Genomic DNA, 115,343 nt, shown 5'->3' with positions numbered 1-115,343 from the left:
ATTGCCGGGGAGCTGGGCGGTGCCGACCACCACCAGGAGCCCCAGGCACAGGGTGCTGCACAGGGCGGACACCCCGGCGAGCGCGGTCAGCAGCCGGGTGGCGGTCCGGGGGTGCAGATGCTGTTCGGCGAGCCGGGCGACCGGCCAGGCGCTGAGCGGCAGCACCAGCGGCAGGAAGACGAAGACGCCCACCGGTTCAGTCCTCCTCCTGGGCGAGCAGGGCGCGCAGCGTCTGCTCGTCGTCCTCCTCCAGGGAGGTGACGAAGCGGGCGAGGACGGCGCCCCGGTCCGCCTCCGCGTCGAGGACCCGGCGCATCCGCAGGGCGGCGAGGTCCGCCTCGTCGGCCCCGGACGTCCAGACGAAGGAACGGCCCGCCCGCTCACGGGAGGCGGCGCCCTTGGTGTGCAGCCGGGTGAGGATGGTGATGACGGTGGTGTAGGCGAGGTCCTGTTCCAGCCGGTCGCGCACCCATCCGGCGTTCACCGGGCCCGGAGCGGAGCGGAGGGCGGCGAGGACCAGCGCCTCCAGTTCCCCCTGGGCACGGCGCCGGGAGCGCGGCCCGGTCCCGTCCCGTCGCGGTCCGTCCGGCATGCGCGCTCCCTTCCCCGGCGGCGGCCCCGCGCCTCGGGGGCGGTGGGGCGCGGAACGTTTCATCCTAGCCAGGGACACGACGGACGGCCCGTCCCGCGCCACGCGCCCCGCACCCACCACGAACGGTTCGCATCACAGACCGCCCACCACCACGGACCGCCCCCACCACGAGCCGTCCCCACCGCGAACGACCCGCACCACGGGCCGCCCCCACCACGGACCGCCCGCACCGCGAACGGTTCGCACCACGGGCCACCCCCACGCGAACGGTTCGCACCACGAGCCGTCCCCGTCACAAGCCGTCCCCGTCACGGACGTACGTGCCACGAACCGTCCGTCCCACGGAGGTCCGCGCCACGAACCGCCCGCGTTGCGAGCCGTCCCCGGCCACGAACCGTCCGCGCCCGGCGCGCGCCCCCGGGTCCGCGCCGCCGAAGGACCGGGAGCCGTCGGCCGCGCAAGCGGGTGTGCTCCGCCTCCGGCGCGCTCCCTCCTTGCGTGCCCGGCGCCGGAGGCGGAGCGACCCGTTCCCGCCGGGGCCCTGAATACGGGGGAAGTCAGAGCCTCGCCGACGGGACCGGGGGTCACAGGAGTCCGGCCGCGCAGAGACAGGCGATCCAGCCGAACCCGAAGCCGATCGCGAGCACCAGCGCGGGACCGGCGATGCCGCACGTCGTCATGATGCGGCGCTTGAGGGTGGTCACTCGCGGACGGCGTACCGCGCGGTACGGGTCCGGGCGCCGGGTGTCGCGCCGGGGCGCCCGCCGGGCGTGGCGGGGCGGGCGGCGCCGAGCGGTCCCTCCGGCCCGGCGCCGCCCCCGGGAGGGCCCGGTGGCGTGCGCGGCCCCCGCGGGTCGCTCCCCCCGCCGGGGGCGACCGCGCGCCCGGCGACCACGTACGACCCTGTTCGGTGACTCATGCGGGATCCCCTCGTGGTTGTCACTCGTAAGCGGCCCGGGTGGGCACTCCTCTGCGCCGTGAGCCCGTCAGCGCCTAGGGTCTGCTTCCCTGAGCACCGGGCGGCTCGGTGAAGAACCTACGGACAACCGACGCGCGGAAACACTGACACTCAGTACGAGTTCAGTGGTACCGGCAGAAACGGGAGCCGAACGCATGACTCCGGACACATGGCGGCCGCCGGGAACTCTGATCGGCGGTCAGCGTTCCCCCACGAGGGCCCGAGAGGGCAGCGTCACGGGCCATCTCTTCAAGATCACCAGGGAGCGCGCGGGGCTGACCCAGCAGGGCCTCGCGGAGGCGCTCGGCGTCGACCACACCACCGTCCAGGGCTGGGAGTCGGGGCGCCGTCCGCTCTCCTCGGTCTCCACCGCTAACTTCCGTTCCGTGCAGCGCGCCCTGCTGCGGTACGGCGCGGACCCGGCCCTGCTGGCCCTCTTCGACGTGGCGATGGACGCGGACGCGGTGCTCGGCCGGACCCTGCACAGCACGGGCCCGGCGGACTACGCCACGCACCCGCTGGCCACCCTGGTGTTCACCCGGACGTCCACGCACATGATCGCCTGGGCACTGACCGGGGTCCCGCCCGCGGCCCTGCCCGCGCCGACCTCGGACACCCCGCAGCGCAGGGGGCCCACCCCGGAGGGACCGCTGCTCGGCGAGCCGGAGCGGCGGGCGTTCTTCGACCGGCTGCGCCGCTACGCGGAGATCGCCCACCACGCGGGCGAGCGGGGGGCGTTGCTCCGGCGGCAGGCCCTCTACCTGTGCGGCTACGACACCGCGCCGGACACCCACGCGTGGATCGCCGACCTACGGGCGCGCCGGAGCCGGGACCGGGGCCGCGGCGCCCCCGGCTGGGCGGAGGCGCGCTCCCTGGCGACCTCACTGACCCGGTACGACGACCGGGAGGCGCTGTGGGCGTTCATCGAACGCGAACTGTCGGACGAGGCGGGCGAACAGGCCAACCTCAACTACTGGGCGTACTGGCTGGGACTGGACCGGCTGCCGCGCGGCGACGATTCGTTCATGGGCTCCCGGGCGGCGTGGGACGGGGGCGCGCTGTTGCGCAGGCTGACCGAACGGCTGGACCCTGATCTGGGCTGCGTCGACCTCAACGTCCACTCGGTGTGGGCCCTGCTGGCCGCCCGCCCCGGGCTGCTGGCGTCCGACCCCGTGCTCCGTCGCGGTCTGGCGGAGCGGGTGGCCCGGCTGCTGGACGCCGGAACGGTCTCCCCCCGGTCCCGGCGCGAGCTCGACGCCCTGCAGTACGGACTGAAGCTGAACACCTGACCAGGGAGGGACGTTCACATGTCTGACGAACACGCCAAGGGCACCGTCGGATACCTGATGGAGATAGGCGCGCTCAAGCGGGGCAGACGGTCGGGGTGGTGGATCGCCGGGGTGAAGGACCCGGAGACGATCGCGGAGCACTCGTTCCGGGTGGCGGTGATCGGCGCGGTGCTCGCCATGATGGAGGGCGCCGACCCGGCCCGGGTGGCGCTGCTGTGCACCTTCCACGACACCCAGGAGACCCGGGTCGGGGACATTCCGTGGATCGGACGGCGCTATCTGACGGCGGCGCGGAACGAGGACGTCACCCGCGACCAGGTGGCCGACGCGTACCCGGCGGTGGCGGCCGGGATCCAGGCGGTGGTCGACGAGTACGAGAACGGCGACTCCCTGGAGGTCCTCGTCGCCCATGACGCCGACAAGCTGGAGTGCGTGATCCAGGGGCTGGAGTACCTGGAACAGGGCTACAGCAACGCGCGCGAGTGGGTGGACAGCACCCGCGCCAAACTGAAGACGGACTCCGCGATCACCCTCGCGGAGGCGGCCCGGACGATGTCCTCGGCGGAGTGGCAGCGAACGTACCTGCGGTAGGGGAAGCCGGAGCCGTGCTTCCCGACTCCGGAAGCCGGGTACCGGAGCGGCCACCGGACCCACACCCCTGGACACAAGCCGCGAGAGCACCCAGACAACCACTTCACATGTGAGGGAGAGGGCCACCTGACATGTCAGATGGTAGACAAGAGGACTTCCCCGTGCACGCGGGGGTGGTCCATGGGTACCAGCGGGCCCTTGGCGCGTAGTTCACTTGCTCCCCGCACGTGCGGGGTTACCGCTCACCGTGGCTCCACGCCCAACGGACCAGAGTCTGAACTGGGTTCCAGCGGTACCCTTGGCGCGAGCCAAGGGTTTCCTTCTGCCGCTCTTGTGCACAACACAAGCATTTTTCAAGGGACTTGGCGCCGTGTACAGTGACTCCACGCCTCCCGAGGCCGGGGACCAAGAACCCCGGCCTACGTGCGCCTCCTGCGTCAACAGGAGACTTCGCGCACGCGAGCCGGGGTCGCGTCCTTTGATCCACCCGTCTGAAGGTTCGCAAAGGAGTCCAGCCATTGTACCGACCGCTGGCATCTCAGCCCAGCAGTGGGCTCACCGACATGAACCATCGCCACCGAGCCGCCCCGAAGCGGCCATAGAGCCGCCGGCCTCCAAAGACACCTACCAAGCCTGGCCCACTCCGGGCCCCAGGGGTGAGAACCCGGCCCCGCCAAACAGCGGGACCGGTCCCCCCTCGGCAGGCCCGTCCTGGGCTCCTGGTATCACGCCTTCCCTGCCCGTCTCATCGCTTTCGGCTATCACCTCCCGAAACAGGCATCACTCATGTCAACTGTGCGCATGCGCTCAGAGCACGACCCGGAGGTGCCCGGCCAACCGGCGCCCTTCTCCCGGCTGTCCCCCGCCGCGCGGACCGTCTGGGCCAAGCACCAGCACGCCACCGACGAATGGCTGCCCCTGTGGCGCCACATGGCCGACAGCGGCGCCGTGGCAGGGGAGTTGTGGGACCGGTGGTTGCCCCGGAACGTCAAGGCGCTCGTCGCGGAAGTCCTGCCCGGAGGGGAGGCGGACGCCCGGCGGCTCGCGGTCTTCGCGGCGGCCAGCCATGACACCGGGAAGTGTTCCCCGGCCTTCGCCTGCCAAGTCGAGGGACTGGCGGACCGCATGCGCGCCGCCGGGCTGGAGATGCGGACGGCCAAGCAGTACGGCCCCGACCGCCGGATGGCACCGCACGGACTGGTCGGCCAGCAACTGATCCAGGAGTGGCTGGCCGAGCGGTACGGGATCAAGGGGCGGACGGCCGGACAATTCGCGGTCATCGCGGGCGGCCACCACGGCGTTCCCCCCGACCATCTGCAGATCCACGACCTGAGCCTGCGCCCGCAGTTCGTCCGGCATCAGGGGGAGAGCGAACCCCTCTGGCGGGACGTGCAGTTCGAGTTCCTGGACCAGTGCGCGGAACTGGCGGGGGTGCACGACCGGTTCACGGAGTGGAAGGCCGTCCGGCTGCCGCAGACCGTGCAGGTGACGCTCACCGCCGTCGTCATCCTCGCCGACTGGATCGCCAGCGCGCCCGAGCTCTTCCCGTACGCCCCGGCGTCCTGGCTGCCCGCTGGCGCGGCGTCCGAACGGCGGCGGCTCACGGCCGCGTGGGAAGGGCTCGACCTTCCCGGACCATGGGTGGCCGAGGACCCCGGAACGCCCGCTGAGGAGTTGTTCTTCCGCCGGTTCGACCTGCCAGACGGCGCCCGGATCAGAGAGGTGCAGACGGAGGCCGTGCGGATGGCCCGGGAGATGCCGACCCCCGGGCTGCTGATGATCGAAGCCCCGATGGGCGAGGGCAAGACCGAGGCGGCCCTGGCGGCGGCCGAGGTACTCGCGGCACGTGGCGGCGCGGGTGGCTGTCTGATCGCGCTGCCCACCCGCGCCACCGGTGACGCCATGTTCCCCCGGCTGCTGACCTGGCTGGAGCGGCTGCCCCAGGACGGCCCCCGGTCCGTCGTCCTGGCTCATGCCAAGGCGGCGCTCAACGACGACTGGTCCGGCCTCCTGAGCGAGGGCAACCGGGCGATCAGCGCGGTGGAAGCCGACGTGAACGCTTCTATCGAGCCGAACTGGCACGAACGGCGCGCCCCGGCGGGACTCCACGCCCACCAGTGGTTGCGCGGCCGCAAGAAGCAACTCCTCGCCTCGTTCGCGGTCGGAACCGTCGACCAGTTGCTGTTCGCCGGGCTGAAGAGCCGCCACCTGGCGCTGCGGCACCTGGCGGTGGCGGGCAAGGTCGTCGTCATCGACGAGGTCCACGCCTACGACGCGTATATGAACCGGTATCTGGACCGGGTCCTCGAATGGCTGGCCGCGTACCGCGTGCCGGTGGTGCTGCTGTCCGCCACGCTGCCCGCCGACCGCAGGCGGGCGCTCGCCTCGGCCTATGGGGGAACGGAAGTGGTCAGTGACTCCGGACCGGCGGACGGGACCGCCTATCCTCTGATCACAGCGGTGGCCCCAGGGGCGCCTATAGGCACCGCCACGCCCACCCCCGCCCCGGGACGGGACGCCGCCGTAGCGCTCGAACGTCTCGACGACGACCTCCCCGGGCTCGTGCGGCGGCTGGCGGAGGAACTGGCGGACGGCGGGTGCGCGCTCGTCGTCCGGAACACGGTCAAACGGGTGCAGGAGGCCGCCGAGGCGTTGCGCGAGCGGTTCGGGAGGGACGCAGTCACCGTCGCGCACTCCCGGTTCGTGGACGCCGACCGCGCCGCGAAGGACGCGGACCTCCGGGACCGGTTCGGTCCGGACGGGACACGCCGTCCAGGACTGCACATCGTCGTGGCGAGCCAGGTGGTCGAACAGTCCCTGGACGTCGACTTCGACCTGCTGGTCACCGACCTGGCACCCGTCGACCTGATGCTGCAGCGCATGGGGCGGCTGCACCGGCACGCCCGCCCCCGGCCGGGGCGGCTGGCCGGAGCCCGCTGCCTGGTGACCGGGGTCGAGGATTGGAAGTCCGCTCCCCCGCTCCCTGTCGAAGGGTCGCGGTTCGTCTACAAGGAACACCCCTTGCTGCGGGCGCTCGCCGCTCTGGATCCCCATCTGGACGGCACGCCGGTACGGCTTCCCGAGGACATCAGCCCGCTGGTCCAGGCCGCGTACGGACCGGACTCGATCGGGCCCACCGCGTGGTCGGAGGAGATGCGGCGGGCGGAGGACGAGCACGACACGTACGTCTCCGGGCAGCGGGACAGGGCCCGGGGGTTCCTCCTCGACCGGGCCCAGCGGGACGGCCGCCCCCTGTACGGATGGCTCCAGGCGCACGCCGGGGACGCCGACGACTCGCCCGGTGGTCGGGCGCAGGTGCGGGACGCGGAGGACTCGCTCCAGGTCCTCGTCATCCGCCGGACGGCGGACGGACGACTGAGCACGCTGCCCTGGCTCGACGGCGGCCGGGGCGGCCGTGAGCTGCCCGTGGACTTCCCGCCGGACGGCCCGTCGGCCCGTGCGGTCGCCGCGTGCGCCCTGACGCTGCCCGCGCACTTCGCCAAGCCCTGGATGATCGACCGCACCATCGCCGAACTCGAAAGGTTCCTCGTCCCTGCCTGGCAGGTCAAGGAATGTCCGCTGCTGGCCGGTGAGTTGGTGCTCGTCCTCGACGAGGAATGTCAGACCCGGCTGGCAGACTTCACCCTCGTCTACGACCAGTTCGACGGACTGCGTGTGACGACCGCCGACGCGCCCCCGCGTCCGGCCGCCGGGCACGTGGAGGAAACGAGTGCGGATGTCACCGACGACAGCCCTCAGGAACAGGCTCCCGATGACGGGAACGCCGTCGGTGAGACCGTTCGCGAGGAAACGGCGTCCCACTCCGTCCCTCCGGACGTGGTGAGCACGGTGCCGACGTTCGACCTGGTCGACCGTCCATGGCTGCCGGTCCGGCACGACGACGGCACGACGTCCGAAGTCTCGTTGCGTGAGCTGTTCGCGCGGGCCCGGACGCTGCGTCGGCTCGTCGGTGACCTCTCCACCCAGGAGTTCGCGCTGTTGAGGCTGCTGCTGGCGGTCCTCTACGACGCGTTGGACGGACCCGACACCCTGGAGGACTGGGAGGAGCTGTGGCAGGCGGATGATCCGTTCGCCCCGGTCCTCCGTTATCTGGAGGAGCACCGGGACCGCTTCGACCTGTTGCATCCCCGAACACCCTTCTTCCAGGTGGCGGGGCTACGTACCGCCAAGGACGAGGTAGCCTCGCTGAACCGGATCGTCGCCGACGTCCCCAACGGCGACCCGTTCTTCGCGATGCGCAGGCCGGGGGTGGAACGGCTTTCATACGCGGAGGCGGCCCGCTGGCTGGTGCACGCCCATGCCTACGACCCGTCCGGAATCAAGTCGGGCATGACCGACGACAGCAGGGCCAAGGCCGGGAAGGTGTACCCCCTCGGCGTCGGATCGGTCGGCGGGCTGGGTGGGCTCCACGCGGAGGGGGCCACTCTGCACGAGACTCTGCTCCTGAACCTGATCCCGCTGCGGGAAGGCATCCTCGACACCGACGACGACGTGCCCGAGGGGTCGGATCTCCCAGCCTGGCGCCGGGACGGCTGGACCGGCGGCGCCTGGCCGCCTCCCCGGGGCGGCGCCACGGCGCCCCGGCCGCACGGCCCACGCGACCTGTACACCTGGCAGTCCCGGCGGGTGCGCCTCCACGACGACGGCGAGGGGGTCACCGGTGTCGTCCTCGGATACGGCGATCCCCTCGACCCGGGTTCGCCCTGGAAACTGGAGCCGATGACGCCCTGGCGGCGCAGCCCCGTCCAGGAGAAGAAGCGCGGACGGCCGCTGTACTACATGCCGCAGGTCCACGATCCGAGCAAGGCCGCCTGGCGGGGGCTCGCGAGTCTGCTGCCCGCCCGGGGAGAGCCGGAAGGAAGCGGCGGGGAGGCTCCCAAAGCCCTGCCGTCGGGGATCGTCCGCTGGAACGCGGTGCTGGCCACCGAGGGCGGCCTGGAGCTGAACGGGCTGATCCGGCTACGGCTGACCGGGGCCGTGTACGGGACCCAGCAGTCCGTCATCGACGAAGTCGTGGACGACTCCGTGGTACTGCCCGTGATCATGCTCCACGCACAGGGTTCGCCGTACGCGCGGGTCGCCGTGGACGCCGTCAAAGACGCGGAACTCGCTGTCCGGGCCCTCGGCCATCTCGCCGGGAACCTCGCCCGCGCGGTCGGTTCCGCCCCCGAGTCCGCGACGGACACCGCCCGCGACCTGGGGTTCGGCACCCTCGACGGACCGTACCGGGCTTGGCTGACCCGGCTCGCCGGTTCCCCGACGCCGGAAGCCGCGCACGACGTCTGGCGGGCGGAGGTTCGCCGCCTGGTGTCCAGGCTCGGCCGGGAGCTGGTCGACGCGGCGGGCGACACCGCCTCGGAAGGCCGGGTCGTGGACGTGCCGGCCGTGGGCCGCCGCTGGCTCAACGACGCGCGGGCCGACCTGCTGTTCCGACGCCAGCTGAAGAAGATCCTGCCCTCCGGCCCGGACGCGGCCGACGCGAACGACGACACGCGGGAGGACTCCGCGACATGAACACTCCGGACACCTCCGAGGCCACCACGGCCACCGGCACGGCCCGCCGGAGGGACCGGTACCGCCCGGTCACTCCCGTGGCGGTGGCCACCGAACGGTGCGTCAGCAGGCTTCAGAACATGTATCTGCGGGACCACCCGTCGGCCGTCGCCGCCCTGGCCCAGCTGCGCCGGGGCCTCGGAGGAGCCGCCTACGACCGCCCCGGCACATGGGGCCTGGGCCTTCTGGAGGAACTGACCCAGCTGCGGGAGGAGGCACTCGCCACTGCTGGCAACGGGCCGGAGGGCCTGCCCGCATGGGTCACGCACCACACCTCTCGGGGAGGAGCCGAGGTCGTCGAGGCCGAGGACGAGGCCGCGCACCTTGCCGTGTCTCTGTGGTCCCTGCACCAACAGTCCGTGCACGACGCCCGGATGCACACCCCCGGCTGGAGCCTCGGGTACGCCGTCCGGCGGTTGGCGCGGCAGTCCCGGGGCGGCCCGGTGGAGGCTCCGGACACCGCCCCGGACGCCGCCTCCACGCTGGACGTGGACGAAACACTGCGCAAGCGTTTCGTCCGCATCGGCACCTCCTCGTCCTTCGACATGCTCGGTGTCCGGCTGCGGGAGGTGGTGACGCTGCTGCGCGGCGCGCGGATCCCCCTCGACTACAGCCGTCTCGCGGACCAGCTCCGCAGCTGGCAGAACGAGGAACTGCGGGCGGACGTCCGCCGGACCTGGGGACGGGACTTCCACATGGCCATGGGCCCACTGCCGAACGGCCGGACTCCGCCGGACGGCGGGGCGTCCGCCCGGGGCCCCGGCGACACCGCCGGGGTGGACGACTCCGCCGACTGACCTCCGTTCCCCGGCTCCTGCACCCATCCGCCATATCCACGATCAGTGAATGGACCTCTTCGATGGCCCGAACCATCCTCGACATCCACATCCTCCAGAACGTCCCGCCCAGCAATCTGAACAGGGACGACACCGGCGCCCCGAAGACCGCCCTGTACGGCGGGGTCCGGCGGGCGAGGGTGTCCAGTCAGGCGTGGAAGCGCGCCACCCGCAAGGCGTTCGAGGAACTGCTCCCCCCGTCCGAGCTGGGGGTGCGGACGAAGAAGGTGGCCGAGGAGCTCGCCGAGCGGATCGTCGCGTTGGACGACAACCTCAAGGAACCCGCCGCCGCGTTCGAGCTGGCCGCCGAGGTGATCCGGGTCGCCACCGGGTCCAAGGTGGAGGTGCCCAAGCGCAAGGCCAAGACCGGCGGGGAGACGGGTGAGGACGTCGCCCCCGAGTCGCTGTACCTGATGTTCCTCAGCCGCCGTCAGCTGGACGCACTGGCCACTTTGGCGATCAAGGGCAGCGCGGGCGGTGATCTCACCGCCCTCAAGGAATACCTGAAGGACAAGGACAACAAGGCGGCAGCCCGGACCGCAGCCGACACCCGGCACTCGGTGGACATCGCGCTGTTCGGCCGGATGGTCGCGGACTCGGCGGACCTGAACGTGGACGCGGCCACCCAGGTGGCGCACGCGATCGGGGTCCACCGGGTGGAGATCGAGTCCGACTACTACACGGCCGTGGACGACCGGAACGCACGCGACGGCGAATCCGGCGCGGGGATGATCGGCTCGGTCGACTTCAACTCCGCCACGCTGTACCGCTACGCCGCCGTGGACGTGGACGAACTGCACCGCAACCTCGGTGTGGGGTACAAAGACGCCGGGAAGCGTGAGGCCGGTGACGAGAGCCCGGGCACTCCGGCCGAGCGGGCCGTGACGGCGTTCCTCGAAGCCTTCGTCCACTCCCTGCCCACCGGCAAGGTCAACACCTTCGGCAACCACACGCTCCCCTCCGCCGTGGTCGTGAAGCTCCGCGCCCGCCGCCCGGTCAGCTTCGCCGACGCCTTCGAGCGGCCCATCCCGCTGACGCGGGAGGGCGGCTATCTGCGCGGGAGCTGCGAGCGGCTGGCCGCGCACGTCCCCTCCCTCGAAGAGCAGTACGGTGTCCAGGACGGTGACCGGACCTGGGTGTTCCGCGTCGGGGAAGCCACGGAGGCGCTCTCCGCGCTCGGCTCCGAGGTGACGTTCCGGACGCTGCTGGACGAGGTCGGGCAGGCGGTCGCCCAACGGATCGGGGCGGGCGCGTGAGCGTACTGCTGCTGCGGCTCGCCGGGCCACTCCAGTCGTGGGGCTCGGCTTCCCGGTTCGCCCGCCGCTCCACGGAGAACGCGCCGACGAAGAGCGGGGTGGTGGGTCTGCTGGCCGCCTCACTCGGGCGCGGCCGACAGGCGGACCCGTCGGACCTCGCGGCCCTGGGCTTCGGTGTGCGCGTCGACCAGCCGGGCACCCGGCTGCGGGACTTCCAGACGGCACGGCACCTGGACACGGAGAAGGCGATGCCCGTGTCGGAGCGCTACTACCTGGCGGACGCCGTGTTCGTCGTGGGGCTGGAGAGCGGGAACCACCGGTTCCTCGGGGAGCTGTACGAGGCGGTGCTGACACCCCGTTTCCTGCCCTTCCTCGGGCGCCGGTCCTGTCCGCCCTCACGCCCCCTGGACATGGGGCCGCCCCTGCGGGACACGGGCCTCCGGGACGCGCTGCGAGACGCGCCCTGGCAGGCGTCCGCATGGCACCAGGAGCGGCTGGGGCGCGGAGCGCGGAGGGGTGGCGGTGGCCCTCCGGAGTCATTGGCGCTCAGCTTCGACAGCCCGCCCGGCGCGCACCCCGATCACGAGGTGCGTGACATGCCCCTGAGCTTCGACCCCCGGCACCGCCGCTACGGACTGCGGGGCGTCAGCACCGAGCAGGTCCCCCGCCCGCCCGGGCGGCGGGGAGCCGGGCCCCCTGAGCACGACCCGGTCGCCGCCGTGACCTCGGCGCGGCGGACCGGCCCGGGCACGCCCCGGGACCGCGAGCCGAGGAAGGAACCCTGAGGACGGCCGATGTACCTGACGCGCTTCCGCATCAACACCCAGCGTCGTGACGCACGACGGTTGCTCTCGTCGCCCCACCTCCTGCACGGCGCCGTGAACGCGGCGTTCCCCGACCTCCCGCCCCGGGGCACGCCCGGGCCCCGGGTGCTGTGGCGGGTGGACCACGAGCCCTCGGGCCGGGCCCTCCTCTACCTCACCAGCCCGTCCCGGCCCGATCTGACGCATCTGGTGGAGCAGGCGGGCTGGCCCACCCTGGACGGGCCGGGCTGGGACACCTTCCCCTACGACGACTTCCTGGGCGCCCTCGTCCAAGGGGACTCGTGGGGCTTCCGGCTGACGGCGAACCCCGTCCACTCGGTCCGGTTCTCGGAGGACCGGAGTCTGCCGACCAAACGCGTGGCTCACGTCACGCCCCGGTACCAGTTGGAGTGGCTGTTGCGACGGCAGAAGGCCAACGGTTTCGCAGTGCTCCAGAAACCGGTGGAACGGCGGCTGCCCGGCGAGGGCGAGGGATACGAGGTGCTGGTCCGCGACCGGATGCCACTCCAGTTCCGGCGGCCGTCGGCCCCGGGGAAGGACGTCCAGTTCACCCGGGTCACCTACGACGGACGGCTCCGGGTCACCGACGCCGACCTGCTGCGGCGCACCCTGACCCAGGGGCTCGGCAAGGCGAAGGCGTACGGCTGCGGGCTGATGACGCTCGCCCCGGTGGCGGGGGCGACGGAATGAGCACGGCCGGCCGACGCGGGGCGTCCTCACCACGCGAACTGACCAGGGTCGGCGACCGGACCTCGTTCCTGTATCTGGAGCGCTGCAAGGTCAGCCGGGACGACAACGCGATCACGGCGACGGACGCGGACGGGGTGACCCACGTCCCGTCCGCGACGATCGGCACCCTCCTGCTCGGCCCCGGCACCGAGGTGACCCACCAGGCGATGGTGCTCCTCGGGGAGTCCGGTGCCGGTGTGGTGTGGGTCGGGGAGCGCGGGGTGCGCTACTACGCGAGCGGGCGGGCCTTGACCCGTTCGTCCGCCCTGGCGGAGGCCCAGGCCACCGCATGGGCGAACCAGCAGCAGCGGCTGGCCGTGGCCCGGGCGATGTACCGGCTGCGGTTCCCCGACGAGGATCCCTCCTCGGCCACGCGCAAGCAGTTGCTGGGCCTGGAGGGGCGTCGGCTGCGGGAGTGCTACCGCCGTGAGGCCGAGCGGACGGGCGTCGCCTGGAAGCGCCGCGAGTACGACCGCGACGACTTCGCGGCGGGTGATCCGCCGAACCAGGCGGTGACCGCCGCGGCCAAGTGCATGTACGGCGTGGCACACGCCGTGATCGCGGCCCTGGGCTGCTCCCCGTCCCTGGGGTTCGTGCACTCCGGACACGAACTGTCGTTCGTCATGGACGTGGCCGACTTCTACAAGACGGACGTGGCGATCCCCGCCGCGTTCGACGCGGCGGCCGAAGGGCCGGAGGACCTGGCCGGACGGACCCGGCGGGCGATCCGGGACCGCGTCAACAGGACCGGTTTGCTTGACCGTTGCGTCCGCGACATCCAGACCCTGCTGGGCCGGGAGCCGGACGCCGGGGACGGGGACACCTCCGTGGTGGACCGGATGACGCTCCAGTCCGACCGGGGCGTCCAGGTGGAGAGCGGTCGCAACCACGACGGACTGGAGATGTGGTGACCGTCATCGTCCTCGCCAAGTGCCCGGCCGGACTCCGGGGCCTCCTCACCCGTTGGCTGCTGGAGATCTCCCCCGGAGTGTTCCTCGGCTCCCCCTCTGCACGGGTGCGGCAGGTGCTCTGGGACGAGGTCCGCACCTACGCGGATCAGGGCCGGGCGCTGCTCGCCTATCAGACGGACACCGAGCAGGGGTTCACCTTCGAGACCCACGAGCACGCCTGGGAGCCGGTGGACCACGAAGGGCTGACCCTGATCCGGCGACGGCCGCCCGGAGGCCGCCGGGGCGGTAGCGGGTCCTGGACACCCGCCGACGACCGTGATCCTCGTTCACCGGAAGGTCCCTCCGGGCCCCCGCCGCAACGGGGATGGAGCAAGGCGTCCAAGCGCAGGCGGTTCGGCGGCGGAAGATGATCCACCCTTTGGTTGATACACCCCCTTCACCCCGATAAACGCCCCTACGCCGCCCCTTCGTTCCCCCGGCGGATCCCTTGGTACACCGGGGGAATGACCACGAAGACCACCCGTCCCACCCGTACCCAGCCCGCCCGTGCCCGCCGGGCCCGGTCCCTGACGGTCGCCGCCGTCGTGGGGGCCGTGGCCCTGGTCGCGCTCGTCCCCGTGCCCGCCGTCGCGGCGGACCACGCCCCCGCCGCGCCCGTCCCGGCGGCGGTGTCCGTCCCCGTGGCGGCCGACCGCGCGGGGGCCGTCCGGCCGCTGGACCGGGTGACCTCGCTGCTCGCCGAACGGCTGCTCGTCGCCGACAAGGTGGCCGCCGCCAAGTACGGGACCGCGCTGCCCATCGAGGACCCGGCGCGGGAGCGGCAGATCCTCGACGACGTGGCCCGGCGGGCCGCCGCGCTGGGGCTGGACCCGGTGAACACCGTCGCCGTCTTCCGCGACCAGATCGAGGCGGGGAAGAACGTCCAGCGGGCGCTGTTCGCCCGCTGGGACGCCCGGCCCGGGGAGCGTCCCACCGAGCGTCCGGACCTGGTGCGCGAGGTCCGTCCGGTGCTCGACCGGATCACCACCGAGCTGCTGGACGCCTTGAAGTCCTCCGGGCGGGAGCGCGCGGCGGCCTCCTGCCGGGTCGCCGTCACCGTCTCCGCCGCCGGTCAGGCGTACGAGCGGGAGCTGGACCGGACCCACGCCGTGAACCTGCTCCGGGGGCTGCGCCACGTCTGCGCCGGATGAGCGACGGCCCGGTCGGCACCCGTCCGGAGACGGGTGCCGACCGGGCCGTGGGACGGTGACCGGTCCGTCGGCTCAGGACACGATGTCCTTGCGGCCGAAGCCCCGGAAGGCCAGGGCGAACAGGACCAGCGCGTAGGCGACCGAGACCGCCGAGCCCTGGATCATCCCGCCCCACTCCGGGTTGGGCTGCACCGCGTCCGCCCAGGCGAACTGCCAGTGCGCGGGCAGGAAGTGGCGCCAGTCGCCGAGCGCGGTGACCGCGTCCAGGACATTGCCGAGGATCGTCAGCCCGACCGCGCCGCCGACCGCGCCCAACGGCGCGTCCGTGCGGGTGGAGAGCCAGAACGCGAGCCCCGCCGTGACCAGTTGGGAGACGAACACGTACCCGATGACCACGGTCAGCCGCTGGGCGGCCGTGACCGCGTCGAGGGTGCCCCCGGTGGGGATGTGCAACGGGCCCCAGCCGTAGAGGACGGTGCCCACCGCGAGGCCCACCACCGGCAGCAGCACGATCGCCGCGAGGCTCATCCCGAGGGCGACCGTCAGCTTGGACCACAGCAGCCGGGCCCGGGGCACCGGGGCGGCCAGCAGGTACCGCAGCGACGACCAGTTGGCCTCGGAGGCGACGGTGTCGCCGCAGAACAGCGCCACCGGGATCACCAGCAGGAAGCCCGCCGAGACGAACAGGCAGGTCGCGGCGAAGTTGGCGCCCGACGCGGTGGCGGTGTCCATCAGGGAGATCCGCTCGCCCGCGTCCTCGCGGTCGCCGGGGCTGCCGCCGATGGCGAACGCCACGGCCAGCACGAACGGCAGCAGTCCGAGGACCGCTCCCATCACCATGGTCCGCCGCCGGGTGAGCTGGCGGACCAGCTCCACCCGGACCGGCAGGGTGGCACGGGCCCGGTACCCGGGGGCGGTCTCCCCGGCGGGCGCGGGCGGCGCGGCGGCCTCCGGGGCCGCCGCCGGACGGTTGTCGGTGGTGGTCACCGGGGGCCTCCGATCAGGGTGAGGAACGCGTCCTCCAGTCGGCGGTGCGGGCCCATCGAGGTGACGGGCACCTCCAGCCGCACCAGGTCGGCGAGGAGCGCGCGGGAGCCCTCGGGTCCCGCCTCGGCGAGCCGGACCAGCAGTCCGCCCTCGGCGCGGTCCGCCGAGGCCACGCCGGGCAGCGCCGCGACCTTGTCGAGCAGGGGGTCGGACACCTCGTCCGCGAGCCCCACGTGCAGCGCGTCCCCGGCGCCCGTGATCTCCGCGACGGGACCGGCCTGGACCAGCCGTCCCCGGTCCATCACCACGAGGTGGGTGCAGGACTGCTCGACCTCGGACAGCAGATGGCTGGAGACGATCACCGTGCGGCCGCCCGCCGCGTAGCGGATCATCACCTCGCGCATCTCGCGGATCTGCGGCGGGTCCAGACCGTTGGTGGGTTCGTCGAGGATCAGCAGATCGGGCAGGCCCAGCATGGCCTGGGCGAGCGCGAGGCGCTGCCGCATGCCCTGGGAGTAGGTGCGCACCGCGCGCTGGAGGGCGTCGCCGAGTCCGGCGATCTCCAGGGCCTCGGCCAGATGGGCGTCGGCGGCGGGGCGGCCGGTGGCCCGCCAGTAGAGGTCCAGGTTCTCCCGGCCGCTGAGGTGCGGCAGGAACCCGGCACCCTCGACGAACGCCCCGACCCGGGAGAGCACGGGGGCGCCGGGACGGATGGCGTGGCCGAAGACCCGGATCTCCCCGTCGTCGGGGCGGATCAGTCCCATGAGCATCCGCAGGGTGGTGGTCTTCCCGGCGCCGTTGGGGCCGAGCAGTCCGAGGACCTGGCCCTTCTCCACGCGGAACGACAGCTCCTTCACCGCGTACCGGTCGGTGGCGCCCCGGTACCGCTTGCTCAGACCGGTGATCTGGAGCGGGACCCCGGCCAGCTCCGGGTCGGGCGCGGCGGCGGCCCGACGGCGGCGGCCGGTGAGGAGAAGCACGGCGGCGACGGCCGCGGCGGCCAGCGGCAGCCCCCACACCCAGGAGGGCAGCGGGGCGGCGGCGGTGGTGACCCCCGGGGCGGTCGGCACCGTGAGGTCGCCGAGGACCGTGACGGTGTGCCGGGCGGGGGCGGTGGGCGAGGCGTACCCCAGGTCGGTGGAGGAGACCGCGAGCCGCAGGGTGTGTCCGCGCCGCACCTCGTGGTCGATCGCGGGCAGGGTGAGGGTGACCTCCCGGCTCCGGTCGCCGCCGAGGCCGTCGACCCGGACCGGGGCGACGAGCTGGGCGGGCAGCACCTGGCGCTCCCCGTCCGGTCCGACGTCGTACAGCTTGGCGAAGAGCACCGCCTCCCGGGCGGTGGAGGAGACCCGGACGCGGACCCGCGGGGTGCCGGTGATCCGCAGGTCCCCGGTGAGGGGCGCGGAGTCGAAGCGGGCGAACTGTCCGGGGAAGTCGAGGGAGAGGCCGAGGCCGAGCGCGGAGAGCTGGGAGAGTCCGGCACCGGCCCCCGCCGCGCCGAGGCCGGGCAGTCCGGAGACGGCGGGCGGGCTGGCGCCCGCCGGGTTCTCGAAGCTCCGCGGCCGGTCGTCGAGGGCGAAGGAGCGGGGCGCGCCGGTGAGTCCGGGGTAGGCGTCCGCGCTGGCGCCCCGGAGCTGGGCGGCGCCGTTGGTGGAGTCGACGCCGCCGGTGCGGGTGACCCGGAACGCGGGGCCCGTGTCGGCGTCCTCGTCGCCCTTGAGGTGGCGGTCGAACCAGGCGCGGGCGCGGGCCTCGATCCGGTCGCCCTCCCGGTCGCCGCCGTCGTGGCCGCCGCTGATCCAGTCGACGGCGACGGGCGCGCCGTTGGCGCGGATCGCGCGGGCCAGGGCGTCGGACTGGTCGAGGGTGAACAGGGAGTCGGTCTGGCCCTGGACGAGGAGCGTGGGCGCCTCGATCCGGTCGGCGACGGCCAGGGGGGAACGGGCCTCCAGCAGCGCGCGGGCCCCGGCGTCGGGCGCGCCGCGCTCCGCGACGCGCTGGTACATCCGGCACAGCGCGGGTTCGAAGCGGTCGCAGCCGCCGCCCGCGTTGACGAAGAGCCCGGCCCAGGTCTTCTTGAAGACGCCGCCGGGGAACAGCGCGTCGGCGAGGTTCCCGTAGGTGATCTCGGGCACCAGCGCGTCGACCCGGCGGTCGTGTCCGGCGGCGAGCAGGGCGACCGCGCCGCCGTAGGAGGCGCCCGCCATGCCGACGCGCGGGTCGCCCTCGGCGTCGAGGCGCACCTCGGGGCGGTCGGCGAGCCAGTCGATCAGCCGGGAGACGTCGGCGACCTCGCCCTTCGGGTCGTTGAGCCCGATCCGGCCGCCCGACTTGCCGAAGCCCCGCGCGGACCAGGTGAGGACCGCGTACCCGGAGCGGGCCAGGTCCTCGGCCCGTTCGCGGACGTCGTCCTTGTCACCGCCGAAGCCGTGGCCGAGCAGCACGGCGGGGCGCCGTCCGTCCCCGCCGGAGGTGAAGTACGAGGTGTCCACGCGGACCCCGCCGGTGTCCAGGACCCGGTCCGCCCGGTGCACCGGGGGCGGGTCGTCCGAGGCGGCGGCCGTCCAGGTGCCCGCGGCGGCGAGCAGCGCGACACCGGCCACGGCGGCGAGCGCGCGCCGGGGGCGGCGGAGCCGGGATGGCCAGGGCGTTCGGAAGTCCATGCGCTCCACGGTAAGCGGCGGGGGTGACAGCCCGTACGGCCCGGGGGGTGAACCGTTCCGCCTCCCCGGGGAGTACCCGGCCCCGGCGCGCACGGCGGACGCGGTACGCCCGCCCGCCGCGACATCGCCCCGTCCGCCCCGCCCCTCCACCCCCTTCGCGCCTGTCCGTCCCCGCCCGGCGCGCGAGCCGGGCAGGGGCAGATATTCACCACAAGCGCTACCAAGGGGATGAAAGGGGCGTCGGGGCTCAGTGGTTGCGGGGGAACCCGAGGTCGACGCCGGTCGGGCCGTCGGCGGGGTCGGGCCAGCGGGTGGTGACGACCTTGCCCCGGGTGTAGAAGCGGGTGCCGTCGTTGCCGTAGACGTGGAGGTCCCCGAAGAGGGAGTCCTTCCAGCCGCCGAAGGAGTGGTAGCCGACGGGCACCGGGATCGGCACGTTGACGCCGACCATGCCCGCCTCGACCTCCAGCTGGAAGCGGCGCGCGGCGCCCCCGTCCCGGGTGAAGACGGCGGTGCCGTTGCCGTACGGGGAGGCGTTGATGAGCGCGAGGCCCTCGTCGTAGGAGTCGACCCGCAGCACGCACAGCACCGGGCCGAAGATCTCGTCCCGGTAGGCGTCCGCGTCGACGGGGACCCGGTCCAGCAGGGAGATCCCGATCCAGTGGCCGTCCTCGTACCCCTCGACCGTGTGGCCGGTGCCGTCCAGGACGACCTCGGCGCCCTGGGCCGCCGCGCCGGTGACGTAGGAGGCGACCCGGTCCCGGTGGGCGGCGGTGATCAGCGGGCCCATCTCGGAGGCGGGGTCGTCGCCGGGGCCGATGACGATCCGCTCGGCGCGCTCCTTGATCTTCGCGACGAGTTCGTCCCCGACGGAGCCGACGGCGACCACCGCGGAGACCGCCATGCAGCGCTCCCCGGCGGAGCCGTAGGCGGCGGAGACGGCCGCGTCGGCGGCGGCGTCGAGGTCGGCGTCCGGCAGCACCAGCATGTGGTTCTTGGCGCCGCCGAGGGCCTGCACCCGCTTGCCGTGGGCGGTGGCCGTGGTGTGCACGTACCGGGCGACGGGGGTGGAGCCGACGAACGAGACGGCGGCCACGTCCGGGTGCTCCAGCAGCCGGTCCACGGCGGTCTTGTCGCCGTGGACGACGTTGAACACCCCGTCGGGCAGCCCGGCCTCGGCGAGCAGCTCGCCGAGGCGCACCGCGGGCGAGGGGTCCTTCTCGGAGGGCTTGAGGACGAAGGCGTTCCCGCAGGCGATGGCGACCGGGAACATCCACAGCGGGACCATCGCCGGGAAGTTGAACGGGGTGATGCCCACGACGACCCCGAGCGGCTGGCGGATCGCCGCCACGTCCACCCGGCTGGCGACCTGGGTGGACAGCTCGCCCTTGAGCTGGGTGGTGATCCCGCAGGCGAGGTCCACGATCTCCAGCCCGCGGGCCACCTCGCCGAGCGCGTCCGAGTGGACCTTGCCGTGCTCGGCGGTGATCAGCGCGGCGATCTCGTCGCGGTGGGCGTCGAGCAGCGCCCGGAACCGGAAGAGGACCTCGGTGCGGCGGGCCAGCGAGGAGGTGCCCCAGGTGGCGAACGCCTCCCGGGCGGTGGCGACCGCCGTGTCGACCTCGTCGACGGAGGCGAACGCGACCCGCCGGGTGGTCCGGCCGGTGGCGGGGTCGGTGACCGGGCCGGTGACGCCGGACGCCCCCTCGACGGCCTTCCCGCCGATCCAGTGCTGGACGGTCTTCGTCATGACAGGTTCCCCAACTCTCGCGTCCGGCGCGCCGGGCGGTGGCGCTCCCCGTGTGGCGTGGCCGTGGTGTCGTGTTCCGCGCGGCGGTGGCCGCGCGGACGTGCGTGGCGGCCGGACGGACCGGTCGCGGCGGACGGTCCGGAGGGACCGGTCACAGCGGACGGTGGCGGTCCGCCGCCCGCCGTTCGTACTCCGCGCGGGCCCGGAGGGCGGGCGCGCGGGTCGCCGTCTCGGCCACGGGCACATCCCACCACGCCTGCGCCCCGGGCGGGCCCGACACTGTGTCGGGCGTTCGGGTCTCCGTGTAGACACATGTGGGGACGGTCGCGGCGCGGGCCTCGGCGAGCGCGGTCCGCAGCCCGGCGACGGTGGTGGCGCGCAGCACCCGCATCCCGAGGCTGGCGGCGTTGGCGGCGAGGTCCACGGGGAGCGGGTCGCCGGTGAAGGTGCCGTCGGGGGCGCGGTGGCGGTAGGCGGTGCCGTGGCCCTCGGCGCCGACGGCGGTGGACAGTCCGCCGATGGAGGCGTAGCCGTGGTTCTGGAGGATCACCACCTTGACGGGGACGCCCTCCTGGACGGCGGTGACGAGTTCGGTGGGCATCATCAGATAGGTGCCGTCGCCGACGAGTGCCCAGACGGGCCGTCCGGGGGCGGCGAGCGAGACCCCGATGGCGGCCGGGATCTCGTAGCCCATGCAGGAGTAGCCGTACTCCAGGTGGTACTGGTCGCGGGAGCGGGTCCGCCAGAGCTTGTGCAGGTCGCCGGGGAGCGAACCGGCCGCGTTGATGACGATGTCCTCGTCGGTGACCAGCGCGTCCAGGGCGCCGAGGACCTGCGTCTGGGTGGGGCGCGCGCCGGGGTCGGGGGCGGCGTAGGCGGCGTCCACGCGCGCCTCCCACGCGGCCTTCGCCCCGGCGTACTCGGCCGCGTACGCGGGGTCCGGGGCGTAGGGGGCGCCGGGGGCGTACGGGGTCCCCCGGCCCGCGCGGTCGCCGGAGGCCGTACCGGTGGCGCCGGTACCGGAGGGCACGCCCGTACTGGAATCCGTAGCGGTACCGGAGGGCACGCCGGTACCGGAATCCGTACCGGTGCCAGAAGACGCCCCGCCCGTACCGGACGCCGTGCCGCCGCCGTCCGTGCCGTGGGCCCCGGTGAGCGCCCGGGTGAGCGCCTCCAGCCCCGCGCGGGCGTCCGCCACCAGCGGCAGCCCCGCCATCTTGTGGCCGTCGTAGGACGTGATGTTCAGGTTGAGGAAGCGCGCGCCGGGCGGGAAGAGGGTGCCGGAGGCGGTGGTGAAGTCGGTCCAGCGGGTGCCGACGCCGATCACCAGGTCGGCGGTGCGGGCCAGGGCGTCGGCGGTGGCCGTCCCGGTGTGCCCGACGCCGCCCACGTCGGCCGGGTGGTCCCAGGCCAGCGCCCCCTTGCCCGCCTGGGTGGAGGCGACGGGCGCCCCGGTCGCCTCGGCGAAGGCCCGCAGCGCGTCCTCGGCGGCGCTGTGCCGCACCCCGCCGCCCGCGACGACGAGGGGCCGCCGGGCGGCGCGCACCGCCGCCACCGCCGCGGCCAGTTCGGCCGGGTCGGGCGCGGGCCTGCGCACCGTCCACACCCGCTCCCGGAAGAACTCCACGGGCCAGTCGTACGCCTCGGCCTGCACGTCCTGCGGCAGGGCGAGGGTGACGGCCCCGGTGGCGGCCGGGTCGGCCAGCGTCCGCATCGCCTGGAGGGCCGCCGGGACCAGCACCTCGGGCCGGGTGACCCGGTCGAAGTACCGCGACACCGGCCGCAGGCAGTCGTTGACGGAGACGTCCCCCGCCCAGGGCACCTCCAGCTGCTGGAGGACGGGGTCGGCGGGCCGGGTCGCGAAGGTGTCGCCGGGCAGCAGCAGCACCGGCAGGTGGTTGACGGTGGCGAGGGCGGCGGCGGTGACGAGGTTGGTGGCGCCGGGGCCGATGGAGGTGGTGACCGCGTGCGCGGAGAGCCGTCCGCGCTGCCGGGCGTGGCCGATCGCCGCATGCGCCATCGCCTGTTCGTTGCGGCCCTGGTGGAACGGCATCGCGTCGCCGTACTCCAGGAGCGCCTGGCCGATCCCGGCGACGTTGCCGTGCCCGAAGATCCCCCAGGTGGCCGCCACCAGCCGGTGGCGGTGCCCGTCGCGTTCGGCGTACTGGACGGTGAGGAAGCGGACCAGCGCCTGGGCGACGGTCAGCCGGGTCGTGACGGCGGTCATCGGTACCTCACGGAACGGGCCGGGACGGCCGGACGGACGGGACGGCGGAGGCGAACGGGACGGCCACGGCGGACGGGACGGCCACGGCGGACGGGACGTACGGGGTCGACGGAACGGCCACGGTGCACGGAACGGCCGGGGTCGACGGGACGTACGGGGTTGACGGGACGTACGGGTCGGGGCGGCCGGACGGGGCAGGGGGCGGAGCCGGGGAAGCGGGCACGGACGGGACGGAGCACCGGGACGGTACGGGGCTCGGTGCTCACCGGTAGCCGTCCGGGTGGTCGGGGTGGAAGGTGATCCGCCACTCCCGTTCGGTGCCGGGCCCCGCCATCGCGTTCAGGTAGTACAGGTCGTGGCCGGGCGCCGCGATCGACGGACCGTGCCAGCCGTCGGGCACCAGCACCGCGTCCCCGCTGCGCACCTCCGCCAGCACCTCGGCGCCGCCCGCCCGGGACGGGGACACCCGCTGGTACCCGAAGCCGGGTCGGCCCCCGGCGGACGGCGCGCACTCGTAGTAGTAGACCTCCTCCAGCTCGCTCTCCCGCCCGGGGAGGTGCTCGTCGTGCTTGTGCGGCGGGTAGGAGGACCAGTGGCCGCCGGGGGTGACGACCTCGACGGCGATCAGCCGGTCGCAGGGGAAGGCGTCGGCGGCGGCGAAGCCCCGCACCTGACGGGCGGTGAGGCCCTCGCCACGGGCCTCGACGGGAACCTCCGGCGCGGGGCCGTAGCGGGCGGGGAGTCGACGCTCGCACTTCGCTCCTGCCAGGGCGAAGCGGCCTCCCGCGCCGGAGGCGATCTGGGCGTGGGCGTCGCGGGGGAGGTAGGCGAAGTCACTGACTCCGTCGAACACGCTCTCCCTGCCCACGAGTTCGATGATGCGGCCATCGGCCAGGATCGTGCAGCCGCCTTCGAGAGGAAGCACGATCCATTCGCTGTCGCCGGTGGCGAGGGAGTGCCGTCCGCCCGCCTCCAGCCGCAGCACCCGGAGGCTGGTGTGGGTCCATTCGGCGCTTCGCGGGGAGACGTCGAGGTCGTACGGACCGTGACGGGTGGTGCCACGGGGGAGGTGGAGGCCGCTGTCGCTCATGGGGTTGCCCCTACCCGCCCCGGACCCGCCGCTCCCACCCGTGCCCACGCCCCGCCTCCCCGTCCGCCGTTCCCGCCCGGTGTCCCCCGTCCGCCCGCGCCCCCGGGCCCGCCGCTCACAGCAGCGCGACCGCCCGGTCGACGGCCCCGGCGACGTCCCCGTCCGCCGGGTACAGCAGCGCGCGGCCCACCACGAGCCCGCGCACCGTCGGCAGCCGCAGCGCGGCGTGCCACCGCGCGTAGGCGGCGTCCGGGTCGTCGCCGACGTCCCCGCCGAGGAGGACGGCCGGGAGGGTGCTGGTCTCCATGACCCGGGCCATGTCGGCGGGGTCGGCGGTGACGGGCACCTTCAGCCAGGTGTACGCGGAGCTGCCGCCGAGCCCGGAGGCGACGGCGAGCGAGGTGGTGACGGCCCCGGGGCTCAGATCGGCGCGCAGGACGCCGTCCACCCGGCGGCAGAGGAAGGGTTCGACGAAGACCGGGAGCCGTCGTCGCGCCATCGCGTCCACGGCACGGGCGGCGGTGTGCAGGGTCCGCAGCGAACCGGGGTCGCCGTAGTCGAGGCGCAGCAGCAGCTTGCCCGCGTCGAAGCCGAGCCGGTGCAGATCGCGGGGGCGGTGCCCGGTGAAGCGGTCGTCGAGTTCGAAGGCGGACCCGGCGAGTCCGCCCCGGTTGAGGGAGCCCATGACGACCTTGCCGTCGAGGGCGCCGAGCAGCAGCAGGTCGTCCAGGACGTCGGCGGTGGCGAGGACCCCGTCCACCCCGGGCCGGGAGAGCGCGAGGCACAGCCGTCGCAGCAGTCCGGCGCGGTTGGCCATGGCGAGGGCCCGGCCGCCGACGGCGAGGGCGCCGCGCGCGGGGTGGTCGGCGGCGACGATCAGCAGCCGTCCGGAGGTGCCGAGCAGGGGTCTGCGCACCCGGCGGGCGGCGGCCTCCGCGACGGCCTCCGGATGCCGGGCCCGCAGCCGGGCGAGCGCCCCGGGGTCGACCTCGACCCCACCCGACCCGACGACTTCCCCCGCCCCTCCGGCACCACCGGCCCCAGCGGGCCCCTCGGTCGTGGCGGGCCCCCGGGCCGCAGCGGAGTCGCCGAGCCCACGGACCTCCCTGGGCTCGCTGGACCCGTTGGACCTGTCAGACCCGCCAAACCCACCGGACCTGTTGGACCCACCGGACCCGCCAAGCCCACCGGACCCGTTGGACGCACCGAACGCACCGGACCCGCCGGGCAGGTCGGACCCGTCGAGGTCACCGGACCCGTCCGGCTCCGTCGTCACCGCACCTCACCCGCCGTCAGCGCCGCCTCGATCTCCCCGGGGACGGGCATCGCCGAGGAGCACTCCAGCCGGGAGGCGACGATCGCGCCCGCCGCGTTGGCGTACCGCGTGACGCGCTCCAGGTCCCAGCCGGACAGCAGGCCGTGGCAGAGCGCCCCGCCGAACGCGTCGCCCGCGCCGAGCCCGTTGAGCACGGTGACGGGCAGCGGGGGCACCTCGGCGCGTTCCCCGTCGGCGGAGAGGGCCAGCACCCCCTCGGGCCCGCGTTTGACGACGGCGAGCCGCACCCCCGTCGCGAGCAGCGCCTCGGCCGCCGCCCGGGGGTCCCGTTCCCCGGTGGCGACCTCCACCTCGTCCAGGTTGCCGACGGCGACGGTGGCGTACCGCAGCGCCCGCGCGTAGTGCGGGCGGGCGGCGGCCGGGTCGGTCCAGAAGGCGGGCCGCCAGTCGAGGTCGAGGACGGTGAGCGCGCCGGGCCCGGCGTCGGCCGCGCGGTGGGCGAGGGCGGCCAGGTTCGCGGCGCGGCTCGGCTCCTCGCTGAGCCCGGTGCCGGTGACCCAGAGGACCCGGGCGGCGGAGAGGGCCGGGAGGTCCAGTTCCCCGGTGCGGATCTCCAGGTCGGGCGCCTTGGGACGGCGGTAGAAGTACAGCGGGAAGTCGTCCGGCGGGAACACCTCGCAGAAGGTGACGGGCGTCTGGAGGCCGTCGACGGGGGTGACCCAGCGGTCGTCCACCCCGAACTCCCGCAGCGCCCCGCGCAGATAGCGGCCGAAGGCGTCCGGTCCGGTGCGGGAGACGAGCGCCGTGCGGCGGCCGAGCCGGGCCGCCGCGACGGCGACGTTGGCGGCGGAGCCGCCGAGGAACTTCCCGAAGGCCGTCACGTCCGCGAGGGGCACGCCCGTCTGGAGCGGATAGAGGTCCACCCCGATCCGGCCCAGGGTGACCACCTCGAAGGGCGCCCCGGCCCCGCCCGCGTCCGCTCCACTGGCCGTGGGGTTCTCCGCGAGGCTCTCCGCAGGGGTCTCCGTGAGGACCTCCACGGGGCCTTCCGCCCGGGTCTCCGTGAGGACCTCCGCAGGACCTTGCGCCCGGGTCTCCGCAGGGCCTTCCGTGGGGGCCTCCGTCCGGGTGCCCGCCGGGCCGTCCAGCGCACCGCTCGGCGCATCCCCCGGCGTACCACCGGTGGCGCCGTCCCCCGGGGCGCCCGACGGGGCGTCACCCCGGGGCCCGTCGTCCCGTGGGTCCGTCGCCTGCACGTCCGCGTCGCCCCTTCTCCGGTCCGGGCCGGTGTCACCCCGTGCCGCGCCCGCGCCCGGGGGGCGGGTGCCCCGTCTGCTGCCAGGGTGTCAGGTCTAGTCCCGGTCAGCGAGCGCTGTCAACATGTTGTCCGGACATTCGGACAGTCCTTGACACCCTTCCGCGGCGGCCGGGAGGCTGAACCGCATGACCCCACCGGCCGGGAACCCGCCCGCCCCGCTCTCCCGCATCCGTGTCGGTTCGGCGCCGGACTCGTGGGGCGTCTGGTTCGCCGAGGACCCCCGGCAGGTGCCCTGGCGGCGCTTCCTCGACGAGGTCGCGGCGGCGGGCTACGAGTGGATCGAACTCGGCCCGTACGGCTATCTGCCCACCGACCCCGCCGTGCTCGCCGGGGAGACCGCCCGCCGGGGCCTGCGGGTCTCCGCCGGAACCGTCTTCACCGGGCTGCACCACGGCACCGCCGTCTGGGACCGCACCTGGGCGCACGTCGCCGAGGTCGCCGCCCTCGCCCGGGCGACGGGCGCCGGTCACCTCGTCGCCATCCCGTCGTTCTGGCGGGACGACAAGACCGGCGAGGTCCTGGAGGACCGGGTGCTGACCGCCGCGCAGTGGCGGGCGCTGACCTCGCAGACCGAACGGCTGGGGCGGGAGGTGCGCGAGCGGTTCGGGCTGCGTCTCGTGGTCCATCCGCACGCCGACACCCATGTGGACACCGAGGAGAACGTCGCCCGCCTCCTGGACGGCACCGACCCGGACCTGGTGTCCCTGTGCCTGGACACCGGGCACTACGCCTACTGCGGCGGCGACAGCGTCAAGCTGATCGAGACCTACGGGGAGCGCGTCGGCTATCTGCACCTCAAGCAGGTGGACCCGGAGGTCCTCGCCGGGGTGCGCGCCGAGGACCTGCCGTTCGGCCCGGCGGTGGCACGGGGTGTCATGTGCGAGCCGCCCTCCGGAGTGCCCGCGCTCGGCCCGGTGCTGACCGCCGCCCAGCGGCTCGGGGTGGAACTGTTCGCGATCGTCGAACAGGACATGTACCCCTGCGCGCCGGACGCTCCGCTGCCGATCGCCCGGCGCACCCGGGCGTTCCTGCGCTCCTGCGGGGCGTGAGGGCCCCCGTCCGCCCCCGGCGGGCGTACGCCCCGTCCCGCCCCCGCGCCCACCGCCCGCGCCTTCCGCTTCGGATCGCGCCGTGCCCCCCCTCCCCGCCGCTCCCCCGCCCGTTCCGCCCCGGGGCGAACAGTCGGACATCCGCTTCTTGTGACACATGTCATGGATTCACACCGCTCGCGTCACATCTTCCCCACAAACCCCCGCACCCCTCACGCTCCGTCGCGCCCTGGGCACAGGGTGGGGGCGATCGCGCCCGGCCCCCCTCCGGTGGCCGTTCCGCCACCCCCGCGGCGCGCACACGCGAGAGGCACGCCATGACCGATACGACCCTCTGGACCTACCAGCACATCGCCGCCCACATCCAAGTGCGGCGCGACACCGTCCGCTCCTACCGCAAGCAGGGGCTGATGCCCCCGCCGGACCTGATCGCGAACGGCACCCCGCACTGGTACGCGGACACCGTCCGCGCCTGGGCGGCCGCCCGGCCGCGCAGCCGTCGCGGAAGCTGAGACCATCCGGAGCGAGGCCCCGCCCTGCCCCGCCCGACCCCCGAACCCCTTGGCTTCATACCCCCAGGGGGTATAGTGTGGTCAACGCCGGAGAGGGACGGACGCACGACACCGCCCCCTCCCCGACCCGCGCGGGCGCAGCCGCCCCGCGACCGACCAGCGACATCCCAGGAGAACGACATGAGCGCCCAGACCCAGGACTCCGTGACCGCCGTCTACCAGGTGACCGGGATGACCTGCGGCCACTGCGAGGGCGCCGTCTCCACCGAGATCTCCGCGCTCCCCGGAGTCAGCTCGGTGAAGGCGGTCGCCGCCACCGGACAGGTCACCGTGGTGTCGGGGGCCCCGCTCGACGAGGAGGCCGTCCGCGCCGCCGTCGACGAGGCGGGCTACGAGCTGACCGGCCGCGCCTGACCGCGCCGCGCCGCCCGCACCCCCTCCCGCCACCGGACCCCGCCATCGGGTCCACCACGAGCGCCCCGGCCGCCACCGGCCCCGCGCCCCGGAACGCGTCCGCGACCCGGAGGCCGGGCCCCACGGTGCCGCCCGGGGCGCTTCCGGCGCGCGGCCCGGCCCCGGACACGGACATGAGGGGCCAGCCCGGACAACGGCCCCGGCCTGCCCGGATGCGGACATGAGGGGCGACAGCGGGCCACCCGGGCGGGCCACCGGCGCCGAAGCGCCAATCGGCCTTCCGGAAAGACGCTTTCCCTCGCCAAAGAGAACCTTTTCCGAGCGTTCGGCGCTAACGTAGCCCGCGGCGCCCCGCACGGGCCGGTCCGACCGGTCCCCGGTGGCGGGGGCGCCCGGGTGCCGTCGGCGCCGCCGGTGCCGCTGGCGTCACCGGGGTCACGACGGCACGGGGATCGGTTCCACCGGGTTTCCACGGTCACGAACGGCTTGCGACTCAGGACATTCCGGTAACTATCCCCGGGGGCCTTCACAGACCCCACGCAACATCCTTACGCTTGAACCCCGATCGCCATATCGGGCTCTTGCGCAGGTAGATGGACATATGCAGGAGAGATAGATCACAGCGTTCCCGACGTAACCATCGTGGATGCTGGTGAGTCTAAGAAGGCGATGTCAGAAAACGTCTTGGGGGGCGTTGTCTGGCATCGGAGGTGTCTTGGGGGACATCTCCGAAAGTGCGTTGCCGGGGCACGTTCACCGGGGAGCTTTGAGCGGCCCTCCCGTGCGTACGGGTCCCGGCAGATCGCAGCGGTACAACCCCCAGCAGCAGGCGCTGCCCATTGAGCGCCCGGCCGGATCCCGTGGGGGGAATCCGCACCGGGACAAAGGAGGGCGTCCCGCTTAGTCGGCCCGTGGGGGGACCGGCGGTGGGGCGCCTTCCGCCTGTTCCGGACCTTTTCCGCCCACTCCAGGCACCTTCCGCCCGTTCCGGGCCTTCGTCTGCTCCGGGCCTTCGTCCGCGTCCGCCTCCCTGCCGCGTTCCCGGCACCTTCCGCCCGTTGCCGCCCTTCCCTGCCCCGCGCCTTCCCTGCCCTCTCCCGCGCCTTCCGGGACCGTCCCCGGCCGTCCCCGGCCGCCCCTGGTCTCCCGGACCGTCCCACGCCGTCCGGCCGCCCGGTCTTCGGCGGCGCGCCGCTCCGTTCCCCCTCCCGTACCCCCCTCGCGCGCCTCTCACCCGTACCCGTGCCGCCCCGCGCGCGCGGGGCTCTCCCCGCCCCGCCGTCCGGCGGGACTCCCCAGGCGACCCTTCCAGGGCTTCCGGAGCCGCCTCCAGGGCCCGGAGACGGCTCCGGACACCCTCCCCGCCCCTCTCCCGCCCTCGGCGCCCTTCCGCGCGGACACGGGCTCCAGGGCCTTCCCGCCCCGGCACGCCCCGGGCCGGGCCGGGAACCGGCGCTCTCCCGGCCTGCTGCCGCCCGCCCCCGAACCGCCCCCGGGCACACGAAATCGGGCACCGCCGCGTGCGATGCCCGATGAAGTGGTGGTGCGGATGGAGGTGCGTACGGGGTGGTGCGGTGGCGCGTGCCGCCGGACGCGGACGGACAGCACGGTCCGTACGACGCCCTGCCGACCGTGCCACCCGGATGCGGACGGACCCCGCCGCCGGCGACGACGGGCCGCGGAACACCGCCCCCCGGACCGGGCGGCGTTCCCGTACCCACGACGCGCACCGGCCGGAATCCTCCGGTGCGCCCGGTGCCGCCCGCCCGGCGGAGCCTTCCCGCTCCGGCCGGAGAGACGGCGGTGCTGCCGGTCAGCCGGTCAGCGGCCCTCGACCGGCACGAAGTCGCGCTCGACGACTCCGGTGTAGATCTGGCGCGGGCGGCCGATGCGGGAACCCGGTTCCTTGATCATCTCGTGCCACTGGGCGATCCAGCCGGGGAGGCGGCCGAGCGCGAACAGCACGGTGAACATCTCGGTCGGGAAGCCCATGGCCCGGTAGATCAGACCGGTGTAGAAGTCCACGTTCGGGTAGAGCTTGCGCGAGACGAAGTAGTCGTCGGCCAGCGCGTGCTCTTCCAGCTTCAGCGCGATGTCCAGCAGCTCGTCGGACTTGCCGAGCGCCGAGAGGACGTCGTGCGCCGCCGCCTTGATGATCTTCGCCCGGGGGTCGAAGTTCTTGTAGACGCGGTGCCCGAAGCCCATGAGCTTCACGCCGTCTTCCTTGTTCTTCACCTTGCGGATGAAGGAATCGACGTCACCGCCGCTCGCCTGGATGCCCTCCAGCATCTCCAGCACGCTCTGGTTGGCGCCGCCGTGCAGCGGGCCCCACAGCGCGGAGATGCCGGCGGAGATCGAGGCGAACATGTTCGCCTGCGAGGAGCCCACCAGACGGACCGTGGACGTCGAACAGTTCTGCTCGTGGTCCGCGTGCAGGATGAGCAGCTTGTCGAGCGCCGAGACGACGACCGGGTCCGGCACGTACTCCTGCGCGGGGACCGAGAAGGTCATGCGCAGGAAGTTCTCGACGTACCCGAGGTCGTTGCGCGGGTAGACGAACGGGTGGCCGATCGACTTCTTGTAGGCGTACGCCGCGATCGTCGGCAGCTTGGCCAGCAGCCGGATCGTGGACAGGTGCCGCTGCTGCTCGTCGAACGGGTTGTGGCTGTCCTGGTAGAACGTGGACAGCGCGCTGACGACGGACGACAGCATCGCCATCGGGTGCGCGTCCCGGGGGAAGCCGTCGAAGAACCGCTTGACGTCCTCGTGCAGCAGGGTGTGCTGCGTGACCTCGTTGCGGAAGACGGAGAGCTCGTCGACCGTGGGGAGCTCACCGTTGATCAGCAGGTACGCCACCTCCAGGAAGCTGGAGTGCTCGGCGAGCTGCTCGATCGGGTAGCCCCGGTACCGCAGGATGCCCTCTTCGCCGTCGAGATAGGTGATCGACGACTTGTAGGCGGCCGTGTTGCCGTAGCCGCTGTCGAGTGTCACCAGCCCCGTCTGGGCGCGGAGCTTCCCGATGTCGACGCCCGTGTCACCCACGGTGCTGTCGATCACCGGATAGGTGTACTCGTCGTCGCCGTACCGTACTACTACCGAGTTGTCGCGTTTGTCGCTCACGTCTTCCCTCACCGACGTAGTGCCTCATCTTCGAGGTGCCCTGACTGTCTCTACCATCCCCCATTTGGCGCAGGAGAGTGCACTGGGGGTCGAGCATTGGGCTAGTTGGCGGCACTCAGTGCCGCCAGCCTGCCTATCCTGCCCCCTTCGCCCCGGTTCCGAAAGCCTCGTGTGACCTTTCCGACTCGTTTGATCGATCAAACCGCCCGATGGGTGTCGGATCGGTCGGGTCGGTCGCGCCGGACCGCGCGGGTCGGTCGGGTCGGTCCTCGGAACCACGTCCGGTGGGGGCGGCGGGCCCGCCGGTCCCCCCGGACAGCCGGAAGTCCAGGGCGGTGCAGCGGCGCCCCGCCGAGATCGTGCGCACCGCCTGGCCCAGGGCCTTGCGGGAGCCCACGAGGACGACGAGCTTCTTGGCGCGCGTCACCGCCGTGTAGAGCAGATTGCGTTGCAGCATCATCCACGCCCCCGTGGTGACGGGGATCACTACGGCTGGATACTCGCTCCCCTGCGAACGGTGGATCGTCACGGCGTAGGCGTGGGCCAGTTCGTCCAGTTCGTCGAAGTCGTACGGCACCTCCTCGTCCTCGTCCGTCAGCACCGTCAGACGCTGTTCGTCGAGGTCGAGCGAGGTCACCACGCCGACGGTGCCGTTGAAGACGCCGCCCGTGCCCTTCTCGTAGTTGTTGCGGATCTGCGTGACCTTGTCACCGACCCGGAAGACCCGGCCGCCGAACCTCTTTTCCGGCAGGTCGGGACGGCCCGGGGTGATCGACTGCTGGAGGAGCGCGTTCAGGTTGCCCGCCCCCGCCGGGCCCCGGTGCATCGGCGCGAGGACCTGGACGTCACGCCGGGCGTCCAAACCGAATTTGGCCGGAATCCGCCGCGCGGCGACGTCGACGGTGAGCCGGCCGGCCTCCTCGGTGTCCTCCTCGGCGAAGAGGAAGAAGTCCGTGAGGCCCTGGGTGACGGGCGGCAGACCGGAGTTGATCCGGTGCGCGTTGGTGACCACCCCGGACTCCTGCGCCTGACGGAAGATCCTGGTCAGCCGTACCGAGGGGACCGGCACGCCGTCGGCCAGCAGATCCCGCAGCACCTCGCCCGCCCCGACGCTGGGCAACTGGTCGACGTCCCCGACGAACAGCAGGTGCGCGCCCGGCGCCACCGCCTTGGCCAGTTTGTTCGCCAGCAGCAGGTCCAGCATCGACGCCTCGTCGACCACCACCAGATCGGCGTCCAGGGGGCGGTCCCGGTCGTAGGAGGCGTCCCCGCCGGGCTTCAGCTCCAGCAGCCGGTGCACCGTCGACGCCTCGGCCCCGGTCAGCTCGGCCAGCCGTTTGGCGGCGCGTCCCGTGGGGGCGGCCAGCACGACCTTCGCCCGCTTGGCGCGGGCCAGCTCCACGATGGACCGGACGGTGAAGGACTTGCCGCAGCCCGGCCCGCCGGTCAGCACGGCCACCTTGCTGGTCAGCGCCAGCCGGACGGCCTGCTCCTGCTCCGGGGCGAGATCGGCGCCCGTCCGGTCCGCGAGCCACGCGAGCGCCTTGTCCCAGGCCACGTCCCGGAAGGCCGGCATCCGGTCGTCCGGCGCGCGCAGCAGGCGCAGCAGCTGCCCGGAGAGGGACAGCTCGGCGCGGTGGAACGGCACCAGGTAGACGGCGGTCACCTCGTCGCCCTCGGGGCCGGGCACCCGCTCGCGCACCACGCCCTCGTCCTCGGCGGCCAGTTGGCCCAGGCAGTCGATGACGAGTCCGGTGTCGACCTGGAGGAGCTTCACCGCGTCCGCGATGAGCCGTTCCTCGGGGAGGAAGCAGTGGCCCTGGTCGGTGGACTGCGACAGCGCGTACTGGAGGCCCGCCTTCACCCGTTCGGGGCTGTCGTGCGGGATGCCGACGGACTGGGCGATCCGGTCGGCGGTGAGGAACCCGATGCCCCACACGTCGGCGGCGAGCCGGTAGGGCTCCTCCTTCACCACGGCGATCGAGTCGTCGCCGTACTTCTTGTAGATGCGCACCGCGATGGACGTGGACACCTCGACGCTCTGGAGGAACAGCATCACCTCTTTGATGGCCTTCTGTTCCTCCCAGGCCGCGGCGATCTTCCTGGTGCGCTTGGGGCCCAGCCCGGGCACCTCCACCAGCCGCTCGGGCTCCTCCTCGATGATCCTCAGGGTGTCCACCCCGAAGTGCCGGGTGATGCGGTCGGCGAAGACCGGGCCGATGCCCTTGACCAGCCCGGAGCCCAGATAGCGGCGGATGCCCTGCACGGTGGCCGGCAGCACGGTCGTGTAGTCGTCGACGTGGAACTGCTTGCCGTACTGCGCGTGGGACCCCCAGCGGCCCCGCATCCGCAGGGACTCCCCCACCTGGGCGCCCAGCAGCGCGCCCACCACCGTCAGCAGGTCACCGCTCCCCCGGCCGGTGTCCACCCGGGCGACGGTGTAGCCGTTCTCCTCGTTGGCGTACGTGATCCGTTCGAGGACCCCCTCGACCTCCGCGGGATTCACCATGCCCCGACGCTACACGCGCGGTCTGACAGCCCCGCGCGACCGTCCTCCCCCTCTCCCCCTCTCGTCCTGTGCTCCGCTCGGTTCCTCCGGTCGCCGTGTACGGGCGCGGGGGCGGACGGGCGGCAGGGCACCGGTCCTACGGCCGGGGGGCGGCGTGCGTGAGGTAGCGGTCCACCGTCTCCGCCAGGACCTCGCGTCCGTCCCGCGCCCACAGGGCGTCGCTGAACAGCTCGACCTCCACGGGGCCGGTGTACCCGGCGGCGTCCACGCGCGCGTGCCACCCGCGCAGGTCCACGACCCCGTCGCCCAGCTGACCGCGTCCGGTGAGGACCCCCTCGGGCAGCGGGGTGACCCAGTCCGCGAGCTGGAAGGCGTGGATCCGGCCCGCCGCCCCCGCGCGGTCGACCAGCGCGGGCGCCCGGTCGTCCCACCACACGTGGTACGTGTCCACGCAGACGCCGACCCGGTCGGCGGGGAACGGCTCCACGAGGTCGAGCGCCTGTTCCAGGGTGGAGACCACGCACCGGTCCGACGCGAACACCGGGTGCAGCGGTTCGACGGCGAGCCGCACCCCGTGGTCGGCGGCGTAGGGCGCGAGGACGGTCAGCGCGTCGGCCACCCGGCCCCGGGCGGCCGTCAGGTCCCGTTCCCCGGGCGGCAGTCCGCCGCAGACCAGGACGAGGGTGTCGGTGCCCAGCGCGGCGGCCTCGCGGACGGCGGCCCGGTTGTCGTCCAGTGCGGCGGACCGTTCGGGGCCGCCGGTCGCCGTGAGGAAGCCGCCCCGGCACAGCGTGCTGACGGTGAGCCCGGCGGCACGCACCAGCCGGGCGGCGGACGCCACGCCGTGGGCGCGCACCGGCTCCCGCCACAGGCCGACCGCGCCCACGCCGGACGCGGCGCAGGCGTCGGCCAGTTCGGGCAGCGTCAGCCCCCTGACGGTCATCTGGTTGACGCTCAGCCGGGCCGGGGGGCGGTCCGCGGCCGCCCGGTGCGCGGCGGGTGCGTGTGGTGCGGGCGTTTCCGGCGCGGGCGCGTGCGGCTCGGGCGGCGCGGGCGCGTGCGGCTCGGGGCTCTGGGCGGCCGTACGCGGGCCCCGGGGGTCGTGCCCGGGCTCCGGGGCCCCGGCGGCGGCCGGGGTCACCGGTCCACCCCGTGGAGGGCCAGCAGGGACCGCATCCGGTGGGCGGCGCGGCCCGGATCGGGGAAGAGGCCGAGCCCGTCCGCGAGTTCGTAGGCGCGGGCCAGGTGCGGCAGGGGGCGGGCCGACTGGAGGCCGCCGACCATGGTGAAGTGCGTCTGGTGTCCGGCGAGCCAGGCCAGGAACACCACACCGGTCTTGTAGTGGCGGGTCGGCGCGCCGAACAGGTGCCGGGCCAGCGGCACGGTCGGGTCCAGGACCGCCCGGAAGGCGGCGGTGCCGTCCGGGGCGGCCGGGCCGTCCGGGGCGGCGACCGGGCTTCCGGTGGCTGCGGGGCTTCCCGCGCCGGTGGGGGCTCCCGCTCGGGCGGGGGCCAGGGGGCGGGCGGGAGCCTGGGGGTCGGCAGGACCTGCGGGGCCCGCCGTGTCGGCGTCCAGAAGGCGCAGGGCCCGGGCGGCGATCGGGGCGAGCGGGTCGAGGACGCCCAGCAGCGCGTCACTGGCGTGCCGCCCGTCGCCCGCGACGAGTTCCGGGTAGTGGAAGTCGTCGCCCGTGTAGCAGCGCACCCCTTCGGGCAGACGGCGGCGCAGCTCCACCTCGCGGTCCGCGTCCAGCAGGGAGACCTTCACCCCGTCGACCTTCCCGGGGTGCGCCGCGATCACGTCGAGGAGGACGTCCGTCGCCGCGTCCGGGTCGTCGGACCCCCAGTAGCCCGCCAGTGCCGGATCGAACACGGCCCCCAGCCAGTGCAGCACCACCGGCCGGGCCGTCTGGCGCAGCAACTCCCCGTAGAGGGCCCGGTAGTCGTCCGGGCCGGACGCGACGGCGGCCAGCGCGCGGGAGGCCAGGAGCACGGCGCCCGCGCCCGTCTCCTCGACCACCGCCAACTGCTCTTCGTAGGCGGCGCGGACCGCGGCGAGCGTGGCCGGTGCGGTGAGCTGGTCGGTGCCCGCCCCGCAGACGATCCGGCCGCCCACCGCCCGCGCCTCGGCCGCCGAGCGGCGGATCAGCCCGGCCGCGGCCGTCCAGTCGAGGCCCGCGCCGCGCTGCGCGGTGTCCATGGCTTCCGCGACGCCCAGACCGTGGGCCCACAGATGACGGCGGAAGGCGAGGGTCGCGTCCCAGTCGACGGCGGCCGGGCCGTCCCCGCACCCGGCCGCCAGGGGGTCGGCGACCACGTGCGCCGCCGCGAACACCACCCGTGAGACGAAGGGTTCGGGGGAGGGCCCGGACGGCGTTCCCGCCCCGCCGGACGACGGGCACGCGCGCGGGGCACCCGGCCCGTACGGGTACGGGACGCCCAGCGTGGACGGGACGCCCGGCGTGGACAGGGCACCCGGCTCGTGCGGGCGGAGGGTCCCGTCGGCGGCGGGCAGCCACAGGGTCACGGCGTCAGCTCCGGGACCTCGACGCGTCGGCCCTCGGCGGCCGACAGCAAGCCCAGTTCGGCGAGTTGCACTCCGCGCGCGCCCGCCACGAGGTCCCAGGCGTAGGGGGTGTCCAGGGCGACGTGCCGCAGGAACAGTTCCCACTGCGCCGCGAAGCCGTTGCCGTACTCCTCCTCGTCGGGCACCTCCCGCCAGCCGTCCCGGAACGCGTGCGTGACGGGCAGGTCCGGGTCCCACACGGGCCGGGGCGTGCGCGTGCGGTGCTGTGCCCGGCAGCCGCGCAGTCCGGCCACCGCCGAGCCCTCGGTGCCGTCCACCTGGAACTCGACCAGTTCGTCCCGGTGGACCCGGACCGCCCAGGAGGAGTTGATCTGGGCGACGGCGCCGCCGTCGAGTTCGAAGATCCCGTACGCGGCGTCCTCGGCGGTCGCCCCGTAGGGCTCGCCCCGCTCGTCCCAGCGGCGCGGTACGTGCGTCGCGGTCAGCACCTGGACGGAACGCACCCGGCCGAACAGTCCATGGAGCACGTACTCCCAGTGCGGGAACATGTCGAGGACGATGCCGCCGCCGTCCTCGGCCCGGTAGTTCCAGGAGGGGCGCTGGGCGGGTTCCCGGTCGCCTTCGGAGACCCAGTAGCCGAACTCTCCCCGCACCGAAAGGATCCGGCCGAAGAAACCCTCCTCCACGAGGCGCGCGAGTTTCCGCAACCCGGGCAGAAAGAGCTTGTCCTGCACCACCCCGTGCTTGACGCCCGCCACGCGCGCGAGGCGGGCCAGTTCCAGCGCCTCGCGCAGGGTGGGCGCGGTGGGCTTCTCCACGTAGACGTGCTTCCCGGCGGCGATGGCGCGCTTCAGCGCGGGCACCCGCGCGGAGGTGATCTGCGCGTCGAAGTAGACGCTCACGGAGTCGTCCGCGAGGACCGCGTCCAGGTCGGTGGAGACGGCGTCCGGGTCGAGTCCGTGCTCCTCGGCCAGGGCGCGCAGCGCAGGGGCACCGCGGCCGACGAGCACCGGCTCCGGCCACAGCGCCGTGCCGTCCCCGAGGGGCACCCCGCCCCGCGCGCGGATCGCCAGGATCGAGCGGACCAGGTGCTGTCGGCGCCCCATCCGTCCGGTCACGCCGTTCATCGCGATGCGTACCGTCCTGGCCGTCATCGACTTCCTCCCTCGCCCGTCACGGGCCGCTCACGGTCGGTCACCTCGAACGGTAAGCGCTTTCCCTCCACGCGTCACCGGCCCACGGCGCGATCCCGCTCCCTCCGGTCGGCCGGGGCGGCCTCCGGTGAGGGGTTCCGCACACCCGCCCCACAGGGTTCCCCGGCCACCCGGCGGGCGGGCCCCGACCCGGCTAGGGTCCGGACTCGGACGCACCTATGGGAAGCCGCCCCGGGAGCACGGGACGGACCGCCGACGGACCGGAGGACGAGCGGATGACGGCGACACTGGCTGACGTGGCGGCCCGGGCGAAGGTCTCCCCCGCCACCGTCTCCCGGGTGCTGAACGGCAACTACCCCGTCGCGGCGGGCACCAGACAGCGGGTCCTGCGGGCCGTGGAGGAGCTGGACTACGTCCTCAACGGTCCGGCGAGCGCCCTCGCCGCCGCCACCTCCGACCTCGTCGGCGTCCTCGTCAACGACATCGCCGACCCGTTCTTCGGGATCATGGCCGGGGCCGTGCAGTCCGAGATCACCGGTCCGGGAGGCCGCGCCGGGGGCGAACGGCTGGCCGTGGTGTGCAACACCGGAGGGTCGCCCGAACGCGAACTCACCTATCTGACGCTGCTCCAGCGCCAGCGGGCCGCCGCCGTGGTCCTCCTCGGCGGCACGGTGGACGACCCCGGACACACCGAGGCGATGAGCGCCAAGCTGCGACGGCTCGCGGAGGCGGGCACCCGGGTGGTGCTGTGCGGACGGCCCCCGGTGCCCGGCACCGACGCGATCGCCCTGACCTTCGACAACGCCGGGGGCGGACGGTTGCTGACGGAGCATCTGGTGGCGCTGGGCCATCGGCGGATCGGGTACATCGCGGGGCCCCCGGGCCGCACCACGACGGCCGAGCGGCTGGCGGGGCACCGGGCGGGACTGGCGGGGGCGGAACGCGCGGAGGCGGAGGCGGGGACGCCGGGACTGACGGGGATGGCCAGGGCGGCCGGGGCGGCCGGAGTGACCGGAGTGGCCAGAGTGGCCGGAGTGGTGCTCGCGGGGACGGGCGGGGCTTCGGGCGGGAGCGGGCGCGGAGCGCCGGGCGGAGGAGCGGGAGCGGGAGCGGGTGGAGCGTCGGGCGAGGGCGCGGGCGCGGGATCCGATCCGTTGGTGGTGCACGGGATGTACGACCGGCAGTCCGGGTACGACGGCGCGGTCGAGCTGCTGCGGCGGGACCCCGGACTGACGGCCCTCGTCGCGGCCAACGACACCGTCGCGCTCGGCGCCTGCGCCGCGCTGCGGGACCAGGGACTGCGGATTCCTCGGGACGTCTCGGTGGCGGGCTTCGACGACCTCCCTTTCAGCGTGGACGCCGTGCCCGCCCTGACGACGGTACGGCTCCCGCTGTTCGAGGCGGGGGCGCGGGCGGGGCGCATAGCGATGGGCCGGGAGGACCCGCCCCCGGGCGGGATCGCCAAGGTCCGGGGGGAGTTGATGGTGCGGGGGTCGACGGGCGCGCCGCCGCCCCTGGGGTGAGCCGCCTCCCTCCCCTTGGCTCCTTTCCCTTCTCCGGTCACTCGCGCCTCCCCCTCCTCCCCCTCCTCCCCCGTTCTCCACTCCGGCCTTCCCCTCCTGCCTTCCACTCGTGTGAGTGAAAGGCGTATCCGCCTTGCCGGAGTTATCCACAGGCCGTTGTCCACAGGGGTTGCATCACCCCCCGGACTCGGCAGACTTGATCCCAGTCGAGAGATCCGGGAGCCGGTCATGCCGACCACCACCTCACTCCGTCCCCCCTGCCTGTTCCGTCCGTCCTGCCCGTCCCGCCCGTCCCGCCATGACGGCGTCCGTACGCACGCCTCCGGACACGGGCACGAGTACGGGTACGGGTACGGACAGGGACGTGGGCATGAGTACGGCCTGGGGCGAGGGGCGATACGGGTGGTCCCGGCGCTCAGCGGTCCCACCGGCACCAGCACGGGAACCGGCGGGGGCGCGGACACGGGACTGATACCGGGAGCCTCGGAGGCCGGGGCGGTGGCCGCTGGCGGGGTGCCGCCCCGGACCCCGGGTCCCATCGGGGGCCGGGAGTAGGGTCGCGGCCATGCGACTGGCCTTCTCCACGCTCGGGGTGCCGGGCCTGCCGATCCCCGAAGTCATCGGACTCGCCACCGCGCACGGCTACGACGGTGTCGAACTCCGGGCCCACCCCGAGGAACCCGTGCATCCGGGGCTGACGGCGGGTGAACGGTCCACGGTCGCCGCCGGTTTCGCGGACGGGGGCGTGACGGTCCTGGGCGTCGCCGGATACGCGCGGATGGCGGCACCCGGCGACGACGGTCCCGTGCTGGAGGAGGTGCGGGGGCTGCTGTCCCTCGCCGCAGACCTGGGCGCGCCCTACGTCAGGGTCTTCCCCGGAGCGGGTTCCGGGCTGGGACCGGCCGCCGCCGAGGCGGCGGAGACGGCCGCCGTCCGGCGGCTGGAGACGGCCGCCACGTGGGCGGCCGACCTCGGAGTCCGGGTGCTGTTGGAGACCCATGACTCACACCGCACGGGTGCGGCGGCCTCCCGGGTGGTGGAACGGGTCGGGCACCCCGCCGCGGGGGTGCTGTGGGACGTCCTCCATCCGTGGCTGGCTGGGGAGGAACCGGCCGCGACCCGTGCGGCGGTCGGCCCGTACCTCGGCTACGTCCAAGTGAAGGACGTACGGTCCGCCGAGGACACGACCCCGGTCGGGCTCGGTGCGGGAACCCTGCCGTTGGCCGGGTGCCTGGAGGCGCTCACCCGGGAGGGATGGGACGGGTGGGTGTGCTGGGAGTACGAGAAGCGGTGGTACGAGCGGGCGGCGCCGCTGCCGGACCGGTTGGCGGCGGGCCGGAGGTACCTGCGGGGGCTGCTGGACGGGGCGGCCGGATAGCCGATCCGTCCGGGGCCTCGTCCGGGAGGGGCCCGGAGGAGGAGCCCCGCGCGCCAGGGGAGGAACGAGCGGGTGGAGGGGCTGCGGACACGGACTCCGGGCCCGGCGTCCCGGTCGCCGCCCGGCTGGGGGCGAACGAGGTGGCGGCGACTCCGGCCACCAGGAGCACGGCGGCGCACCAGCGCAGGGCGCTGACCGACTCGCCCAGGAAGAGGGCGGCCGAGGACATCCCGAAGACGGGGACGAGAAGGGTGAAGGGCGCCACGGTGGACGCGGGGTAGCGGCGCAGCAGCCAGCCCCAGGCACCGAAGCCGAAGTTCGTGCTGACCCAGGCGATGAAGAGGAGGGCGCAGACGCCCGTCCAGTCCAGCGAGCGCAGCGCCTCGAACCCGGCTGACGGACCCTCGAAGAGGAGGGAGAGCAGATACAGGGGCAGCACCGGGACGAGGCTGACCCAGACGATGAAGTTGAAGGCGTCCGGCGGCGCGGCCTTGCGGGTGAGGACGTTCGAGACGCCCCAGCCCGCGGCGGCGGCGACCACCAGGGTGAAGCCGAGCAGCGGTCCCGATCCGCCTTCGTCGACGGCGGCGAGACCGACACCGGCGAGCGCCACCACCATGCCCGCCGTGCGCAGCGGTCCGGGACGCTCGCGCAGCACGACGGCGGCGAAGACCGCCGTGAAGACGGCCTGCACCTGGAGGACCAGTGAGGTCAGCCCGGCGGGCATGCCCTGGTGCATGCCGACGAAGACCAGACCGAACTTCATCACGCCCAGGGCCATGCCCACCGCGATGATCCACTTCCAGGCGACCTTGGGCCGCCCCACCAGGAAGACCGCGGGTACGGCGGCCACGAGGAAGCGGAGCGCGGCGAACAGCAGCGGAGGGAACTGTGAGAGGCCGAAGTCGATGACGACGAAATTGCCGCCCCAGATGGCGGCCACCAGGACCGCGAGACCGATGTGCGCGAGTCGCATGCGACGAGCATCACCGGTGACGACAGTGAAGCACTAGCGATGATTACTGCATGCTTGGATTAAGCAGTACTTAATCCAATGCGATCAGGGATCCGGACAGGACGGAACCTGGCCGAGTCCGGGGCATGGGGCATGGGGCGTCGGGACATCGCGGCATCGGGGAGAAAGGCAAGGGCCGGAGTCGAATGCTGGATCTTCAGAGAATGCGTGCCCTGTACGCGGTGTCCGTGCACGGATCGGTGCAGGCGGCGGCGACCTCACTCGGCTTCACGGCGTCGGCCGTCTCCCAGCAGATCACCAAACTGGAGCGGGAGACACGCACCGTCCTGCTGGAGCGGCACGGCAGAGGAGTGCGGCTCACCGATGACGCGCACCAGCTGGTGGAAGCGGCACGGGAACTGCTGACGATCGTGGAACGCGTCGAGACCGACCTGGAGGAGCGCAAGGGCATACCGACGGGCCCCCTCTCGATCGCCGCGTTCGCCTCGGCCGCGCGCGGACTGATGCCGGGGGTCCTCGCGGACCTGGCGGCACGCCATCCGGAGCTGGACACCCGGCTGTCGGAAGTGGACCCGCACATATCGGTGGACCTCGTCACGAAGGGAGTGGTGGACATGGCGATAGCCCATGGCTGGGACATCTCCCCGCTTCCCTCGCCGCCCGGCGTGGAGCAGGTCAGGATCGGGGACGACCTGTGCGATCTACTGGTCCCCCGAGGGCACCGGTTCGCGGGACGGAAAGCCGTGCGCAGGGAGGAGTTCGGCGGGGAGCGGTGGGTGTGCCAGCCGCCCGGGCGGGTGTGCCACGACTGGTTGATGCGGACGCTGCGGACCGCTGGCATCGAACCGGACGTCGCGCACTACGCCGACGAGAATCCGACCCTGATCGCGCTGGTCGAGGCCGGGCTGGGCATCGCGCTCATCCCCCGGCTCGGGAGGGGCCCGCTCCCCGAGGGAGTGGTGTCCGTCCTGCTGGACCCCGTCCCCGTGCGGCATCTGTACGCCTTGTGGCGCACCGGCGCGGCCCGGCGGCCCGCCATCGCCGAAACGGTCAGGAGCCTGCACGCCCACTGGCCACGCGCGGCGGAGGGCGCTCACCACAGCGGGAGGTGAGGGAGGGAGAGGAGGGGAAGGGAAGGGAGGGGGCCGGGGGGAGGGGGCGGGGGGGGAGGCCCCCCGGCTGTTACGTCTCCACATCTTTCGCCCGCCTTCGTCGCAGTCCCGACCCCGGCCCGGCCCGGCCCAATTCCAGCCCCCCTTTCCTCCCCGCTACCCACTCCCCGCCCCTCCGCCCCTCCCCGACACGTCCCGCCTCCCCCGCGAAGCCGGGTTCAAGGGCTACCGTCTGAACATCCGATTTCCATAAGTTTCGGGCGATTACTCCACTCGCCCATCGGAGGCGGTGAGGCGTGGAGTCGGCATCGGCGTCGCTCATGTGACGCGCTCCGTGGGCTCCCCGTCGCACCGCTACGGAAGGAGCCCGTGTGTCCCACCCCCACCCGGACCCGGCCCGGCGGGACCTGCCCCACCCGGACCCGGCCCACCCGGGCACGGCCCACCCGGGCACGGCCCACCCGGGCACGTCGCACCCGGGCGCGTCGCACCCGGCCCACGGTCCGGCACCCGCCCCCCGGGAGCGGTCCCGCTCCCAGACGCGGCACCACCAGCCCCGGAGCGAGCCCCAGCCCTCCTCACACCCCCGCCCTCTCCCCCGTCGCACGGTCCTCGCCGCCTCGGCTGCCGTGGCCGGTGCGGCGGCGGCATTCACCGTCGCGGGTGGCGGTCTCGCCCCCGCGCGAGCCGCCCAAACACGGACCGCCCGGCCGCCGGCCTCCGCGCAGCGTCCCGCACCGGCACCCGCACCGGCTGGGCGTGTCGCACCGGCCTCGGCGACGGCCGGCACCGCCTCGTCACCCGGCGCGCTCCCCCCACCCCACGAAGAGCGCCTACGCGGTCTGCTCGACCGGATGACGCCGGAGGAGAAGGTCGGCCAGCTCTTCGTCAGCCGGGTGTACGGGCACTCGGCGACGGCGCCCGATCCGTCGGACGCTGCGGCCAACCTGCGGGAGCTGGGGGTACGGACGGCGGCCGAATTGGTGGCGAAGTACCACGTCGGGGGGATCATCTACTTCACCTGGGCGGGCAACACCCGTGAGCCACGACAGATCGCCGCGCTCTCGAACGGCGTCCAGCGGGCCGCCCTCAGCGGGGGAGCCCCGGTGCCGGTGCTGATCTCCACCGACCAGGAGCACGGGGTGGTGTGCCGGGTGGGGCGCCCGGCGACGCTGTTCCCCGGGGCGATGGCGGTCGGGGCGATGACGCTGGGAGCGGGCGGTTCGGTCACCGGCGCCCGGGAGCTGGGCCGGATCGCGGGGGCGGAGCTGGCGGCACTGGGCATCCGTCAGAACTACTCCCCCGTCGCCGATGTGAACATCGATCCCGCGAACCCCGTGATCGGGGTGCGGTCCTTCGGGGCCGACCCGGAGGCGGTGGCCGCGCTGGTGGCGGCCGAGGTGCGCGGGTACCAGGGGTCGGGGGTGGTCGCCACCGCGAAGCACTTCCCCGGGCACGGGGACACCCGGGTCGACAGCCACACCGGGCTGCCGGAGATCGACCACTCGCGGGCGGAGTGGGAGCGGCTCGACGCGCCCCCGTTCCGGGCGGCGATCAGGGCGGGGGTGGACTCGGTGATGACGGCGCACATCAGGTTCCCGGCGCTGGACCCGTCCGGGGTCCCCGCGACCCTGTCCCGTCCGATCCTGACCGGCATCCTCCGCGAGGAGCTGGGCTTCCAGGGAGTGATCGTCACGGACTCGCTGGCGATGCAGGGGGTGCGGGAGACGTACGGGGACGACCGGGTGCCGGTGCTGGCCCTGCTGGCGGGGGCCGACCAGTTGCTGAACCCGCCGAGCCTCGCGACCGCGTTCACCTCGGTGCTGGCCGCGGTACGCGACGGGGAGATCGACGGGGAGCGGCTGGACGCCTCGGTGCTGCGGGTGCTGCGGCTCAAGTGGCGGCGGGGGCTGTTCCACCGGCCCTGTGTCCCGGAGCGGGAGGTGGGGCGGGTGGTCGGCGCGGCGGCGCACCGGGCGGCGGCGGACCGGATCGCGGAGCGGTCGACGACGCTGCTGGCCGACGCGGCGCGGCTGCTTCCGCTGCCGCGCCGGAACTTCGGGAACCTGCTGGTCGTCGGGGCGGACCCGGTGTCGTCCTCGGGCACCACGGATCCGCCGACCTCGGTACTGGCGGCGGCGCTCGGGGAGCTGGGCTTCGCCGCGACCGCCCTGTCGACCGGCGGGGCGCCCTCGCCGGAGCGGATCGCCTCGGCGGTGGCGGCGGCGCGCGGCAGGGACGCGGTGCTGGTGACCACGTACAACGTGGCGACCGGTGCGGCGCAGCGGGCGCTGGTGCGGGAGTTGGCGGCGACGGGGGTGCCGGTGGTGGTGGTCGCGCTGCGCGATCCGTACGACGTGGCGTGGCTGCCGGAGGCAGACGCGGTGCTCGCCGTGTACTCCTGGGGCGAGGCGGAACTGCGGGCCGCGGCACGGGTGGTGGCGGGACGGGCCCGCCCCCGGGGACGGCTTCCGGTTCCGGTCACCGTGGCGGGTGACCCGCGCCGGGTGCTGTTCCCCCGGGGTCACGGGCTGACCTACCGCTGATCGCCCGGAGGGACCGGACGCCCCGGACGGGCCACCCGACCGGCGTGACCGGACTCCCCACGACCCCACGGCTCCACAGCACACGCCCCCACGGCACACGGCTCCACAGCCCCACGGCCGACGACCGACGGCCACTCGGCCATGGGCGGATACAAGCCGGTGAACGGTACAGGGCCGTCGGCGGCAGGGGTCCGTAGGCGGTGCGTAGCCGTGAGCGGCACACGGCCGTGGACAGTACCCGGCGGTGAGCGGCGCGCGGCCATGGACGGTACCCGGCGGCGGGCGGTACGTGCGGCGGCGGTACGGGGCAGCGGGCGGCACCCGACCGGAAAGCCGGAACCCCGGCCCCGTGCCGGACGGAAGACCGTGCGGACGGGGCCGGGGCCCGGGGTAGAGCGAGGGTGTTACGGCCGCAGGGTGGGCTGCTGGAGCGTGGCGCCCTGGCGGTCGAGCCCGCGGTGGTACGGGGCGAGCGGGGCGACCTCGCGGTCGGGGGCGTTCGCCGCGGCGGTGGCCGCGGAGGTGAGCCCGGCCCAGCTCAGGATGCGCTCGGTGGCCTTGGCCCGCTCGTGTTCGACGAGTCCGGCCACGTTGGCGCCGTGGTTGGCGCCGGGCGCGGTGAAGACGTACGAGTCACGGGCGCCCTTGCCGAGGCGGAAGGGCTCGGCCGCCCACGGGTCGTTCTCGCCGTTGACGTAGAGCATCCGGGTGGCGTTGTGGCGGACCCAGCGGTCGACGTCGCGCATGGCGTCGTCCTCGAACTCCATCGGGATGGAGCGGGGGACGAAGTTCCGCGGCGGCTGGTAGCCGTAGCGGGACAGGTCGCCGAGCCAGGGCTGGCGGACGGTGGGACCGCCCAGTTCGGTGCCGGCCTGGTAGTAGTACGGGGTGTAGGGCTCCAGGCCCTGGTCCGTGTAGGAGGCCCAGCCGACGATGGCGTCGACGTAGTCGAAGAGCGCCTGGTCGGTGACGGTGGCGGCGTCGGGGACGTTGGCGCAGTCGGCCTCGTCCTGGTACTGCCAGAAGCCCCACACCAGGTCGAGGACGACGCCCTCGAACGCCTTGTCGATGTCGCCGGTGGTGGTGAAGGTGCGGTTCCCGGAGGCGGCGAGCGCGGCGTACTTCTCGGTCAGCGCCTCGCGCCGGACCAGGGCTTCCCGCTGGACGGCGCCGAGCTTGGCGCGGCACTCGGGGGTGCCGACGTTGGCGAGGAACCGGTCGTAGCGCGAGTCCTCCCGGTTGTTGACGTCGTTGGGGGCGACGTACGCGACGACGCCGTCCATGTCACGGGGGTAGAAGCGCTCGTAGTACGTGGCGGTCATGCCGCCCTTGGAGCCACCGGTGGCGATCCAGTTCTTCGAGTAGATCGGCTTGAGGGCCTGGAAGATCCGGTGCTGGTCGGTGGCGGCCTGCCAGATGGTCAGCTTGGACCAGTCGGCGGGGGCGGGGCGGGACGGTGTGAAGAACCGGTACTCCATGGAGACCTGGTTGCCGTCGATGATGCGGGTGGGTTCGCTGCGGCCCGCGTTGGTGGACACGTGGTAGCCACTGGTGTGGAAGACCGTGGGGCGGGCGGTGTCCTTGTGCAGCACGGTGAGGCGCTGCTGGAAGGTCCCCTTGGAGGGGCGCCGGTGATCGACCGGCTGGGTGTAGTTGAGGACGAAGTACCGGTAGCCGGTGACCTGTCGTTCCTGGATGAGGCTCATGCCCGGAATCGCGAGAAGCCGGTCCTTGATGTCGGCCGGTTCCGTCCGGGTGGCGGCGGTGGCCGCGCCTGCTGTACTCAGGGTGCCTATGAGCACCACGAGCGACAGCAGCCATCTGAGCGCCTTGGTCATGCGTTCTCCCCTGGGTCTGCTGGTGCCTGCGCGAACCTAGCGGAGCATGGCCCGCCGCACTAGGGTTCCGCGTGCGAACGTGGCCGGTCCTGAGGGGGAAAGACACGAAAGAACCGCCTTTTGAGCGGGTTGGCGGAGCGTCAGGGAGGCTTCGCCTTCGCCAAGGGCTGTCCCCCTCCGGTGGGCTGGTCTCCCCCGGCGGGACGGTTCACGCCCGGCGGACGGGGTCCCGCCGACACCCCCGGCACCCCGGGGGCGGGGACGGGGTCAGGCCGGGAAGAGGGGCGGACCGGGTCAGCAGAACAGCCATCCGCTGCGCCGGTGGTGGCCTCCGATGGAGCCCGCCGCGCGGACGCAGCGCTGTCCCGCGTAGACGGTGACGGGGAGGGTCCGGCTCCGGTGGCGGCCCTGTTTGACGACTTCCCGGGCGCCACGCGCCTGGAGGCCGACGCTCATGGTGCGGAGGGGGCCGGAGCGGTGGGCGACGGTGAAGGCGCACACCCAGCGGGAGTTCTTGTGGACGACGACCTTCCCGCCCGGCAGGGTGACGGTGCGCACCACCTGTCCGGGGCAGGGCGGGGCGGCCTCGGCGGGGGTGACGGCGGGTCCGGCGAAGGTGAGCAGGGCGGCGACCGTCACGACGACGGCGGTCAGCGCTCCGTACCGCGTTCCCGCCCCTCGTGGCCGGGCGCGTCCAGGGTTGCCGCCGTCGCTCACACCGTTCCTCCCCCGTGCCCGTACCGGACCGACGTCCGCGTCCTGCTTAGGGACGCCCGTGGTGCCCGTCCGGTTGCGGGTGTCCCCCGTTCGGCGGGCGGGTGTCCGGGGCCCGTCCCTGGTGGGCGGGCCCCGGTGGTCAGCCGGTGCCGACGCCGAGGGCGGTGCTCGGGTTCCCGTCCTCCCCGCCGCCGGGCTCTCCCCGTCCGGGGCCGTGGCCGGGGTCGCCGTCGCGGGGTCCGTCGGCGGGTCCGTCGCCGGGTTCGTCGGCGCCCACGAAGGTGCGCCACAGCCGGGCGTAGCGGCCGTCGCGGGCGAGGAGTTCGGCGTGGGTGCCGTCCTCGGCGACCCGTCCGTGGTCCATGACGACGACGCGGTCGGCGCGGGCGGCGGTGGTGAGCCGGTGGGCGACGACGAGGGTGGTGCGGCGTCCGGCGACCCGGTCGGTGGCCTGGTTGACCTGGGCTTCGGTGGCGAGGTCCAGGGCGGCGGTGGCCTCGTCGAGCAGGAGGATGTCCGGGTCGACGAGTTCGGCGCGGGCGAGGGCGATGAGCTGGCGCTGTCCGGCGGAGAGGTTGCGGCCTCGTTCGGCGACCTCGTGGAGGTAGCCGCCGTCGAGGGTGGCGATCATCTCGTGGGCGCCGACCGCCCGTGCGGCGGCCTCGACCTGGGCGTCGGTGGCGTCGGGCCGTCCGTAGGCGATGGCGTCCCGGACGGTGCCGGGGAAGAGGTACGCCTCCTGGGGGACGACGCCGAGGCGGTGCCGGTAGGCGGTGAGGTCGAGGGAGCGCAGGTCGGTGCCGTCGACGGTGACGCGTCCGGCGGTGGGGTCGTAGAACCGGGCGACCAGTTTGACGAGGGTGGACTTCCCGGCGCCGGTCTCGCCGACGAAGGCGACGGTCTGTCCGGCGGGGATCCGCAGGTCCACCTCGCTGAGCGCGGCCTCCTTGGGGGCGGGCGCGTCCGGGGCGTTCCCGGTAGCCGCCGCTCCTGACGGGGCGCTCCCGGACGGTCCGGGCGGGGTCGTCCCGGCCGCGGACCGTCCGTCCGGCGCGGGCCCGGTCGTCCCGGCTCCGTCCGGCCCGGTCCCGTCCGGCCCGTGCGGGTCGGCCTCCGCCCCGTACGCGAACCGGACGTCCTCGAAGGCGATGTCCCCGTGCAGGGACCCCACCGGGAGGGGCCGGGCGGCGGGGCGGGTGGAGGTGGGTTCGCGCAGGAGTTCCTGGATGCGGCCGAGGGAGACGGTGGCCTGCTGGTAGCCGTCGAAGACCTGGGAGAGCTGCTGGACGGGGGCGAAGAACAGGTCGATGTAGAGCAGGTAGGCGACCAGGGCGCCGGTGGTGAGCGTGGCGGCGGCGACCCGTTCGGCGCCGACGACGAGGACGGCGACGACCGCGACGGACGCCAGGAGCTGCACGAACGGGAAGTACACGGAGATCAGCCACTGGCCCCGGACGCGGGCGGCCCGGTAGTCGGCACTGCGGGCGGCGAACCGCTTCCGTCCGTCGTCCTCGCGGCGGAACGCCTGGACGATCCGCAGTCCGGCGACGCTCTCCTGGAGTTCGGAGTTGACCACCGACACCCGTTCCCGGGCGAGTTCGTAGGCGAGCACGCTCCGCTTGCGGAAGTAGTAGGTGGCGACGGCGAGGAGCGGGAGGGAGGCGAAGACGACCAGGGCGAGCTGGAGGTCGAGGACGACGAGGGCGACCATGATGCCGAAGAAGGTGACGACGGAGACGAAGGCGGTGACCAGCCCGGTCTGGAGGAACGTGGACAGGGCGTCGACGTCGGTGGTCATCCGGGTCATGATCCGCCCGGTCAGTTCGCGTTCGTAGTAGTCGAGGCCGAGCCGCTGGAGCTGGGCGAAGATCTTCAGTCGCAGGGTGTAGAGGATGCGTTCGCCGGTGCGGCCGGTCATCCGGATCCCGGCGTGCTGGGCGGCCCACTGGGCGAGGACGGCGACGAGGCCGAGGAGGGACGCGGCCCACACCGCGCCGAGGGCGGCCTCGGTGACGCCGGAGTCGATGCCGTGCCGGATGAGGACGGGGATCATCAGTCCGGCTCCGGCGTCGACGGCGACCAGGCCGAGGGCGAGGGCGAGCGGGGCCCAGAAGCCGCGCAGCAGCCGTTTCAGTCCGTAGGAGTCCTCGGGCAGCACGGCCCGGGCCTCGTCGACGCCGGGTTCGTCGGTGGCCGGGGGCAGTGCCTCGACCTGGGCGAGGAGTTCGGGGGTGGCGGGGGTTCCGGCGAGGCCGTCGTCGCCCTTGGGAACGCGGTCGCCGGTCCACAGATGGGGGGTGATGCCGCGTTCGGCGTCGTACTGGGCGTCGAGTTCGGCGCGCAGCGCGGCCCCGTCGGGGCCTTCGGGGCCGTCCGGGCCGGGGGCCCCGACGGGGAGGTGGCCGGGGGAGACCGCGCCGAGTTCGTCGGGGTCGGTGAGGAGCCGTCGGTAGAGGGCGGAGCGGGCGGTGAGTTCGTCGTGGGTGCCGAGGTCGGTGAGGCGGCCCCGGTCCAGGACGGCGATGCGGTCGGCGAGGTTCAGGGTGGAGCGGCGGTGGGCGATGAGGAGGGTGGTGCGGCCGGCCATGACCTGGCGCAGCGCTTCGTGGATCTCGTGTTCGACGCGGGCGTCGACGGCGGAGGTGGCGTCGTCGAGGACGAGCAGCCGGGGGTCGGTGAGGAGGGCGCGGGCGAGGGCGAGGCGCTGGCGCTGGCCGCCGGAGAGGGTGAGGCCCTGTTCGCCGACCTTGGTGGCGTAGCCGTCGGGGAGTTCGTCGATGAAGCGGTGGGCGTGGGCGGCGCGGGCGGCGGTCTCGATCTGTTCGTCGGTGGCGTCGGGCCGTCCGTAGGCGATGTTGGCGCGGACGGTGTCGGAGAACAGGAAGCTGTCCTCGGGGACGAGGCCGATGGCGGCGCGCAGGGAGTCGAGGGTGAGGGTGCGGACGTCGTGGCCGCCGATGAGGACGGCGCCCCGGTCGACGTCGTAGAAGCGGGGCAGGAGCTGGGCGACGGTGGACTTGCCGGAGCCGGAGGCGCCGACGACGGCGAGGGTCTCCCCGGCGCGGATGTCGAGGGTGAGGCCGTCGAGGACGGGGTGGCCGGGGTCGTAGCCGAAGGTGACGGCGTCGAACTCGACGGTGGCGGGGGCGTCGGCGGGCAGGACGCGGGGGCCGTCGGTGAGGGTGGGTTCGGTGTCGATGAGTTCGAGGACGCGTTCGGCTCCGGCGCGGGCCTGCTGGCCGACGGTGAGGACGACGGCGAGCATCCGGACGGGGCCGATGAGCTGGGCGAGGTAGGCGGAGAAGGCGACGAAGGTGCCGAGGGTGATCTGGCCCCGGACGGCGAGCCAGCCGCCGAGGGCGAGCATGGCGACCTGGCCGAGGGCGGGGACGGCCTGGAGGGCGGGGGTGTAGCGGGCGTTGAGGCGGACGGTGCGCAGTCGTCCGGCGAAGAGGCGGTGGCTGACGGCGCGGAGTTTTCCGGTCTCCTGTTCCTCCTGTCCGAAGCCCTTGACGACGCGGACCCCGGTGACGGAGCCGTCCACGACGGAGGCGACGGCGGCGGCCTGGGCCTGGGCGTACCAGGTGGCGGGGTGGAGCCGGGCGCGGCTGCGGGTGGCGATGTACCAGAGGGCGGGGCCGACGGCGAGGGCGACGAGGGTGAGGAGGGGGGAGAGCCAGGCCATGATGGCGAGGGACATCAGGAACAGCAGGACGTTCCCGATGGTCATGGGCAGCATGAACAGCAGGCCCTGGATGAGCTGGAGGTCGCTGGTGGCGCGGCCGATGACCTGTCCGGTGGAGAGTTCGTCCTGGCGCCGTCCGTCGAGGCGGGTGATCGTGTCGTACATGTCGGTACGCAGATCGTGCTGGACGTCCAGGGCGAGGCGTCCGCCGTAGTAGCGGCGGACGTAGGTGAGGGCGTAGACGGCGAGGGCGGCGGCGATCAGCAGTCCGGCCCACAGGGCCATGGAGCGGGTGCGGTCGCCGACCACGTCGTCGATGACGACCTTGGTGATCAGCGGAACGAGGGCCATGACGGCCATTCCGGCGAGCGAGGAGCCGAGGGCGAGGACGACGTCCTTGCGGTGGCGCCAGGCGTAGCCGGTGAGACGGCGGGACCAGGACGGCGGGGCGGTGCCGGTGCCCGTGGTGCCGGTGCCGGTGGTGCCGGTGCTTGCGCTCCCGGTGGCCGTCGGGGTGGGGACCCCGGGGGCGGGGGCGGCCGGGGCGGTGGCCGTCGGGGTGGTGCCGGCCCGGTGGGCGGTGGCACCGTTCCGGACGGGGGCGGCCCCTTCGGGTGCTCCCTCCACCCGCTCACCCTCCGTGAGGGCCCGGGCGTCATGGGCGTTCTCCGGGGAGGTCGCCGCCGGTTCCGGAAGGGGTTCTTCCGCCACCGGGCCGGGCTCCCTCCGCGATGTTCCGTCGGTGTCCGGACAGGACTCCCCGACCCGGCGCTCTCCGGGGTTTCCGCTGGGCAGGCCCCGCTCCCCCTGGTGATCCGACACCCGTTCCTCCCGTTCCGACCGGTGCGGCGGCACACCGGTCCACGGGACATGTGAACGTCGGATGATCCGGATTTCATCCCTCCGCAACAATGCGCGGAGGCACGGGGGCGCGCGATGAACACGGAGCGTGTGCGCGAGGGTGCGGGAGGTGGTCCCGCACGCGGGCTGGACGCGCCCCACGCCCGGGGCGCCCGGTCCCCTACGGAGCGCGCGGGGCGCGCGGGGCGCGCGGGGCGCACCCGCCGGATCGGGACGCACGAACCGGATCCGCCCCTCCCGGCCCGACTCCCTCGACCCCGGTCCGGCTCCCCTCGACCGCGGGCGCCCCCGGATCCGGGGGCGCCCGGGACCTCGGCGGTCTCATGGGCCCAGGCCACCTCCGGCCCCGGCTGACCCCAGACCCTGGCCGTCTCGGTCCCGGGCCCCAGGCCCCAGTCGCCCCGGACCTCGGCGGCTTCACGGGCCCGGACCACCTCCGACCCCGGCCCGCCCAGGCCCCGGCCGCCTCGGTCCCGGGCCTCCCTCAGGCCCCAGCCGTCCCGGGCCGCCTCCGGTCCCGGGACGGCCAGGCCCCGGCCACCCCAGCCCCGCCCCCCCTCGGGTCCAGGTCACCCCGGCCCCGGCCCGCCTGCCGACGCGGCGCGGGCGGGCCGCTCACCCCCGGGGCACGGCGGGGATGACCTCGCGGGGCGTCGTGGTGGGCTCGTACCGCAGGGCCGCCGGGGTGCTGGGAGTGAGGTTCTTGTGGACGGCCTTCGCCACCCGCTGGATGCTGTCGACCCCGTACTGCATCGTCCGGTTCCCGTGGGTGAGGACGGTCAGCTGGTAGTCCCGTCCGCCGCCCTGGAACGCGCCGAGGCTGTGCACCCGCCAGTGGTGGGAGTCCTGCCGGGGGAGCCAGCCGTTCTTGACGTGGATCCCGGTGCCGGAGGGCGCGCCCGCCGGGGTGCCCCAGCGCTGGGAGGGGACGACCTGCTTCAGCAGCTTCATGATGTGGGCGCGGGAGCCGTCGCTGAGCACGGTGTTCTTGGCGGTGATCAGGGCGAGCAGCCGCTGCTCGTCCTTGACGTTGACACGTGTGAGTCCCCAGTACTGACCGGGTCCGGGGACGGTCTTGGTCATCCCGGCGGCCCGCAGGAAGCCCTTGATCCTGGTGGGGCCGAGCTGCTTCCAGAAGGTGCTGGTGGCCGCGTTGTCGGACTTGGCGATCATCGCGTGGGCGAGGTTGGCCTCACGGGTGGTGAGGTAGCGGTTGGTCTTCTTGTACTCCCACAGCAGCGCGGCCAGGACGGTGACCTTGACGACGCTCGCGGAGTCGAACGAGGTGCCGCCGCGCAGCTCGCAACTGGTCTTCGTCCGGCGGTCGTGGAGCCCGACCGCGATGGTGCCCGTGCGGCCCTTGACCGCCGCGTCGATGCCCTTCTCCAGCTTGCCGGCGAGGCCCGCCACGCCCGATGTGCAGTGTGCCGCCGGGACCGGGGCGGCGACGGCCGTCCCGGTGCCGCCCACCACCCCCGCTCCCCCGACCACCGCGACGACGACCGTGCCCGCGACGAAGCCGCGCGTCCCCCGAACCCCCATGACCATCCCCCAACCGTTACGATGTCCTGATATTTCGACGTCCGATGCCTCGACGTCCCCCCATGCCGGCGCGTCCCGCGAGCGGGCGACGCCGGGCGGTCCGCCCGAGGGCGAAGTCCCCCGTTTCCGGTGGTTCGCGTGTGTTGGACCACCGTCCGGCCCGAACGGTTGCACGGTTAACCAAAATCCGTTCGCCCCGGTTGGACCCGTTCGGCTCCGCCGGGCCGGGGCCACCCGTCACGGCCGACGCGCCCCCGTACGCGCCTCGCGCGCCTCCCCGCGCTTCCCCCGGCCCGGGAAGGCGTCGGGAAGGCGGTACAACCGTCCCTCCGCCCGGGCCGTCCTCCTGAGTGCCAGCGCGCCCCGCCGCCCTTCCCCGCCCGCCGGACGCGGCGCTCCTCCTCCGTCACCGGGAGCCGACCATGCGCAGACCGCTCCGCCCCGCCCGCCCCGAACCCCAGGGACGTCCCGGACGGCGTTCCGCCCGTCCCGTCCTGGCGGTCCTCGCCACCGTCACGGCCGCCGCGCTCACCGCCGCGCTCCCGGCCCCGCCCGCCCAGGCCGCAGCCGTCCAGGCCACCGGAGCCACCGGAGCCACCGGCACCGCAGGAGCCGCAGGAGCCGCAGGAGCCACCGGCACCGCAGGAGCCGCAGGAGCCGCAGGAGCCGCAGGAGCCGCAGGACACGGAACCACTTCCCGCGCCCCCCTCCCCGACGACTTCAACGGCGACGGGTACCGGGACTACGCGTCGGCGGCCACCAGCAGCCCCGGCGGCGCCGTCCGCGTCGTCCACGGCACCCCGCGCGGGCCGGGCGGAACCGTCCGGCTCATCGACCAGGACAGCCCCGGCGTCCCGGGCGCCGACGAGGCGGGCGACCTCTTCGGCGGGGTGCGCCGGGCCGCCGACTTCAACGGCGACGGATACGGGGACCTGGCCGTCTCCGCGATCGGCGAGGCGATCGGCGGCCGGGACCGGCGGGGCGCGGTGGTCATCCTGTGGGGCTCGCCGAAGGGGCTGTCGGGCGGCACCTCCGTACCGTCCGCCGGGCGCCAGGCGTGGAACATGTTCGGCAGCGACCTCGCCACCGGCGACTTCGACGGCGACGGGGACGTGGAGCTGGCCGCCGTCGAGTCCTCCGACGCGTTCGTCTTCCAGGGCCGGTACGCGCCCGGCGCCGTCGAGGTGGAGCCGGTCCTCGTCGACCGGGGCCGCTTCTACGCGTCCCAGCTGATCGCGGGGCGGGTCACCCGCGACCGGGCCACCGACCTGGTGGTCCTCGGGGCGGTCCCCCGGGACAGCGGCCTCGTCGGACGGGCCCGCTTCTTCCGGGGCGGCGGCACCGGACTCGTCCAGGGCCGGAGCATCGCCCTGGACACCGTCGAGGACGAGATGGGCGAGGGCCTCGTCGCCGACTTCGACGGGGACGGCGACGGGGAGGTCGTCATCGGCACCCCCCGCGCCGCCGACGGGAAGGGGTGGATCACGGTGTGGCACGGCGGGGCCGAGGACGTGACGGGCACCTACCGGTGGATCACCCAGGGCACGCCCGGGGTGGCCGGTCTGCCGGAGCCCGGCGACCATTTCGGCGCGTCCCTGTCGGCGGGTGACGTCGACGGCGACGGCTACCCGGACCTGGCGGTCGGCGCGCCCGGCGAGGCGCTCGGCGGCGAGGCACGGGCCGGGGCGGTGCACGTCCTGCGCGGCGGTCCGGGGGTGCCGGGCGGGCTCTCCGGCCGGAACGCCCGGTATCTGAACCGCTCCTCACCCGGGGTGCCCGGCGCGGTCGCCCGGGGTGACGCGCTGGGCGCCACGGTCCGGCTGGCGGACACCGACCTCGACGGCCACGCGGACCTCCACGCGACCGGCCGGAAGGGCTCCCTGCGGCTCCCCGGCACCGCCACGGGGGTCACCACCGAGGGACTCGCCGTGATCCCCGCGTCCGGAGTCGAGGGCATCCTGCGCTGACGGGGACGGGGCCCTGACGGGACGGACGACGGGGCGGGACCGGCGCCCGGGCCGACGGGCGACGGGCGACGGGCGACGGGCGACGGGCGACGGGCGACGGGCGGAGTCAACGTCCGGCCGGCCGCCCCCGTCACCCCGGCCGCCGCCGCCCGGCCCGTGCGGAAGCGTTTAACCGTTTGCCGCCGTCCGTCCCCTCCGGATAGGACGGTCCCCATGCTCAAAGGCGAGAAGGTCGGGCTGAGGGCCCGTTACGAGGACGACGTCCCGTCGCTGCGGGACGAGTTGTACAACGACGCCGTCACCGGCTCGCGGGCCGAGGGCGGGCCGTGGCGGCCACTGGCCCCCGGGTCGAAGGACCCCCGGCTGATGGTGGACGAGACGGCGGAGAAGGTGGTCCAGTTCTCGGTCGTGGAGCTGGACGGCGGCACCCTGGTCGGCGAGGCCACGCTGTGGGGCATCGACACCCACAACCGGGGCGCGCACATCGGGCTGGGCCTGCTGCCCTCCGCGCGCGGCAAGGGGTACGGCACCGACGTGGTGGCGGTGATGTGCCACTACGGCTTCGCCGTGCGCGGTCTGCACCGGCTCCAGATCGAGACGCTGGCCGACAACGCCGCGATGCTGGGCGCCGCCGAGCGCAACGGCTTCGTCCGCGAGGGCGTGCTGCGCTCCTCGGCCTGGGTGCTGGGCGAGTTCCTGGACGAGGTGCTGCTGGGGCTGCTGGCCCGGGACTGGCGGCGGGCTGCGGCGGGCTGACCCCGCCCGGCCGCGCCGCCCCGGCCGGGCCTACGTGTGGGTCGGCGCGAACATCCTCAGTCCGCCGGGCGGCACCGTCAGCACCACCACCGAGGGCCCGGGGGCGGCGAGCGCCCGGGACAGGTCGGCGGCCAGGGTGTCCGGGGCGGTGCGGGTGGCGGGGACGCCGAAGGACTCCGCGAGGGCGGCGAAGTCGGGGCCCGGCAGGTCCATCGGGGCGGCCTCGGCGGGGCCTCCGTAGGCGTCCGTCATGTACGAGCGCAGGATGCCGTAGCCGCCGTCGTCGACGATGAGCCAGGTGACGTCGAGGTCGTACTGGCGGGCGGTGGCGAGTTCCGCGACCGAGTACAGGGCGCCGCCGTCGCCGGAGACGGCGAGGACCGGGTACGAGGGGTCGGCGACGGCGGCGCCCAGCGCGGCCGGGAAGGCGTAGCCGAGGCCCCCGGCGCCCTGGGCCGAGTGCATGGTGTTGGGGCGGCGGGCGTCGAACCCGGACCAGGCCCAGTAGCCGAGGACGGTCATGTCCCAGAAGGAGGGGGCCGCGTCGGGCAGGGCGGTCCGGATCGCCGTCAGCAGGTCCCGTTCCCGGGTGAGGCCCTGGCCGTCGAGACGGGCCCGGACCGCGTCGAGGACGGCGCGGACGCGGGCGGGCGCGGTACCGGCGGGCCGGGGCCGCACGGTCTCCAGCAGCGCGCCGAGGGCGATCCGGGCGTCGGCGTGGACACCGAGCGCGGGGTGGTTGGCCTCCAGCTTTCCGGGGTCGGCCTCGATCTGCACGATCCGGCCCCGGGGGCGGAAGGTGTGGTAGTTCGAGGAGAGTTCGCCGAGGCCGGAGCCGACGACGAGGAGGACGTCCGCGTCCTCCAGGAACTCGGTGACGTGCCGGTCCTCCAGCCAGGACTGGAGGGACAGCTCGTGGTCCCAGGGGAAGGCGCCCTTGCCGCCGAAGGTGGTGACGACGGGGGCGCCCAGCTTCTCCGCGAGGGCCCGCAGCTTGCCGGAGGCGTCGGAGCGGACCACTCCGCCGCCCGCGACGATCGCGGGGCGTTCGGCCCGGGAGAGCAGTTCGGCGGCGACGGCGGTCAGCTCGGGCCGGGGCACCACCTCGTCGGGGGTGGCGTCCACCCCGGTGACCTGCGGGATCGCGGTCGGGGCGGTGAGTACGTCCTGGGGGATCTCCACCCAGACCGGCCCGTGCGGCGCGGTGAGCGCGGACCGCCAGGCGGCGGCGACGGCGGAGGGGATCTGGGACGCGGTGCGGACCGTGTGCACGGACTTGACGACGTCCCGGAACGAGGCCCGCTGGTCGCGGAGTTCGTGCAGATAGCCGTGGCGTCCGCCGCCGAGGCCCGCGACGGGGACCTGGCTGGAGACCGCGAGGACGGGCGCGGACGCGGCGGCGGCCTCCTGGAGCGCGGCGAGCGAGGTCAGCGCGCCGGGACCGGTGGACAGCAGCAGCGGGGCCGCCTCGCCGGTGAGCCGGCCGTACGCGTCGGCGGCGAAGGCGGCGTTGTTCTCGACCCGCAGCCCCACGTACCGCAGGGTGCTCCGGCGCAGCGCGTCGTAGAGGCCGAGGGCGTGCTGGCCGGGCAGTCCGAAGACGGTGGTGGCGCCGAGCCCGGCGAGGGTCTCCAGGACGAGGTCGCCGCCGGTGCGGCCGGGCGGCGGGTTCAGCGCGGCCTCGGTCTGGGCGGGCGTCGGCAGCAGTTCCGGCCCGTGGTGGTCGTGCGTCATGGTCGGCCACGCTCCCCGTGGTGGTGCCGCCCGGGCGGGGCGGGATCCGTCGGTCGGTGCCGCGGCCGGTGTCCGGACGTCCTGGCGGAGGTCCGGACACCGGCCGGGCGGGTCAGCCCTCGGTGCGGGACGCCGCGATCTGCCGGGCCATGATCGTGGTCAGCTCGTACGCGGTGTGCGAGGCGGCGACGGCCGTGATCTCGGCGTGGTCGTAGGCGGGCGCGACCTCGACGACGTCGGCGGAGACCAGGTTGCAGGAGGCGAGTCCGCGCAGGATCTCCAGCAGTTCGCGGGAGGTCATGCCGCCCGCCTCGGGGGTGCCGGTGCCGGGGGCGTGGGCGGGGTCGAGGCAGTCGATGTCGATGGAGATGTAGAGCGGACGGTCGCCGATGCGCTGGCGGAGCTGGTCGGCGACCTCGTCGGCGCCCCGGCGGTAGACGTCGGAGGAGGTGACGATGCCGAAGCCCATCTTCTCGTCGTCGGTGAGGTCCTGCTTGCCGTAGAGCGGGCCGCGGGTGCCGACGTGGGAGAGGGCGGAGGTGTCGAGGATGCCCTCCTCGACGGCGCGCCGGAACGGGGTGCCGTGGGTGTACTCGGCGCCGAAGTAGGTGTCCCAGGTGTCGAGGTGGGCGTCGAAGTGGAGCAGCGCGACGGGGCCGTGCTTCTTGGCGACGGAGCGCAGCAGCGGCAGGGCGATGGTGTGGTCGCCGCCGAGGGTCATCAGCCGGGCGCCGGTGCCGAGGAGGTCGTCGGCGGCGGCCTCGATGGTGTCGACGGCCTCGTGGATGTCGAAGGGGTTCGCGGCGATGTCGCCCGCGTCGGCGACCTGGGCCAGGGCGAACGGGGAGGCGTCCTGCGCGGGGTTGTAGGGGCGCAGCAGCCGGGACGCCTCGCGGATGGCGTTGCCGCCGAAGCGGGCGCCGGGCCGGTAGGAGACGCCGGTGTCGAAGGGGACGCCGACGACGGCGACGTCGGCGGCGCCGACCTGGTCGAGGCGGGGCAGCCGGGCGAAGGTGGCGGGGCCCGCGTAACGGGGGATCCGGGAGGAGTCGACGGGGCCGACGGGGCCGACGGGTCCGGTGGGGACGGCGGCGGGGGTGCCCTCGGCCGGGTTCTGGGTGGTGCTCATCGTCGGACTCCTCCTACGGGTGTGGTGCGGTGCGGGACCGCTGGTGGCCGGGGGTTTCCCGGGCCGTGACGGCCGCCGGACGCTCGTGGCGGGGTGGTGCGGGTGGTGCGGGCCGGGTGGTCCGGGCGCCGGGCGGCGCCGGGGCGCGAGACCCGGCCAATGGTCCAGTGTGGCGCACACCGGACACGATCGTGGCCACGGGGCCGGGCCGAACGCCCTGGACCTGCGCCGATGACGTTGGGTACCCGTCCGGTCGCGCGGTCGGCGCCGTCGGAACCGGGGCGCGCGGGCCCGCCGGAACGGCTGGATGACGCCACCCGCACCGCCCGCCCTGGCGACGCGGACACGGGGACGGCTAGCATCCAAAAACGGGGAGCACTCCCCATTTCCTGTCAGGCCCGCCTCGGCACACCTCGGCACACCTCGGCTGGCGCCTTCACCACCTCCACTCCCCCGCTTCCACCTCACCTCCCCCTCACCTCTTCACCCTTCACCCCTTCGCTCTTCCCCCTCTGCCCTCCACCCTCCGCCCTCGACCTTCGCCCTCCGCCCCCTGCCCTCCCTTCACCCTCACCCCTCCCCTCACCCTCGTCCCGTCCTTCGCCGCCGTCTTCGCCACGGCCTCGCCGACACGTCTCCGCCGACGAGGCCCTCATCAGCCCACGGCGCCCACACCCACCCGGAGGAGCCATGCCCCCGTCGTCCCCGCCACCCCGGCGATACCCGCCGCCCCGCCGATCCCCAGCGCCCCAGCCGCCTCAGCCGCCCCCGGCACCCGCGCCGCCTCCCCCGCCCTCGCTCCCTTCCCCGTCCTGCCCGATGGCCGCCGCGCCGACCCTGGCGGACCTCGCCCCCGTCGGCACCGACCCCTACCTCGACCCCTCCCCCCTGCACGACGCGCTGCGCCGCCTCGGACCCGTCCACCGGGTGCGCGTGCCCGAGGCCGGTGACGTCTGGCTGGTCGTCGGCCGGGACGCCGCCCGGGCCGCGCTGACCGACCCGGCGCTCCGCAACGACGTGCGGCACGCGGCGAACCGTCCCGCCGGGGACATCGGCGCGCTGGGCCGGAACATGCTCCAGTCCGACCCTCCCGAGCACACCGCGCTACGGGCCCGGGTGGCCCGGCACTTCACCCCCGGCCGGGTCGAGGCCCTGCGGCCCCGGGTGCGGCGGATCGCGGCGGACCTGGTCGCCGCGCTCCCCCGGTCCGGCGAGGCGGACCTGGTGTCCGCCTTCGCCGCGCCGCTGCCGGTGACGGTCATCTGCGAGCTGCTCGGGGTGCCCGAGGGGGACCGGGACGCCGTGCGGTCCTGGACGCGCGACCTCCTCACCCCGGAGACGGAGGAGGCCAGGGCCGTCGCGACCGGCGCGCTCGCCGAACACCTGGGCCGACTCCTCGCCGAGAAGCGGGACCGTCCGGCGGACGACCTGCTCAGCACGCTCGCGGCGCCGGACGCCGGGGAGCCGCTGGCCCCCCTGGACCTGCTCGGCATGGCCTTCCTGCTGCTGGTCGCCGGGCACGAGACCACGGTGCACCTGATCTCCAGCGCGGTGTACGCGCTGCTGTGCCGTCCGGAGCTGCTAGACGCCGCGCGCCGGGACCCCGGACTGCTGGACGGGGTCGTCGAGGAGACCCTGCGCTTCCACTCCCCGGCCAGTGCGGCGATCTTCCGGTACGCAGCCGAGGACACCCGGGTGGGCGGCACGGCAGTGGCGAAGGGGGAGACGGTCCTGGTGTCGCTCGCGGCGGCGGGCCGGGACCCGGCGGGCTGTCCGGCGCCCGAGGTGTTCGACCCCCGGCGCGGCAGGTCCGGCCATCTGGGGTTCGGCCACGGGGCGCACCACTGCCCGGGCGCGCCGCTCGCCCGGATCGAGGCGGTCACCGCCCTGACCGAACTGCTGGCGCACCGGCCCGCGCTGCGGCTGGCCGTCCCGCCGGAGTCGGTGCGCTGGCGCCCGGCCCTGACGCTCAGGGGGTTGGTGGAGCTGCCCGTACGGTTCGGGTGAACCGACGCCCCGCGTCGCCCCGTCCCCACCCGACACCGCTGGTGCATACTGCGCGTTCATGGACGAAAACCCCGCCGCCCGGCCCGACTCCGGGCACGAGGACACGAACCCGGACACGGGCGGTACGGGCGAACGCGAGGGCGACGGGGGCGACGCGGGCGCGGGTGGCGGGGACGCCCCGGACCGCGCCGGTCACCGGGACCGGAACGGGCACGGATCCCGAGCGGGGGAAGGAGCGGGAGCCGAAGCGGAAGCCATGGCCGATGCCGAAGCCCAAGCCAGAACCGGAACCCAAGCCGAAACCGAAACCGAAACCGGAGCCGGAGCCGGAGCCGGAGCCGGAGAAAGCGTCGCGACCGTACTCGTGGCGGCGGCGGCCAACCTGGGCATCGCGGTGGCGAAGGCCGTCGCGGGTCTGACCGGCGGCTCCAGCGCGATGCTCTCCGAGGCGGCGCACTCCCTCGCCGACACCGTCACCGAACTCCTGCTGCTCACCGCCCTGAAGCGCGGGCGGAAGCCCGCCGACGAGGACCACCCGGTCGGCCACGGCGCCGAACGCTACCTCTGGGCGCTGCTCGCGGCGGTCGCGACCTTCGTCGGGGGTGCCGTCTTCGCCGTGTACGACGGCGTCCACACCCTCACCCACGGCGAGGAACCGGGCGACCCGCTGCTGTCGTACCTCGTCCTCGGCGTCGCGTTCGTCCTGGAGGGCTATTCGCTGCGGACGGGCGTGCGCCAGGCGCGCGGGGAGGCGCGCGGATACGGCGTCCCGCTGCGCCGCTATCTGCGGCACACCCCCGACACCGCGGTGAAGGCGGTCGTCCTGGAGGACGTGGCGGCCCTCGCCGGGCTGCTGCTGGCGGCGGGCGGCCTCCTCGGCGGCCAGCTCACCGGCTCGGGGACCTGGGACGGGGTGGCCTCGCTGTGCATCGGGGTGCTGCTGCTGGGGGTGGCGTGGGAGCTGGGCCGCTCCAACGCCGCGCTGCTGATCGGACGGCCGCTGCCCGCGCCGGTGCGGCGGGAGGTCCGCGCGCTGCTGCTCGCGGACCCGCACGTGGACGCCGTCCTGGAGCTGACGACCCTGCTGCGGGGGCCGGGGGACGCCCTGGTCGCGGCGAAGGTGGACTTCCGGGACGTGTCCACGGCCGCGCAGGTGGAGCGGGCGTGCGAGGAGGCCGAGCGACGGCTGAGGGAGAGGTTCCCGGTGGTCACCCGGGTGTACCTGGACCCGACGCCGGGGCCCGCCCGCCCCGTCGACTGACGCCCGTCGACTGACGCCCCGCCGACTGACGAGGCGTCGACCGACGAGGCATCGACTGGCAAGCGCCGACCGACGAGGCGTCAGCCGGCGGCCGTGAGCCCCGCCGCGGCCAGCAGGTAGGCGACCATGGGGTCGTAGTAGCGGGGGCTGCGGACGTGGTCGTCGAGGGGGACGGTGACCTGGACGGTGCCCTCCGCCTCCGCGATGAACAGGGCGGGGTCGTTGCAGTCGGCGTACCCGACGGAGTCGAGCCCGCGCTGTCCGGCGCGGCCCGCCCAGCCGTGGTCGGCGACGACGAGGTCCGGCGGGGCCTGACCGGTCCGCTCCAGCCCGTCGAGGACGGCGTTCATCGGCTCGGGCGAGTGGGTGTGCCAGAGCGTCGCCCCGGCCGCCAGCATCGCCACGTCCGCGAACTGGAAGACGGCGCCCTCGTCGGCGAACAGCCCGTCCGGGACGACGACGATGTCGCAGCCCGCGGCGCGCAGGGCGGCGGCGGTGGACCGGTGCACGTCGAGCAGCCCGCCCGGGTGCCCGGTCGCGAACAGGACGCGTTCCCGTCCGGCGGCGGCCTTGCGCAGCCGGGAGGCCAGCCGGTCCAGTCCGTCGACGGTCAGCTCCGGGTCGATGGTGTCCTGGCCCTGGCGGTGCTGGGGGTCGTCGCTCACCCCGCACCGCTCGGCCATCACGGCGAGCACGTCCTGCTCGTCCGTCCACCGGTCCCCGAGTTCCAGGCCGAACCAGTAGTGCCGGTTCCCGTTGGCGAGCCGGCGGTAGTGCTCCAGGTTGTTCTCGCGCGGCGTGGCCACGTCACCCGTGATGCGCGTACGGATCAGATGGTCGACGAGGTCGGCACGGCTGGGTGTCCCGGGTATCGGCATGCCGTCCATTGTGCCGCCGGGAACCCGTCGGACGCGGAAGGATCCACCGGCCGGACGGGGCCCGCCGCCCCGGCCCCCTGACCCCCCTTTGAGGGTTGACGCGCCCCGCGCCCGTACGGTGACGCCGACTCGTCGCCCCAAGTCCCCAAGGGCCGTCCAATGACACGATGGAAGGAGCCCACGGAGTCCTCACGAAGTGGGCCCCGAACGCATCCGAACCCTCCGGGAGGAACCGGCCGTGGCCCTGAAGTTCGTCCTCGAAGTGAACGTCCCCGACGGCGGACCCGACGAGACCGTCCGCGAACTCTCCCGCGTCCTGCGGTACTGGGGCGGCAATCTCCACCACTACCCGCCGGCCCCGGGCACCGGGGAGACGGTGTACGACTCCGTGTACCGGGAGATCGGCCGGTGGACGTACACCGGGTCCACCGAGGACCCCGCCGACCGGCCCCCCGCGCCCACGCCCACGGCGGACCCCCCGGCGGAGGACTGAAGGCGGCCGACGACCGACGGACCGACCGGCAGGACCAGCGGACCGACCGGCAGGGCCGACGGAGCGACGGACCGACCGGCAGGGTCAGCGGAGCGACGACAACGACCTACCCGTCGCCGACCGGACCCGTCTCATGACGCGGCACCCGGATGACGCCCTCCTGGATGACGGTGGCCACGAGCCGTCCGTCCCGGGTGTGGATGCGGGCCTGGCCGAGCCCCCGGCCGCCGGAGGAGGACGGGGACTCCTGGTCGTACAGGAGCCACTCGTCGGCGCGGAACGGGCGGTGGAACCACATGGCGTGGTCGAGCGAGGCGCCGACCACGTCACCGACGGCCCAACCGCCCCGGCCGTGCGCGAGCAGCACCGAGTCGAGCAGCGTCATGTCGGAGACGTAGGTGGCGAGGCAGACGTGGAGCAGCGGATCGTCGGCGAGCTTGCCGTTGGCCCGGAACCACACCTGGGACCGGGGCTCACGGGGTTCGCCCGGGGAGCCGAAGGGCGGTTCCCCGGCGTAGCGCAGGTCGATGGCGCGGCGGGCCTCCGCCATCCGTTCGGGGACGCCGGGCAGCAACGCGTCCGCGTACCGTTCGAAGGTCTCGGCGGCGGTGGGGAGCGTCTCCGGGTCGGGGGACGGCGGCATGGGCGCCTGGTGTTCGAGGCCCTCCTCGTGGACCTGGAACGAGGCGGACAGATGGAAGACGGGCTGTCCGTGCTGGACGGCGACGACCCGGCGGGTGGTGAAGGAGCGGCCGTCGCGGATGCGGTCGACGGTGTAGACGATGGGGGCGCCGGGGTCGCCGGGGCGCAGGAAGTAGGCGTGCAGGGAGTGCGCGGGACGGTCGGCGGGGACGGTGCGCCCGGCCGCGACCAGCGACTGCGCGGCGACCTGCCCGCCGAAGACCCGGGGCACCACGGAGGCGTGCGAGCGCCCCCGGAAGATGTCCTCCTCGATCCGTTCCAGGTCCAGCAGGTCGACGAGCGACTGGAGTGCCTCGGACATGGCGGGCCGCTCAGAGCCCCATGTCCTTGGCGATGATCATTTTCATGACCTCGCTGGTGCCGCCGTAGATCCGGTTGACCCGGTTGTCCGCGTACAGCCGGGCGATCGGGTACTCGTTCATGTAGCCGTAGCCGCCGTGGAGCTGGAGGCAGCGGTCGACGACCCGGTGGGCGACCTCGGTGCAGAACAGCTTGGCGGAGGCGGCCTCGGCGGCGGTCAGCTCCCCGGCGTCGAACGCCTCGATCGCGCGGTCCACCACCGCCTCGGCGGCGTCCACCTCGGCCTTGCAGGCGGCCAGTTCGAACTTGGTGTTCTGGAACGAGGCGACGGGCTGCCCGAAGACGTTCCGCTCCCGTACGTACCGCAGGGCGAACCGGACGGCGGCCTTGGCCTGGGCGTAGGCGCCGACCGCGATGCCGAGGCGTTCCTTGGGGAGGTTCTGGCCGAGGTAGGAGAAGCCCTGGTGCTCCTCCCCCAGCAGGTCCCCGACGGGCACCTTGACGTCGGTGAAGGACAGTTCGGCGGTGTCGGAGACCCGCAGGCCCAGCTTGTCGAGCTTGCGGCCGACCGCGTACCCCTCGGAGCGGGCGTCCACGACGAACAGGGAGATGCCGTGACGGCGGTCGTCGGGGGTGGCGGGGGCGGTGCGGGCGCAGACGATGACGCGGTCGGCGTGGACGCCGCCGGTGATGAAGGTCTTGGAGCCGTTGAGGAGGTAGTGGGTGCCGTCCTCGGAGAGCTTCGCGGTGGTGCGCATGCCGGCGAGGTCGGAGCCGGTGCCGGGTTCGGTCATGGCGATGGCGTACATGGCGCGCCCGGTGGCGAAGTCGGGGAGCCAGCGCCGCTTCTGCTCCTCGGTGGCGTACGCCTTGAGGTAGGGCAGGCAGAGCATGACGTGCACGCCGCTGCCGCCGAAGGAGACCCCCGCGCGGGCGCACTCCTCGGTGACGACCGCCTCGAACTTGAACGTGGACAGCCCCGCGCCGCCGTACTCCTCGGGCACCTCGATCCCGAAGACGCCCAGCTCACCGAGCTTGCCGTAGAACTCCCGGGGGACCTGCCCGGCGGCGAACCACTCGTCGTAGACGGGGACGACCTCGGCTTCGATGAAGTCGCGGAGCGTCGCGCGGAACGCCTCGTGGTCCTCGTCGTAGATGGTGCGGCGCACGGCGTCTCCTCGGACTCCGGCCGGGCCCGGGAACGGGCACGCGGACCACGGACTAAGCGCTTGCTCAGCCCTCACGCTACCCGCCGGTCACATGCCCGTCCAGCCCCGGCCGGGCGACCTCCGCGACCCAGGGCCCGGCGGGCCTACGGGCGCCGCCGCGCGTCCGACCGCCCTCCGGACTCACGCGGCCCGACGGAGAACCGGGCGACGGCCACACCGGGACCACCCGGCCACACGTCAACCGCCGCGTCCTGATCGGCACGGAACACGTCGACGTCCACATCGGGTGCACCCCTGGACAGCGCGGCGAACTCCTGACGGGGGACGAATCTCCGGGCCCTCGACGGAACGGCCCGACCGGCCGGGCCCTCATCGCGGCTGACGGCGGACGACTGGCCACCCTGGACGGAATCCACGACCCTCCGAGGCCGATCGCCTGGATCCCACTGGTCGCTTCCTGACTGAACGCTCACCCCCGTCAAGGTAGCGCCGGGCGCCCCGGACTCCACCCGCCGCACCAGAGGCCCGCCACACTCGAAGCACGGGACCCGGAAGACCGCCATCACCACGCCGGAGGAACTGGTGGAACACATCAGGGAGCACGTCGACACCAGCGGCGCGTCCGACCGCATCGCTACCGCCGCCACCGCCCACCAGGACGCCATGGACCGGCTGCGCGAGCTGGCCGAGCGACTCGAAGCGGAGCACGGCGCCGTGACCGACGCCGAGGAACGGGCGGCGCTGGACCGCGTCGCCGCCATCGACGACTGGCACGAGGAACACGCGCCGAGGCCGACCGAGACGGCGTGAGCCGCACCACCCGAACGAACCGGCCGGGAACCGCCCTCAGGCGGCGCGCGGCGTGAAGGTGACGCGGGAGTCACCCTCGTCGATGGCGAGGTTCAAGGTGCCGTCCAGCGCCTTGGCCAGGCGCCGCAACAGCGGAAGGGTGGGTACGGTGTCACCGCCCTCCATCCGTGATACCTGAGGCTGCGTCATTCCCGCCCGCTCGGCGAGTTCGGTCTGGGACAGCCCGAGCTCGACCCGCCGGTCGTAGACCGCCTGCCCGAGATCGCCGGCCAGCCTCGCGTCGACGTATTCCTGGTCGTACTCAACCACCTCACCCGCGAGCTGCCGGGCCCGGCGCGTTCTCCACGTGCTGTGATTCATCGGCTCTCCTTGCGGCGATCGTACGTATGCTCGGCACGGCTGTGCTCAGCCTCGCAGACCTTCTGGGCTTGATGTGCGCGCTCGACTTCCACCACCTCACGCATCCTCGTCTTCCGGAACACTGTCAACAGGACAATCCGCCGCCCCGGAGCAAGCCAGTACGGAATGCGCACGGCCTCGCCGTCCAGCTCGAACCGCAGTTCACGCAGCTTGCCGCCGAGGTGACGTGAATACGGCTCGCCAAGAGTGGTCGGCTCACCCAGGAGACGGTCCACCTTGTCCTCCACGTGCCGGTAAAGACGGAACGGAAGCAACTCCAGCCAGTCCCGCACCTCGGGTTCAATCTCAATCCCCCACTGCTCCGCCATGCAATCAACGGTATATACCTCGAATTGCATAGCGCAAGCCGCCGCCCACGTCCCGGCCGACCGGCGCTGGTTCAGCCCTCGCCCCCGTCCCCCACCGCCGCGAACGCCCCCCGGGCCAGTCGGTGGAGGAGGTCCGCGGCACCGGCGCGGGACGGCAGCGAGTCCGGGCGGTTGAGGTGCGGAGTGGAGTTGAGGAGGCCGAAGACGGCGTGGACGGCGGCCCGCGCCTCGGGCTCCGGGAGCCCCGGATACCGGGCCCGCACCGCGTCCACCCACAGCTCGACGTACTGCCGCTGGAACTGCCGGACCAGCTTGCGGTCGCTGTCGCGCAGCCGGTCCAGCTCGCGGTCGTGGAGGACGATCAGCGGACGGTCGTCCAGGGCGAAGTCGATGTGGCCCTCGATGAGGGAGCCGAGCAGGGCGTCCGGATCGTCCCCGCACTCCTCCACCCGCCGCCGCCCCCCGGTGAGCAGCTGGCCGCTGATCCCCACCAGCAGCTCGGCGAGCATCGCGTCCTTGCCGGGGAAGTGCCGGTACAGCCCGGGGCCGCTGATCCCCACCGCGGCCCCTATCTCGTCCACGCCCACCCCGTGGAACCCTCGCTCGGCGAAGAGCCTGGCGGCCTCCTTGAGGATCTGCTCGCGGCGGGTGGGGGCGTCGGTTCTGGTGGCCATGGAAGCAATTCTAGACAGAGACGTTAGCGGTCGTTAACCTGAGAGCGGGAAGGTTAACGGTCATTAACCGAGTGGCACGGGCAAGGGGGCTCGACACGATGCAGCAGGCACCGGTACTGACGACCGCAGCCGATCCCGCGGCCGCGGCGTTCCGGGCGAACGAGGCCGCGCACCTGGCGCTGGGCGGGGAGCTGCGTACCCGGCTGGCCCGCGCCCGGCTCGGCGGCGGCGAGCGGGCCCGCGCCCGGCACACCGCGCGCGGCAAGCTGCTGCCCCGGGACCGGGTGGACGGCCTGCTGGACCCGGGCTCCCCGTTCCTGGAGCTGGCCCCGCTGGCGGCCGAGGGCCTCTACGACGGGGACGCCCCGGCGGCGGGCGTGATCGCCGGGATCGGCCGGGTCTCGGGCCGGGAGTGCGTGATCGTCGCCAACGACGCCACGGTCAAGGGCGGCACCTACTACCCGATGACGGTGAAGAAGCACCTGCGCGCCCAGGAGGTCGCGCTGGAGAACCGGCTGCCGTGCCTCTACCTGGTCGACTCGGGGGGCGCGTTCCTGCCGATGCAGGACGAGGTCTTCCCCGACCGGGACCACTTCGGGCGGATCTTCTACCACCAGGCCCGGATGTCCGGCGCGGGGATCCCGCAGATCGCGGCGGTCCTCGGCTCCTGCACGGCGGGCGGCGCCTACGTCCCGGCGATGAGCGACGAGGCGGTGATCGTCCGGGGCCAGGGAACGATCTTCCTCGGCGGACCGCCGCTGGTGAAGGCGGCGACGGGCGAGGTGGTGACCGCCGAGGAGCTGGGCGGCGGGGAGACGCACAGCCGGGTCTCGGGGGTCACCGACCACCTCGCCGAGGACGACGCGCACGCCCTGCGGATCGTCCGCACCATCGTCTCGACGCTCCCCGCGCGCGGGGCACCCCCGTGGACGGTGGCGCCCGTGACGGAGCCGGAGGCCGACCCCGCCCAGCTCTACGGGGTGGTCCCGGTGGACCCGCGCACCCCCTACGACGTGCGGGAGGTGGTGGCCCGGCTGGTGGACGGCTCGCGGTTCGCGGAGTTCAAGGCCGAGTTCGGACAGACCCTGGTGACGGGCTTCGCCCGGATCCACGGCCACCCGGTCGGCATCGTCGCCAACAACGGCATCCTGTTCTCCGAGTCGGCGCAGAAGGGCGCCCACTTCGTGGAGCTGTGCGACCAGCGCGGCATCCCCTTGGTGTTCCTCCAGAACATCTCCGGCTTCATGGTCGGCCGGGCCTACGAGGCGGGCGGCATCGCCAAGCACGGGGCGAAGATGGTGACGGCGGTGGCCTGCACCCGGGTGCCGAAGCTGACGGTCGTCATCGGCGGTTCGTACGGCGCGGGCAACTACTCCATGTGCGGCCGGGCCTACTCGCCGCGCTTCCTGTGGATGTGGCCCGGCGCCAAGATCTCCGTCATGGGCGGTGAGCAGGCCGCCTCGGTGCTCGCCACCGTCAAGCGCGACCAGCTCTCGGCGCGCGGCGAGGAGTGGTCCGCCGACGACGAGGAGGCGTTCAAGGAGCCGATCCGGGAACGCTACGAGGCCCAGGGCAGCGCCTACTACGCGACGGCGCGGCTCTGGGACGACGGGATCATCGACCCGCTGGAGACCCGTCAGGTCCTCGGCCTGGCCCTGACCGCCTGCGCCAACGCGCCGCTGCCGCCCCGGGGCGACGGCTTCGGCGTCTTCCGGATGTGAGGGTGAGATGACGACCGGCAGCACGGCACCGAAACCGACCGGCACCACGGCTCCCACGGCCATCACCGGAACCACGGCCCCCCAGGCCGCTTCCCCGGCAGCGGAGGCGACACCCTCCACCGCCACGGCCCGCGCCACGACGGACACCACCGCCGGGACGGCCGACCACGTGGCCACCGGCGCGGCCCCCGGCCCCCGGACGGCCACCGAGGCGGCCCTGTTCGACACCGTCCTGGTCGCCAACCGGGGGGAGATCGCGGTCCGGGTGTTCCGCACCCTGCGCGCCCTCGGCATCCGCTCGGTCGCGGTGTACAGCGACGCCGACGCGGACGCCCGCCACGTCCGGGAGGCCGACACCGCCGTCCGGATCGGCCCCGCCCCGGCCGCCGAGAGCTATCTGTCGGCGGAGCGGATCGTCGGGGCGGCGCTGCGCACCGGCGCCCAAGCGGTCCACCCGGGGTACGGGTTCCTCGCCGAGAACGCCGGGTTCGCCCGGGCCTGCGAGGACGCCGGACTCGTCTTCGTCGGACCGTCCGCCGGAGCCATCGCGCTGATGGGCGACAAGATCCGGGCCAAGGACACGGTGTCCGCGGCCGGGGTCCCGGTGGTGCCCGGCTCCTCGGGAGCGGACCTGAGCGACGCCGAACTGACCGAGGCGGCCCGCGCGATCGGGGCCCCGGTGCTGCTGAAGCCCTCGGCGGGCGGCGGCGGCAAGGGCATGCGGCTGGTCCGGGAGCTGGCCGCGCTGCCCGAGGAGATCGCCGCCGCCCGACGCGAGGCCCGGGCCTCCTTCGGGGACGACACCCTGCTGGTGGAGCGGTGGATCGAACGCCCCCGGCACATCGAGATCCAGGTGCTCGCCGACGCCCACGGCAACGTCGTCCACCTCGGGGAGCGGGAGTGCTCCCTCCAGCGCCGCCACCAGAAGCTGATCGAGGAGGCGCCGAGCGTCCTGCTGGACGGGGCGACCCGCGCCGCGATGGGCGAGGCGGCGGTACGGGCCGCCCGGTCCTGCGGCTACCTGGGCGCGGGCACGGTCGAGTTCATCGTCTCCGGCGCCGACCCCTCGCGGTTCTCGTTCATGGAGATGAACACCCGGCTCCAGGTCGAACACCCGGTGACGGAGCTGGTCACCACGGTCGGCGGGGTGCGCGGCATCGACCTCGTGGAGTGGCAGCTGAGGGTGGCCGCCGGGGAGCCGCTGCCGTTCGGCCAGGCGGACGTCACCCTGACCGGGCACGCGGTGGAGGCCCGGATCTGCGCCGAGACGGTGTCGGTCCGGGAGGGCTCCCCCGGCTTCCTGCCCTCCGGCGGCACGGTCCTCGCACTGCGCGAACCGGACGGCGACGGGGTCCGCACCGACTCGGGCCTGTCCCCGGGCACCGAGGTCGGCAGCCGTTACGACCCGATGCTGTCGAAGGTCATCGCCCACGGACCGGACCGGGCGACCGCGCTGCGACGGCTGCGGGCCGCGCTGGCGGACACGGTGGTGCTGGGCGTCCCCACCAACGCCGGTTTCCTGCGGCGGCTGTTGGCGCTCCCGGCGGTGGTCGCGGGTGAGCTGGACACCGGTCTGGTGGAGCGGGAGATCCGGACGCTGGTGCCGGACGGGGTCCCGGAGGAGGTGTACGAGGCAGCCGCCGCGGTCCGGCTGGCGGAGCTGACGCCACCACCGCGCGCCGACGGCTGGAGCGACCCGTTCGACGCCCCGAGCGGCTGGCGGCTCGGCGGTGAACCCCTGGTGCCCGCCTTCCCGTTGCGGATCGCCGGGCGGGAGCCCGTCACCCACCGCCCGCGCGGCACGGCCACCGTCGGCGCGGACCGGGTCGAGGTCACCCTGGACGGCGTCCGGCACGTCTTCGCCCGGGCAGCCGACTGGCTGGGCCGGGACGGCGACTCCTGGCGGGTGGCCGACCACGACCCGGTGGCCGCCGCGCTCACCGGCGGGACGCGGACGGGCGCCGGATCGCTGACCGCGCCGATGCCCGGCACGGTCACCGTGGTGAAGGTGGCGGTCGGGGACCGGGTGGCCGCCGGGCAGGGGCTGTTGGTGGTGGAGGCGATGAAGATGGAGCACACGGTGTCCGCCCCGCACGCCGGGACGGTCACCGAACTGGACGTCCGCCCCGGCACCACGGTGGCGATGGACCAGGTCCTCGCGGTCGTCGAACCCTTCCCGTCCGACGCCCCCGAGGCACCCGGCGGGTCGGACGCATCCAGCGGAGCGGACGCATCCGGCGGGTCTGGCGGGTCTGGCGGGTCTGGCGGGTCTGGCGGGGCGGAAACGGACACCGGGATGGCCACCAGCCCGGAACCCGCGCCCGGCCACGGGGAGGGAAGGCCATGACCGCCCCCGACGACACGCCGTCCCGTGCCCACGGCGCCCCCGGCACGTCTGACGCCCCAGGTGTCGCCCCCGGCGCGCCCGGCGAACCCGACGCCCCCGGCATCCGGGGCCTACCCGTCCGGACTCCGCTGCCCGGGCTGCCCGCCCGGGTCCGCGTCCACGAGGTGGGTCCGCGCGACGGCCTCCAGAACGAGCGGACGGCCGTCCCCACCGAGGTGAAGGCCGCGTTCGTGCGCCGACTGGTGGACGCGGGCCTCACCACCGTCGAGGTCACCAGCTTCGTCCGCCCGGAGTGGGTGCCGCAGCTGGCCGACGCGGAGGAGCTGTACCCACGGGTGCGGGAGCTGGGCAGGACACGGGGCGTGGCGCTCCCCGTGCTGGTGCCCAACGCGCGCGGGCTGGACCGGGCCCTCGCGCTGGGCGCCCGCCGGATCGCCGTCTTCGCCAGCGCCACCGAGTCGTTCGCCCGGGCCAACCTCAACCGGACGGTGGACGAGTCCCTGGCGATGTTCGCGCCCGTGGTGGCCCGGGCGAAGAGCGACACCGAGGGCGACGGCCCGGTGCACGTCCGGGGCTATGTGTCGATGTGCTTCGGCGACCCCTGGGAGGGGCCGGTGCCGACGGGCCGGGTGGTGCGGGTGTGCCGGGCGCTGCTGGACCTGGGCTGTGACGAACTGAGCCTCGGGGACACCATCGGGGTCGCCACCCCGGGGCAGGTCCTCGCCCTGCTCGCGGAACTGAACGCGGCGGGCGTGCCCACCGGACGGATCGGGGTGCACTTCCACGACACCTACGGACAGGCCCTCGCGAACACCCTCGCCGCCCTCCAGCACGGGGTGACCACCGTCGACGCCTCGGCGGGCGGGCTCGGCGGCTGCCCGTACGCGAAGTCCGCCACCGGCAACCTCGCCACCGAGGACCTCGTGTGGATGCTGGACGGTCTCGGCGTCGAGACCGGGATCGACCTCGGCCGCCTCGTCGCCACGAGCGCGTGGCTGGCCGACCGGCTGGGCCGCCCCAGCCCCTCCCGCACCGTCCGCGCCCTGACCGGGACCGCCGCGGACCCGTCCCCCAAGGAGCAGCAGCCATGACGCTCGACCACCGGCTCTCCCCGGAGCACGAGGAACTGCGGCGCACCGTCGAGGAGTTCGCGCACGACGTGGTCGCGCCGGAGATCGGCGACCACTACGAGCGGCACGCGTTCCCGTACGCGATCGTGCGGGAGATGGGCCGGATGGGGCTGTTCGGGCTGCCGTTCCCGGAGGAGTACGGCGGCATGGGCGGCGACTACCTGGCACTGGGCATCGTGCTGGAGGAACTGGCGCGGGTGGACTCGTCGGTGGCGATCACCCTGGAGGCGGGGGTGTCGCTGGGCGCGATGCCGCTGTACCGGTTCGGGACGGAGGAGCAGAAGCGGACCTGGCTGCCCCGGCTGTGCGCGGGCGAGGGGCTGGGCGCGTTCGGACTCACCGAGCCGGACGGGGGCTCCGACGCGGGCGCCACCCGGACCACGGCCCGCCGGGACGAGACGACCGGCGAGTGGGTGATCAACGGCACCAAATGCTTCATCACCAACTCCGGTACGGACATCACCGACCTGGTCACGGTCACCGCGGTCACCGGGCGGGCGGCGGACGGAAGCGCGTTGATCTCCTCGATCGTCGTGCCGTCCGGGACGCCCGGCTTCACGGTCGGCGCCCCGTACTCCAAGGTCGGCTGGAACGCCTCCGACACCCGGGAGCTGTCGTTCGCGGACGTACGGGTGCCGCTGGCGAACCTGTTGGGCGAAGAGGGCCGGGGGTACGCCCAGTTCCTGCGGATCCTCGACGAGGGCCGGGTGGCGATCGCCGCGCTGGCGACGGGGCTCGCCCAGGGGTGCGTGGACGAGTCGGTGCGCTACGCGCGGGAGCGGCGGGCGTTCGGGCGGAACATCGGGGCGTACCAGGCGATCCAGTTCAAGATCGCGGACATGGAGATGAAGGCGCACACCGCACGGCTGGCCTGGCGGGACGCGGCGAGTCGGCTGGTGGCCGGGGACCCCTTCAAGAAGGAGGCGGCACTGGCGAAGCTGTACTCGTCCACGGTCGCGGTGGACAACGCCCGGGAGGCCACCCAGATCCACGGCGGGTACGGGTTCATGAACGAGTACCCGGTGGCCCGGATGTGGCGGGATTCCAAGATCCTGGAGATCGGCGAGGGCACCAGCGAGGTGCAGCGCATGCTGATCGCCCGTGAGCTGGGGCTCACGGGCTGAGCCGAGACGGCCGGGCGCGGGGTCGCCGCCCGCGAGCGGCCAGGACCGGCCCGCGGGCGGCGAACCGGCGTGGCCCACCGGCCGCCGGAGCCGCACCCGGCCCCGAGCCGGAGGGGCGCCCCCGAAGGGCACGGGGACCGCGCAGTTCCCCGCGCCCCTTCCGAGGCCCTCCGCCCGGCGTTCGGCTCACTGGCCGTGGAGGGTTGCCCGCGCCGTTCCCCGCGCCCCTGACGGGGCCCACCGCCCGGTGCTCGGCCCACCACCGTGGGAGGTTGCCCGCGCCGTTCCCCGCGCCCCTGACGGGGCCCACCGCCCGGTGCTCGGCCCACCACCGTGGGAGGTTGCCCGCGCCGTTCCCCGCGCCCCTGACGGGGCCCACCGCCCGGTGCTCGGCCCACCACCGTGGGAGGTTGCCCGCGCCGTTCCCCGCGCCCCTGACGGGGCCCACCACCCAGTCCTCGGCCCACCACCGTGGAGGGTTGCCCGCGCAGTTCCCCGCGCCCCCTGACGGGGCCCACCGCCCGGTCCTCGGCTCACTGCCGTGGGAGGTCCCGCGCCCTTTCGGGGTGCTCCGGCGGGGTGCGTTGTTCCGCTCGTGGAGCCCTGGCGGGACAACGCACCCCGCCAAGGGCTCCCCATAGGGGCGCGGGGAACTGCGCGAACGGCCGCCCACCAGCCGCACCCGGAAGACAGAGACGCGGGAGCACACCCACCACACAGCCCCAGGCACGCCCCGAAAGGGGCGCGGGGAACGGCGCGAGACCCCGGCGGACCCGCACACGGAAGCCGGAGACGCGGGAGCGGCGGGGGGCGCCCGCCCGGACGGGCCCCGGCAGGGGCGCGGGGAACTGCGCGGGCAACCCACGACGCACCCGCACGGGGCCACGGCAGCAACCCGGCCAAGGGCCACGAGGCGGACACCGGACGGTCGGACGCGTGGGACGTGGGTGGCGCTCCGGACGGGACGGCCACCCACCCCTCGCCCCCGCCCGGCCCCGGGCCCGGGCCCGGGCCCCGCGGAGGTTAGGGTGGGCTAACCAACCGCCGAGCAGCAGCGATCGGAGTGTCGATCCCCGTGCCCACCGCCGTGGCCGCCGCGTTCCGCTTCTTCCCCATGACCGTCACCCGGGTGACCCCCCTCGGACCCTCCCTGGTACGGGTGACCTTCGGCGGTCCCGGTCTGACGGGCATCCGCTCCGGCGGACGGGACCAGAGCGTCTCGCTGTTCCTGCCGCACCCGGGCCAGCCGGAGCCGGTGGTCCCGGTGGAGGCGGGCGAGGACTGGTGGCAGGCGTGGCGCGAACTGCCGGAGGACGTACGGGCGGTGATGCGTTCGTACACGATCAGGGCGCAGCGCGGGACCCCGGACGGCACCCCGGAGATCGACATCGACCTGGCGCTGCACGGCGCCGGGGAGGGGTCGGGCGCCGGAGCGGGCCCGGGTGCCCGGTGGGCGGCGCGGGCGGTGCCGGGTGACCGGGTGCTGCTGTACGGACCGGCGGTCGAGGACAACCGGGCCGTGAAGTTCCGTCCTCCGAACGGCACCGACCTGGTGGTGGTGTGGGCGGACGAGACGGCGCTGCCCGCGGCGGGCGCGATCCTGGAGTCCCTGCCGCCGGGGGTGCGGGGCCGCGCCTGGCTGGAGGTGCGCCACCCGGACGACCGCCAGGCACTGGCCACCGACGCGGAGGTGACCTGGCTGGTGGCCGCCGAGGGCGCCCCGTCCGGGCTGACGGCGATCCGGGCCGCGGCCTTCCCCGAGGCCCGCTCCCCGTACGTGTGGATCGCCGGGGAGGCGGGCACCGTGAAGGAACTGCGCAGACACCTGGTCGGCGAACGCGGACTGGACCGCCGGGCCGTGATGTTCACCGGCTACTGGCGGCGCGGAATGACCGAGGACCGGATGCGGGCGGAGGGAGCGGGCGCGGAGTGACCCCCGGGCCTCCCGGACCCTCCGGCTCCCGCACCGCCCCCGCACGCCCGCCCGCCCCGGACCCCACGCCCCGGCCGGGCCCCGCGTCCCCGGCCCCGGGCCCCGCGTCCCCGGCCCCGGGCCCCCGCCCGGGCGCCGGGGCCCTCACTTCCCCTTCGGCCAGGGCACCTGCGGCGAGCGGTGGTAGCGGATGCCCAGCGCGTCCCAGCGGGGCGCCTGCGCGGCGAGCCGCTGCCGGTAGCCGTCCCAGTCCCGGCCGTCCCGCGGCGACCAGCCCAGTTCCGCGATCCCGGGCAGCCGGGGGAAGGCCATCACCTCCAGGTCCGCCGAGGTGGCCAGGGTCTCCGTCCACAGCGGCGCCTCGACGCCCAGGAGGGACTCCTCGGGCAACCCGTCGAGGTGGTCGGCCGGGTCCCAGTCGTAGGAGCGTTCGACCTCCACCCGGCCCGCCCACTCCAGCCCCAGCGGGCTGTCCTCGGTGTACTTCATGTCGAGGTAGGAGCGGTCGGCCGGGGAGAGCACCACCTTGGCCCCGGCGCGCGCGGCGTCCACCACCTCCCGGCGCTCGGCGTCGGAGGTCTCGTCGTACCCCCAGTACTGGATCACCGCCCCGTCCACCGGACGTCCTCCGGCGAGCTGGTGCCAGGCCATGACCTTCTTGCCGTGCCGGAGGACGATCTCCTGGGCCCGGTCCATGAACGCGTTGTACTCGTCCTGGGGCGTGGCGTCGGCCTCGTCCCCGCCGATGTGGACGAGTTCGCCGGGCGTCAGCGCGGCCACCTCGCGGATCACGTCGTCCAGGAAGTCGTACGTCACCTCCTTGGGCACGCACAGCGAGCTGAACCCGACCTTGACGCCGGTGTACGGCTCGGGCGCCTTCCCGTCGCAGTTCAGCTCGGGGTAGGCGGCGAGGGCGGCGTGGGTGTGGCCGGGCACGTCGATCTCGGGGATGACGTCCAGGTGACGGGAGGCCGCGTACGCGACGATCTCCCGGTACTGGTCCTTGGTGTAGAAGCCGCCCTCGCCGCCGTCGACCTCGGTGGCGCCGCCCTTGGCCGTCAGATCGGGCCAGGAGTCGACGGCGATCCGCCAGCCCTGGTCGTCGGTGAGGTGCAGATGCAGGGTGTTGATCTTGTAGAGGGCGAGCTGGTCGATGTACCGCTTCACCTGGTCCACGGTGAAGAAGTGCCGGGCCACGTCGAGCATGGCGCCCCGGTAGGCGAAGCGCGGCACGTCCCGGACGGTGCCGCCCGGGACCGTCCAGGACCCGTTCCGTTCGGTCCGCTCCTCCACGGCGGCGGGCAGCAACTGGCGCAGGGTCTGCACCCCGTGGAAGAGCCCGGCGGGCCGTCGCGCGGTGATGGTGACGGCGTCGGCACCGCTCTCCAGCAGGTACCCCTCGGCGCCGAGGCCGGGTTCGCCGTCGGTGAGCACCAGCCGGATGCCGTCGGCGCCCGGGTCCTCGTCGACGGGCAGCCGGTAGCCGGTGGAGGGGCGCAGCACCCCGGCGAGGTACTCCGCGACGTCCTTGGCGGCGGCCGAGCCGCCGGGGACGCGGAGACGGGTGTCCTCGGTGATCCGGTAGGGGGAGCCGCCCGGTTCGACGGAGGCGGGCGCGGGGATGACCCGGCCGAGCGCGGGGACGGCGCGGGCGGGTTTGCCGCCGCCCTCCTCGTCGCCGGGTTCGGCGACGCAGGCGACGCCGGTGGCGGCTATCAGCAGCAGCGAGCCGACGAGCAGGGAGGGCTTTCCGTGACGGAGGTTCACCAAGGGTCCCTTCGGGGGTGGTCCGTCCCGGGATCAGCCCGAGGCGGCCGGACGGTACGGGGGGCGGGAGGTGCGAGCAGCACGGGAGGTACGGGAGGTACAGACGGAAAGGAGGGAGACGGGTACGGGCACGGGCGGGTACGGGGCAGGGGGCGGACGCGTTCGCGGGCGGGCGCCGTCCCGGCCCGGGCCGGTCCCGGGAGCCGTCACGGCACGAACCAGCTTCTACCCCGGGGGACGGATGGGAGAATCCCCGTATGGCGGAGATCATCCAGCGCGACGGGACATGGACCTTCGACGGGAGCACGGTGCGACTCGTGCCGGGCCGGGACAAGGGCGTGAGCCTGCTGCGCCGCACCCTGGGTGAGCTGGCCGTCCCGCTGGAGGCGGTGGCGGGCGTCTCGTTCGAGGCGGGCCGCAAGGCGGGGCGGCTGCGGCTGCGCCTGCGGGAGGGCGCGGACCCGCTGCTCCAGGCCGCGGGCGGTCAGCTGACGGACGGCACGGACCCGTACCAGCTGGTCGTGGAGACGGACCGGGGCGGGGTCGCGGAGTACTTCGTGGACGAGGTGCGCAACGCGCTGCTGCTGGACGAGGTGCCGTCCGGGCCCGCCGGGCGGTATCTGCTGCCGGGCCCGTCGGTGCCGCTCTCGGTGCAGGCGGGCGACGGCACGGCGAGCTTCGACGGGGAGCACGTGCGGCTGGAGTGGAACTGGAAGACGGAGGAGGCGAAGGCCGCCGCCGGTACCCGGTCGATGGCGGTGGACACCATCCAGGCGGTCGAGTGGATGCCGTCGGCCGGGTTGGAGAACGGCTTCATCCGCTTCGTCCTGAAGAACGTCCCCGTGACCAAGGCCCCGCCGAAGTACGACCCGCACGCGGTGGTGCTGTGGGGGTTCCGCAAGGACCCGCTGATGGCGTTGATCGCCGCCGCCGTCCAGGCCCGGCTGCCGCACCCGGCGGAGGCGTCGCGTCCGGAGGCGCCCCGGGACGCGCTGCCCGCGCCCGTCGCCCCGGCCCCGGCGGCCGGTCCCGCCGAGGACGACCACGACGCGCTGCTGCGACGGCTGCGGGAGCTGGGCGAGCTGCGGCAGGCGGGGGTGCTGACGGAGGAGGAGTTCTCCTCGGCGAAGCAGGCGGTGCTCCGCCGGATGTGACCGCGCCGGGACGGCCCCGCCCGGAAACGGGAGCCCGTCCGCACGCCTCCCCCGACCGTGCCGGGACGGCCCCGCCCGCCCCGGCAACGGGAACCCGCCCGCACGGCCCGGCACCCCTCCCACCGGCCCGGCCCTCCCGGAGCCCCCGGCCCCCACCGGCCCGGCCCTCTTGGAGCCCCCGGCGCACGACGCGCGCCGGGGGCTCCGGCACGTCCGGCCCCGCGTACCCGGACCGGCGCGTGCCGATCCCGTATGTCCCGGCCGACGCATCCGCCCCACCCGCCCGGCTCCGGTAGGCGCGTTGGAGTGACCGGACCGGGCATTGGAGCGGCTTCCTGCCCGATTTCGGGCAGGATTCTTGCGAAACTCCCCACCTTCGCCCAGGATCATCGGGTGCACGACGACTTGGTAGATCATCTGACGCGCAGTACGCCGCTGAACCGCGGCGAGGCGCTGCGGGTGGTCCAGGACGTCCTCGCCTACTTCGACGAGACGACGGAGGCGTACGTCCGCCGCCGCCACCGCGAACTCCAGGGTCAGGGCCTGGTGAACGCGGAGATCTTCGAACGGATCGCGGCGGACCTGAAGTACCGCGCGGTCGCGCCGCCGACCCTCTCGCTGAGGCAGCTGCGCCGCGTCGTCTACGGCTGACGGCGGACCCGGGGCGACCCGGCCGGGGAGGAACGACGACCCCGCCCCGGGACTCCGGGCTCCGCGACCAGCCACCCCGGTCGACGGATGGACGGATCGACCGATCGACAGAAGAACAGGGACAGGGGAAGAACTCTCATATGTGCGGAATCGTCGGATACATCGGCCGTCGTGATGTGGCCCCGCTGCTCCTCGAAGGGCTCCAGCGGCTGGAGTACCGGGGCTACGACTCGGCCGGGGTAGTGATCACCGGACCGAAGGCCACCGGGCTGAAGATGGTCAAGGCCAAGGGCCGGGTCCGGGACCTGGAGGCCCGGGTCCCCAAGCGGTTCCAGGGGACCACCGGGATCGCCCACACCCGCTGGGCCACCCACGGCGCGCCCTCCGACGAGAACGCGCATCCGCACCTGGACGCCTCCGGCCGGGTCGCCGTCGTCCACAACGGCATCATCGACAACGCCTCCGACCTGCGGGCCAAGCTCACCGCCGAGGGCGTGGAGTTCCTCTCCGAGACCGACACCGAGGTCCTCACCCATCTGATCGCCCGCAACGAGGCCCCGACCCTGGAGGAGAAGGTCCGCGCGGCCCTGCGCCTGGTCGAGGGCACCTACGGGATCGCGGTGCTGCACGCCGACTTCGCGGACCGGATCGTCGTCGCCCGCAACGGCTCCCCGGTCGTCCTCGGCATCGGCGAGAAGGAGATGTTCGTCGCCTCCGACGTCGCCGCGCTGGTCGCCCACACCCGCCAGGTCGTCACCCTCGACGACGGCGAGATGGCGACCCTGAAGGCGGACGACTTCCGCACGTACACCACCGAGGGCACCCGCACCACCGCCTCGCCGACCACCGTGGAGTGGGAGGCCGAGTCGTACGACATGGGCGGCCACGACACGTACATGCACAAGGAGATCCACGAGCAGGCGGAGGCCGTGGACCGGGTGCTGCGCGGCCGGATCGACGACCGGTTCTCCACCGTGCACCTCGGCGGGCTCAACCTGGACGCCCGGGAGGCCCGCGCGGTGCGCCGGGTGAAGATCCTGGGCTGCGGCACCTCGTACCACGCGGGCATGATCGGCGCCCAGATGATCGAGGAGCTGGCCCGGATCCCCGCCGACGCCGAGCCCGCCTCCGAGTTCCGCTACCGCAACCCGGTCGTGGACCCGGACACCCTGTACATCGCGGTCTCCCAGTCCGGGGAGACCTACGACGTGCTGGCCGCCGTCCAGGAGCTGAAGCGCAAGGGCGCCCGGGTCCTCGGCGTGGTCAACGTCGTCGGCTCCGCCATCGCCCGGGAGGCCGACGGCGGGGTGTACGTCCACGCGGGCCCCGAGGTGTGCGTGGTGTCCACCAAGTGCTTCACCAACACCACCGTCGCCTTCGCCCTGCTCGCCCTGCACCTGGGCCGCACCCGGGACCTGTCGGTGGCGGACGGCCGCCGCATGATCGAGGGGCTGCGCAGGCTGCCCGGCCAGATCGCGGAGATCCTCAAGCAGGAGGACGACATCAAGCGGCTGGCGAAGGACTTCGCCGAGGCCCGCTCGATGATGTTCATCGGCCGGGTGCGCGGCTATCCGGTGGCCCGCGAGGCGTCCCTGAAGCTCAAGGAGGTCTCGTACATCCACGCCGAGGCGTATCCGGCCTCCGAGCTGAAGCACGGTCCGCTGGCGCTGATCGAGCCCGCCCTGCCGACGGTCGCGATCGTCCCGGACGACGACCTGCTGGAGAAGAACCGCGCGGCCCTGGAGGAGATCAAGGCGCGCAGCGGACGCATCCTCGCGGTGGCCCACCAGGAGCAGGAGAAGGCCGACCGGACGATCGTCGTCCCCAAGAACGAGGACGAGCTGGACCCGATCCTCATGGGCATCCCGCTCCAACTGCTCGCCTACCACACCGCGTTGGCGCTCGGCCGGGACATCGACAAGCCCCGCAACCTCGCCAAGTCCGTGACGGTCGAGTAGCCGGGTAGGCAGGTAGCCGAGCGGACCGCACCCGCCCGCACCGGGCACCGGACGTACGAGTGGTCCCCGCGCGGGCCGCCAAGGGCGCGCGGGGACCACCGCGGACCGGCCGGGGGCGCCCCGCCCCCGGCCGTCTCGCTGCCTCAGCCGGCGGCCGTCACCCCCCGGCCGGCAGCGCGTCGGGGCAGGGCGGTGGGCCAGTTCGCGAGCGCGGCGGTGGCCGCGTACCAGGAGACGAGGCCACCGACGGCGGCGAACCAGCCACCGGTCTCACCGAGCGCGCCGGACTCCGCGAACCGTCCGACGGCGAGCAGCAGCAGGGCGACGGCGGTGAGCCCGTAGGCCACCCTGACCAGGAGCGCGTCGGCGGGCGCCCCGGCGGTCAGGCTCAGCGCGACCAGCGCGAAGAGCAGCAGGAAGAGACCGGCCGCGTTCTGCGAGACCAGTCCGTCGGCGGCGGTGCCCCAGGTGAACCAGAGCGCGCCGAAGGCGGCGAAGGACGTGCCGGTGAAGGTGTCGTGGTCGCGTAGGGCGAGCAGACCGGCGAGGAACAGCGCGACCCCGCCCACATAGGTGGCGAGGGCGATGGCGTCGGCCGCCGTCACCCCGTCGACGACACCGGTGTTGCCGATGCCGAAGGCCAGCAGGGTGAGGCCGAGCGCGAGGTGGCCGAGGGTGGAGGTACCGCTTCCCGCTGAGACGTCGTTGCTCACGGCGGGCTCCCTTCAAATGCAGTCGTGCTGCGTGGTGTTGGCCGCTGGTGACGACCCGTGAGCGCTTTGTACCCGCCGCGGGGACGCGTTCCACCCCTACGCGCGAGTAGATTTGTCGACCTTCCGCACCCGCGCACGCCGGGCGCGCGACCCCCGCCACACGCCGGGGACCGGACGGGGGAACGGGGAGAACCGGGCGACGGAGGGGGAGCCGCCCCCTAGGGAATGACGACGACCGGGCGCTGGGCGCGGCGGGCGAGCCGTCCGGCGACGGAGCCGAAGATCCGGCCGACGATGCCCTGGGTGGACCCGACCACGATGGCGTCGGCCTCGTACTCCCGGCCGACCTCCTCCAGTTCGTGACAGATGTCGCCGCCGCGTTCCACGAGGATCCAGGGCACCTCGGACAGGTAGTCGGCACAGGCGAGTTCGAGCCCGAGGACCTCGGTGCGGTGATCGGGGACGTCCACGAAGACGGGGGGTTCACAGCCCGCCCACACCGTGGTCGGCAGCCGGTTGGCCACATGGACGATGATCAGGCCCGAACCGGAGCGGTGGGCCATGCCGATGGCGTAGGCGAGGGCGCGTTCGCTGGAGTTGGACCCGTCGAAGCCGACGACGACTCCGTGTTTGAAGGCGGGGTCGCAGGGGTGACGTGACTCTTCCGCCGCCAGCGGGTCGGCCGTCGGATCGACGACCTGACGCTTGCGGTCCGCGGGTTCGAAGGATTCGTGACCGGCCATGGATGTCTCGGCGAAGAAGATCCTCTGAGGAGGGGCGGCTGCTTGCGGGGTTCGCTGTCTTCTCGGGGGATGCGGCTGTCAAGGAGGGTCATGGTGCCAGGAGAGCCGGTTGGCCGGTCCGGGCGGGCCGGTGGGACCGGGGGAACCACCGGGTCGGGAACGTACGGTCCGATACCCGGAGCCGTGTCCGGGAATCATCTTCCCAAGCCCATACCCCCAAGGGTACGGCGACACTCCCCTCCTGCCCAGCGAGCCGTACGGCCCCCACGGCGGGGGTGCGCACCGACCCGCTCCGAGGGGCGGTCCGGTAGCGGTCCCGTCACACGGCGCAGTTCGGCGGCGTATCCCGGAGCATGCACGAGCCGCCGCCCCGCTGGCAATGGTGACTGCCGGGTACAGCCGCTTCCCGTCCGGAGGGGGTGCGGTCTCGGACACCGGTTGGTTCAATCCCAGACGATCTGACGCCGACCGTTACAGGCGTTATGCGCGTTACGGAGTCGCCGGACGGAGGCGCGCGGACGGCCCGCACCGCGCTCGAAGCCCCACCCGGGCGGGGAGCGCGAACCTGGGGATACAGCGTACGCCCAGCGCACTCGGGGGCGCGAACCGCACCGTGCGGAGTGACCCCAAGATCGTCGGAGCGTTGGGCATCGCGAACCCCGGGTGGACGGGGTGCAAACGGAGGGGCGCACACCCCTCCGCACACCACCCCCGGCACCCGGACGGCGGCCGTGCGCTGGGAGATCCGTCCGCGCGCCCCTCCCCCGGCGGACCCGACGGCTCCGGGCCGGATCCCGGCGCCTCGCAGGAGCAACCGGTACGGCGGCGGGGGCGGCCGGGAGGGGCCGGGGCGGCCCGGCCCCCGGGAGCCGTCGACGGGAGCCGTCCCCCGGGGCGGCCGGGCGACGGACCCCGGGGGCGCTCACGGGGCCGGGCCCCCGCTCCGGGGGCGCACCCCGGAGGGCTGACCGATTCCGGCGCACGCCTCCATATGTTTTCAGCCAACTTGGCCAGGGGTAGCTTTCTTTGGTCCAGACCCCTTCCACCCCCGCTCTCACCAGGCAAGAAAGGAGCGGAGGCCGGATTCGCACCCTACGCGGACCGGCCACGAGCCGGACGCGCACTTCCCTGCGCGCTCCCGGAGTGCCACGCTTCGTGATCGAATGCTTTACGCCAAGTTGCCATGTCGACAATGTGCCGGGGTGCGGAAGTGGTCACGCGGGCACCACGCGACACAGTAGATTCGATCATGACTGTCTTACGGCGGGGGACTCGTGCAGGACCGAGGGGAAATGTGCTGGAGCGACAAGCCCGACACGTTAGGGACGCCGCGACCACCGAGGGGGGCTTAGCCTCATGAGCCACGACTCCACAGCCACAGCCGACGTCGCCGTGCGGAAACTCTCCGGGCGGCGCCGCAGGGAAGTCGTCGCGGTGCTGCTGTTCAGCGGCGGCCCCATCTTCGAGAGCTCGATCCCGCTCTCGGTGTTCGGCATCGACCGCCAGGACGCCGGGGTGCCGCGCTACCGCCTGCTGGTGAGCGCCGGTGAGGAGGGACCGCTGCGCACCACCGGTGGACTCGAACTCACCGCGCCGCACGGGCTGGAGGCCATCGCCCGGGCGGGCACGGTCGTCGTGCCCGCGTGGCGGTCGATCACCGCGCCGCCGCCCGAGGAGGCGCTCGACGCGCTGCGCCGCGCCCATGAGGAGGGCGCCCGGATCGTCGGCCTGTGCACGGGCGCGTTCGTGCTCGCCGCCGCCGGTCTCCTCGACGGACGTCCGGCCACCACCCACTGGATGTACGCGCCGACCCTCGCCAAACGGTACCCGTCGGTCCATGTGGACCCCCGGGAGCTGTTCGTCGACGACGGCGACGTCCTCACCAGCGCGGGCACGGCCGCGGGCATCGACCTGTGCCTGCACATCGTGCGCACCGACCACGGCAACGAGGCGGCGGGCGCCCTCGCCCGCAGGCTGGTCGTGCCACCCCGGCGCAGCGGCGGCCAGGAGCGCTACCTCGACAGGTCTTTACCAGAGGAGATCGGCGCCGACCCGCTCGCGGAGGTCGTCGCCTGGGCACTGGAGCACCTGCACGAGCAGTTCGACGTGGAGACGCTCGCCGCCCGCGCGTACATGAGCCGACGGACGTTCGACCGCCGGTTCCGTTCGCTCACCGGCAGCGCGCCGCTCCAGTGGCTGATCACCCAGCGGGTCCTCCAGGCGCAACGGCTCCTGGAGACGTCCGACTACTCGGTGGACGAGGTGGCGGGCCGCTGCGGCTTCCGCTCCCCCGTCGCGCTGCGCGGCCACTTCCGGCGGCAGCTCGGCTCCTCGCCCGCCGCGTACCGGGCCGCCTACCGGGCGCGCCGTCCACAGGGCGAGAAGCTGCTGGACCCCGGGCCGCTGCCCGGGCCGGACGCCCCGGTCCCGGTGCAGGCGCGACGGCCCGCGACGGCCGGAGCGCTGGGTCAGCACGGCTCGCTGTCGCCCGACCCGGGGCGCCACGGGCCCGGTATAGATGTGTACGCGTCAGGGCTGATGGGCCGCCCGAGCCTGCCCGGCCAGCGGAGCGCGCCTTAGGGTAAGACGCATGAACGATCGCATGGTGTGGATCGACTGCGAGATGACAGGTCTCTCGCTGGCGAACGACGCGCTCATCGAGGTGGCCGCACTGGTCACCGACTCCGAGCTGAACATCCTCGGCGACGGGGTGGACATCGTGGTCCGCCCGCCGGACGAGGCCCTGGAGACCATGCCCGAGGTGGTGCGGCAGATGCACACCGCCTCGGGCCTCCTGGCCGAGCTGGCGGACGGCACCACCCTCGCCGACGCCGAGGAACGGGTCCTCGGGTACCTCCGCGAGCACATCAAGGAACCCGGCAAGGCCCCCCTCTGCGGGAACTCGGTCGGCACCGACCGCGGCTTCCTCTCCCGGGACATGCCCGGACTGGAGTCCTTCCTGCACTACCGGATCGTGGACGTCTCCTCCGTCAAGGAGCTGGCCCGGCGGTGGTACCCGAGGGCCTACTTCAACAGTCCCGACAAGAACGGCAACCACCGGGCGCTCGCGGACATCCGCGAGTCGATCGCCGAGCTGCGCTACTACCGCGAGGCGATCTTCGTCCCGCAGCCCGGACCCGACTCGGAGACCGCCCGTGGCATCGCCGCGCGCCATGTGGTGCCCACCGCTTCCACCTCCTAGAAACACGTGCGCGAGCACCCTCCAGGACCCTGTACACTTTTTCTCGGCCGGTCGGTGAACCGCAAGGGAAACCGCCGCTCGTGGTGGGTGTAGCTCAGCTGGCAGAGCACCTGGTTGTGGTCCAGGATGTCGCGGGTTCAAGTCCCGTCACTCACCCTGATGGTCGGGGGCCGATCCGCATGGCGGATCGGCCCCCGCCGCGTTTCCCCGCCCTTCTCCCCCGGCCCTCCCCGACAACCGGACCGCCCCGACTCGCTGGGCCCGCCGCGCCACCGGACCGTCCCGGTCACCGAGCCGCCCCGGTAACCGGCCCTCCCGCCTACCGAGCCGTCCCGCTTACCGGACCGTCCCGGCTGCCGGACCCTCCCTGCTACCGGACCGCATCGGCTACCGGGCCGTATCGGCGAGGTGCCGGAAGAGCGGCTCCAGGTAGTCGGCGCGCGGCGCCTCCCCCGCTCCCGGACGGTCCCCCGGGCGCACCAGGGCGATCCGGTCCAGCTCCGGCACCCGGCCCGCCGCCCGCTCGGCCGCCACCAGCGCCCCGTAGCGCTCCCGCAGCACCGCCTCGGGAAGCGGCGGCGCCAGATGGGCCACGCCCACCGCGCCCCGGCCGCCCCGCGTCACGCCCAGCACCGTGGGCTCCCCCGGCGCCACCGCCACCCCGACCTCCTCCACCAGCTCCCGGGCCGCCTCCCGGGCCAGCCCGGCCGCGTCCAGCGCCTCCGACGGCCCCGGCGGCTCCACGGAACCGCCCGGCAACTGCCACCGCCCCGGCGCCACCGTCCACGGCGCCATCCGTCCCACCAGCACCCGTCCGTCGCCCGCCGGCTGCACCACGCTCACGAACAACGACGGCGCCCACCCCACGGCCCCCGGCAGCTCCCGCAGCATCCGGTGCCGGAACGTCGCCCGCGCCCAGGACACCACCAGCCCGTCCGGCCCGTCCGGCGCCAGCCCCACGCACAGCGCGACGGGCCCGTCGAACAGCTCCGGGTTCCCCCGCACCGCCGCCTCCCACGCCCGGTCCCGCGCCGCCACCACCTCCGGCGGCAGCGGGGGCGGCGCGACCTCCGTCAGACGGATGCGGCGAACGTCGAGGAACTCGGGGGCCAGGGGGCCCGTCAGGGGACTGGTGGGGCGTGTGCTGGTCATCGGGGCATCGTAGGGCGGACGGGCGGGGTGGGGTCCGTCATGTCCACCGTCACCTGAGAGTTCGCGGACGCGGTCCGCCCACAGCGCGTCGGGCCACTCCGCCCGGCCGTCCCCTTCCCGTGAGTCAGTTCACCACCGTGGTCCGGTGCGGGACACGCGCGACAGCACCTGACGGTCAGCCGGACGTCTCCTGCCCCATGGCGGTGCGGAGCCAGTCGAGGGTGCCCTGGGCCAGGAGCGCGTCCGCGAGGCGACGGGCCGTGGGGGTGGTGAGTCGGGCGCGGCTGTTGTCGATCCAGCGCTGGGCGTCGGCGTGGCCGGACGCCCGGTACTCGATCCCCTGGAGGAGGCACTCCAGCTTGTCGGCGTCCTTGGCGCAGCGCGCCTCCGGTGTCCGGCCCGCCTCGTACTCGTCGACCCACTCGCGCACCGGACCGGCCACGGCGTCGGGCATCCCGGCGGTCTGGTCGACGGTGACGGCCACCGGGTCGCCGGGCCGCGCGTACCGCTTGCCCAGGTGGTTCACATCACCGGTACGGGTCTCCTGGGTGTCGTGCCAGACGGCGAGCAGCGCGGTACGGGCCGGGTCCGCACCCTCCAGCGGGGCGATGACCGAGGCGATCAGCGAGGTCCGCCAGGAGTGCTCGGCAACGCTCTCGGGGTCCCGCACCCCGGCCATCCACCAGCCGGTACGGCGTGCGTTCTTGAGGGTGCCCGCCTCGAAGAGGAAGTGCGCCACCCGGGTCAGATCGCCGGTCTCGTCGTCGCTCATGTGGTTCTCCTTGTTCCGCCCGTTCACGTCGGGCTCACTCCATGAACGGGGTATCGGTGAGGCCGTGGTCGAGGCGGGCGCGCGGGATCATCGGTCAGTCCTCGCCCTCGCCGATCCGCCCAGGCACCGGGCTTCACTCCGGAACGACGTCCTCCAGCGCGTCGTAGCAGAGCGGCCAGGGGAACGGCCGCCGCGTGCCCGGCTCGTTGGGGACGAAGCCGCCCTCTCCGTAGAGAACGGTGATCCCCATCTCCCGCAGCTCCGCGACACTGCGGCCGAGGCGTGGGTGCCGTGCGTAGGCGGCGTTCACACAGGGCATCGCCACGGTGGGGATCCCCTTGCCGACGGCCTCCGCGACCACCCCGACCACGAACCGGTCGGTGAGGCCGAGGGCCCACGCGTTCACCGAGTGGAAGGTCACCGGGGCAAAGAGGATCGCGTCGGCGCGCGGCCAGACGTCCGGCGCGCCCGGCCGCTTGTACGCCGAGCGCACCGGGTGCCCGGTCAGCGCCGCCAGTTCCCCGGTACGGTCGTCGCCCAGCCAGTCGGCCGCGGCGGGCGTCAGCCCCAGGCACACGTCCCACCCGCGTGCCCGCAGGTCTCCGACGGCACGGTCGATCTCCAGCACGGGTGGGGCCGCGCTCCCGAACAGGTACAGGGTTCTCGGCATGGACCCATCCGACCACACGTTCACGGGCTCCCGCTCCTGTCACGCGTTGCGGGCCGCGAACCCTTGTCGCCATCGTGGCGGTACCCGTCCCAAACGACGAGTGAGCAAAGGAGGACCCCTTATGTCCGCCCTCGGTGACAACCACATCGGAGCACGCGTCAAAGCGCAGCGCAGGCTCGCGCGTCTCAGCCAGCGACAGCTCGCGGAGCGGCTGCCGTATTCGTACAGCCTTCTCAACCAGGTGGAATGTGGTGCCAGGCGGGCCACCGACGACTTCGTCTCAGCCGTAGCCGACGTACTGGGCATCGAAGAGTCCCTTCTCACCGACACGTACGACCGCGGTTCACGACAGGATCGCGGTTCCGCCGTCATCGGTCCGATTCGCGAAGTGCTCGACAGCTATGACCTCGAACCCCTACCCGGACTGGCTCACCGCCCCATTGAGGTCCTCGCCTACGAAGCCGACCGCATCTGCCAGCTCGTCAGATCGGCCCACCTGCGAAACGCGGCGAAGGCCCTTCCCCAGGTCATCAGCGAGCTGACCGGTCTGGTGTGGACCACACCGAACACCTTGGTGTGGAAAGCTCTGGCTTCCTCCTACCGGACAGCTCACGACATCGCGTTGAAACTAGGCCACGCGGACTTGTCCCGCGTGGCCCTGGATCGCATGTACTGGGCTGCGGAGCGCGCGTCGGACCCGTGCCTCGCAGCCATCCGCCAGTACAAGCGTGCCCTCCTCTACAAGACAGGCGGCCACTCCACGGGGCTCCGGCTCATCGCCGAAGGCCACCGGCTGCTGGAGGGGGAGAAGAGCAGGGAGGCATGGGCCGTGGCAGGGCAACTCCACCTCGGGGCATCCGCGCTGGCCGCTCGGGCGGGAGAAGAACGCATGGTGGTCGCGCATCTACACGCCGCGCGGAGCTTCGCCGACCGTGTTGGTGGCGAAGCCCCGGACATTCATTGGCTTTCCTTCGGGAACCGCAACGCCGACCTACACGCCTTTGGGGCGGCTGTGGCGATGGAGCAGTACGACGATGCTCTCTCTCAGGCACGGCTCATCAGGCTTCCTCAATCCACCTCGACCAGTCGCCGAGCCCGATTCCTGATCGACCGAGCCCGAGTGGAACTGGAGACAGGGCACACGGAGGCATCGTTGAAACACGTGGCCGAGGCCAGGCGAGCGGCACCGGAACAGATCCGGAATCACCCGGACACTCGGGAGACGATCTCCAGGCTGGTCCATCTCAGCCGCCGGACCCCGGACAGTCTCGGACACCTGGCCCGGTGGGTCGGCGTCTGATGTCCACGCTCACAGAACCGTGAGCGTTCCACCCTCCGCTCGGCAGCACTGTTGGAGCAAGAACCGCCAACGATGAGCGAGAGGTACATGACTACGGGACGAATGGGCCCGGCAGGGCTCGCCGTCGTTCCCTGTGGGCGGGTACTCGGGGCCGTCCGGCCGTGCGCCCCGGGGCCGGGTGGCCGCCAAGGCGCGCGGCTCATCGTTCGGTTCAGGTCCCGACGAACCGTTGAAACCGATGAATTCCACGAAACCGACCATGGAGGACCCCGTGTTCCAGCACTCCGACCGGCTCCCGACCGGTTCGCCGCTCCCCCAGGGGCACGTCACCCCCGTCCCCTGGGGTGTCCAGCGGATGGCGCCGTATCCGGCGACGGCGCCCGGGTACGGCCGGGTCGAGCTCGACCCGGTCACCCAGACCGCCCGTTACCACGACGACGGTGGACGGCTCATGGAGATGCCCGGGCACGGCACCAGTACCGGAACGAACCCGGCCACCAACACCGGTAACCCGTCCGACGGTTCGGGACCCGGTGGCGCCGGTGGCGGGGACCAGGACACGGGGAACGACAGCGACCAGTGAGGCCCACCGACCCGGTGCTGGTCGTCACCATGATCGACGACCCGACGGCCGACCTGGTGATCCGGGAACTGTACGAACGGGACGTCCCGGTCGTCCGGCTCGACTCCGGGGACTTCCCGGCCACCCTGTCGGTCGAGGCGACGATCACCGGAGACGGCCTCGGCGGGACCCTGACCACCCCGACCCGCGCCGCGGACCTCTCCCGTGTCCGGTCCCTGTACTACCGGCGGCCGAGCGGCTTCGCCTTCCCCCACCTCGACGAGCGTGACGCCCGTTTCGCCCTCACCCAGGCCCGGTACGGCCTCGGGGGCGTCATCGCGTCGCTTCCCGGCTGTCTCTACGTCAACCATCCCCATCGCGTCGGGGACGCCGAGTTCAAACCGTCCGGGCTCGCCGTCGCCGCCCGGTGCGGCCTCCGGGTTCCGGAGACGCTGATCACCTCCGATCCCGGGGCGGCCCGGAGGTTCGCGAGGGGGAACGGGCCCGTCCTGTACAAGCCGTTGTCCACCCCGTCGTACCGGATCGACGGGGTGTCCTGCACGGTCGAGGTCGCCGAGGTGACGGCCGACGGGCTGGACGAGCGGGTGGCGGGCACCGCCCATCTGTTCCAGCGGATCGTGGACAAGGTGGCGGACGTGCGGGTGACCGTGATCGGCGACCGGGTCTTCCCCGTCAGGATCGACTCCGGACTGCTGGACTGGCGCACCGACTACGAGCGCCTCTCCTATCGTGTCGTCGCGCCGCCGGACACCGTCGAAGTCGCGCTCATGCGCTATCTCGCCGCCTTCGGACTGGTCTTCGGCGCCTTCGACTTCGCCGTCGACCGGAACGGCGCCTGGTGGTTCCTCGAATGCAACCCGTCCGGACAGTGGGCCTGGCTGGAGCCGCCCACCGGACTGCCCATGGTCGCGGCCATGGCCGACCTCCTGGAGCGTTCCCCCCGATGACGGACGAACTGCGCGCCGCCCTGGCCGATGCCCTCGCCGCCAGCGGTGACCTGCGATCGCCCCGGTGGCGTCAGGCCGTGCTGGACACCCCGCGCCACGCGTTCCTGCGGGGCGGGTTCTTCCGGCGCCACGACGACGACGGCGGCCGTACCGGGTGGGAACCGGTGACGCCGGACGCGGACGAGTGGCTCCCGGCCTGCTACCGCGACGAGTCCCTGGTGACCCAGATCGCCGGAACCGTGGTCCCGGCGGACCTCGACGGGCGGATCTACCGGCTGCCCACCAGTTCCAGCACGCTCCCCGGGCTGGTGGTCCGGATGCTGGAGGAACTGGATGTGCGGGACGGGCTGAAGGTGCTGGAGATCGGGACCGGCACCGGCTACTCCACCGCGCTGCTGTGCCATCGGCTCGGTGACCGCCTGGTCACCTCCGTCGAGGTGGACGAGGACGTCGCCGCCCGGGCGCGGACCTCGCTCGGCTCCCTCGGCCACCACCCCCGTCTGGTCGTCGGCGACGGGCTCCGGGGGCACCCCGGGGCCGCCCCGTACGACCGGCTGATCGCCACCTGCGGTGTGCTGGACGTCCCCGGGGAGTGGCTGGCGCAGGTCCGGCCCGGTGGGCTGGTCCTGGCGACGGTGGGTGGCTGGCTGCACTCCTCCGAACTGGCCCGGCTCACCGTGCGCGAGGACGGCACCGCCACCGGACGGCTGCTCGGCGGGCGGGTCTCCTTCATGCTGGCGCGCCCCCAGACGCCACCGCCCCTCGGTGTCCTGCCCGATCTGGGCGCGGGGACCGAACGCCCGGCCCGGGTGGGGTGGGACGCGCTGGACGACTGGACCGCCCGGTTCGTCGCCCAGCTCGCGGTTCCGGGGGCGCAGCGGTTCGGCCTGGCGGTCGACGGGGAGCCGCTCCGGGTGCTGCTGGACGTGCGGACCGGTTCCTGGGCCGCGCTGCGGGAGACCGGTGACGGGCGCTGGGCCGTCCGGGAGGGCGGGCCGGAGGCGCTCTGGGAACGCGTCGAGGAGCGGGTGGGCCGGTGGCGCGAGGACGGTGCCCCGGGGCCCGGCCGGTTCCTGATCACGGTGGCGCCGGGGAAGCGGGCGGTGGTCGGCTGGGGCGGCCGACCATCACCCGCCCCTTGGTGACGGTTCGTCAGGAGGAAGACCTGGCGACCAGTTGGGTGGGCAGGACCACCTGGCGGCCCGGGCCCCTGCGGCGCACCCGGGGGTCCTTCGCGATCTCTTCCAGGAGGATGTCGATCATCCTGCGGCCCATGTCCTCGATGGGCTGCCGCACGCTCGTCAGCGGCGGGTCCATGTGGCGGGCGATGGCGGAGTCGTCGAAGCCGACCAGGGCCACGTCGTCGGGGATGCGGCGGCCCCGGGCGCGCAGCGCCTGGCGGGCCCCGGCCGCCATCACGTCCGAGGCGGCGAACACCGCGTCCACGTCGGGCCTGCGGTCCAGCAGTTCGCACATCGCCCGCAGACCGCCCCGTTCGGTGAAGTCGCCGGAGACGATCAGGGCGTCGTCCACCTCGCGGTCCGCCACCCGCAGGGCCTCCCGGTAGCCGTCGAGGCGGCGCACCGACCCGTAGACGTCGGGGCGGCCGGTGATGGTGGCGATCCGGCGCCGTCCGCCCGCCATGAGGTGGTCGACGGCGGCGTGGGCGCCCGTGAAGTTGTCGGAGTCGACGGCGGGGAGGGTCTCGCACTCGGAGCGGCGGCCGCTGATCACGGTGGGGATGTGGAGTTGGGAGAGCAGGTCGGGGAGGGTGTCGTCGGCGTGCACGGAGACCAGGAGCACCCCGTCGACCCGGTGGGCCGCCAAGTACTGGGCGAGGCGCTGGCGTTCGCGGTCGCTGCCCGCGAAGACCATCAGCAACTGGAGTTCCGTCTCCGCGAGTCCGGCACCGACCCCGCGCAGGATGTCGGAGAAGTACGGCTCGGCGAAGAACCGCGCCTCGGGTTCGGGGACCACGAGGGCCACGGCGTCGGTGCGGTTCGCGGCCAGCGCCCGGGCCGCCGTGTTCGGCACGTACCCGAGTTCCTCGATGGCGGCCTCGACGGCGGCCCGGGTGGTGTCGCTGACCCGGGGCGAGCCGTTGATCACCCGGGAGACCGTGCCCCGGCCGACCCCCGCGCGGGCGGCCACCTCCTCCAGCGTGGGGCGGCCGGAGCCCCGTCGGCGTGTCCCCTGAACCGTCATCGCCCGCAGCCTCTCGTCGTAGCTCCGCGCCGGACACCCGGCCGGTCCGCGAAGCGCCGGACACGGTGTGCAGGCCGTCTCCGACGGGGTCCGCGGCGCCCCCTGAGCGCGGCCGACCGGAACCGTCGGACCGCCGTTCGGCGGGTCCCGCCCCGGATCTGGGCAGGAATGTAACAGCCTTCCGGCCGTGCGCCCCACGACGGTTCGGTCGGTGGCGGACGAACGGAAACCGGGCCCGGGTCCGGGGCCGGGTCCGGGCCCGGAGACTGAGCCCGGTGCGCCCCGGCCGCGTGGGGGAAGCGTCGACCGGGGCGCAGGTGGGGGTGGTGCGTGGGGGGTTCTTCGGTGGGGGTGTCCCGCGGGGTTCCGTGGGGGTCTTCCGGTGGGGCTCCGAAGGAGGATGCGGTGGTGTTCCGGTGGGGGTCCTCCCCGGGATCTCCTCATGCGCGCGTGGGGGTGTGGGGGGGGCGCGGAAGCGTGGGGGTTCCTCGCGGTGTTTCCGTGGGGGGGTGTGGGGGTGGCGTGGGCGTGGGGGCCCGTGAGGTGGGCGGGCCGGCCGGGCGTGGAGGAAGGGGGCCCGGACCGGCCCGGTCTGAGTGGCCGGGTGGGGGGAATCCAGTGGGGGTTCCGTCAGGAACGTGGATCCCGGCCGTGGTGGATCGGACGGCGACCGCCTTGGTGCGGGCGGGGCCGAGGTCCTCCGGACCGGTACGGATGGCCGGTTCCACGAGGTCGTGCGCGGGGTGGGGGAACTGATCCGCGAACGGGGCGATCACCGTGGTGGTTCCGTCTGTGGGGGACGGAACCGGGTGTGGGGGGCCGCGAGCGGTGGGGGGTGGCACTCGCGTGGGTGCCCGCGTTCCGCCCGGACGGCGGTGGGGGGTCACCGTCCGGGACGGAACGCGTGGCGGGGTTGAGCGGCCGGTCCGCCGGGTCGGTGCCGCGCGAGGCGGTGGACCCGGTGGTGACGGTCCGGTCGGGGTCCGGCTCCCGGACACAGGAGGCGGCCCTCACGGCGGAACGCTGTCCGCCGATCGTGAGGGTCACGTCCCACGAGGAGTCGAACCCGGTGCCCGACGACAGGTCGGACGTGGGGGTCCGGTCCGTCAGGGTGTTGTCCGGCCCGCTCGCCGTCGCGTACCGACCGGGGTAACCGCCCGGACCCGTGCTGGGTGTGGTGTGCGCGATGACGGGCGACGCGGCCCGGTCCGTACCCGTGGTGCGACGGAGTCCCTGAGCGATGAGGACGGACACGGCGACGGGGACGGCGGCCGCTGGGGGGCGGTGACCGGTCCGGGGTCGCGGTGACGTGGTCATCGGGATTCCTGTCTCGGGGGTACGGGGTTGGCGTCCCTTGGGGGAGGGGCGCGATCAGCACGCTAGCGACTCCGAGTCCGGCAATTCGCCCCCCTGAGCCCCTCCGAGGCTCTTCTTATGCCGCCCTTAAGGAACACATGGGAGAGCGAAAAGGGAATCCCGGCCGTCTCCGGGCGGTGGCCCTGGTGACGGCCGGGAGGCCGTCCGGACGCGCGAGGGAGACGCGCTCCCGGGGAACGCGGAACGCACGGGACGCGTGCGGAACGCGGAGGGTTGTGGGGGTGCCGTGAGTGCCGCCCTGGGCTCCGTGGAGAGGGGACGGACCGCCGGGTGGCACTACCCGGCGGTCCGTCCGGCGTCGTGGGCTCACCGGGCTTTCGGGGCGCCACGCCCCGGTCCGTGCGGGGCGCTCTCCGGAGCGGCGCGGGGGCGGTGCCGCCCCTGCGGGGACGGGGCACGCCAGAGGGGGCGACGCCACGCCACCGGCTCGGGGCGGACGTCAGGCTCAGGCGCGTGCGTCAGGCTCAGGCGCGGGTGTCAGCCTCGGGGCGGACGTCAGGCTCGGGGGCGGGCGCCACCCCACGGAACGAGACCCGCCCCACGGAACGGGCGCGGCATCGGGGACCGGGTGCCCGCCCCACGGGAGGGGCGTCACCCCACGGGGCGGACCGCCGTGCCAGGGAACGGGCGCCACCCCATGGGACGGGTGCCGCGTCAGCGAACCGGCGCCCGCGCCGGGGAACGGGTACCCACCCCACGGGGACGGGTACCGCGTCAGGCAACCGGCGCCCGCGCCGGGGGGATCAGGCGCGGCGCAGGGCGAAGCGGCGCTTGCGGAGCTTGCCCCGGTGTCCGCGTCCCTCGACGCGGGTCTCCCCCACCTGGATCCAGACCCGGATCTCGGTGCCGCCGAGCACCGAACGGCCGATCCGGACGTCGCCCCCGGTGGCCTCGGCCATCCGTCGGACGATGTCGAGCCCGAGGCCGGTGGAGCCCTCCTTGCCGGAGCCGGAGCCCCGCGCCATGGCCGCCGTCGGGTCATCGATGCCGGGTCCCGCGTCGGAGACCAGCACGATCACCGCGTCCTCACCGTTGTGGACGTCCACCGCGAAGGCGGTTCCCTCCGGGGTGTGCCGGAAGACGTTGCCCAGCAGCGCGTCGAGCGCGGCGACGAGGTCGGTCCGCGCCACCGGGATGCGGACCGCCCGCTCCACTCCGGCCACCCGGACCTTGCGTCCCTCGTCCTCGGCGAGCGCCGACCAGAAGTCCATCCGCTCGCGGATGACCTCGGACGCGTCGCACCCGGCGCCGGGGCCCGCGGCGGCGGTCTGCGGCTTGGCCTCCCGGGCGGTGCGGATGATGGTGTCCACCTCGCGTTCGAGCTGGTGGACGGCGGCCCGGGTCTGGTCGGCGGCGGGTCCGTCGCCGAGGCTCGCGGCGTTCAGCCGGAGCACGGTGAGCGGGGTGCGCAGCCGGTGCGAGAGGTCGGCGGCGAGTTCGCGTTCGTTGGCGAGGAGCTGGACGACCTGGTCGGCCATGGAGTTGAAGGCGACGGCGGCCAGCCGCAGTTCCTTCGGCCCCTCCTCCGGGACCCGTGCGCCGAGTTGTCCGTCCCCCAGGTCGCCGGCGGCCCGCACGAGCCGCTGGGCGGGTTGCACCATCCGGCCGCCGAGCCGGTCGGCGACCGCGACGGAGCCGATGACGAGTCCGACGCCGACCCCGGCCAGCACCAGCCACGCCATGGTCACGCCCTGGGTCATGTCGTCGTCCGGGACGAACATCTCCACCACGACGACCTCAAGGTTGGGGAGTGCCTGGGGGCGCAGCAGCACCACACCGTCGTCCACCTTGACGTCGGTCCTCTCGCCGTCCTGGCGGACCGCGTCCACCACCTGGCTGGCGACCCGCTGGTGACCCACCACGAAGGCCGCTTTGCCGTTCTGGGCGGGGATGTGGACGGCGATCCTGGTCTCGGCGTCGTTGGAGGCCAGCGCGCCCTCCACCCGCTCCTTCTCGGTGGTGATGGTGAGCAGCGGCCCGAACGCGGACGACTGGAGCTCCGCGTCCGACATGACCCGGTCCCGCGCCATCTCCTTGATGACCAGGCCGAGGGGAACGGCGAAGGCGACGACCACCATCGTGGTGACCGCGAGGCAGACCTTGACGAGCGCCCATCTCATCGCGGCGGCTCCAGCTTCACGCCGACCCCGCGCAGGGTGTGGAGGTAGCGCGGGCTGGCCGCCGTCTCCCCCAGTTTCCTCCGCAGCCAGGACAGATGGACGTCGATGGTCTGGTCGTCGCCGTAGGACTGCTGCCACACCTCGGCGAGCAGCTCCCGGCGGGCGACGACGACTCCGGGTCGTCCGGCGAGGAACGCCAAGAGGTCGAACTCCCTTCTCGTCAGGTCCAGTGGGGCGCCGTCGAGTTCCGCCTGACGGCGCAGCGGGTCGATGGAGAGGCCGCCGACCTGGATGACCCTGCTGGGCGGGGCCTCCGTGGCGGTGCCCCGCGACCGGCGGAGGACCGCCGCCATCCGGGCGGAGAGGTGCTCGACGGAGAACGGTTTCGTCAGGTAGTCGTCCGCGCCGTCGTTGAGGAGGCGGACGATCTCGTTCTCGTCGTCGCGCGCGGTCGCCACGATCACGGGGACGTCGGTGAGCCCGCGGAGCATCTTGAGCGCCTCGGAGCCGTCGAGATCGGGCAACCCCAGGTCCAGGATGACCAGGTCGAACGGGAAATGGGCTACTTCGCGCAGTGCCTCCAGAGCCGTTCCTACGCTGCGTACCGTGTGGGACGCCTCGGTGAGATGCCGGATGAGGGCCGAGCGGACGAACTGATCGTCCTCGACCACGAGCACACGTGCCATGGGCGGCACCGTACGCCATGTGGGTGACCCACCGTCCGGTCGGGACGATGCCTCCGAGGGGGCGACAGAGGGGGGTGGGTTACGGCAGGATGGCCGGACGATGCGCAGGGGAATCCTTCACTTCTCAGCCTGGACGCTCGCTACGGGCGCAGCGGTCTCGCTGTCGTGGTGGGGCGTCCACACCGTTATGTCCAGCACTGTCAACGGGCCTCCGTTGTCACTGCCGCTCCCGGACCTGGACGACGACGAGGACGACGACGAGGAAGAGCGGCCTCGGGTCGCCGCGGGCGAGCGCCCCACGCCGCCCCCGCAGGCCCCTCGGTCGAAGAGCGGCGGCACGCCGCCCGCCACCACCGGGAAGGGCGGCACCCCGGACCGGGACCGCCCTCCGGCCACCGAGCCCGCCAAGGGCTCCCCGTCGGGCCAGGGCAAGCCTTCCAAGGAGTCCTCCACGGGCGACTCCAAACCGATGGGTTCGGCGGAATCCGCCCCGAGCAACATCAAGAGCTATCCCACCGAGGGCGGCCGGGTGGTGTTCGACCTCGGGGTGGTCTCCGCGAAGCTGGTCTCCGCGAAGCCCGCCCCCGGCTGGTCGATGCAGGCGTGGAAGGAGCCTGGAATGAAGTGGATCCGGGTCGACTTCACCGCCACCGAGTCCGGGCGGGTCATCTCGGTGTCGTGCCTCTGGCACAACGGGGCACCCAATGTGGAGATCAACAACTACGAGTAGCGCCGCGGGAGCGCTCCCTCAACGGAAGGCGCCGGGCGGCGGTGCCGGGGACGGGGTGGCGTTGGCGTCCCGGGCCGGGACGGCGCCCGCGGCGAAGTCCCCGAGCGCGCGCCCGTGTTCCACCCGGGCCGGGTGGGGGTCGGTGGCCGCGCGACGGGTGAGTTCCGGGACCGGCAGCGGGACGGCGGAGGCGACGAGGACCGCGTTGCCGAACCGTCGGCCGCGCAGCACCGGCGCCTCCGCGAGCAGGGCGAGTTCGGGGAGGACGGCGCCCACCGTGGCGACCTGGCCCCGCAGATGGGCGAGCGGACCGCCGTCGGCGACGTTCGCCGCGTAGCGCCCGTCGGGGGCCAGCACCCGTCGCACCTCCCCCACGAATTCGAGGCTGGTGAGGTGGGCGGGGGTGCGGGCGCCGCTGAAGACGTCCGCGATGACCAGGTCGGCCCAGCCGTCGGGCAGCCTGCCGAGGGCCTCGCGCGCGTCCGCCGTCCGGACCCGGATCCGCGCGCCCTGGTCGAGGGGGAGTTCCGCGCGGACGAACGCGACGAGGGCGGCGTCCCGTTCCACGACCTGCTGGGTGGAGCGGGGCCGGGTGGTGGCCGTGTAGCGGGCGAGGGTGAAGGCTCCGCCGCCGAGGTGCAGCACCTTCAGGGGGCGGCCGGGCGGGGCGGCCAGGTCGATGACGTGACCGAGTCTGCGCTGGTACTCGAAGGCGAGGCGGGCGGGGTCGTCCAGGTCCACGTACGACTGCGGGGCGCCGTCGATGAGCAGGGTCCAGGCCCGGGGCCGGTCGGGGTCGGGCAGCAGTTCGGCCCGGCCGCCGTCGACGTCCGCGCCCCGCGGTTCCCGCCGCTCCCGGCGGCCCCGCTCCTTCTCCTTCGCCCGTGCGCGCGCCATGCGGCCATTATCGCCGGGGCGTCCGGCACCCGGCGCGGCGGGCCGGACGGGGCGGATGACCGGGGGCGGACCGGTGGGGGGCCGGAAGGCGGACGGGCGGATGGCCCGGGGGGGGCGACGGGCAGGGGGCGACGGGCGGATGGCCAGGGGTGCTGACGGACGAGCCGGGGCTGACGGAGGGACTGGTGGACGCGCCGGGGAGGCTGACGGAGGGACGGACGGACGGACGCGCCGGGAGGAGGGGTGCCCACCGCCGACCCCCGGGGTGCCCGTCGGCCTCGCCCCGAGGAGGGGACGCTCAGCGACGATCGCCCTCGGGGGAACGCTCAGCGGCAGTCGTCGGCGGCCTCGATCAGCCGGGCGGCCTGACCGAGCGCCTCCCTCAGCACCACGGGGTCGGTGACCCGTCCGGCGGTGACGGGCGGCAGCAGCCATCCGGTGCCGGGAGCGGAGGCGCCGTCGAGGTCGTTCCCGGCGGCCGGGAGGGCGGGGGCGTCCCCGTCACCCCCGGCGGCCGGGAGGGCGGTGACGGGGACGCCCCGGCCGTCGGTGCGGACGCAGGCGCTGCCGGGGAGGTCCCAGCCGTCCGCGGTGCCCGGCGGCACCAGGAAGCAGAGGGTGTGGCGGCTGTCGTCGTGGAGGACCGGGCCGACCGCGCCGACGGCGCCCCGGCGCAGGATGTCCACCGCCTCCAGCCCCTGCCGGACGGGCACCGTCACCAGGTCGCACCCGTCGACGGCGGACCGTTCCGGCGGGTGCGCCACCCGCTCGCCACCCGCCCCCGGGGGACGGGACGGCTCCCCGCCCGGCTGGTCCGCCGCCCCCTCCGGCGCGACGGGCGCGCTGGGTTCCACCCCGGCCTCCCACACGGAAAACCCCTCCTCGGTCGAGCGGTTCGCTGACGGCTGGCTCCCCGTCCGGCCGGTTCAACGGGCGGATCGCGTCAACGGCTACGGCGCCACGCCGCCGCATTGCATGGCGGTTCATGGCAGATCACGGGTGGGATATCCGTTTTGTACGTAAACGCTGTGTGGTGACTCGATCACAGCGGGTACGTTCGTGCTCCGCCGGACGGGTGGGTCGCACGGTACGGGACCAGCGGTTCCGGACCGGCGCCCCGGCGGACTCCGGCACGACCGCACGAGAGGTTCCGGCCATGGTGTCGTCACCGAGGCAGTCCCCCACATCGCCGACCGCACCGCACCGCACCGCCCAGCCGCCGCCGTCCCCCGCCGCGCGGGCGGCGCCGGTGGGCGGCGGGCGGACCGTCCCCGCACCGGCGGCGCTCCCCCCGGGGGGCCAAGCGCCCCGGGCGAACACCGTCTTCCGGGAGCTGCGCGGGGCCCGCTCGCCCGGGGAGTTCGCGGCGGCGGTGCGACGGGCGGCCCGGGAGATCGGGGAACGGGTCAGCTGCGACGCCCGCTACATCGGACGGGTGGAGGCCGGGGAGATCCGCTGCCCCAACTACGCCTACGAGCGCGTCTTCCTGCACATGTTCCCCGGCCGCGCGCTCACCGACCTGGGCTTCGCCCCCCGCGCGACGGTACGCGGCCGGTCGGCCCGGACGCCCGACCCTCCGGAGCATCCGGCCCGGCCCGACCGGGACGGCCCCGCTGACCGCCCGGCCCGCCCGGACCGCGCCGATCTCCCGGCCCGCCCGGGCCTCTCGGACCGCTCGGACCGCTCCGACCACCCTGGCCGCTCCGACCGCTCCGACCACCCTGGCCGCTCCGACCGGGCCGACCTGGCCGACCTGGCCGACCTGGCCGACCTGGCCGAACCGGTCGGCCGAAGCGACGGACCCGGTCAGCGTCGACGGGCCGACGCCCCCCACCGTCCGCCTCCCCCCCGACCGCCCCACGCACCCCGTCCGCCCCGCCCCGCCGGTCGAACCGGCCCATCCACCAGCAGGCTCGCGGCCCCCGCGAGCCGGGACCCCGAGGAGAGCGACGTGCGGCGTCGCGCGTTCATGACCGGCGGAACGGTCACCGTGGCCGCGTCCCTGGGACCGTCCGGAGCGGCCTCGGCCGCCACCGGACCGCTCGGACCGCTGTCCGCCCTGGGCCGGAGCCCGGACCGGGGCTCCACCCGGGCCGGGGTCGCGGAGGCCGAGGCCGTCGAGGAGGCCGTGCGGCGCATCCGGGTGCTGGACGACCGGCACGGCGCGGACGGCCTGTACCGGCGGGCCGCCGTCCCGCTGCGGACCGCGTTCGAGCTCCTCGACGCCACCACCACCCGCCGTTCCACCGCCGACCGGCTGCACGCGGGCGCGGGTGAACTCGCCCTCTCGGTGGGCTGGCTGGCCCATGACTCCGGCCGGTTCGACGACGCCCGCTCGCACTACGCGGAGGCCCTGGCGACCGCCCGGGTCTGCGGGGACCCGGGCGTCGAGGCGCACGCCTTCTGCAACACCGCCTTCCTCGCCCGGGACGCGGGCCGCCCCCGGGAGGCGGTACGGGCCGCGCAGGCCGCGCAGCGGGCCGCCCGGGGGATCGGGTCGGCGCGGCTGCTGTCGCTGCTGGCGCTGCGCGAGGCGGGCGGCTGGGCCGGGCTGGGCGACCGCGCCGCCTGCGCCCGGGCGCTGGCCCGGGCGCAGGCCCTGTTCGGACGGGGGCGCTCGGGCGAGGATCCCGAGTGGATGTCGTTCTACGGGGAGGCGGAGCTGGCGGGGCTGGAGGCCCAGTGCTGGTCGGCGCTCGGGGAGTGGTCCCGCGCCGCCCGGTACGCGGAGCGCGCAGTGCGGCTCCAGGAACCGCACTTCGTCCGGAACACCGCGCTGTACACCGCCGAGCTGGCGGACGACCTGGCCCGCGCGGGACGCCCCGACGAGGCAGCGGCGGCCGGGGAACGGGTGGTGACCCTGCTGGACGAGGTGCAGTCCTCGCGGATCCAGTCGATGCTGGCCGCGACCGCCCGGGTGCTGCTGCCGCACCGCCGGTCGGCGGGGATCGGCCGGTTCCTGGAACGGTACGCAGCGATGCCCCGCCCGGCCTGAGCCGCCCGGCCCCGCCGGGCCACCCGGTCCCGCGTTCCGCACCGGGATACGGCGCCCGACCTCACCGGGCCGCCGGGTACGGACCGCCGGGGAGCGGCGGCCCGTACCCGGCCGGGGCCACCCGGTGCCGGACGGTCGGTGCCGAGCGGTCGGTACCGGACGGCCGGTGCTGGACGGCACCGGGGGCGGTGGTCCGGAGGCGTCCGGGAGGTGTCCGGCGGGGCCCCTCGGGAGTCGTCCGGCGGGCCCGTCCGGGGATGTCGGGCAGGGTGTCCCGGAAACGCCCGGTCTGCCGTCCGGCAGGTCCGGCGGAGCGTCCGGGGTGCCTTCCGCCGGACGGCGGGTGGGGGGCCGGGGGCCGCGCGGGGGCGCAACCACGCCGACGGTCACGGCGTCTTGGGCGAGCGGGACCGTCCGCCCTCGCCCAGTCCCCGTACACCGTAGGGTGGGCGGGCGGCCGGGGAGCGAGCACGGAGTGAGGAGACCTTGGATGCCGAAGCGCGAACCGTCCGACGTCCGGACGGGGACCCGAACGGCACCCGGTGCCACCGGCCCGCGCCGCTGGTGGACCGAGATCCCACTGGTGGTGCTGCTCTACCTGGCCTACACCGCGGGACGGCTGCTCGCCCGGGGTGACGTGACGACCGCCGTCGACCACGGGCTCGCGATACTCCGGGCCGAGAAGGCACTCTGGCTGAACGCCGAACACCCGCTGAACCGGCTCTTCACGGAGCACGCCTGGATCGGGGTGCCGGCCGACTTCTGGTACGCGTCCCTGCACTACACCGTGACCCCGGTGCTCTTGGTCTGGCTGTTCCGCTCCGACCGCGCCCGCTACCGGGCGGCCCGCAGCTGGCTGCTGGTCTCCACCTTCCTCGGGCTCGTCGTCTACACCCTGGTCCCCACCTGTCCCCCGCGCCTCCTCGACGCGAGCCACGGCTTCGTCGACACCATGGCGCAGTACAGCGTCTACGGATGGTGGGGCGCCGAGGCCAGCGCCCCGCGCGGCATGGGCGGGATGACCAACCAGTACGCGGCGATGCCGTCCCTGCACGTGGGCTGGGCCCTGTGGTGCGGGGTGATCATGTGGCGGTACGGACGGGGGCCGCTGATCCGCACGGCGGCGGTGGCGTATCCGCTGATCACGACGATCGTGGTGATGGGCACCGCCAACCACTACTTCTTCGACGCGGTCGCCGGGGCCGCCGTCATGGGCGCCGGACTGCTGCTGACCCGGCCCGCGCTGCGGCTGGTGGACCGGGCCCGGCCGCTGCTCGAAGCCCGCTTCCGGTCCGCCGTCGGACGGCCGGTCGGCGCACCGGCGGACGCCCCGGCCGGCGGACCGGCAGCCGAACCGGCCGGGGCATCCGCCACGGCGCCCGTCCCGGAGCCCGGTGCGGCACCCGCCACCGCGCCCGCCCCGGACCCCGTCACCACGCCCGGCGTCGCACCCGCCCCGGACCCCGTCACGCCCTCCGCTCCGGAGCCCGTGACGGCCGCCGGGGCGGCGCGGAACGCCGTCCGGACGGCCGGAAGTTCCCCGATTGTCAGCGGCGAGTGCCAGACTGCGGCGGGTGAGCGAATTCCCCGACAGCGCCAGCAGTCCGCCGAGCGGGACGCCCGGCCCTCGGACTCCAGGGACGGCACTCCGGCACCGGCTCGCTGAGCTGCGCGGCCCGGCACCCGCGAGGGCCATGGACGCCCGGTCCCTGGCCGCCCTCGCGGTGAACCCGGGCTGCGACCGCCGCGCCCTCCTCGACGGGGCGGGCGTCGACAAGGGACGGGTCGCCGCCCGGCTGGGGGCGCCCGCCGTCTCCGGCCAGTCCCAGTTCGCCATCGTCCGGGGGCACGCCTTCGAGGCCCGGGTGAAGGGCGACGGCGGCGCCGGACTGCTGCGGCTGGCCCACGAACGGCTGGACCCGGCCGCCCCCGCCCCGGCGGGGGACGCGGTGCGGGTGCCCCCGCTCTCCACCGAGGGCGGGCCCGGGGCCCGGGTGGCGCGGACCGCGCTGGCACTGCGCGAGGCGGCCGGGGCGCGGGGCGTCTGGACCCTGCTCGACCATCCGATGCTGGCGCTGGACGTGGCGGGCACCCCGGTGTTCCTGGAGCCCGACGCGGTCGTGGTGCACCCCGACGGGCGCTGGTCCGTCGTGGAGATCAAGTCCTTCCCGATGGTCGACGGGTCCGCCGAGCCCGCGAAGGTCGGCGCCGCGGCCCGGCAGGCCGCCGTCTACGCGCTGGCCCTGGAGCGGGTCGCCGCCCGGCTCCCGGCCGCCCCCGAGGTCGGGCACCTGGCGCTGCTGGTGTGCCCCAAGGACTTCTCCAACCTGCCCGCCGCGGCGGCCGTGGACATCCGCAAGCAGCTGTCGGTGACCCGTCGTCAGCTGGCCCGGCTCACCCGGGTCGAGGACATCGCCCGGGCGCTGCCCGAGGGCACCACCTTCGACGTGGAGCAGCCGGGCGAGAGTCTGGCCGTGGCCGTCGCGGCGGTGCCCTCGGCGTACGCGCCGGAGTGCCTGTCGGCGTGCGAGCTGGCCTTCCACTGCCGGTCCCGGGCCCGGGAGGCGGGCGCCGTCACCGCGCTCGGCCGCTCGCTCCGGGGCGAGCTGGGCGGACTGACCACCGTCGAGGACGTCCTCGCCGCCGCCGAGGGCCGGTGCGGGGACCCGGCGGACCCGGCCGTCGCGGCGCTGCGCCGCGCGGCGGCCCTGCGGGACGAGGCGCTGGCCGGCACGGGGGCCGCCCCGTGCTGAGCACCGCCCACCGCGTCCGTCCCGTACCTGGCGCCGCCCACCGCACCCGTCCGGTACCGGCCGCCACCCACCGCGTCCGTCCCGTACCGGCCGCCGCCCACCGCGTCAGCCCCGCGCCGGACGGGACCCGTCGCGCCCGCCCCGTCCCTCCCGACGCGCCCCACCGCGCCCGTCCGGTGCCGGACGTCACGACCCCCGTGACGGTCCGTCCGCCGGGTACGGCACCCGGTACCGTGCGCCCGCCCGGCACGGCACCCGTCGCCGTCCGTCCGTCCGGTACGACGCCCACGACCGTCCGCCTGCCCGGTACGCAACCCACGGCCGTCCCTCCGGCGGGCGCACCCTCCGTCGGCGCGGCCCCGGTCGCCGTCGTCCGTCCACCGGGTACCCCGCCCGTCGCCGCCCGTCCGCCCGGCACGGCACCCGGTGCCGTCCGGCCGGGTGTCCGCCGTGCGGTCCGTCCGGTCCGGGGAGGCCGCGCATGGCGCTGATCGGTCAGCTCGCCCGGCTGGAGGCGGTCCGCAGCGGGCGGGCGCAGCCCCTGGCGACCGTGCGGCACCGCAAGGTGTCCGAACGGCCCCTGGTCCTCGTCCCGTTGACCACCGCCGGTGAGGCGGGCGCCCCGCTCGCCGCCCTGGTGGGGACGGAACGCACCGCGCCGCGCGTGCTGTTCGTGCCGCAGCCCCGGGACCGGGAGCTGCGCTCCGCGTTCCTCGCCGCCCTCGCCGACGCGGTCCTGCCGTACGTCGAGGACTTCGCCGGCACGGTGGAGACGGTGGAGCGGAACGAGACCGACCCGGAGACCGGCAAGCGGGTCAAGGTCGAGGCCGAACTGTGCGCGGACGCCCCGCAGATCATCGTGCCGAGCCGGGGCGGTGTGGACTTCGTCCGGCTGCTGGGCCGGTCGATGCGGTTCCGGCGGACCGTGGAGCAGGACCCGGAGGCGCCCTATCCGGCGCCGCCCCGGGTGCCGCTGCTGGGCCGCTGGCTGACGCACTTCGGGGAGCGGGCGCGGGTGCCGGGCTCCTCGCTGCTGCTGTCGATGACGGACCTGCTGGCGCGGCACTGGGCGACCGGGCAGTCCTCGGTGGAGGACCAGCACCTGGGGGCGCTGCTGGCCTGGCTGGAGCCGCCGGAGGGGGTGCCGGGCGCCGAGGCGGCGCTGCGGGCGGAGCTGGAACGGGACGCCGAGGGGCAGTTGACGCATCCCCCGGCCGGTCCGGCGACCGACCCGGCGTTCGACAACAAGCTGCTCGCCCCCGCCATCGAACGGTACGACCGGGCCCGGACGGCGCTCGCGGCGGCCGAGGACGGGGTGACGGCCGACGCCCGGCTCGGCGCCCTGACGGAGGCCGAACACGCCCTGCGGGCCCTGGTGGTGAGCCGGACCCGGCCCACCTGGGACGCGGTGTGGCGGGGCCTCGACCTGCTGTGCACCCTGCCCGAGGGCGCCCGGGTGGAGGAGCGCTGGACCCGGGACCGCTGGTCGTTCACCAGTCACCGGGACCGGGTGCTGGCGGGCGAGCCCCCGCAGCCGCGCCGCGACGACGCGGTCACCGCCGCCCACAAGCTGGCCGCCCGGGAGCGGGAGCAGGCCCGGCTGGACGCCCAGGAGGCACTGGACGACCCGCTGGTGATGGCGGGCCGCCGACTCGCCGGGGAGGCGTTCGCGGGGGAGGTGACCGAGACGGTGATGGCGTACAGCGAGGGCAAGCGGGTCAGCCCGCGCCCGCTGGTCTACCTGCGCACCGCCGACCGGCCGCACCTGGCGGAGGGCGCGAAGGCGTTCCGCTCGCTGAACGGGAAGCCCCAGACCGCGCAGTTCGTCGGGTACGCCGAACCGGACGCCCCGGACGGCCCGGGGACCCGGGACGACGCCTCCAGCCCCCCGGGCGGCCCGGACGGCACCGGCGACCCGGGCGACCCGGACGGCCCCCGCGGCCCGGGCGTCTCCAGCGTCTCCGGCGCCCCCGGCGCCCCTGCGGCCCCGGACGGCACCGACGGCGGAACCGGGGCCGGGCCGTCCGACGGCCGGGCCGGGGCGAGCGGGCACGAGCACGACGGCGGCGGGCACGGCGGCGCCGTGGACGACGGGACGGTGACCCTCGTCCTGCGGATCACCGACCGGATGGGCCGGGGCCGGGAGCCGGAGCCCGGTTCCGTCCCGGAGAAGGGCGACCGGCTGTGCTGGACGCTCTTCGAGCACGACCAGCGCGGCGGCCCCCGGCTGCCCGAGCCGGAGCACACCCCCTGGACCCACGGCGGCCCGCCCGGCGAGGCCGTCACCGAGGCGCCGGACCCGGTGACCGGAGAGGACATCCTGTGACCCTCAAGAGCGGCGTCCGTCACCCCGCCGCCCCCGAGACGGTGGACGACCCCGGCGCGGCGGCGGCCCGCGCCACCGAGGCCATCCTCGGCGACACCCTGCGCGGGGCGCACCGGGGCGTCGTGGTGGACTCCCCGCCCGGTGCCGGGAAGTCCACGCTGGTGGTGCGCGCCGCGCTGGAACTCGTCGCGGCGGGCCGCCGGTTGATGGTGGTGGCGCAGACCAACGCCCAGGTGGACGATCTGGTGCTGCGGCTCGCCGAGAAGGCGCCGGACGTCCCGGTGGGACGGCTGCACAGCAGCGACCCGGACGCCTACGACAAGGCCCTGGACGCGCTGCCCGGGGTGCGGACCTCGACGAAGGCCGCCGACCTCGCGGCCCATGACGTGGTGATCTCCACGGCCGCCAAGTGGGCGCACGTCAAGGACGTGGAGCCGTGGGAGCACGCGATCGTCGACGAGGCGTACCAGATGCGCTCGGACGGGCTGCTGGCGGTGGCGAACCTCTTCGAGCGGGCGCTGTTCGTGGGGGACCCGGGGCAGCTCGACCCGTTCTCGATCGTGGGCGCCGAGCAGTGGGCGGGGCTGTCGTACGACCCGTCGGCGAGCGCGGTGTCCACCCTGCTGGCGCACAACCCGGAGCTGCCGCAGCACCGGCTGCCGGTGTCCTGGCGGCTGCCCGCCTCGGCGGCGCCGCTGGTGTCGTCGGCGTTCTACCCGTACACCCCGTTCCGCAGCGGTACCGGGCCCGGGGACCGCGTCCTCGGCTTCGGGGTGGCGTCGGACGGTTCGGGGCCGGACCGGGTCATCGACGAGGCCGCCGCGTCCGGGTGGGGGCTGCTGGAGCTGCCGCCACGGCACACCCCGCGCACCGACCCGGAGGCCGTGCACGCGGTGGCGCTGGTGGTGCGCAGACTGCTGGACCGGGGCGGGGTGACCGTCTCGGAGCGGGGGCCGGACCCGGTGCCGCTGACGGCCGGGCGGATCGCGGTGGGCACCGCGCACCGCGACCAGGCGGCGGCGGTCCGGGCGGCGCTCGCCGGGCTGGGGGTGAGCGGGGTGACCGTGGACACCGCCAACCGCCTCCAGGGCCGGGAGTACGACGTCACGGTGGTGCTGCACCCGCTGTCGGGGCGCCCCGACGCGACCGCGTTCCATCTGGAGACGGGGCGGCTGTGCGTGCTGGCCTCCCGGCACCGGCACGCCTGTGTGGTGGTCTGCCGGGGCGGGGTCACCCGGCTGCTGGACGACCACCCCTCGACCGAGCCGGTGCAGCTCGGCGTCACCCTGAAGTTCCCGGACGGCTGGGACGCCATGATGACGACCTGGGACCACCTCTCCCACCACCGCGTCCCCTGGACACCGGCCTCCTGAACGGCCGGAACGCCTCCCCGGGCGGCGGTCTTGCGGGGCGGGGGACAATGGGAGGCGGTCCAGGCGCACCGCGCGCGCAGAACGCCGAGGAGGCAGCAGATGTCGGAGTCCGAACCCGTCCGCGCCGAGCGACGGATGCGGCCCGCCCCGCTGCTCTTCGAGCCGACGGCGGCGGCCGGGGACCCCGAGCACTTCTTCGACCTGGAGTCCATCGAGGACCCCTGCCAGCTGCTGGCCCGGGCGACGGAGCTGACGCACGCGTTCCGCGCGGCCACCGACCGGTCGATGGAGTTCCAGGCGATCGCCGCCGCCCGGCTCGCGGACCCGCGCCGGTTCGACCGGCTGACCCCGGCGGCGATCGCCGAGCGCGCCCAGTGGAGCGAGGAGTACGCGCGGAAGATGGTCGACTACGGCCGCGATCTGCTGCGCGCCGCGCACCCCGACGAGGGCTGACCCGCCCGCCCGACGCGCCCCGTCGAGCCCGCCTGACGCGCCCCGTCGAGAGCGGCCGCACGGGCCGGGCGCCCCGCGGAGGAGCCGACGCCGGGCCATCGTCACCCGGCAAGGCTTCTCGTCATATGCCGGGCGGGCAAGATACTCCACCCCGAACCCGTCTGTCCCCGGTTCCGGCAACTCAGGGAGACTGCTTCCTCACCCCGGGTAGATATGACGGCCATGAGCTGCCACCCTCACACCCCCGGACACCCGGCCCGGACCGCTCCCCACGACGCCGATGCCGTCACCTCGGCGGGCGCCGCCTGGCTCGCCTCCGCAGGAACGTATCCGCTGGACACCCTCGCCCGCTGGGCCGACCGTCCGGCGGCCCCGCTCGTGCTGCCCTGCGGCACCGCGTTCGACGTGGTGAACACCACCGCGCTGTTCGGACGGGCGCTGCTCGACCGGCTGTGGGGCGAGGGACCCGGCTCCGGGCCGGTCGCCACCCACCGGGGCCGCACCCTGCTGTTCGCCGCGCCCGGCACCGCCCACCGGCTGCCCGCGCTGCTGCGCTGGGAGGAGTGGGGCGCCGGACTGGACGAGGTCCCGCCGCTGCTCTGCCACGGCACCGGCGACGCGGTGACCGTCCCCCCGCTGACCCCGGCCCCGACCGCGCCGCCCGTCCCCACCGCCACCACCACCGCCGTCGCGCCCGGGGCGAGCAGCCCGGCCGCCCCAGGCCGCCGCGCCGCCCCCGGCCAGACGCCGGGCGGCTCCCGCTGGGTGGTGGCGCCGGACACCCGGCGCCCCTGGCTGCCGGGGCCCGAGGTGCTGCTCTGGGCCTGCGTCCGGGCCGCCCGCGCCACCGCCCGGAAGGGCTCCACCGCATCGATTTCGCCACGGCCGGACCTGGGTGCTAATGTCTACGACGTCAGCAGGCGCCGCTAGCTCAGTTGGTTAGAGCAGCTGACTCTTAATCAGCGGGTCCGGGGTTCGAGTCCCTGGCGGCGCACAGACGGTGGAAGGCCCCTCGCGGAAGCGGGGGGCCTTTCGCGTCGCCCGGGCCGGTCCGACCTGGGCCCGAACCCGGGCCCAGATCCGGTCCGACCCGTCCTTCCCGGTCCCGGTGACGGGCGTCAGTCGGTGGAGATCCGCACCGGCCACTCCCCCTCCGGGGTCCGCTCCCCCACCTCCACCCGTACCGGCACCCGCTCCCCGGTGACCGTCAGGGACTCCCCCGCGCCAAGCGGGGCGTCCGCGAGCGGCGGGTACACCGACCGGTCCGGGCAGGCGTCCGTCCCCGGATGGCCGTCGACCACCCGCACCGGGCCGTCCCCGGACGCCGCCTCGCTGCGCACCCGGTAGACCAGTACGCCCTCCGCGCAGGTCGAACGGTCGTTGCCGACGGCTGCCCGGGCCTCCACCGCGATCGCGGTGGTCCGGCCGGTGCGGACCACCGCCAGCTTGGTCCCGTACCCCGGCCCGGCCCGCCGCGCCGCCGGTCCGGTCCCGGCCTCCGGCAGGACCGACCGGGCCACCGGCCCCGCCACCGCCGCCGCCCCGGCCGGAGCGCCGCCCGACTCCGTCCCGGAGCCCGGTCCCACCGAGACCGGCTCCAGCGTCACCGGCCCCTCGCCCCGGCCGTCCACGCACACCACCTGGTCCGGGTCCAGCCAGCCCAGCTTCCACTTGTGCCAGGCGAGCGGGTCCGGGGCCAGCCCGAACTGGCTCCCCATGACGTCCCAGTCCCCCACATGGGTGTCCCAGTCCCCCTCGCCGTCGGAGGGCCGGTGGTACAGGTCCGGCAGGTCGAAGACGTGGCCCGTCTCATGGGCGAGGACGTTGCGGTCCGGCGGATGGCGTTCGAAGACGGTGACGATCCGCCGCAGCTCGGCGCCGTCCACCCGGAGCGGACGGTCGAAGTTGACGACCTTGGTGGCGTCCGAGTCGACGCCCGGCGCGTCCGGGTCGGCCACGAAGTACACGATGTCGTGGTCGGCGAAGTCCACCCGGGGATCGGCCGCCGCCACCGCGTCCCGCAGATAGGCCGTGCGGTGCCGGGCGTCCCAGTCCCGCTCTATCGCGTACGCGGTGGACGGCTTCGGCATGGTGATCCAGTCGGCGCGCGGCTCCGGCCGCAGGGTGAACCTCCCGTACGAGGCCCGCGCGTAGAAGCGGTCGGTGGCCGGGAAGTAGTCGGCGGCCAGTTCCTCGGGGGAGGTCAGCGGACGGGCGTCCGGGAAGGCCAGGAAGACCATCAGCGCGGTCAGCTCGCGCGCCGGACGCGGATAGGAGCCGTTCCAGGTGTCCAGGCCCTCCGAGTGGTGGGCGTCGGTGCGCTCCAGGGCGCACGGACCGGCGAGCGGCTCGGCCACCGCCGGACCCGCGACCAGGGAGGTGGCCACCAGCGCGGCCAGCGAGGTGACGACGGCGGTGCCGCGCGCCCAGGAACGCCCGTGCCCCGCCCCCGGGGAACCGGCGGGACCGGTACGGAGCTGAGGGGGCACGGCGACCTCCGGGGACGGCAGCGGGACACCGGATCCACCCTGGTCCGGAACGCCGTGCCGTGCCCTGTTGGAGTGACCCGGGCGGGTGAGGGGACGGGGCCGCCGCCCACCGGGGGCGGGACGGCCGACCGCTGCGGGCACAGACCACGGGACCGCCGTGGACGGAGGCAACGGAACCGCCGTGGCCTCCGGACCTCGCCTCCATGGACGGGCACCCCGGCCGCCGTGGATGGAGACCCCGGCCACCGTGGGCGGGGCGCCGTCCACCCTGGCCGGGGAAAGCCGACCGGTCGTGGCCGGGGAAGGCCGACCGTCGCGAACGAGGGCCGCCGACCGCCGTGGGCCATTCGGGCGGTCACCGAGCGTCATGGGCGGCCGGGCCTGGCGGGACGGCCGCCGCTCGGGCGGAGGAACGATTCAGCACACCGGCGTACGACGGAGCGCTCCGGAGTGTGACTGGCTCGCGCGCCGGAGCAGCCTCTATGATCTTCCTGTTTTCCCGCGTGATTCCGGCCCCAGTGACCTCGCCCAGGCGTTCGATCCATCACCGGCCGGGAGTTGTCCGGAGCACGACCAGGCACGACTGCAACGACACACTGCGGGAGTGAGCGGTGAGCGGAACGTCCGAAGGTCCGGCGCACACGGCGGACCGTGTCCCCCCGGCCGTCACGGACAGTCGTCATCACGACAGCGCCCCGTCGCCGTCCGACGGCACCCCGCCGTCCGGCGCCCCGCACAGCCCCCCGGCGACCGACCCCGCCCGGGACCCCCTCCCCCGTCCGGTCGCCGCCCCCGATCCGGTCGCCGTTCCCGTTTCCGCTCCCGTCCCCGGTGCCACCGTCCCGCCGGAGCCCGCGCCCGGCGGCCCGGAACCGACCACGCCCCCCACCGCATCACTCGCCGCGACGCCCGCCACGGCTCCCGACGCGGCTCCCGACCGGGCGGCGGCCCCCGCCCGGCGTCCGGTGCCGTCGCCCGGCGAGCCGTACCGGGCCGCGTTCGGCTGCGCGCCGCTGGCGATGGCCACGGTCGGCCCGGACGGCACGGTGGTGACCGCGAACGACGCGTTCCACGCGCTGTTCGCCCGGCCCACCGTCCAGGGCGACCCGGTCGGACGGCCCGCCGCCGAACTGGTGGACCTCGCCGCCGACGCCCGTATCTGGCACGCCTACCAGGAGGTGCTGGGCGGACGACGGGCCCGGCTGCGGTGCAGCAGACGGCTCAAGCACCCCGACGGCCACGCCATGTGGGCCCGGATCACCGTCTCCCCGCTGCCCGGCCCGGCGGGCCCCGCCACCGCGCTGCTCTCGGTCTCCGACATCAGCGCCCGCCGGGAGCTCCAGGCCCGGCTGCGCCACCTCCAGATGCACGACCCGGTGACCCGGCTGCCCAACCGGACCCTGTTCTTCGAGCGGCTCACCGGAGCCCTGGAGAGCGGCGCGTACGACGACACCGGCACCGGCCGGATCGGGCTCTGCTACCTGGACCTCGACGGGTTCAAGGCCGTCAACGACACCCTCGGGCACCGGATCGGTGACCGGCTGCTGGCGGCGGTCGCCGAACGGCTGACCCGGTGCGCCGACGAAGCCGGTCTCACACGTGCCACCACCCCGCTGGCCGCCCGGCTGGGCGGCGACGAGTTCGCGCTGCTGGTGGAGGACTCCACCGGCACCGAGCAGCTCGCGGACCTCGCGCGGACCGTGCTGCGCGCCCTCCAGGAACCGTTCGACCTGGCCGGGCAGCGGCTGTCGGTATCCGCCTCCATCGGGGTGGTGGAGCGACGGGCCGCCGGGACCACCGCGACCGGGCTGATGCAGGCCGCCGACACCACGCTGTACTGGGCCAAGGCCGACGGCAAGGCCCGCTGGACGCTGTTCGACCCGGAGCGCAACGCCCACCGGATGACCCGGCAGGCACTCGCCTCCACCCTGCGCCCGGCGGTGGAACGCGGCGAGTTCACCCTGGAGTACCAGCCGCTGGTCGGACTCGGGGACGGCGCCCTGCGCGGGGTCGAGGCGCTGGTGCGCTGGGAGCACCCGCAGTTCGGCACCCTCACGCCGAATCGGTTCATCGGGCTGGCCGAGGAGGACGGGGCGATCGTGCCGCTAGGCCGCTGGGTGCTGCGCACGGCGTGCCGCCAGGCCCGGCGCTGGCAGCTCGACCACCCGCGCAGCGCGCCGGTCTTCGTCAGTGTGAACGTGGCGGTGCGCCAGGTGTGGGACTCGGACCTGGTCGCGGACGTGGAGGCGATCCTCACCGAGACCGGACTGGCCCCGGGGCTGCTGCAACTGGAGCTGACCGAGTCGGCGGTGATGGGCTCGGCGGGGCGCCCGCTCCAGGCGTTGCAGGCGCTCAGCGACATGGGCGTGCGGATCGCCATCGACGACTTCGGCACCGGCTACTCCAACCTCGCCTACCTCAGCCGTCTCCCGGTGTCGGCGCTCAAGCTGGACGGCTCCTTCGTACGCGGCTTCCGCTACGAGGAGGGGGCCCACCCCAACCCGGCCGACGAGGTGATCGTCGAGGCCCTGGTGCACCTCGCCCACCGGCTGGGTCTCACGGTGACCGCCGAATGCGTGGAGACCGCGAGCCAGGCGTCCCGGCTGCGCCGCATCGGCTGCGACACCGGCCAGGGCTGGCTGTACTCCCGCCCGCTGGCCCCGGACCGCATCCCGGCCCTGCTGGGAACCCGGGTGGGGCCGCCCCGGTAGGGCGCGCGCGATGTGGTGCGCGGCGGCGCACTCCCGTGCGCGGGGATTCCGCTTCGCGCACGCCCCGGGCGCCTGCGGAAGACTGACCGCGCCGCTGTCATCGAAGACCGAGAGGGGTACTCCCATGGGCGACGAGCCCGTGTTGCGCACACACATCGGCGGGCGGACGGTGGACCTGCCCGCCAGCCTCGACAGCATCCGGGCCGCTCTGCCCGAGGACCAGCGGGAGG

At 74.3% G+C, this 115,343-nt stretch carries 85 protein-coding genes, 2 tRNA genes and 1 pseudogene (2 of these 88 cut by a window edge); 49 read left to right on the top strand and 39 right to left on the bottom strand.

Annotation, left to right across the window (positions count from 1 at the left end):
• Window positions 1-192 carry the 5' end (the start) of a M56 family metallopeptidase gene (locus ACVWNX_RS23170; RefSeq protein ID WP_454409572.1) on the bottom strand. The gene continues 948 nt to the left of window position 1, outside the view, so 192 of the gene's 1,140 nt are visible here — the first part of the coding sequence; the start codon lies at window positions 190-192; its stop codon lies off the left edge, out of view.
• A gap of 4 nt (window positions 193-196) precedes the next feature.
• The gene (locus tag ACVWNX_RS23165) at window positions 197-592 is read right to left on the bottom strand and encodes a BlaI/MecI/CopY family transcriptional regulator (RefSeq protein WP_454409571.1); all 396 of its coding nucleotides are present in this window, start codon (window positions 590-592) and stop codon (window positions 197-199) included.
• Window positions 593-1,705: 1,113 nt separating this feature from the next.
• Between ACVWNX_RS23165 and ACVWNX_RS23160 the strand changes: the two genes are divergently transcribed.
• The 10 genes from ACVWNX_RS23160 (at window position 1,706) to ACVWNX_RS23115 (ending at window position 14,750) form a co-directional block, all read left to right on the top strand.
• Window positions 1,706-2,839 (top strand): helix-turn-helix domain-containing protein, encoded by a 1,134-nt coding sequence (locus ACVWNX_RS23160; RefSeq protein ID WP_454409570.1) that lies wholly within the window; start codon window positions 1,706-1,708, stop codon window positions 2,837-2,839.
• A gap of 18 nt (window positions 2,840-2,857) precedes the next feature.
• Window positions 2,858-3,430 carry an HD domain-containing protein gene (locus tag ACVWNX_RS23155; protein ID WP_454409568.1) on the top strand — a complete coding sequence of 191 codons (573 nt, stop codon included), beginning with the start codon at window positions 2,858-2,860 and terminating at the stop codon, window positions 3,428-3,430.
• An 801-nt stretch (window positions 3,431-4,231) separates the two neighbouring features.
• The gene (casA, locus tag ACVWNX_RS23150) at window positions 4,232-8,965 is read left to right on the top strand and encodes a type I-E CRISPR-associated protein Cse1/CasA (protein WP_454409566.1); all 4,734 of its coding nucleotides are present in this window, start codon (window positions 4,232-4,234) and stop codon (window positions 8,963-8,965) included.
• Window positions 8,962-9,801, top strand: a complete 840-nt coding sequence (gene casB / locus ACVWNX_RS23145; RefSeq protein ID WP_454409565.1) for a type I-E CRISPR-associated protein Cse2/CasB — start codon at window positions 8,962-8,964, stop codon at window positions 9,799-9,801. Before casA ends, casB begins: the two co-directional genes overlap by 4 nt.
• Window positions 9,802-9,863: 62 nt before the next feature.
• Window positions 9,864-11,096 carry a type I-E CRISPR-associated protein Cas7/Cse4/CasC gene (cas7e, locus tag ACVWNX_RS23140; RefSeq protein WP_454409564.1) on the top strand — a complete coding sequence of 411 codons (1,233 nt, stop codon included), beginning with the start codon at window positions 9,864-9,866 and terminating at the stop codon, window positions 11,094-11,096.
• Entirely contained in the window at window positions 11,093-11,881 is a 789-nt protein-coding gene (cas5e, locus tag ACVWNX_RS23135; RefSeq protein WP_454409563.1) for a type I-E CRISPR-associated protein Cas5/CasD, read from the top strand. Before cas7e ends, cas5e begins: the two co-directional genes overlap by 4 nt.
• Before the next feature lie 9 nt (window positions 11,882-11,890).
• Window positions 11,891-12,610 (top strand): type I-E CRISPR-associated protein Cas6/Cse3/CasE, encoded by a 720-nt coding sequence (cas6e, locus tag ACVWNX_RS23130; protein WP_454409561.1) that lies wholly within the window; start codon window positions 11,891-11,893, stop codon window positions 12,608-12,610.
• Entirely contained in the window at window positions 12,607-13,560 is a 954-nt protein-coding gene (cas1e, locus tag ACVWNX_RS23125; protein ID WP_454409560.1) for a type I-E CRISPR-associated endonuclease Cas1e, read from the top strand. Before cas6e ends, cas1e begins: the two co-directional genes overlap by 4 nt.
• Window positions 13,557-13,970, top strand: coding sequence for a type I-E CRISPR-associated endoribonuclease Cas2e (cas2e, locus tag ACVWNX_RS23120; protein ID WP_454409558.1), 414 nt, complete (start codon window positions 13,557-13,559; stop codon window positions 13,968-13,970). The genes cas1e and cas2e overlap by 4 nt, the downstream gene beginning before the upstream one ends.
• Before the next feature lie 93 nt (window positions 13,971-14,063).
• A complete protein-coding gene (locus ACVWNX_RS23115) occupies window positions 14,064-14,750 on the top strand; it encodes a chorismate mutase (protein WP_454409557.1) in 687 nt (228 codons plus the stop codon).
• Between the two features lie 72 nt (window positions 14,751-14,822).
• Here the strand turns inward: ACVWNX_RS23115 and ACVWNX_RS23110 are convergent, their stop codons facing one another.
• From ACVWNX_RS23110 to iolC, 7 genes are all read right to left on the bottom strand, one after another.
• On the bottom strand, window positions 14,823-15,638 hold the full coding sequence (locus tag ACVWNX_RS23110; RefSeq protein WP_454414898.1) for an ABC transporter permease: 816 nt from the start codon (window positions 15,636-15,638) through the stop codon (window positions 14,823-14,825).
• Window positions 15,639-15,733: 95 nt separating this feature from the next.
• Window positions 15,734-18,400, bottom strand: coding sequence for an alpha/beta fold hydrolase (locus tag ACVWNX_RS23105; protein ID WP_454409555.1), 2,667 nt, complete (start codon window positions 18,398-18,400; stop codon window positions 15,734-15,736).
• Window positions 18,401-18,647: 247 nt separating this feature from the next.
• Window positions 18,648-20,150, bottom strand: a complete 1,503-nt coding sequence (mmsA, locus tag ACVWNX_RS23100; protein ID WP_454409553.1) for a CoA-acylating methylmalonate-semialdehyde dehydrogenase — start codon at window positions 20,148-20,150, stop codon at window positions 18,648-18,650.
• 151 nt (window positions 20,151-20,301) lie between these two features.
• Entirely contained in the window at window positions 20,302-22,377 is a 2,076-nt protein-coding gene (locus tag ACVWNX_RS23095; RefSeq protein WP_454409552.1) for a 3D-(3,5/4)-trihydroxycyclohexane-1,2-dione acylhydrolase (decyclizing), read from the bottom strand.
• Window positions 22,378-22,639: 262 nt separating this feature from the next.
• Window positions 22,640-23,467, bottom strand: a complete 828-nt coding sequence (iolB, locus tag ACVWNX_RS23090; protein WP_454409551.1) for a 5-deoxy-glucuronate isomerase — start codon at window positions 23,465-23,467, stop codon at window positions 22,640-22,642.
• A gap of 115 nt (window positions 23,468-23,582) precedes the next feature.
• On the bottom strand, window positions 23,583-24,431 hold the full coding sequence (locus tag ACVWNX_RS23085) for a Cgl0159 family (beta/alpha)8-fold protein (RefSeq protein WP_454414897.1): 849 nt from the start codon (window positions 24,429-24,431) through the stop codon (window positions 23,583-23,585).
• Window positions 24,432-24,739: 308 nt separating this feature from the next.
• Window positions 24,740-25,690, bottom strand: coding sequence for a 5-dehydro-2-deoxygluconokinase (gene iolC, locus ACVWNX_RS23080; protein WP_454414896.1), 951 nt, complete (start codon window positions 25,688-25,690; stop codon window positions 24,740-24,742).
• Window positions 25,691-26,186: 496 nt separating this feature from the next.
• On the opposite strand from iolC, the gene ACVWNX_RS23075 reads away from it, so the two are divergent.
• The 3 genes from ACVWNX_RS23075 to ACVWNX_RS23065 all read left to right on the top strand — a co-directional run bounded on the left by ACVWNX_RS23075 (window position 26,187) and on the right by ACVWNX_RS23065 (window position 28,036).
• Entirely contained in the window at window positions 26,187-27,110 is a 924-nt protein-coding gene (locus ACVWNX_RS23075; protein WP_454409550.1) for a sugar phosphate isomerase/epimerase family protein, read from the top strand.
• A 317-nt stretch (window positions 27,111-27,427) separates the two neighbouring features.
• Complete coding sequence (locus ACVWNX_RS23070) at window positions 27,428-27,622, top strand: helix-turn-helix transcriptional regulator (RefSeq protein ID WP_454409548.1); 195 nt, start codon at window positions 27,428-27,430, stop codon at window positions 27,620-27,622.
• Window positions 27,623-27,802: 180 nt separating this feature from the next.
• The gene (locus ACVWNX_RS23065) at window positions 27,803-28,036 is read left to right on the top strand and encodes a heavy-metal-associated domain-containing protein (protein WP_454409546.1); all 234 of its coding nucleotides are present in this window, start codon (window positions 27,803-27,805) and stop codon (window positions 28,034-28,036) included.
• 1,821 nt (window positions 28,037-29,857) lie between these two features.
• On the opposite strand, the gene ACVWNX_RS23060 is transcribed toward ACVWNX_RS23065, so the two are convergent.
• The 5 genes from ACVWNX_RS23060 to ACVWNX_RS23040 form a co-directional block, all read right to left on the bottom strand.
• Window positions 29,858-31,168 (bottom strand): citrate synthase, encoded by a 1,311-nt coding sequence (locus tag ACVWNX_RS23060; protein ID WP_454409544.1) that lies wholly within the window; start codon window positions 31,166-31,168, stop codon window positions 29,858-29,860.
• Window positions 31,169-31,289: 121 nt separating this feature from the next.
• On the bottom strand, window positions 31,290-33,665 hold the full coding sequence (gene recD2 / locus ACVWNX_RS23055) for an SF1B family DNA helicase RecD2 (RefSeq protein WP_454409543.1): 2,376 nt from the start codon (window positions 33,663-33,665) through the stop codon (window positions 31,290-31,292).
• A 136-nt stretch (window positions 33,666-33,801) separates the two neighbouring features.
• The gene (locus ACVWNX_RS23050) at window positions 33,802-34,608 is read right to left on the bottom strand and encodes a sugar phosphate isomerase/epimerase family protein (RefSeq protein WP_454414895.1); all 807 of its coding nucleotides are present in this window, start codon (window positions 34,606-34,608) and stop codon (window positions 33,802-33,804) included.
• Window positions 34,609-34,802: 194 nt separating this feature from the next.
• Entirely contained in the window at window positions 34,803-36,191 is a 1,389-nt protein-coding gene (locus ACVWNX_RS23045; protein ID WP_454409542.1) for a dihydrodipicolinate synthase family protein, read from the bottom strand.
• Window positions 36,188-37,345 carry a Gfo/Idh/MocA family protein gene (locus tag ACVWNX_RS23040; RefSeq protein WP_454409541.1) on the bottom strand — a complete coding sequence of 386 codons (1,158 nt, stop codon included), beginning with the start codon at window positions 37,343-37,345 and terminating at the stop codon, window positions 36,188-36,190. Before ACVWNX_RS23040 ends, ACVWNX_RS23045 begins: the two co-directional genes overlap by 4 nt.
• A gap of 275 nt (window positions 37,346-37,620) precedes the next feature.
• Here ACVWNX_RS23040 and ACVWNX_RS23035 point away from each other — a divergent pair, with 275 nt between their 5' ends.
• A complete protein-coding gene (locus tag ACVWNX_RS23035; RefSeq protein WP_454409540.1) occupies window positions 37,621-38,868 on the top strand; it encodes a LacI family DNA-binding transcriptional regulator in 1,248 nt (415 codons plus the stop codon).
• Window positions 38,869-39,433: 565 nt separating this feature from the next.
• Window positions 39,434-40,159: pseudogene (locus ACVWNX_RS23030) on the top strand (sugar phosphate isomerase/epimerase family protein); the annotation flags it as partial.
• Here ACVWNX_RS23030 and ACVWNX_RS23025 read toward each other — a convergent pair.
• Entirely contained in the window at window positions 40,110-41,222 is a 1,113-nt protein-coding gene (locus tag ACVWNX_RS23025; protein WP_454409538.1) for an EamA family transporter, read from the bottom strand. The pseudogene ACVWNX_RS23030 and the gene ACVWNX_RS23025 overlap by 50 nt on opposite strands.
• Window positions 41,223-41,407: 185 nt before the next feature.
• On the opposite strand from ACVWNX_RS23025, the gene ACVWNX_RS23020 reads away from it, so the two are divergent.
• Complete coding sequence (locus ACVWNX_RS23020; protein WP_454409537.1) at window positions 41,408-42,334, top strand: LysR family transcriptional regulator; 927 nt, start codon at window positions 41,408-41,410, stop codon at window positions 42,332-42,334.
• Between the two features lie 854 nt (window positions 42,335-43,188).
• Window positions 43,189-44,880, top strand: a complete 1,692-nt coding sequence (locus tag ACVWNX_RS23015; protein WP_454409536.1) for a glycoside hydrolase family 3 protein — start codon at window positions 43,189-43,191, stop codon at window positions 44,878-44,880.
• A 404-nt stretch (window positions 44,881-45,284) separates the two neighbouring features.
• Here the strand turns inward: ACVWNX_RS23015 and ACVWNX_RS23010 are convergent, their stop codons facing one another.
• From ACVWNX_RS23010 to ACVWNX_RS22995, 4 genes are all read right to left on the bottom strand, one after another.
• Window positions 45,285-46,718, bottom strand: a complete 1,434-nt coding sequence (locus ACVWNX_RS23010; protein WP_454409534.1) for a S28 family serine protease — start codon at window positions 46,716-46,718, stop codon at window positions 45,285-45,287.
• A 294-nt stretch (window positions 46,719-47,012) separates the two neighbouring features.
• Window positions 47,013-47,435: a hypothetical protein gene (locus ACVWNX_RS23005; RefSeq protein ID WP_454409533.1), complete on the bottom strand. Its 423-nt coding sequence runs from the start codon at window positions 47,433-47,435 to the stop codon at window positions 47,013-47,015.
• Between the two features lie 139 nt (window positions 47,436-47,574).
• Window positions 47,575-51,831, bottom strand: a complete 4,257-nt coding sequence (locus ACVWNX_RS23000) for an ABC transporter ATP-binding protein (protein WP_454409532.1) — start codon at window positions 51,829-51,831, stop codon at window positions 47,575-47,577.
• 765 nt (window positions 51,832-52,596) lie between these two features.
• Window positions 52,597-53,523 (bottom strand): serine hydrolase, encoded by a 927-nt coding sequence (locus ACVWNX_RS22995; protein WP_454414894.1) that lies wholly within the window; start codon window positions 53,521-53,523, stop codon window positions 52,597-52,599.
• A gap of 422 nt (window positions 53,524-53,945) precedes the next feature.
• On the opposite strand from ACVWNX_RS22995, the gene ACVWNX_RS22990 reads away from it, so the two are divergent.
• A complete protein-coding gene (locus ACVWNX_RS22990) occupies window positions 53,946-55,490 on the top strand; it encodes an FG-GAP and VCBS repeat-containing protein (RefSeq protein WP_454409531.1) in 1,545 nt (514 codons plus the stop codon).
• 213 nt (window positions 55,491-55,703) lie between these two features.
• The gene (locus ACVWNX_RS22985; RefSeq protein WP_454409530.1) at window positions 55,704-56,246 is read left to right on the top strand and encodes a GNAT family N-acetyltransferase; all 543 of its coding nucleotides are present in this window, start codon (window positions 55,704-55,706) and stop codon (window positions 56,244-56,246) included.
• A gap of 30 nt (window positions 56,247-56,276) precedes the next feature.
• Here ACVWNX_RS22985 and ACVWNX_RS22980 read toward each other — a convergent pair whose 3' ends face one another.
• Window positions 56,277-57,980, bottom strand: coding sequence for a thiamine pyrophosphate-binding protein (locus ACVWNX_RS22980; protein WP_454409528.1), 1,704 nt, complete (start codon window positions 57,978-57,980; stop codon window positions 56,277-56,279).
• 112 nt (window positions 57,981-58,092) lie between these two features.
• Complete coding sequence (gene speB / locus ACVWNX_RS22975; RefSeq protein ID WP_454409527.1) at window positions 58,093-59,109, bottom strand: agmatinase; 1,017 nt, start codon at window positions 59,107-59,109, stop codon at window positions 58,093-58,095.
• Between the two features lie 819 nt (window positions 59,110-59,928).
• Between speB and ACVWNX_RS22970 the strand changes: the two genes are divergently transcribed.
• Complete coding sequence (locus ACVWNX_RS22970) at window positions 59,929-61,116, top strand: cytochrome P450 family protein (protein ID WP_454409526.1); 1,188 nt, start codon at window positions 59,929-59,931, stop codon at window positions 61,114-61,116.
• A 256-nt stretch (window positions 61,117-61,372) separates the two neighbouring features.
• A complete protein-coding gene (locus ACVWNX_RS22965; protein WP_454414893.1) occupies window positions 61,373-62,377 on the top strand; it encodes a cation diffusion facilitator family transporter in 1,005 nt (334 codons plus the stop codon).
• 80 nt (window positions 62,378-62,457) lie between these two features.
• Here the strand turns inward: ACVWNX_RS22965 and ACVWNX_RS22960 are convergent, their stop codons facing one another.
• Window positions 62,458-63,255 carry a phosphatase gene (locus tag ACVWNX_RS22960; protein ID WP_454409525.1) on the bottom strand — a complete coding sequence of 266 codons (798 nt, stop codon included), beginning with the start codon at window positions 63,253-63,255 and terminating at the stop codon, window positions 62,458-62,460.
• A 238-nt stretch (window positions 63,256-63,493) separates the two neighbouring features.
• On the opposite strand from ACVWNX_RS22960, the gene ACVWNX_RS22955 reads away from it, so the two are divergent.
• Entirely contained in the window at window positions 63,494-63,748 is a 255-nt protein-coding gene (locus tag ACVWNX_RS22955) for a hypothetical protein (protein WP_454409524.1), read from the top strand.
• A gap of 106 nt (window positions 63,749-63,854) precedes the next feature.
• Here ACVWNX_RS22955 and ACVWNX_RS22950 read toward each other — a convergent pair whose 3' ends face one another.
• A complete protein-coding gene (locus ACVWNX_RS22950; RefSeq protein ID WP_454409523.1) occupies window positions 63,855-64,751 on the bottom strand; it encodes an acyl-CoA thioesterase in 897 nt (298 codons plus the stop codon).
• Between the two features lie 10 nt (window positions 64,752-64,761).
• Window positions 64,762-65,919: an acyl-CoA dehydrogenase family protein gene (locus ACVWNX_RS22945; RefSeq protein WP_454409522.1), complete on the bottom strand. Its 1,158-nt coding sequence runs from the start codon at window positions 65,917-65,919 to the stop codon at window positions 64,762-64,764.
• A gap of 582 nt (window positions 65,920-66,501) precedes the next feature.
• Here ACVWNX_RS22945 and ACVWNX_RS22940 point away from each other — a divergent pair.
• Window positions 66,502-66,729 carry a hypothetical protein gene (locus ACVWNX_RS22940; RefSeq protein ID WP_454409521.1) on the top strand — a complete coding sequence of 76 codons (228 nt, stop codon included), beginning with the start codon at window positions 66,502-66,504 and terminating at the stop codon, window positions 66,727-66,729.
• A 36-nt stretch (window positions 66,730-66,765) separates the two neighbouring features.
• Here the strand turns inward: ACVWNX_RS22940 and ACVWNX_RS22935 are convergent, their stop codons facing one another.
• The 3 genes from ACVWNX_RS22935 to ACVWNX_RS22925 form a co-directional block, all read right to left on the bottom strand.
• Window positions 66,766-67,089, bottom strand: a complete 324-nt coding sequence (locus ACVWNX_RS22935) for a helix-turn-helix domain-containing protein (protein ID WP_454409519.1) — start codon at window positions 67,087-67,089, stop codon at window positions 66,766-66,768.
• Window positions 67,086-67,457, bottom strand: a complete 372-nt coding sequence (locus tag ACVWNX_RS22930; RefSeq protein WP_454409518.1) for a type II toxin-antitoxin system RelE/ParE family toxin — start codon at window positions 67,455-67,457, stop codon at window positions 67,086-67,088. Before ACVWNX_RS22930 ends, ACVWNX_RS22935 begins: the two co-directional genes overlap by 4 nt.
• Before the next feature lie 71 nt (window positions 67,458-67,528).
• A complete protein-coding gene (locus ACVWNX_RS22925) occupies window positions 67,529-68,131 on the bottom strand; it encodes an SACE_7040 family transcriptional regulator (RefSeq protein ID WP_454409517.1) in 603 nt (200 codons plus the stop codon).
• Window positions 68,132-68,229: 98 nt separating this feature from the next.
• Here ACVWNX_RS22925 and ACVWNX_RS22920 point away from each other — a divergent pair, with 98 nt between their 5' ends.
• The 5 genes from ACVWNX_RS22920 (at window position 68,230) to ACVWNX_RS22900 (ending at window position 76,386) form a co-directional block, all read left to right on the top strand.
• On the top strand, window positions 68,230-69,852 hold the full coding sequence (locus ACVWNX_RS22920; RefSeq protein WP_454409515.1) for a carboxyl transferase domain-containing protein: 1,623 nt from the start codon (window positions 68,230-68,232) through the stop codon (window positions 69,850-69,852).
• Window positions 69,853-70,069: 217 nt separating this feature from the next.
• On the top strand, window positions 70,070-72,199 hold the full coding sequence (locus tag ACVWNX_RS22915) for an acetyl/propionyl/methylcrotonyl-CoA carboxylase subunit alpha (protein WP_454414892.1): 2,130 nt from the start codon (window positions 70,070-70,072) through the stop codon (window positions 72,197-72,199).
• Window positions 72,196-73,290 (top strand): hydroxymethylglutaryl-CoA lyase, encoded by a 1,095-nt coding sequence (locus ACVWNX_RS22910; protein ID WP_454409514.1) that lies wholly within the window; start codon window positions 72,196-72,198, stop codon window positions 73,288-73,290. The genes ACVWNX_RS22915 and ACVWNX_RS22910 overlap by 4 nt, the downstream gene beginning before the upstream one ends.
• Entirely contained in the window at window positions 73,287-74,453 is a 1,167-nt protein-coding gene (locus ACVWNX_RS22905; RefSeq protein WP_454409512.1) for an acyl-CoA dehydrogenase family protein, read from the top strand. Before ACVWNX_RS22910 ends, ACVWNX_RS22905 begins: the two co-directional genes overlap by 4 nt.
• Before the next feature lie 1,075 nt (window positions 74,454-75,528).
• Window positions 75,529-76,386, top strand: coding sequence for a siderophore-interacting protein (locus tag ACVWNX_RS22900; RefSeq protein ID WP_454409510.1), 858 nt, complete (start codon window positions 75,529-75,531; stop codon window positions 76,384-76,386).
• A 144-nt stretch (window positions 76,387-76,530) separates the two neighbouring features.
• On the opposite strand, the gene ACVWNX_RS22895 is transcribed toward ACVWNX_RS22900, so the two are convergent.
• Window positions 76,531-78,153, bottom strand: coding sequence for a beta-N-acetylhexosaminidase (locus tag ACVWNX_RS22895; RefSeq protein ID WP_454409509.1), 1,623 nt, complete (start codon window positions 78,151-78,153; stop codon window positions 76,531-76,533).
• Between the two features lie 257 nt (window positions 78,154-78,410).
• Between ACVWNX_RS22895 and ACVWNX_RS22890 the strand changes: the two genes are divergently transcribed.
• From ACVWNX_RS22890 to glmS, 3 genes are all read left to right on the top strand, one after another.
• A complete protein-coding gene (locus tag ACVWNX_RS22890; RefSeq protein ID WP_454409508.1) occupies window positions 78,411-79,307 on the top strand; it encodes a DUF4429 domain-containing protein in 897 nt (298 codons plus the stop codon).
• Between the two features lie 393 nt (window positions 79,308-79,700).
• Entirely contained in the window at window positions 79,701-79,958 is a 258-nt protein-coding gene (locus tag ACVWNX_RS22885) for a hypothetical protein (protein ID WP_454409507.1), read from the top strand.
• A 140-nt stretch (window positions 79,959-80,098) separates the two neighbouring features.
• Window positions 80,099-81,916: a glutamine--fructose-6-phosphate transaminase (isomerizing) gene (glmS, locus tag ACVWNX_RS22880; protein ID WP_454409505.1), complete on the top strand. Its 1,818-nt coding sequence runs from the start codon at window positions 80,099-80,101 to the stop codon at window positions 81,914-81,916.
• Between the two features lie 143 nt (window positions 81,917-82,059).
• Here the strand turns inward: glmS and ACVWNX_RS22875 are convergent, their stop codons facing one another.
• Together ACVWNX_RS22875 and ACVWNX_RS22870 are read right to left on the bottom strand one after the other, a co-directional pair.
• Window positions 82,060-82,629, bottom strand: coding sequence for a GPR1/FUN34/YaaH family transporter (locus ACVWNX_RS22875; RefSeq protein ID WP_454409503.1), 570 nt, complete (start codon window positions 82,627-82,629; stop codon window positions 82,060-82,062).
• Between the two features lie 218 nt (window positions 82,630-82,847).
• Complete coding sequence (locus ACVWNX_RS22870) at window positions 82,848-83,372, bottom strand: universal stress protein (protein ID WP_454409502.1); 525 nt, start codon at window positions 83,370-83,372, stop codon at window positions 82,848-82,850.
• A 1,356-nt stretch (window positions 83,373-84,728) separates the two neighbouring features.
• Here ACVWNX_RS22870 and ACVWNX_RS22865 point away from each other — a divergent pair.
• The 3 genes from ACVWNX_RS22865 to ACVWNX_RS22855 all read left to right on the top strand — a co-directional run bounded on the left by ACVWNX_RS22865 (window position 84,729) and on the right by ACVWNX_RS22855 (window position 86,730).
• A complete protein-coding gene (locus ACVWNX_RS22865) occupies window positions 84,729-85,952 on the top strand; it encodes a helix-turn-helix domain-containing protein (protein WP_454409501.1) in 1,224 nt (407 codons plus the stop codon).
• 10 nt (window positions 85,953-85,962) lie between these two features.
• The gene (orn, locus tag ACVWNX_RS22860) at window positions 85,963-86,574 is read left to right on the top strand and encodes an oligoribonuclease (protein ID WP_454409500.1); all 612 of its coding nucleotides are present in this window, start codon (window positions 85,963-85,965) and stop codon (window positions 86,572-86,574) included.
• An 83-nt stretch (window positions 86,575-86,657) separates the two neighbouring features.
• Window positions 86,658-86,730, top strand: a tRNA-His gene (locus ACVWNX_RS22855).
• Window positions 86,731-86,961: 231 nt separating this feature from the next.
• Here the strand turns inward: ACVWNX_RS22855 and ACVWNX_RS22850 are convergent.
• From ACVWNX_RS22850 to ACVWNX_RS22840, 3 genes are all read right to left on the bottom strand, one after another.
• Entirely contained in the window at window positions 86,962-87,726 is a 765-nt protein-coding gene (locus ACVWNX_RS22850) for an NUDIX hydrolase (protein ID WP_454409498.1), read from the bottom strand.
• Between the two features lie 175 nt (window positions 87,727-87,901).
• Window positions 87,902-88,498, bottom strand: a complete 597-nt coding sequence (locus ACVWNX_RS22845) for an HD domain-containing protein (RefSeq protein ID WP_454409496.1) — start codon at window positions 88,496-88,498, stop codon at window positions 87,902-87,904.
• A 133-nt stretch (window positions 88,499-88,631) separates the two neighbouring features.
• Window positions 88,632-89,168 carry a flavoprotein gene (locus ACVWNX_RS22840; protein ID WP_454409494.1) on the bottom strand — a complete coding sequence of 179 codons (537 nt, stop codon included), beginning with the start codon at window positions 89,166-89,168 and terminating at the stop codon, window positions 88,632-88,634.
• Between the two features lie 121 nt (window positions 89,169-89,289).
• On the opposite strand from ACVWNX_RS22840, the gene ACVWNX_RS22835 reads away from it, so the two are divergent.
• From ACVWNX_RS22835 to tgmC, 4 genes are all read left to right on the top strand, one after another.
• Complete coding sequence (locus ACVWNX_RS22835; protein ID WP_454409493.1) at window positions 89,290-90,468, top strand: helix-turn-helix domain-containing protein; 1,179 nt, start codon at window positions 89,290-89,292, stop codon at window positions 90,466-90,468.
• A 271-nt stretch (window positions 90,469-90,739) separates the two neighbouring features.
• On the top strand, window positions 90,740-91,051 hold the full coding sequence (tgmA, locus tag ACVWNX_RS22830) for a putative ATP-grasp-modified RiPP (protein WP_454414891.1): 312 nt from the start codon (window positions 90,740-90,742) through the stop codon (window positions 91,049-91,051).
• The gene (gene tgmB / locus ACVWNX_RS22825; RefSeq protein ID WP_454409491.1) at window positions 91,048-91,998 is read left to right on the top strand and encodes an ATP-grasp ribosomal peptide maturase; all 951 of its coding nucleotides are present in this window, start codon (window positions 91,048-91,050) and stop codon (window positions 91,996-91,998) included. The genes tgmA and tgmB overlap by 4 nt, the downstream gene beginning before the upstream one ends.
• Window positions 91,995-93,143 (top strand): ATP-grasp peptide maturase system methyltransferase, encoded by a 1,149-nt coding sequence (tgmC, locus tag ACVWNX_RS22820; RefSeq protein WP_454409490.1) that lies wholly within the window; start codon window positions 91,995-91,997, stop codon window positions 93,141-93,143. The genes tgmB and tgmC overlap by 4 nt, the downstream gene beginning before the upstream one ends.
• Before the next feature lie 7 nt (window positions 93,144-93,150).
• On the opposite strand, the gene ACVWNX_RS22815 is transcribed toward tgmC, so the two are convergent.
• The 3 genes from ACVWNX_RS22815 to ACVWNX_RS22805 form a co-directional block, all read right to left on the bottom strand.
• Window positions 93,151-94,203 carry a LacI family DNA-binding transcriptional regulator gene (locus ACVWNX_RS22815; RefSeq protein WP_454409489.1) on the bottom strand — a complete coding sequence of 351 codons (1,053 nt, stop codon included), beginning with the start codon at window positions 94,201-94,203 and terminating at the stop codon, window positions 93,151-93,153.
• 2,120 nt (window positions 94,204-96,323) lie between these two features.
• Window positions 96,324-97,700 carry a sensor histidine kinase gene (locus tag ACVWNX_RS22810; protein ID WP_454409488.1) on the bottom strand — a complete coding sequence of 459 codons (1,377 nt, stop codon included), beginning with the start codon at window positions 97,698-97,700 and terminating at the stop codon, window positions 96,324-96,326.
• Window positions 97,697-98,386, bottom strand: coding sequence for a response regulator transcription factor (locus ACVWNX_RS22805; RefSeq protein WP_454409487.1), 690 nt, complete (start codon window positions 98,384-98,386; stop codon window positions 97,697-97,699). The genes ACVWNX_RS22810 and ACVWNX_RS22805 overlap by 4 nt, the downstream gene beginning before the upstream one ends.
• A gap of 214 nt (window positions 98,387-98,600) precedes the next feature.
• On the opposite strand from ACVWNX_RS22805, the gene ACVWNX_RS22800 reads away from it, so the two are divergent.
• Window positions 98,601-99,116, top strand: a complete 516-nt coding sequence (locus ACVWNX_RS22800) for a hypothetical protein (protein WP_454409486.1) — start codon at window positions 98,601-98,603, stop codon at window positions 99,114-99,116.
• An 18-nt stretch (window positions 99,117-99,134) separates the two neighbouring features.
• Here ACVWNX_RS22800 and ACVWNX_RS22795 read toward each other — a convergent pair whose 3' ends face one another.
• Window positions 99,135-100,013 (bottom strand): spermidine synthase, encoded by an 879-nt coding sequence (locus tag ACVWNX_RS22795; RefSeq protein ID WP_454409484.1) that lies wholly within the window; start codon window positions 100,011-100,013, stop codon window positions 99,135-99,137.
• Window positions 100,014-100,339: 326 nt separating this feature from the next.
• Window positions 100,340-100,867 carry a hypothetical protein gene (locus ACVWNX_RS22790; protein WP_454409483.1) on the bottom strand — a complete coding sequence of 176 codons (528 nt, stop codon included), beginning with the start codon at window positions 100,865-100,867 and terminating at the stop codon, window positions 100,340-100,342.
• Between the two features lie 302 nt (window positions 100,868-101,169).
• Between ACVWNX_RS22790 and ACVWNX_RS22785 the strand changes: the two genes are divergently transcribed.
• The 8 genes from ACVWNX_RS22785 to ACVWNX_RS22750 all read left to right on the top strand — a co-directional run bounded on the left by ACVWNX_RS22785 (window position 101,170) and on the right by ACVWNX_RS22750 (window position 110,907).
• Window positions 101,170-103,008 carry a tetratricopeptide repeat protein gene (locus ACVWNX_RS22785; RefSeq protein WP_454409481.1) on the top strand — a complete coding sequence of 613 codons (1,839 nt, stop codon included), beginning with the start codon at window positions 101,170-101,172 and terminating at the stop codon, window positions 103,006-103,008.
• Between the two features lie 490 nt (window positions 103,009-103,498).
• Window positions 103,499-104,674: a phosphatase PAP2 family protein gene (locus tag ACVWNX_RS22780; RefSeq protein WP_454409479.1), complete on the top strand. Its 1,176-nt coding sequence runs from the start codon at window positions 103,499-103,501 to the stop codon at window positions 104,672-104,674.
• Between the two features lie 28 nt (window positions 104,675-104,702).
• Complete coding sequence (locus ACVWNX_RS22775) at window positions 104,703-105,761, top strand: hypothetical protein (protein ID WP_454409477.1); 1,059 nt, start codon at window positions 104,703-104,705, stop codon at window positions 105,759-105,761.
• Between the two features lie 481 nt (window positions 105,762-106,242).
• Window positions 106,243-108,087 carry a hypothetical protein gene (locus tag ACVWNX_RS22770; protein ID WP_454409475.1) on the top strand — a complete coding sequence of 615 codons (1,845 nt, stop codon included), beginning with the start codon at window positions 106,243-106,245 and terminating at the stop codon, window positions 108,085-108,087.
• The gene (locus tag ACVWNX_RS22765; RefSeq protein WP_454409474.1) at window positions 108,084-109,460 is read left to right on the top strand and encodes an AAA domain-containing protein; all 1,377 of its coding nucleotides are present in this window, start codon (window positions 108,084-108,086) and stop codon (window positions 109,458-109,460) included. Before ACVWNX_RS22770 ends, ACVWNX_RS22765 begins: the two co-directional genes overlap by 4 nt.
• Window positions 109,461-109,559: 99 nt before the next feature.
• A complete protein-coding gene (locus tag ACVWNX_RS22760; protein WP_454409473.1) occupies window positions 109,560-109,913 on the top strand; it encodes a hypothetical protein in 354 nt (117 codons plus the stop codon).
• 222 nt (window positions 109,914-110,135) lie between these two features.
• Window positions 110,136-110,843, top strand: a complete 708-nt coding sequence (locus ACVWNX_RS22755; protein ID WP_454409471.1) for a hypothetical protein — start codon at window positions 110,136-110,138, stop codon at window positions 110,841-110,843.
• Window positions 110,834-110,907 (top strand) — tRNA-Lys (locus tag ACVWNX_RS22750). The genes ACVWNX_RS22755 and ACVWNX_RS22750 overlap by 10 nt, the downstream gene beginning before the upstream one ends.
• Before the next feature lie 124 nt (window positions 110,908-111,031).
• Here the strand turns inward: ACVWNX_RS22750 and ACVWNX_RS22745 are convergent.
• Window positions 111,032-112,402, bottom strand: coding sequence for a M6 family metalloprotease domain-containing protein (locus ACVWNX_RS22745; protein WP_454409469.1), 1,371 nt, complete (start codon window positions 112,400-112,402; stop codon window positions 111,032-111,034).
• A 611-nt stretch (window positions 112,403-113,013) separates the two neighbouring features.
• Between ACVWNX_RS22745 and ACVWNX_RS22740 the strand changes: the two genes are divergently transcribed.
• Both ACVWNX_RS22740 and ACVWNX_RS22735 read left to right on the top strand, forming a co-directional pair.
• Complete coding sequence (locus ACVWNX_RS22740) at window positions 113,014-115,113, top strand: putative bifunctional diguanylate cyclase/phosphodiesterase (protein ID WP_454409467.1); 2,100 nt, start codon at window positions 113,014-113,016, stop codon at window positions 115,111-115,113.
• 124 nt (window positions 115,114-115,237) lie between these two features.
• A protein-coding gene (locus ACVWNX_RS22735; protein WP_454409465.1) for a hypothetical protein crosses the window boundary here: on the top strand, window positions 115,238-115,343 show its 5' end (the start). It continues 173 nt past the right edge of the window; the window shows 106 of its 279 coding nt (coding positions 1-106); it begins with the start codon at window positions 115,238-115,240; its stop codon lies beyond the right edge, outside the window.

The organism is Streptomyces sp. JNUCC 64 (genome assembly GCF_054484115.1).
Note: the sequence above shows the minus strand (reverse complement) of the source record. Positions and strands in the feature narration are given on the sequence as shown.

Coding starts and splice junctions, on each gene's coding strand:
- ACVWNX_RS22985 (WP_454409530.1), top strand. CDS start 55,704: ATGCTCAAAGGCGAGAAGGTCGGGCTGAGGGCCCGTTACGAGGACGAC.
- ACVWNX_RS22870 (WP_454409502.1), bottom strand. CDS start 83,372: ATGGCCGGTCACGAATCCTTCGAACCCGCGGACCGCAAGCGTCAGGTC.
- ACVWNX_RS23065 (WP_454409546.1), top strand. CDS start 27,803: ATGAGCGCCCAGACCCAGGACTCCGTGACCGCCGTCTACCAGGTGACC.
- ACVWNX_RS22995 (WP_454414894.1), bottom strand. CDS start 53,523: ATGGGGGTTCGGGGGACGCGCGGCTTCGTCGCGGGCACGGTCGTCGTC.
- mmsA (WP_454409553.1), bottom strand. CDS start 20,150: ATGACGAAGACCGTCCAGCACTGGATCGGCGGGAAGGCCGTCGAGGGG.
- ACVWNX_RS22980 (WP_454409528.1), bottom strand. CDS start 57,980: ATGACGCACGACCACCACGGGCCGGAACTGCTGCCGACGCCCGCCCAG.
- ACVWNX_RS23115 (WP_454409557.1), top strand. CDS start 14,064: ATGACCACGAAGACCACCCGTCCCACCCGTACCCAGCCCGCCCGTGCC.
- cas7e (WP_454409564.1), top strand. CDS start 9,864: ATGGCCCGAACCATCCTCGACATCCACATCCTCCAGAACGTCCCGCCC.
- speB (WP_454409527.1), bottom strand. CDS start 59,109: ATGAGCACCACCCAGAACCCGGCCGAGGGCACCCCCGCCGCCGTCCCC.
- ACVWNX_RS22760 (WP_454409473.1), top strand. CDS start 109,560: ATGTCGGAGTCCGAACCCGTCCGCGCCGAGCGACGGATGCGGCCCGCC.
- ACVWNX_RS23015 (WP_454409536.1), top strand. CDS start 43,189: ATGACGCCGGAGGAGAAGGTCGGCCAGCTCTTCGTCAGCCGGGTGTAC.
- ACVWNX_RS23165 (WP_454409571.1), bottom strand. CDS start 592: ATGCCGGACGGACCGCGACGGGACGGGACCGGGCCGCGCTCCCGGCGC.
- iolB (WP_454409551.1), bottom strand. CDS start 23,467: ATGAGCGACAGCGGCCTCCACCTCCCCCGTGGCACCACCCGTCACGGT.
- ACVWNX_RS23160 (WP_454409570.1), top strand. CDS start 1,706: ATGACTCCGGACACATGGCGGCCGCCGGGAACTCTGATCGGCGGTCAG.
- ACVWNX_RS22890 (WP_454409508.1), top strand. CDS start 78,411: ATGGCGGAGATCATCCAGCGCGACGGGACATGGACCTTCGACGGGAGC.
- casB (WP_454409565.1), top strand. CDS start 8,962: ATGAACACTCCGGACACCTCCGAGGCCACCACGGCCACCGGCACGGCC.
- ACVWNX_RS22930 (WP_454409518.1), bottom strand. CDS start 67,457: ATGGCGGAGCAGTGGGGGATTGAGATTGAACCCGAGGTGCGGGACTGG.
- ACVWNX_RS22835 (WP_454409493.1), top strand. CDS start 89,290: ATGTCCGCCCTCGGTGACAACCACATCGGAGCACGCGTCAAAGCGCAG.
- ACVWNX_RS22815 (WP_454409489.1), bottom strand. CDS start 94,203: ATGACGGTTCAGGGGACACGCCGACGGGGCTCCGGCCGCCCCACGCTG.
- ACVWNX_RS22785 (WP_454409481.1), top strand. CDS start 101,170: ATGGTGTCGTCACCGAGGCAGTCCCCCACATCGCCGACCGCACCGCAC.
- ACVWNX_RS22795 (WP_454409484.1), bottom strand. CDS start 100,013: ATGGCGCGCGCACGGGCGAAGGAGAAGGAGCGGGGCCGCCGGGAGCGG.
- ACVWNX_RS22960 (WP_454409525.1), bottom strand. CDS start 63,255: ATGCCGATACCCGGGACACCCAGCCGTGCCGACCTCGTCGACCATCTG.
- ACVWNX_RS22780 (WP_454409479.1), top strand. CDS start 103,499: ATGCCGAAGCGCGAACCGTCCGACGTCCGGACGGGGACCCGAACGGCA.
- tgmC (WP_454409490.1), top strand. CDS start 91,995: ATGACGGACGAACTGCGCGCCGCCCTGGCCGATGCCCTCGCCGCCAGC.
- ACVWNX_RS22850 (WP_454409498.1), bottom strand. CDS start 87,726: ATGACCAGCACACGCCCCACCAGTCCCCTGACGGGCCCCCTGGCCCCC.
- ACVWNX_RS22775 (WP_454409477.1), top strand. CDS start 104,703: ATGGACGCCCGGTCCCTGGCCGCCCTCGCGGTGAACCCGGGCTGCGAC.
- ACVWNX_RS22865 (WP_454409501.1), top strand. CDS start 84,729: ATGAGCCACGACTCCACAGCCACAGCCGACGTCGCCGTGCGGAAACTC.
- ACVWNX_RS23095 (WP_454409552.1), bottom strand. CDS start 22,377: ATGACCGCCGTCACGACCCGGCTGACCGTCGCCCAGGCGCTGGTCCGC.
- ACVWNX_RS22950 (WP_454409523.1), bottom strand. CDS start 64,751: ATGTCCGAGGCACTCCAGTCGCTCGTCGACCTGCTGGACCTGGAACGG.
- ACVWNX_RS23075 (WP_454409550.1), top strand. CDS start 26,187: ATGACCCCACCGGCCGGGAACCCGCCCGCCCCGCTCTCCCGCATCCGT.
- ACVWNX_RS22910 (WP_454409514.1), top strand. CDS start 72,196: ATGACCGCCCCCGACGACACGCCGTCCCGTGCCCACGGCGCCCCCGGC.
- ACVWNX_RS22965 (WP_454414893.1), top strand. CDS start 61,373: ATGGCCGATGCCGAAGCCCAAGCCAGAACCGGAACCCAAGCCGAAACC.
- cas1e (WP_454409560.1), top strand. CDS start 12,607: ATGAGCACGGCCGGCCGACGCGGGGCGTCCTCACCACGCGAACTGACC.
- casA (WP_454409566.1), top strand. CDS start 4,232: ATGCGCTCAGAGCACGACCCGGAGGTGCCCGGCCAACCGGCGCCCTTC.
- orn (WP_454409500.1), top strand. CDS start 85,963: ATGAACGATCGCATGGTGTGGATCGACTGCGAGATGACAGGTCTCTCG.
- ACVWNX_RS22990 (WP_454409531.1), top strand. CDS start 53,946: ATGCGCAGACCGCTCCGCCCCGCCCGCCCCGAACCCCAGGGACGTCCC.
- ACVWNX_RS22810 (WP_454409488.1), bottom strand. CDS start 97,700: ATGAGATGGGCGCTCGTCAAGGTCTGCCTCGCGGTCACCACGATGGTG.
- ACVWNX_RS22755 (WP_454409471.1), top strand. CDS start 110,136: ATGAGCTGCCACCCTCACACCCCCGGACACCCGGCCCGGACCGCTCCC.
- ACVWNX_RS22770 (WP_454409475.1), top strand. CDS start 106,243: ATGGCGCTGATCGGTCAGCTCGCCCGGCTGGAGGCGGTCCGCAGCGGG.
- ACVWNX_RS23040 (WP_454409541.1), bottom strand. CDS start 37,345: ATGACGGCCAGGACGGTACGCATCGCGATGAACGGCGTGACCGGACGG.
- ACVWNX_RS23010 (WP_454409534.1), bottom strand. CDS start 46,718: ATGACCAAGGCGCTCAGATGGCTGCTGTCGCTCGTGGTGCTCATAGGC.
- ACVWNX_RS22840 (WP_454409494.1), bottom strand. CDS start 89,168: ATGCCGAGAACCCTGTACCTGTTCGGGAGCGCGGCCCCACCCGTGCTG.
- ACVWNX_RS22805 (WP_454409487.1), bottom strand. CDS start 98,386: ATGGCACGTGTGCTCGTGGTCGAGGACGATCAGTTCGTCCGCTCGGCC.
- ACVWNX_RS23105 (WP_454409555.1), bottom strand. CDS start 18,400: ATGGACTTCCGAACGCCCTGGCCATCCCGGCTCCGCCGCCCCCGGCGC.
- ACVWNX_RS23070 (WP_454409548.1), top strand. CDS start 27,428: ATGACCGATACGACCCTCTGGACCTACCAGCACATCGCCGCCCACATC.
- ACVWNX_RS22845 (WP_454409496.1), bottom strand. CDS start 88,498: ATGAGCGACGACGAGACCGGCGATCTGACCCGGGTGGCGCACTTCCTC.
- recD2 (WP_454409543.1), bottom strand. CDS start 33,665: ATGGTGAATCCCGCGGAGGTCGAGGGGGTCCTCGAACGGATCACGTAC.
- ACVWNX_RS22935 (WP_454409519.1), bottom strand. CDS start 67,089: ATGAATCACAGCACGTGGAGAACGCGCCGGGCCCGGCAGCTCGCGGGT.
- ACVWNX_RS22905 (WP_454409512.1), top strand. CDS start 73,287: ATGACGCTCGACCACCGGCTCTCCCCGGAGCACGAGGAACTGCGGCGC.
- ACVWNX_RS23155 (WP_454409568.1), top strand. CDS start 2,858: ATGTCTGACGAACACGCCAAGGGCACCGTCGGATACCTGATGGAGATA.
- ACVWNX_RS23035 (WP_454409540.1), top strand. CDS start 37,621: ATGACGGCGACACTGGCTGACGTGGCGGCCCGGGCGAAGGTCTCCCCC.
- ACVWNX_RS23050 (WP_454414895.1), bottom strand. CDS start 34,608: ATGACCGTCAGGGGGCTGACGCTGCCCGAACTGGCCGACGCCTGCGCC.
- ACVWNX_RS22925 (WP_454409517.1), bottom strand. CDS start 68,131: ATGGCCACCAGAACCGACGCCCCCACCCGCCGCGAGCAGATCCTCAAG.
- ACVWNX_RS22970 (WP_454409526.1), top strand. CDS start 59,929: ATGGCCGCCGCGCCGACCCTGGCGGACCTCGCCCCCGTCGGCACCGAC.
- ACVWNX_RS23020 (WP_454409537.1), top strand. CDS start 41,408: ATGCTGGATCTTCAGAGAATGCGTGCCCTGTACGCGGTGTCCGTGCAC.
- cas6e (WP_454409561.1), top strand. CDS start 11,891: ATGTACCTGACGCGCTTCCGCATCAACACCCAGCGTCGTGACGCACGA.
- ACVWNX_RS22920 (WP_454409515.1), top strand. CDS start 68,230: ATGCAGCAGGCACCGGTACTGACGACCGCAGCCGATCCCGCGGCCGCG.
- glmS (WP_454409505.1), top strand. CDS start 80,099: ATGTGCGGAATCGTCGGATACATCGGCCGTCGTGATGTGGCCCCGCTG.
- ACVWNX_RS23025 (WP_454409538.1), bottom strand. CDS start 41,222: ATGCGACTCGCGCACATCGGTCTCGCGGTCCTGGTGGCCGCCATCTGG.